This window comes from Nonomuraea sp. 10N515B, from assembly GCF_052245915.1.
Classification (GTDB): domain Bacteria; phylum Actinomycetota; class Actinomycetes; order Streptosporangiales; family Streptosporangiaceae; genus Nonomuraea.
This window is the reverse complement of record NZ_JBQQBQ010000017.1, coordinates 1-109,098: the sequence shown is the minus strand read 5'-3', so window position 1 is coordinate 109,098 and position 109,098 is coordinate 1. Positions and strand designations below refer to the sequence as shown.

At 69.0% G+C, this 109,098-nt stretch carries 112 protein-coding genes and 1 pseudogene (1 of these 113 only partly in view); 68 read left to right on the top strand and 45 right to left on the bottom strand.

Going from position 1 to position 109,098, the window contains the following annotated elements:
* Both ACTWQA_RS26005 and ACTWQA_RS26000 read left to right on the top strand, forming a co-directional pair.
* Positions 1-652 carry the 3' portion of a sigma factor gene (locus ACTWQA_RS26005; RefSeq protein WP_443161699.1) on the top strand. The gene continues 47 nt to the left of window position 1, outside the view, so 652 of the gene's 699 nt are visible here — the last part of the coding sequence; its start codon lies beyond the left edge, outside the window; its stop codon occupies positions 650-652.
* 275 nt (positions 653-927) lie between these two features.
* Positions 928-1,230, top strand: a complete 303-nt coding sequence (locus ACTWQA_RS26000) for a hypothetical protein (protein WP_443161698.1) — start codon at positions 928-930, stop codon at positions 1,228-1,230.
* A gap of 511 nt (positions 1,231-1,741) precedes the next feature.
* Here the strand turns inward: ACTWQA_RS26000 and ACTWQA_RS25995 are convergent.
* Together ACTWQA_RS25995 and ACTWQA_RS25990 are read right to left on the bottom strand one after the other, a co-directional pair.
* Complete coding sequence (locus ACTWQA_RS25995) at positions 1,742-2,230, bottom strand: Ohr family peroxiredoxin (RefSeq protein WP_443161697.1); 489 nt, start codon at positions 2,228-2,230, stop codon at positions 1,742-1,744.
* Positions 2,231-2,280: 50 nt separating this feature from the next.
* The gene (locus tag ACTWQA_RS25990) at positions 2,281-2,427 is read right to left on the bottom strand and encodes a hypothetical protein (RefSeq protein ID WP_443161696.1); all 147 of its coding nucleotides are present in this window, start codon (positions 2,425-2,427) and stop codon (positions 2,281-2,283) included.
* Between the two features lie 566 nt (positions 2,428-2,993).
* On the opposite strand from ACTWQA_RS25990, the gene ACTWQA_RS25985 reads away from it, so the two are divergent.
* On the top strand, positions 2,994-3,626 hold the full coding sequence (locus ACTWQA_RS25985) for a response regulator (RefSeq protein WP_443161695.1): 633 nt from the start codon (positions 2,994-2,996) through the stop codon (positions 3,624-3,626).
* Between the two features lie 845 nt (positions 3,627-4,471).
* Positions 4,472-5,122, top strand: a complete 651-nt coding sequence (locus ACTWQA_RS25980; RefSeq protein ID WP_443161694.1) for a hypothetical protein — start codon at positions 4,472-4,474, stop codon at positions 5,120-5,122.
* 154 nt (positions 5,123-5,276) lie between these two features.
* Here the strand turns inward: ACTWQA_RS25980 and ACTWQA_RS25975 are convergent, their stop codons facing one another.
* Complete coding sequence (locus ACTWQA_RS25975) at positions 5,277-6,266, bottom strand: ArsR/SmtB family transcription factor (RefSeq protein WP_443161693.1); 990 nt, start codon at positions 6,264-6,266, stop codon at positions 5,277-5,279.
* 859 nt (positions 6,267-7,125) lie between these two features.
* Positions 7,126-8,808: a TROVE domain-containing protein gene (locus ACTWQA_RS25970; protein ID WP_443161692.1), complete on the bottom strand. Its 1,683-nt coding sequence runs from the start codon at positions 8,806-8,808 to the stop codon at positions 7,126-7,128.
* A 1,055-nt stretch (positions 8,809-9,863) separates the two neighbouring features.
* Here ACTWQA_RS25970 and ACTWQA_RS25965 point away from each other — a divergent pair.
* Both ACTWQA_RS25965 and ACTWQA_RS25960 read left to right on the top strand, forming a co-directional pair.
* Positions 9,864-10,235, top strand: coding sequence for a YciI family protein (locus ACTWQA_RS25965; RefSeq protein WP_443161691.1), 372 nt, complete (start codon positions 9,864-9,866; stop codon positions 10,233-10,235).
* Positions 10,236-10,278: 43 nt separating this feature from the next.
* Positions 10,279-11,505 (top strand): RNA polymerase sigma factor, encoded by a 1,227-nt coding sequence (locus ACTWQA_RS25960; RefSeq protein WP_443161766.1) that lies wholly within the window; start codon positions 10,279-10,281, stop codon positions 11,503-11,505.
* A gap of 311 nt (positions 11,506-11,816) precedes the next feature.
* Here ACTWQA_RS25960 and ACTWQA_RS25955 read toward each other — a convergent pair whose 3' ends face one another.
* Together ACTWQA_RS25955 and ACTWQA_RS25950 are read right to left on the bottom strand one after the other, a co-directional pair.
* Entirely contained in the window at positions 11,817-12,530 is a 714-nt protein-coding gene (locus ACTWQA_RS25955) for an RloB family protein (RefSeq protein ID WP_443161690.1), read from the bottom strand.
* Positions 12,530-13,783, bottom strand: coding sequence for an AAA family ATPase (locus tag ACTWQA_RS25950; protein WP_443161689.1), 1,254 nt, complete (start codon positions 13,781-13,783; stop codon positions 12,530-12,532). The genes ACTWQA_RS25955 and ACTWQA_RS25950 overlap by 1 nt, the downstream gene beginning before the upstream one ends.
* 300 nt (positions 13,784-14,083) lie before the next feature.
* On the opposite strand from ACTWQA_RS25950, the gene ACTWQA_RS25945 reads away from it, so the two are divergent.
* On the top strand, positions 14,084-15,205 hold the full coding sequence (locus tag ACTWQA_RS25945; RefSeq protein ID WP_443161688.1) for a hypothetical protein: 1,122 nt from the start codon (positions 14,084-14,086) through the stop codon (positions 15,203-15,205).
* Between the two features lie 37 nt (positions 15,206-15,242).
* On the opposite strand, the gene ACTWQA_RS25940 is transcribed toward ACTWQA_RS25945, so the two are convergent.
* The gene (locus ACTWQA_RS25940; RefSeq protein WP_443161687.1) at positions 15,243-16,181 is read right to left on the bottom strand and encodes a helix-turn-helix domain-containing protein; all 939 of its coding nucleotides are present in this window, start codon (positions 16,179-16,181) and stop codon (positions 15,243-15,245) included.
* Between the two features lie 102 nt (positions 16,182-16,283).
* Here ACTWQA_RS25940 and ACTWQA_RS25935 point away from each other — a divergent pair, with 102 nt between their 5' ends.
* Positions 16,284-17,075 (top strand): phytanoyl-CoA dioxygenase family protein, encoded by a 792-nt coding sequence (locus tag ACTWQA_RS25935; RefSeq protein ID WP_443161686.1) that lies wholly within the window; start codon positions 16,284-16,286, stop codon positions 17,073-17,075.
* A gap of 385 nt (positions 17,076-17,460) precedes the next feature.
* Here the strand turns inward: ACTWQA_RS25935 and ACTWQA_RS25930 are convergent, their stop codons facing one another.
* Positions 17,461-20,304, bottom strand: coding sequence for an AfsR/SARP family transcriptional regulator (locus ACTWQA_RS25930; protein WP_443161685.1), 2,844 nt, complete (start codon positions 20,302-20,304; stop codon positions 17,461-17,463).
* Between the two features lie 403 nt (positions 20,305-20,707).
* Positions 20,708-21,517: an alpha/beta fold hydrolase gene (locus ACTWQA_RS25925; RefSeq protein ID WP_443161684.1), complete on the bottom strand. Its 810-nt coding sequence runs from the start codon at positions 21,515-21,517 to the stop codon at positions 20,708-20,710.
* A 116-nt stretch (positions 21,518-21,633) separates the two neighbouring features.
* Between ACTWQA_RS25925 and ACTWQA_RS25920 the strand changes: the two genes are divergently transcribed.
* The 3 genes from ACTWQA_RS25920 (at position 21,634) to ACTWQA_RS25910 (ending at position 23,477) form a co-directional block, all read left to right on the top strand.
* Positions 21,634-21,795, top strand: a complete 162-nt coding sequence (locus ACTWQA_RS25920; RefSeq protein WP_443161683.1) for a LuxR C-terminal-related transcriptional regulator — start codon at positions 21,634-21,636, stop codon at positions 21,793-21,795.
* A 374-nt stretch (positions 21,796-22,169) separates the two neighbouring features.
* On the top strand, positions 22,170-22,907 hold the full coding sequence (locus ACTWQA_RS25915) for a VOC family protein (RefSeq protein WP_443161682.1): 738 nt from the start codon (positions 22,170-22,172) through the stop codon (positions 22,905-22,907).
* 165 nt (positions 22,908-23,072) lie between these two features.
* Positions 23,073-23,477, top strand: coding sequence for a hypothetical protein (locus ACTWQA_RS25910; protein WP_443161681.1), 405 nt, complete (start codon positions 23,073-23,075; stop codon positions 23,475-23,477).
* Positions 23,478-23,632: 155 nt separating this feature from the next.
* Here the strand turns inward: ACTWQA_RS25910 and ACTWQA_RS25905 are convergent, their stop codons facing one another.
* Positions 23,633-24,040, bottom strand: a complete 408-nt coding sequence (locus ACTWQA_RS25905; protein WP_443161680.1) for a RidA family protein — start codon at positions 24,038-24,040, stop codon at positions 23,633-23,635.
* A gap of 72 nt (positions 24,041-24,112) precedes the next feature.
* Here ACTWQA_RS25905 and ACTWQA_RS25900 point away from each other — a divergent pair, with 72 nt between their 5' ends.
* Positions 24,113-24,778 (top strand): TetR/AcrR family transcriptional regulator, encoded by a 666-nt coding sequence (locus ACTWQA_RS25900; protein WP_443161679.1) that lies wholly within the window; start codon positions 24,113-24,115, stop codon positions 24,776-24,778.
* Between the two features lie 69 nt (positions 24,779-24,847).
* On the opposite strand, the gene ACTWQA_RS25895 is transcribed toward ACTWQA_RS25900, so the two are convergent.
* Positions 24,848-25,822: a helix-turn-helix transcriptional regulator gene (locus ACTWQA_RS25895; protein WP_443161678.1), complete on the bottom strand. Its 975-nt coding sequence runs from the start codon at positions 25,820-25,822 to the stop codon at positions 24,848-24,850.
* 110 nt (positions 25,823-25,932) lie between these two features.
* On the opposite strand from ACTWQA_RS25895, the gene ACTWQA_RS25890 reads away from it, so the two are divergent.
* Positions 25,933-26,328, top strand: a complete 396-nt coding sequence (locus tag ACTWQA_RS25890) for a RidA family protein (protein ID WP_305919710.1) — start codon at positions 25,933-25,935, stop codon at positions 26,326-26,328.
* A 77-nt stretch (positions 26,329-26,405) separates the two neighbouring features.
* The gene (locus ACTWQA_RS25885) at positions 26,406-26,882 is read left to right on the top strand and encodes a DUF488 family protein, N3 subclade (RefSeq protein WP_443161765.1); all 477 of its coding nucleotides are present in this window, start codon (positions 26,406-26,408) and stop codon (positions 26,880-26,882) included.
* Between the two features lie 74 nt (positions 26,883-26,956).
* Here the strand turns inward: ACTWQA_RS25885 and ACTWQA_RS25880 are convergent, their stop codons facing one another.
* Positions 26,957-27,466: a helix-turn-helix transcriptional regulator gene (locus ACTWQA_RS25880; protein WP_443161677.1), complete on the bottom strand. Its 510-nt coding sequence runs from the start codon at positions 27,464-27,466 to the stop codon at positions 26,957-26,959.
* A 168-nt stretch (positions 27,467-27,634) separates the two neighbouring features.
* Positions 27,635-28,045: a VOC family protein gene (locus ACTWQA_RS25875; RefSeq protein WP_305919394.1), complete on the bottom strand. Its 411-nt coding sequence runs from the start codon at positions 28,043-28,045 to the stop codon at positions 27,635-27,637.
* A 162-nt stretch (positions 28,046-28,207) separates the two neighbouring features.
* Between ACTWQA_RS25875 and ACTWQA_RS25870 the strand changes: the two genes are divergently transcribed.
* The 5 genes from ACTWQA_RS25870 to ACTWQA_RS25850 all read left to right on the top strand — a co-directional run bounded on the left by ACTWQA_RS25870 (position 28,208) and on the right by ACTWQA_RS25850 (position 31,983).
* The gene (locus ACTWQA_RS25870) at positions 28,208-28,642 is read left to right on the top strand and encodes a GNAT family N-acetyltransferase (RefSeq protein WP_443161676.1); all 435 of its coding nucleotides are present in this window, start codon (positions 28,208-28,210) and stop codon (positions 28,640-28,642) included.
* Between the two features lie 34 nt (positions 28,643-28,676).
* Positions 28,677-29,219, top strand: a complete 543-nt coding sequence (locus ACTWQA_RS25865; RefSeq protein ID WP_443161675.1) for a hypothetical protein — start codon at positions 28,677-28,679, stop codon at positions 29,217-29,219.
* Between the two features lie 30 nt (positions 29,220-29,249).
* Positions 29,250-29,714, top strand: a complete 465-nt coding sequence (locus ACTWQA_RS25860; RefSeq protein ID WP_443161674.1) for a MarR family winged helix-turn-helix transcriptional regulator — start codon at positions 29,250-29,252, stop codon at positions 29,712-29,714.
* A gap of 267 nt (positions 29,715-29,981) precedes the next feature.
* Positions 29,982-30,902, top strand: a complete 921-nt coding sequence (locus ACTWQA_RS25855; RefSeq protein ID WP_443161673.1) for an NAD(P)/FAD-dependent oxidoreductase — start codon at positions 29,982-29,984, stop codon at positions 30,900-30,902.
* Positions 30,903-31,077: 175 nt separating this feature from the next.
* Positions 31,078-31,983 carry an LLM class flavin-dependent oxidoreductase gene (locus tag ACTWQA_RS25850; RefSeq protein WP_443161672.1) on the top strand — a complete coding sequence of 302 codons (906 nt, stop codon included), beginning with the start codon at positions 31,078-31,080 and terminating at the stop codon, positions 31,981-31,983.
* Between the two features lie 55 nt (positions 31,984-32,038).
* Here ACTWQA_RS25850 and ACTWQA_RS25845 read toward each other — a convergent pair whose 3' ends face one another.
* The 3 genes from ACTWQA_RS25845 to ACTWQA_RS25835 form a co-directional block, all read right to left on the bottom strand.
* Positions 32,039-33,205: an erythromycin esterase family protein gene (locus tag ACTWQA_RS25845; RefSeq protein ID WP_443161671.1), complete on the bottom strand. Its 1,167-nt coding sequence runs from the start codon at positions 33,203-33,205 to the stop codon at positions 32,039-32,041.
* Between the two features lie 214 nt (positions 33,206-33,419).
* Positions 33,420-33,836 carry a hypothetical protein gene (locus ACTWQA_RS25840; RefSeq protein WP_443161670.1) on the bottom strand — a complete coding sequence of 139 codons (417 nt, stop codon included), beginning with the start codon at positions 33,834-33,836 and terminating at the stop codon, positions 33,420-33,422.
* Positions 33,837-33,887: 51 nt separating this feature from the next.
* A complete protein-coding gene (locus ACTWQA_RS25835) occupies positions 33,888-34,448 on the bottom strand; it encodes an HAD domain-containing protein (RefSeq protein ID WP_443161669.1) in 561 nt (186 codons plus the stop codon).
* A gap of 107 nt (positions 34,449-34,555) precedes the next feature.
* Here ACTWQA_RS25835 and ACTWQA_RS25830 point away from each other — a divergent pair, with 107 nt between their 5' ends.
* Positions 34,556-34,741: a hypothetical protein gene (locus tag ACTWQA_RS25830; protein WP_443161770.1), complete on the top strand. Its 186-nt coding sequence runs from the start codon at positions 34,556-34,558 to the stop codon at positions 34,739-34,741.
* Here ACTWQA_RS25830 and ACTWQA_RS25825 read toward each other — a convergent pair.
* On the bottom strand, positions 34,676-35,221 hold the full coding sequence (locus tag ACTWQA_RS25825; RefSeq protein ID WP_443161668.1) for an NUDIX hydrolase: 546 nt from the start codon (positions 35,219-35,221) through the stop codon (positions 34,676-34,678). The genes ACTWQA_RS25830 and ACTWQA_RS25825 overlap by 66 nt on opposite strands.
* Here ACTWQA_RS25825 and ACTWQA_RS25820 point away from each other — a divergent pair.
* Both ACTWQA_RS25820 and ACTWQA_RS25815 read left to right on the top strand, forming a co-directional pair.
* Entirely contained in the window at positions 35,220-35,378 is a 159-nt protein-coding gene (locus ACTWQA_RS25820; RefSeq protein WP_443161667.1) for a hypothetical protein, read from the top strand. The genes ACTWQA_RS25825 and ACTWQA_RS25820 overlap by 2 nt on opposite strands.
* Positions 35,359-36,090, top strand: coding sequence for an aminoglycoside phosphotransferase family protein (locus ACTWQA_RS25815; protein ID WP_443161666.1), 732 nt, complete (start codon positions 35,359-35,361; stop codon positions 36,088-36,090). The genes ACTWQA_RS25820 and ACTWQA_RS25815 overlap by 20 nt, the downstream gene beginning before the upstream one ends.
* A gap of 94 nt (positions 36,091-36,184) precedes the next feature.
* Here the strand turns inward: ACTWQA_RS25815 and ACTWQA_RS25810 are convergent, their stop codons facing one another.
* The 3 genes from ACTWQA_RS25810 to ACTWQA_RS25800 all read right to left on the bottom strand — a co-directional run bounded on the left by ACTWQA_RS25810 (position 36,185) and on the right by ACTWQA_RS25800 (position 39,022).
* Positions 36,185-37,141, bottom strand: coding sequence for a hypothetical protein (locus tag ACTWQA_RS25810; RefSeq protein WP_443161665.1), 957 nt, complete (start codon positions 37,139-37,141; stop codon positions 36,185-36,187).
* 169 nt (positions 37,142-37,310) lie between these two features.
* Entirely contained in the window at positions 37,311-37,982 is a 672-nt protein-coding gene (locus ACTWQA_RS25805) for a DNA alkylation repair protein (protein WP_443161764.1), read from the bottom strand.
* A gap of 425 nt (positions 37,983-38,407) precedes the next feature.
* Positions 38,408-39,022 carry a hypothetical protein gene (locus ACTWQA_RS25800; RefSeq protein ID WP_443161664.1) on the bottom strand — a complete coding sequence of 205 codons (615 nt, stop codon included), beginning with the start codon at positions 39,020-39,022 and terminating at the stop codon, positions 38,408-38,410.
* Positions 39,023-39,221: 199 nt separating this feature from the next.
* Here ACTWQA_RS25800 and ACTWQA_RS25795 point away from each other — a divergent pair, with 199 nt between their 5' ends.
* The 4 genes from ACTWQA_RS25795 to ACTWQA_RS25780 all read left to right on the top strand — a co-directional run bounded on the left by ACTWQA_RS25795 (position 39,222) and on the right by ACTWQA_RS25780 (position 42,780).
* The gene (locus ACTWQA_RS25795; RefSeq protein ID WP_443161663.1) at positions 39,222-40,355 is read left to right on the top strand and encodes a sensor histidine kinase; all 1,134 of its coding nucleotides are present in this window, start codon (positions 39,222-39,224) and stop codon (positions 40,353-40,355) included.
* Positions 40,352-41,044 carry a response regulator gene (locus ACTWQA_RS25790; RefSeq protein ID WP_443161662.1) on the top strand — a complete coding sequence of 231 codons (693 nt, stop codon included), beginning with the start codon at positions 40,352-40,354 and terminating at the stop codon, positions 41,042-41,044. The genes ACTWQA_RS25795 and ACTWQA_RS25790 overlap by 4 nt, the downstream gene beginning before the upstream one ends.
* 105 nt (positions 41,045-41,149) lie before the next feature.
* Positions 41,150-42,226: a scabin-related ADP-ribosyltransferase gene (locus ACTWQA_RS25785; protein ID WP_443161661.1), complete on the top strand. Its 1,077-nt coding sequence runs from the start codon at positions 41,150-41,152 to the stop codon at positions 42,224-42,226.
* Positions 42,223-42,780, top strand: a complete 558-nt coding sequence (locus ACTWQA_RS25780; protein WP_443161660.1) for a type VII secretion system-associated protein — start codon at positions 42,223-42,225, stop codon at positions 42,778-42,780. The genes ACTWQA_RS25785 and ACTWQA_RS25780 overlap by 4 nt, the downstream gene beginning before the upstream one ends.
* Before the next feature lie 89 nt (positions 42,781-42,869).
* Here ACTWQA_RS25780 and ACTWQA_RS25775 read toward each other — a convergent pair whose 3' ends face one another.
* Genes ACTWQA_RS25775 through ACTWQA_RS25765 form a run of 3 tightly spaced genes read right to left on the bottom strand, consistent with a single transcriptional unit; the run spans position 42,870 to position 44,270 of the window.
* The gene (locus ACTWQA_RS25775; protein WP_443161659.1) at positions 42,870-43,211 is read right to left on the bottom strand and encodes a hypothetical protein; all 342 of its coding nucleotides are present in this window, start codon (positions 43,209-43,211) and stop codon (positions 42,870-42,872) included.
* Positions 43,208-43,612 (bottom strand): YbaB/EbfC family nucleoid-associated protein, encoded by a 405-nt coding sequence (locus ACTWQA_RS25770; RefSeq protein ID WP_443161658.1) that lies wholly within the window; start codon positions 43,610-43,612, stop codon positions 43,208-43,210. Before ACTWQA_RS25770 ends, ACTWQA_RS25775 begins: the two co-directional genes overlap by 4 nt.
* 58 nt (positions 43,613-43,670) lie before the next feature.
* Complete coding sequence (locus ACTWQA_RS25765) at positions 43,671-44,270, bottom strand: TetR/AcrR family transcriptional regulator (RefSeq protein ID WP_443161657.1); 600 nt, start codon at positions 44,268-44,270, stop codon at positions 43,671-43,673.
* 71 nt (positions 44,271-44,341) lie between these two features.
* On the opposite strand from ACTWQA_RS25765, the gene ACTWQA_RS25760 reads away from it, so the two are divergent.
* The 4 genes from ACTWQA_RS25760 (at position 44,342) to ACTWQA_RS25745 (ending at position 48,310) form a co-directional block, all read left to right on the top strand.
* On the top strand, positions 44,342-45,592 hold the full coding sequence (locus ACTWQA_RS25760) for an FAD-dependent oxidoreductase (protein ID WP_443161656.1): 1,251 nt from the start codon (positions 44,342-44,344) through the stop codon (positions 45,590-45,592).
* Between the two features lie 218 nt (positions 45,593-45,810).
* Positions 45,811-46,662, top strand: coding sequence for a hypothetical protein (locus ACTWQA_RS25755; RefSeq protein WP_443161655.1), 852 nt, complete (start codon positions 45,811-45,813; stop codon positions 46,660-46,662).
* 175 nt (positions 46,663-46,837) lie between these two features.
* A complete protein-coding gene (locus ACTWQA_RS25750) occupies positions 46,838-47,671 on the top strand; it encodes a hypothetical protein (RefSeq protein WP_443161654.1) in 834 nt (277 codons plus the stop codon).
* A 441-nt stretch (positions 47,672-48,112) separates the two neighbouring features.
* Entirely contained in the window at positions 48,113-48,310 is a 198-nt protein-coding gene (locus ACTWQA_RS25745; protein ID WP_443161653.1) for a hypothetical protein, read from the top strand.
* Between the two features lie 71 nt (positions 48,311-48,381).
* Here ACTWQA_RS25745 and ACTWQA_RS25740 read toward each other — a convergent pair whose 3' ends face one another.
* Complete coding sequence (locus ACTWQA_RS25740; RefSeq protein ID WP_443161652.1) at positions 48,382-49,014, bottom strand: hypothetical protein; 633 nt, start codon at positions 49,012-49,014, stop codon at positions 48,382-48,384.
* 341 nt (positions 49,015-49,355) lie between these two features.
* Positions 49,356-49,793, bottom strand: coding sequence for a winged helix-turn-helix transcriptional regulator (locus ACTWQA_RS25735; RefSeq protein ID WP_443161651.1), 438 nt, complete (start codon positions 49,791-49,793; stop codon positions 49,356-49,358).
* Positions 49,794-49,906: 113 nt separating this feature from the next.
* Between ACTWQA_RS25735 and ACTWQA_RS25730 the strand changes: the two genes are divergently transcribed.
* Entirely contained in the window at positions 49,907-50,842 is a 936-nt protein-coding gene (locus ACTWQA_RS25730; RefSeq protein WP_443161650.1) for an NADP-dependent oxidoreductase, read from the top strand.
* A gap of 135 nt (positions 50,843-50,977) precedes the next feature.
* Here the strand turns inward: ACTWQA_RS25730 and ACTWQA_RS25725 are convergent, their stop codons facing one another.
* The gene (locus ACTWQA_RS25725) at positions 50,978-51,517 is read right to left on the bottom strand and encodes a 2'-5' RNA ligase family protein (protein ID WP_443161649.1); all 540 of its coding nucleotides are present in this window, start codon (positions 51,515-51,517) and stop codon (positions 50,978-50,980) included.
* A 145-nt stretch (positions 51,518-51,662) separates the two neighbouring features.
* Here ACTWQA_RS25725 and ACTWQA_RS25720 point away from each other — a divergent pair, with 145 nt between their 5' ends.
* The 3 genes from ACTWQA_RS25720 (at position 51,663) to ACTWQA_RS25710 (ending at position 53,695) form a co-directional block, all read left to right on the top strand.
* Positions 51,663-52,247 (top strand): mycothiol transferase, encoded by a 585-nt coding sequence (locus ACTWQA_RS25720; protein WP_443161648.1) that lies wholly within the window; start codon positions 51,663-51,665, stop codon positions 52,245-52,247.
* A gap of 75 nt (positions 52,248-52,322) precedes the next feature.
* On the top strand, positions 52,323-53,102 hold the full coding sequence (locus tag ACTWQA_RS25715; protein WP_443161647.1) for a DinB family protein: 780 nt from the start codon (positions 52,323-52,325) through the stop codon (positions 53,100-53,102).
* Between the two features lie 122 nt (positions 53,103-53,224).
* Positions 53,225-53,695, top strand: coding sequence for a hypothetical protein (locus ACTWQA_RS25710; protein WP_443161646.1), 471 nt, complete (start codon positions 53,225-53,227; stop codon positions 53,693-53,695).
* A 103-nt stretch (positions 53,696-53,798) separates the two neighbouring features.
* Here ACTWQA_RS25710 and ACTWQA_RS25705 read toward each other — a convergent pair whose 3' ends face one another.
* Entirely contained in the window at positions 53,799-54,716 is a 918-nt protein-coding gene (locus ACTWQA_RS25705) for a LysR family transcriptional regulator (RefSeq protein ID WP_443161645.1), read from the bottom strand.
* A gap of 72 nt (positions 54,717-54,788) precedes the next feature.
* Here ACTWQA_RS25705 and ACTWQA_RS25700 point away from each other — a divergent pair, with 72 nt between their 5' ends.
* Positions 54,789-55,193: a nuclear transport factor 2 family protein gene (locus tag ACTWQA_RS25700; protein ID WP_305919362.1), complete on the top strand. Its 405-nt coding sequence runs from the start codon at positions 54,789-54,791 to the stop codon at positions 55,191-55,193.
* A gap of 141 nt (positions 55,194-55,334) precedes the next feature.
* On the opposite strand, the gene ACTWQA_RS25695 is transcribed toward ACTWQA_RS25700, so the two are convergent.
* The gene (locus ACTWQA_RS25695; RefSeq protein WP_443161644.1) at positions 55,335-56,303 is read right to left on the bottom strand and encodes a polysaccharide lyase; all 969 of its coding nucleotides are present in this window, start codon (positions 56,301-56,303) and stop codon (positions 55,335-55,337) included.
* 191 nt (positions 56,304-56,494) lie between these two features.
* Here ACTWQA_RS25695 and ACTWQA_RS25690 point away from each other — a divergent pair, with 191 nt between their 5' ends.
* Positions 56,495-56,896 (top strand): RidA family protein, encoded by a 402-nt coding sequence (locus tag ACTWQA_RS25690; RefSeq protein ID WP_443161643.1) that lies wholly within the window; start codon positions 56,495-56,497, stop codon positions 56,894-56,896.
* A 56-nt stretch (positions 56,897-56,952) separates the two neighbouring features.
* On the opposite strand, the gene ACTWQA_RS25685 is transcribed toward ACTWQA_RS25690, so the two are convergent.
* From ACTWQA_RS25685 to ACTWQA_RS25675, 3 genes are all read right to left on the bottom strand, one after another.
* Entirely contained in the window at positions 56,953-58,056 is a 1,104-nt protein-coding gene (locus tag ACTWQA_RS25685) for a serine hydrolase domain-containing protein (protein WP_443161642.1), read from the bottom strand.
* 114 nt (positions 58,057-58,170) lie between these two features.
* Positions 58,171-59,664 carry an FAD-dependent monooxygenase gene (locus ACTWQA_RS25680; RefSeq protein ID WP_443161641.1) on the bottom strand — a complete coding sequence of 498 codons (1,494 nt, stop codon included), beginning with the start codon at positions 59,662-59,664 and terminating at the stop codon, positions 58,171-58,173.
* Positions 59,665-59,680: 16 nt separating this feature from the next.
* Positions 59,681-60,145 carry an SAM-dependent methyltransferase gene (locus ACTWQA_RS25675; protein ID WP_443161640.1) on the bottom strand — a complete coding sequence of 155 codons (465 nt, stop codon included), beginning with the start codon at positions 60,143-60,145 and terminating at the stop codon, positions 59,681-59,683.
* 98 nt (positions 60,146-60,243) lie between these two features.
* Here ACTWQA_RS25675 and ACTWQA_RS25670 point away from each other — a divergent pair, with 98 nt between their 5' ends.
* From ACTWQA_RS25670 to ACTWQA_RS25650, 5 genes are all read left to right on the top strand, one after another.
* Entirely contained in the window at positions 60,244-62,988 is a 2,745-nt protein-coding gene (locus ACTWQA_RS25670; protein WP_443161639.1) for a helix-turn-helix transcriptional regulator, read from the top strand.
* A gap of 111 nt (positions 62,989-63,099) precedes the next feature.
* Positions 63,100-63,939, top strand: coding sequence for an NmrA family NAD(P)-binding protein (locus tag ACTWQA_RS25665; protein ID WP_443161638.1), 840 nt, complete (start codon positions 63,100-63,102; stop codon positions 63,937-63,939).
* 33 nt (positions 63,940-63,972) lie between these two features.
* Positions 63,973-64,773, top strand: coding sequence for an aminotransferase class IV family protein (locus tag ACTWQA_RS25660; RefSeq protein ID WP_443161637.1), 801 nt, complete (start codon positions 63,973-63,975; stop codon positions 64,771-64,773).
* Positions 64,774-64,941: 168 nt separating this feature from the next.
* Positions 64,942-66,720, top strand: coding sequence for an ABC transporter ATP-binding protein (locus tag ACTWQA_RS25655; RefSeq protein WP_443161636.1), 1,779 nt, complete (start codon positions 64,942-64,944; stop codon positions 66,718-66,720).
* Entirely contained in the window at positions 66,720-68,543 is a 1,824-nt protein-coding gene (locus ACTWQA_RS25650; protein ID WP_443161635.1) for an ABC transporter ATP-binding protein, read from the top strand. The genes ACTWQA_RS25655 and ACTWQA_RS25650 overlap by 1 nt, the downstream gene beginning before the upstream one ends.
* A gap of 39 nt (positions 68,544-68,582) precedes the next feature.
* Here the strand turns inward: ACTWQA_RS25650 and ACTWQA_RS25645 are convergent, their stop codons facing one another.
* The 3 genes from ACTWQA_RS25645 to ACTWQA_RS25635 are packed head-to-tail and all read right to left on the bottom strand — an operon-like array spanning position 68,583 to position 72,441.
* Positions 68,583-69,137, bottom strand: a complete 555-nt coding sequence (locus ACTWQA_RS25645; RefSeq protein ID WP_443161634.1) for a GNAT family N-acetyltransferase — start codon at positions 69,135-69,137, stop codon at positions 68,583-68,585.
* 11 nt (positions 69,138-69,148) lie between these two features.
* A complete protein-coding gene (locus tag ACTWQA_RS25640) occupies positions 69,149-69,484 on the bottom strand; it encodes an ArsR/SmtB family transcription factor (protein ID WP_443161633.1) in 336 nt (111 codons plus the stop codon).
* Between the two features lie 44 nt (positions 69,485-69,528).
* Positions 69,529-72,441 carry a BTAD domain-containing putative transcriptional regulator gene (locus ACTWQA_RS25635; RefSeq protein ID WP_443161632.1) on the bottom strand — a complete coding sequence of 971 codons (2,913 nt, stop codon included), beginning with the start codon at positions 72,439-72,441 and terminating at the stop codon, positions 69,529-69,531.
* A gap of 271 nt (positions 72,442-72,712) precedes the next feature.
* Between ACTWQA_RS25635 and ACTWQA_RS25630 the strand changes: the two genes are divergently transcribed.
* Positions 72,713-72,889, top strand: coding sequence for a hypothetical protein (locus ACTWQA_RS25630; RefSeq protein WP_443161631.1), 177 nt, complete (start codon positions 72,713-72,715; stop codon positions 72,887-72,889).
* Between the two features lie 79 nt (positions 72,890-72,968).
* Entirely contained in the window at positions 72,969-73,364 is a 396-nt protein-coding gene (locus tag ACTWQA_RS25625; protein ID WP_443161630.1) for a YciI family protein, read from the top strand.
* A 46-nt stretch (positions 73,365-73,410) separates the two neighbouring features.
* Here the strand turns inward: ACTWQA_RS25625 and ACTWQA_RS25620 are convergent, their stop codons facing one another.
* The gene (locus tag ACTWQA_RS25620) at positions 73,411-74,838 is read right to left on the bottom strand and encodes a glycoside hydrolase family 6 protein (protein WP_443161629.1); all 1,428 of its coding nucleotides are present in this window, start codon (positions 74,836-74,838) and stop codon (positions 73,411-73,413) included.
* Positions 74,839-75,004: 166 nt separating this feature from the next.
* Here ACTWQA_RS25620 and ACTWQA_RS25615 point away from each other — a divergent pair, with 166 nt between their 5' ends.
* The gene (locus ACTWQA_RS25615) at positions 75,005-75,433 is read left to right on the top strand and encodes a DUF6082 family protein (protein ID WP_443161628.1); all 429 of its coding nucleotides are present in this window, start codon (positions 75,005-75,007) and stop codon (positions 75,431-75,433) included.
* A gap of 183 nt (positions 75,434-75,616) precedes the next feature.
* On the opposite strand, the gene ligA is transcribed toward ACTWQA_RS25615, so the two are convergent.
* The 3 genes from ligA to ACTWQA_RS25600 all read right to left on the bottom strand — a co-directional run bounded on the left by ligA (position 75,617) and on the right by ACTWQA_RS25600 (position 78,958).
* On the bottom strand, positions 75,617-77,680 hold the full coding sequence (ligA, locus tag ACTWQA_RS25610) for an NAD-dependent DNA ligase LigA (RefSeq protein ID WP_443161627.1): 2,064 nt from the start codon (positions 77,678-77,680) through the stop codon (positions 75,617-75,619).
* Between the two features lie 134 nt (positions 77,681-77,814).
* Complete coding sequence (locus tag ACTWQA_RS25605; RefSeq protein WP_443161626.1) at positions 77,815-78,246, bottom strand: hypothetical protein; 432 nt, start codon at positions 78,244-78,246, stop codon at positions 77,815-77,817.
* 28 nt (positions 78,247-78,274) lie between these two features.
* Entirely contained in the window at positions 78,275-78,958 is a 684-nt protein-coding gene (locus tag ACTWQA_RS25600; RefSeq protein WP_443161625.1) for a TetR/AcrR family transcriptional regulator, read from the bottom strand.
* A gap of 90 nt (positions 78,959-79,048) precedes the next feature.
* On the opposite strand from ACTWQA_RS25600, the gene ACTWQA_RS25595 reads away from it, so the two are divergent.
* Positions 79,049-79,462 (top strand): DUF4345 domain-containing protein, encoded by a 414-nt coding sequence (locus ACTWQA_RS25595; protein WP_327588076.1) that lies wholly within the window; start codon positions 79,049-79,051, stop codon positions 79,460-79,462.
* 220 nt (positions 79,463-79,682) lie between these two features.
* Here ACTWQA_RS25595 and ACTWQA_RS25590 read toward each other — a convergent pair whose 3' ends face one another.
* Positions 79,683-80,918: an epoxide hydrolase family protein gene (locus ACTWQA_RS25590; protein WP_443161624.1), complete on the bottom strand. Its 1,236-nt coding sequence runs from the start codon at positions 80,916-80,918 to the stop codon at positions 79,683-79,685.
* A gap of 436 nt (positions 80,919-81,354) precedes the next feature.
* Here ACTWQA_RS25590 and ACTWQA_RS25585 point away from each other — a divergent pair, with 436 nt between their 5' ends.
* Both ACTWQA_RS25585 and ACTWQA_RS25580 read left to right on the top strand, forming a co-directional pair.
* Positions 81,355-82,239 (top strand): DUF2268 domain-containing protein, encoded by an 885-nt coding sequence (locus ACTWQA_RS25585; RefSeq protein WP_443161623.1) that lies wholly within the window; start codon positions 81,355-81,357, stop codon positions 82,237-82,239.
* A 10-nt stretch (positions 82,240-82,249) separates the two neighbouring features.
* Positions 82,250-83,008, top strand: coding sequence for a MerR family transcriptional regulator (locus tag ACTWQA_RS25580; RefSeq protein WP_443161622.1), 759 nt, complete (start codon positions 82,250-82,252; stop codon positions 83,006-83,008).
* 24 nt (positions 83,009-83,032) lie between these two features.
* On the opposite strand, the gene ACTWQA_RS25575 is transcribed toward ACTWQA_RS25580, so the two are convergent.
* A complete protein-coding gene (locus ACTWQA_RS25575; RefSeq protein ID WP_443161621.1) occupies positions 83,033-83,167 on the bottom strand; it encodes a hypothetical protein in 135 nt (44 codons plus the stop codon).
* Between the two features lie 214 nt (positions 83,168-83,381).
* Positions 83,382-88,850, bottom strand: coding sequence for an ATP-binding protein (locus ACTWQA_RS25570; RefSeq protein ID WP_443161620.1), 5,469 nt, complete (start codon positions 88,848-88,850; stop codon positions 83,382-83,384).
* A gap of 296 nt (positions 88,851-89,146) precedes the next feature.
* On the opposite strand from ACTWQA_RS25570, the gene ACTWQA_RS25565 reads away from it, so the two are divergent.
* Both ACTWQA_RS25565 and ACTWQA_RS25560 read left to right on the top strand, forming a co-directional pair.
* On the top strand, positions 89,147-90,592 hold the full coding sequence (locus tag ACTWQA_RS25565; RefSeq protein WP_443161619.1) for an ankyrin repeat domain-containing protein: 1,446 nt from the start codon (positions 89,147-89,149) through the stop codon (positions 90,590-90,592).
* A 216-nt stretch (positions 90,593-90,808) separates the two neighbouring features.
* On the top strand, positions 90,809-91,288 hold the full coding sequence (locus ACTWQA_RS25560) for a hypothetical protein (RefSeq protein WP_443161618.1): 480 nt from the start codon (positions 90,809-90,811) through the stop codon (positions 91,286-91,288).
* 70 nt (positions 91,289-91,358) lie between these two features.
* Here ACTWQA_RS25560 and ACTWQA_RS25555 read toward each other — a convergent pair whose 3' ends face one another.
* Positions 91,359-92,087, bottom strand: coding sequence for a class I SAM-dependent methyltransferase (locus ACTWQA_RS25555; RefSeq protein ID WP_443161617.1), 729 nt, complete (start codon positions 92,085-92,087; stop codon positions 91,359-91,361).
* Positions 92,088-92,219: 132 nt separating this feature from the next.
* Between ACTWQA_RS25555 and ACTWQA_RS25550 the strand changes: the two genes are divergently transcribed.
* From ACTWQA_RS25550 to ACTWQA_RS25540, 3 genes are all read left to right on the top strand, one after another.
* The gene (locus ACTWQA_RS25550; protein WP_443161616.1) at positions 92,220-92,924 is read left to right on the top strand and encodes a ThuA domain-containing protein; all 705 of its coding nucleotides are present in this window, start codon (positions 92,220-92,222) and stop codon (positions 92,922-92,924) included.
* Positions 92,909-94,003 carry a Gfo/Idh/MocA family protein gene (locus ACTWQA_RS25545; RefSeq protein ID WP_443161615.1) on the top strand — a complete coding sequence of 365 codons (1,095 nt, stop codon included), beginning with the start codon at positions 92,909-92,911 and terminating at the stop codon, positions 94,001-94,003. The genes ACTWQA_RS25550 and ACTWQA_RS25545 overlap by 16 nt, the downstream gene beginning before the upstream one ends.
* Before the next feature lie 128 nt (positions 94,004-94,131).
* Complete coding sequence (locus ACTWQA_RS25540) at positions 94,132-95,382, top strand: serine hydrolase domain-containing protein (protein ID WP_443161763.1); 1,251 nt, start codon at positions 94,132-94,134, stop codon at positions 95,380-95,382.
* A gap of 67 nt (positions 95,383-95,449) precedes the next feature.
* Here the strand turns inward: ACTWQA_RS25540 and ACTWQA_RS25535 are convergent, their stop codons facing one another.
* Complete coding sequence (locus tag ACTWQA_RS25535) at positions 95,450-98,332, bottom strand: tetratricopeptide repeat protein (RefSeq protein WP_443161614.1); 2,883 nt, start codon at positions 98,330-98,332, stop codon at positions 95,450-95,452.
* Positions 98,333-98,469: 137 nt separating this feature from the next.
* Between ACTWQA_RS25535 and ACTWQA_RS25530 the strand changes: the two genes are divergently transcribed.
* From ACTWQA_RS25530 to ACTWQA_RS25505, 6 genes are all read left to right on the top strand, one after another.
* Complete coding sequence (locus ACTWQA_RS25530; protein WP_443161613.1) at positions 98,470-99,006, top strand: carboxymuconolactone decarboxylase family protein; 537 nt, start codon at positions 98,470-98,472, stop codon at positions 99,004-99,006.
* A gap of 41 nt (positions 99,007-99,047) precedes the next feature.
* The gene (locus ACTWQA_RS25525; protein WP_443161612.1) at positions 99,048-99,194 is read left to right on the top strand and encodes a hypothetical protein; all 147 of its coding nucleotides are present in this window, start codon (positions 99,048-99,050) and stop codon (positions 99,192-99,194) included.
* A gap of 205 nt (positions 99,195-99,399) precedes the next feature.
* On the top strand, positions 99,400-99,720 hold the full coding sequence (gene trxA / locus ACTWQA_RS25520) for a thioredoxin (RefSeq protein WP_443161611.1): 321 nt from the start codon (positions 99,400-99,402) through the stop codon (positions 99,718-99,720).
* Positions 99,721-99,739: 19 nt separating this feature from the next.
* Positions 99,740-100,276: a carboxymuconolactone decarboxylase family protein gene (locus ACTWQA_RS25515; RefSeq protein WP_443161610.1), complete on the top strand. Its 537-nt coding sequence runs from the start codon at positions 99,740-99,742 to the stop codon at positions 100,274-100,276.
* 129 nt (positions 100,277-100,405) lie between these two features.
* Positions 100,406-100,681 carry a hypothetical protein gene (locus ACTWQA_RS25510; protein WP_443161609.1) on the top strand — a complete coding sequence of 92 codons (276 nt, stop codon included), beginning with the start codon at positions 100,406-100,408 and terminating at the stop codon, positions 100,679-100,681.
* Positions 100,678-101,142 carry a DoxX family protein gene (locus tag ACTWQA_RS25505; RefSeq protein WP_443161608.1) on the top strand — a complete coding sequence of 155 codons (465 nt, stop codon included), beginning with the start codon at positions 100,678-100,680 and terminating at the stop codon, positions 101,140-101,142. The genes ACTWQA_RS25510 and ACTWQA_RS25505 overlap by 4 nt, the downstream gene beginning before the upstream one ends.
* A 138-nt stretch (positions 101,143-101,280) precedes the next feature.
* On the opposite strand, the gene ACTWQA_RS25500 is transcribed toward ACTWQA_RS25505, so the two are convergent.
* Positions 101,281-101,715 carry a PPOX class F420-dependent oxidoreductase gene (locus tag ACTWQA_RS25500; RefSeq protein ID WP_443161607.1) on the bottom strand — a complete coding sequence of 145 codons (435 nt, stop codon included), beginning with the start codon at positions 101,713-101,715 and terminating at the stop codon, positions 101,281-101,283.
* Between the two features lie 78 nt (positions 101,716-101,793).
* On the opposite strand from ACTWQA_RS25500, the gene ACTWQA_RS25495 reads away from it, so the two are divergent.
* The 4 genes from ACTWQA_RS25495 (at position 101,794) to cpt (ending at position 103,943) form a co-directional block, all read left to right on the top strand.
* Complete coding sequence (locus ACTWQA_RS25495) at positions 101,794-102,408, top strand: TetR/AcrR family transcriptional regulator (RefSeq protein WP_443161606.1); 615 nt, start codon at positions 101,794-101,796, stop codon at positions 102,406-102,408.
* A 157-nt stretch (positions 102,409-102,565) separates the two neighbouring features.
* Positions 102,566-102,784: a hypothetical protein gene (locus ACTWQA_RS25490; protein WP_443161605.1), complete on the top strand. Its 219-nt coding sequence runs from the start codon at positions 102,566-102,568 to the stop codon at positions 102,782-102,784.
* Positions 102,781-103,158, top strand: coding sequence for a hypothetical protein (locus ACTWQA_RS25485; RefSeq protein WP_443161604.1), 378 nt, complete (start codon positions 102,781-102,783; stop codon positions 103,156-103,158). The genes ACTWQA_RS25490 and ACTWQA_RS25485 overlap by 4 nt, the downstream gene beginning before the upstream one ends.
* Positions 103,159-103,412: 254 nt before the next feature.
* Complete coding sequence (gene cpt, locus ACTWQA_RS25480) at positions 103,413-103,943, top strand: chloramphenicol phosphotransferase CPT (protein ID WP_443161603.1); 531 nt, start codon at positions 103,413-103,415, stop codon at positions 103,941-103,943.
* A 92-nt stretch (positions 103,944-104,035) separates the two neighbouring features.
* Here the strand turns inward: cpt and ACTWQA_RS25475 are convergent, their stop codons facing one another.
* The gene (locus tag ACTWQA_RS25475; RefSeq protein WP_443161602.1) at positions 104,036-105,040 is read right to left on the bottom strand and encodes a DUF5937 family protein; all 1,005 of its coding nucleotides are present in this window, start codon (positions 105,038-105,040) and stop codon (positions 104,036-104,038) included.
* A gap of 48 nt (positions 105,041-105,088) precedes the next feature.
* Between ACTWQA_RS25475 and ACTWQA_RS25470 the strand changes: the two genes are divergently transcribed.
* From ACTWQA_RS25470 to ACTWQA_RS25445, 6 genes and pseudogenes are all read left to right on the top strand, one after another.
* Positions 105,089-106,348 carry an MDR family MFS transporter gene (locus ACTWQA_RS25470; RefSeq protein ID WP_443161601.1) on the top strand — a complete coding sequence of 420 codons (1,260 nt, stop codon included), beginning with the start codon at positions 105,089-105,091 and terminating at the stop codon, positions 106,346-106,348.
* Entirely contained in the window at positions 106,330-107,088 is a 759-nt protein-coding gene (locus ACTWQA_RS25465; protein ID WP_443161600.1) for an alpha/beta fold hydrolase, read from the top strand. Before ACTWQA_RS25470 ends, ACTWQA_RS25465 begins: the two co-directional genes overlap by 19 nt.
* A pseudogene (locus ACTWQA_RS25460) lies at positions 107,069-107,433 on the top strand (VOC family protein); the annotation flags it as partial. The gene ACTWQA_RS25465 and the pseudogene ACTWQA_RS25460, both read left to right, overlap by 20 nt.
* Positions 107,434-107,567: 134 nt before the next feature.
* Positions 107,568-107,978, top strand: coding sequence for a VOC family protein (locus ACTWQA_RS25455; protein ID WP_443161599.1), 411 nt, complete (start codon positions 107,568-107,570; stop codon positions 107,976-107,978).
* Between the two features lie 96 nt (positions 107,979-108,074).
* The gene (locus ACTWQA_RS25450) at positions 108,075-108,302 is read left to right on the top strand and encodes a hypothetical protein (protein WP_443161598.1); all 228 of its coding nucleotides are present in this window, start codon (positions 108,075-108,077) and stop codon (positions 108,300-108,302) included.
* A gap of 68 nt (positions 108,303-108,370) precedes the next feature.
* Entirely contained in the window at positions 108,371-108,889 is a 519-nt protein-coding gene (locus ACTWQA_RS25445) for a pyridoxamine 5'-phosphate oxidase family protein (protein ID WP_443161597.1), read from the top strand.
* Positions 108,890-109,098: the final 209 nt, after the last annotated feature.

The following is a 109,098-nucleotide window of genomic DNA, read 5'->3' as shown; positions in this document are numbered from 1 at the left end:
CGCGCTCCGCATCCTCGAAGACGTGGGCGAGGCCGAGGACGTGGTGCAGGAGGCGTGGCTCCGGTGGGAACGCGCCGACCGCTCGGTCGTCATCAGTCCGCCCGCGTTTCTTGCGCTGACCACCACCAGGCTCGCCATCAATGTCACCCAGTCCGCCCGGAGGCGTCGCGAGACGTCCGGGGGCCCATGGCTTCCCGAGACGGTGGATCACAGCGTCAGCCCTGAGACAGCCGCAGAACGACATGAGGCGGTCGATGCGGCGGTCCGGCTGCTGTTGGAGAAGCTGACGCCCACCGAATGGGCGGCATATCTCCTGCGCAAAGCCTTCGAGTACCCCTACCGGCGCATCTCCGAGGTTCTTCACCTGGGGGAAGACCAGACGCGGCAACTCGTGTGGCGCGCCCAAGAACGCATCGCCACCGGGCAACGCCAGCCGGTGAACGCCGCCGCGCATCGGCGCCTCCTGCGGACGTTCCTGGCTGCGGCGCAGGCCGGCGACGTCGCCGAATTGGAAGAGCTTCTCGCTGCTGACGTTGCCCGCTACAGGTCCGACGACTGCGACTCGAGGGTGAGATGTGCCGCGAGCTGCCAGCGTCGGACCGCTGACCGGTCACATCGTCGGCGGATTCCCCACGGAGCCCATGAGAGCTGAGCGAGCTGGGGCCCCGACGCCTCCCGTCAGTGCTGGGCTTCGGCTCGCTCTCGGATCCCCGTCCATTCACGGTGTGCATTCGAGTGATCAACCGGGTCTGCCCGCCGTTCAGCGGCATCAGGCGCCAGGCCCAGGTGCGGGTCGGTGAGCGCCACAGGAGCCAGGACGGCTGAGCGAAGCCGTCGACGACGAACGCTGTGCGCTCGGAGGAATTCGGGCCCCACGGCAGCCACTGACCGATTCGGAGATCCTGAAGCTCCGGGACGATCTCCCGGATGCTGGGGCGAGCGAAGTTGTCCAGAAGGTCGTCGGCGTACCAGCCGGCACGCCCGTACCCGACCTGGACCAGCCATGGCCACACCTGCTCCGGCGGCGCGTCGATGGTGATCGCGCGGGTGCAGCGGTACTGGGCTCGGGGCAGCAGGCCGTCGCCGGGCATCGGCGCGGTCACTTCCGCAGGGGTGGCCCCAGGTCAGGCGTCGACGTCGCAGGAACGGAGCAACGAGGAAGCGGGGCATGTCATCGAGGACATCCCGGACTTGACCGGCCAAATCGGCCAGGGTCGCGCGAGGGAGTGACCACCGGCTGCGAGCGTCGGGCGGGGAGGCCGGGCGAACAGTCACCTCGCCCGACCGGCGCTGATGCCCGCACAAAACGCAGAAGGACCAATTTTTGATGCCAGGCGATGTAGCCGTTGGGCCGATGGTCGGAACCTTCGGCCCCGGACTGGGGTCATCACCAGCGAAGATGAAAGGGCTGCATCAGAGCCGGCGGCAAGCGATGAGCGGGCCCGAGGTCCTGGCAAGCGACACGCCCCGGGCTATCGTCGGCGGAGGCCGCCGCGAAACGGCCCGAACCTGCTGCCGAGCAAGGCGCCCGTTCCGCTGTGGCGTCGTGTGGACTGACAGCCACGCGACACACTGATCAACGTCCTGTTGGTGGCGGGCCGCCCTGACCGCGGCCACCGACGACTGGACGGACGGCCGCGATTTCTGCTGGTGATCGTGGTCAACGCGGGAGCCCGCGACCCGCCTCGCAACCGGGCTCTCCCGGTCGCGTCATGACCGGGATTCCTCCTCACTGAGGCGGCTAGGAGCGGGCCAGGGTGATCCTGGCCGGGATGCCCTGGCGGGTCATCTTCGCGTACGGGCACAGCGCGGCGGCATGCGCGAGCAGCGGGGCGGCCGATGCGGGTTCGACTCCGGGCCAGGTGACGGCGAGGTCGGCGCGTAGCTCGTAGCCGCCGTCGGCGGGGTCGCGGCCGAAGGTCACGGTCGCCTCCACCGTGATCTGGCCAGGGTCGAGGAGGTGCCGCCTGGCCAGCAGGCTGAGGGCGCCGTGGAAGCAAGCGGCGTATCCGGCGGCGAAGAGTTGTTCGGGATTCGGGCCGGGGTTGTCACCGCCCAGTTCCTCAGGCATCCGCAGTTCCAGGGCGAGGGCGCCGTCGGCGGAGCGGGCCTGGCCGGTGGCCCGGCCGTGGGCGGAACTGCCGCCGCCCACGGCGACGCGTGTGACGTAGAGCGGTTTGAACACAGAGCCGTTGTAGTCGTGCTCGGTGGACAGGTTCGGGTCGTTCATCGGTACGCCTTTCAGCGGCGCACGAGGCGCCTGTGGTGAGGGCAGGCTGGTCATGGGCGGTGCCAGCGCTCCAGCGTGTCGGGGTTCAGCACGATCCACCTTGCGGTGACCTCCGCTCCGGCGACGCTCACGCCGCCGCGAACCCGATAGGCCTCCTGGACGATCAGGACGGCTGTTTCGGCGCCCGCCTCGGTCATGGCCTCCTCCGGAGCATGGAAGGGCCGACGTGGCCGCTGGCCAACGAAGTCGTCCGCACTAGGTCCTCTGTTCTCTGGGGGGCGTCGCCGGTTAAGACCAGACAGCCCGTCCTGTTGTGACGCCTTCAGGGCAACCGGCCGCTTACGACGCTTCCGGGCGGCTCACAAACGCCTCCAGGTTGCCGGGGTTGACGATCCGTGGCTCGTCCACGGGCTCTTGGCCATCTCCTGCGTCTACTTGGGCGGCTTGATGCCGGTGGGAAGTGACACTCCCCGACCAGGCGTAGGGCGGCGAGTTCCACCTCTCTCCCGTCGACCGGGAGCCGCGCACCGTCAGCTGCCAGGACGTTCTGCACCCGGTCCGAGCGCGATCCATACACCAGAACGAACAGGTAGCCACCGTCGACACGATGCGCATCGAGCGGCGTGCGGTACGTCGCGCCAGAAATGCGACCGGTGTGAATCAGCACCGGCCACCTCCCGCCCGCGCGCGAGGGTTGAACAGCCTCTTGTTCACGTGCCCCACCACCTCGGCATCGGCATCGGGATCTCCTTCTCCCGTCGTCGTGCTCGATGACGAGCCGATGGTGTGTGCACACTTGCGCACCATCCTCGGCTCGGCCGGTGACATCGAGGTGGTCGGCGAGGCGTACGACGGAGCGGCAGGGCTGGAAGAGGTCATCCGCCATCGGCCGGACCTCGTGTTGATGGATCTGCGGATGCCGGGAGCCGACGGGATCACCGCCATCGGCCGGATCGCCGAGCTGGCCAGGCCGCCGCACGTCGTCGTGCTGACCACGTTCGACGCTGACCACTACGTGCTGCGCACGCTCCACGCGGGCGCGTCGGGCTTCCTGCTTAAGTCCACCCCTCCGCAGGACCTGATCGGCCTGGTCCGTGTCGCCGCCGAGGGACGCGCCGTGATGTCGCGTACCGCCACCAAGAGCCTCCTCACCACCACCACCCGGCAACGTGCGGCCCGCGACCGCAGGCTGGCATGCCTGGACGAGCTGACCGAGCGGGAGAGGGAGGTGTTGATCTGCCTCTCCCGCGGGAACTCCAATGCGGAGATCGCCAGCGCGCTGTTCCTGAGCGAGACCACCGTCAAAGGCCACATCTCCCGCATTCTCGCCAAGACGCAGTGCACCAACCGCACACAGGCCGGTCTGCTCGCTTACGAGGCCGGCCTGGGCCGGTAGCGGGAGACCACCCACACGCCGAACCGGCCCGAAAGTTCGACGACGAGCTGCGCTTCATAATCTCATCCGCCACCGCACTGCAGGCCCGCAATGACCAGGGCATTCGGGATGAGAATGCCTCATCGATCAAGTACTTGAAAACGGCGCCTAACCCAAACCAACGAGAACTATCAATAGTCCTTGACCGGCTCGTGCCGTAAGCCTAGCGTCCTCGATAGTCGAACGGGGAGTAACTCGACCAGGGGAGGCCGCAGCATGTCCAGGCGGAAAAGATCCATAATGCTACGCACACTCACCATGCCCGGAGCATCGGCGGCCCTGGCTCTCGGAATGATCCTGGTTTCATCGTGTCCAGCCAATGCGATTGTGGTGCCGGCGACCGATCCCACTGCTCCTGAGCCCGGCTTACAGGAGTCACAGGCCAGCCGGAAGCGACTCACTCCTTCGCGCTCCCGGAATTCGGCCAGGCAGCCGGAGGGATGCTGGGTCAGATCGGAGGATCCCGAACGTGTCGCCGGCAGAACGCAGATCGCAGGAGAAGGATACAATCAATGTCTCTCGGCAGAACCGAAACAGTTCGTCAACGCGAGACTGATCCGCCATAGATTTTGGGGTTGGCAGCGCCTGAAAGATGACCCCACGGAGGTGAGAGGTCGGTCATCGGTCTTTTCCAGCGCCGTCTGGGGCTGCGCGAGCACAGGCACGTACAACTACCAGACCGAGACAGAGCACAAGATCTGGTGGAGGGACGGAACGACGGGAGGCGACAGGACGAGCAGCAATGTGATCAGGATAACGTGTTGAAAACTGATCCCGGCACCAGGAGCTCGCGGCCCTCATCGCGGATGGTGTTGGTCGCCGTATCGACTTTGGCCGTGATGTTGTGCAGCGGATCAGGAGCCCAGATCGACTTCGGACGAGATGTGAATAACCAAATTCGCACGACAAGCGTGAAGTTCCGCCTGGACGAGTTCAGCAGTGACCCAGACGGTGTAATTCGCCGGCAGCGGTCCAAGGTATTGATGGACATCGAGGCGAGAGGAGAGGAGGTCGTTGAATTAGTCGCCGCTCAGATCGACGAGAACGGCCGGCTCGCCAGCTGGACACGATGGCGATCCGGGCAGGAGCAGATGCTTCGCTGGGACGCGACATCGAGACGAATCAACAGATTGCCGCTTCCTGCCCCGCCGAATGTCACGGCCGTTTTAGCGGACACCTTCGGGCCGATGGGTGATCCGATAGAGCACGGCTATCGAAAGATCGGGGACCACTCATACGAAATCAAGGAAGGGCTCGGTGTCTTTCGTCTTAACTTTCCGGACGATCTCGACCGGCGCACTTTCGAGGCCATCGACTCCGTTGACGAGCAGGTAAAGAGCCGCATCAGCGCCATCCTCATCGGTGGCAGCCCGGTGATCACGCCGGACATCCTGGAAATGATGGCAGCGGTCCCCACCGATGCGCGTACCAAATTCCTCCGTCCTGGAGGCAGCTGAAGAACGCGGGCCCCAAATCAAAACAACGAGCTCATCGATGGAGGGAGCACCGGCACGTGTCTCTGCATCAGCTCGATTGGCAAGCGGGGCACCATCCTCCCGGCCTACGCCTGCCAGCACGTTCAGCCCTGTCGTCATGAGGAGCCCGTGATCACTAACCATTGGTGTCCAACAGCGCGCGACCGAGTTCGGTCAGGTGATGCAGTGTCCGGTTGTGGTCGCGATGGCTGGAGATCAAACCGGATTGCCGCAGGACGGTGGTGTGCTCGCTGGCCGTGGCCATGGAGATCCCCAGGTGGCGGGCCAGCGTAGTCGTGCTCGCCCCCTCGCGCGTGCCAATGACATCCAGCACCGCAGCCCGTGTCGATCCGATCAGCGCTCCGAGCGCGGCTGGCATCGTCGAGGCTCGCGACGGCAAGGCGTCCGGCCCGCGCACGACAGGGTAAATCAACACCGGCGGCAGGTCCGGATCGAACATCGTCAGTGGTCCGCTGACGCAGAAGTACGACGGGATGAGCAGTAATCCTCGGCCGTGAAGGTGAAGCTCCTGGTGACGGTGTCCGGGGATGCGAAGTTCGCCGGCTGACCAGGTCATCATCGGGCGCAGGCTGGCCAGCAGCCCTTCAACACCGCCATTGGCCAGGGCGAAGGTACGGATCCGGCGGTCTTTCCCCAGGGCGGCGTCGATGCTGCGTCGGTAGGGCATGACAGCCAGGTCGTAGCAGGTACGCATGGCCTCGGTCAGGTCGGTGAGTATGGCGGGTTCGCCGTCGGCCAGGCGCCGCGCGCTTTCGGGCAGCCGGTGCGTCGCAGCCAGGCGGCAGACGTCCCGCTTGAGCATCGGGATGGGGGTTGTGCGAAGCGCCTCAATACCGTGATCCAGACCATGTATTGCCTCGATGGGGTTGAGAAAGTCCGGGAAGTAGCCCACGTTCGGGGTCAAGGCCAGCAGCAGGCCCAGCACCTCTCCGAGCCTCGCGTGCCGTACCGCCTTGCATGACTCGTGGCGCCATGTGGTGAACAGCAGATCGCCTCGCTGTGGCCTGAGCATCTGCAGGCTCAGGACCAGCTCCCACAGCGGGTCCGGCCCGGGGGCGATCCTGGTGCGTGCGATGTCGTCGCTCGTGAAGTAGATCCTGAGCATGACCGGGCCCTCCGCAGTAGGGGGTGCCGAACTCTCTCACTATTTCGTGTGAAAGTTGCTGTTCATTAGCATTTCTTGATGAAGTTCGCCGTTCAGGCCGCCGGCATCTCTTTTGTGTCCCAGGCCAGCTTTGCAGCGCCGTCGCGCTGGAGCGTTCCCGGCCCTGACCCGCCCTGACCTGCCCTGAGCTGGGTGTTTCGGCCACAACCGAATGACATCGACAGGGGCGTGGCTCCCCGCGGACGATCCCAGAAAGCAACCGGGGGGTTCACGATCGATGAGGGGATGATAATGCGTTCGATCATTCGGCTCGTGTTAGCGGCGTGCGTCGCGTTTCCTGTCTTGGGAAGCAGCCCGGCCACCGCATCCAGCGCCGCCGACTCCTGGCACCGGGATCCAATCCCGTACACGCTTCACGCAGGCTACGTGAATGGCGTGTGGCGGAACGTCGCCCGCCTTGGCGAAGGCGAATTGTACTGGACCGACTACGGGGCGAGGGTCACGGTCTCGTTCTGGCTCAAGGACTTCGCCACAGACGGGTACTGCGCGGCAGGCTGGGTCGACGAGTTCAGCTACGAGCCTGTGCAGACGCACACGCGTTTGGAGTGCAACGGCGTGGACAAGTGGGTTTCGGTAAGCCTCCCGTCCACCGGGCAGCGCATATGTCAGATCACCGTTCGAGTGGGGCGTCAAAAGAGCAGTGGAGCTCTCCCACCCGGAAGCGCTGGACCCGGGTACACGGTAGTGGGTAGCTGGAGCAACCGCGACGGGTGCTGAACACAGATCGGGTGCGACACAATTAAAAGGCCCCGGTCATCTTCCACGCGAAGATGGCCGGGCCTTTTCGTCGTGCTCGGGGCTACGGCCGGATGAATCCGTTCACGATCAGCGGCAGCGACGCGTCCAGGCCCGCCACGTTCAGCACACCCGCGTCGGCAGCGTCGCCGATCGAGTAGCCCGCCGCCGTCATCGCCGCCACGACGACGCGGGCATCTGGGGCCACCGTGCGCCGGTAGGCGTCGAGCTCCTGCGACGGGTGAGACCGCCCGGCCCACGTCTCGTTGTCGGTCAACACCACGAAGCCGTCCACGGCCATCCGCTGGTCGCGCGCCCACCGGAACGGCAGCGACAGGTCGGTGCCGCCGCCGGACGGCCGCCAGCTCTTGATCTCCCGGAGGTTGGTCCGCGGCGTCACCTTCGAAGCGTGGACACTGGTGTCCACGTCGATGACATGCACGTTCCCCTTCTCGATGCGGGCGAGCATGACGGCCAGAGCGCAGCCGACCTCGTACGGCGAACCGATCGACGAACCGCCGACCACGACGCCGCGACTGCCGAGCCAGTTACCCGACATCGACCCGGACGAGTCCACCGCGACCAGCAGTCGCCGGCCCGAAGGCTCGACGCTGCCGAACGACAGCTCGTACGTCTCCTCCAACGCGTCGAGGATCGCCGGGACCGGCGTCCACGTCTGCACGTCGGCGCGCGGGTTCGGCTGGGACCGGCCCGAGCCGTAGACGCGCATCGCGAGGAAGGCGTCCATCGGGTGAATGCGCGCCCGAAGGAGCGCCCCCTGGTCGGTGAGCCGGGCGACCGTGCGCCGGGTCGCGTCGTTCATCGGACGCAGGGTGCCGATGCGGGTCATGCGGGAAAGGTTGCGGATGAGCGCGGTCAGGCCGACCGTGTCGATCAGCGCCTCCCACACGCTTGACTCGCGCAGCATGGCGTCGGGCAGGAACTCCCACGGCACCTTCCGCTCGGTCACGACGCGGATCGCGTCGTGCGGCGTGGTGACGGCCTTGGCGACCAGGAACCGGTCCACCGACTCCAGCACGTCACGCGCTTCGGCATCGGAGACGTTCCCGGCGATCCAGCCGAACAGCCGCGCCCGCTCCGGGCTGTCCGCCTTCGGGTGCGCGATGCGCAGCACGTCGCGCAGGTCGAAAGCCTCGCCCTGCGGGGTCTTCCGCTGGCGGGCCTTGCACACCTTGAACGCGACGGTGTCCGCGCGGTCCGACAGGAACCAGGAGGCGAGGGCGGTACGCAGCGACCGGCCGACGACCGGCGCGGTGCCGCGAGCGGTCGGCTTGCCGCCCAGGTTCTTGTAGTAGCCGAAGAACTGAGCGAGGTGGTCGGTGGTGCGCGCCACGTCCGGCAGCGCCGACTTGGCCGCCTGGCGGGTGGCCGCGTCGCCCTTGGCGTAAGCGGCGGCCAGCGCGAACAGCGCCGGGCGCTGCTTCGGGGCGCGCGGCGGGCGCGCGGTCGAGATCTCCGTCAGCAGTTCGACGACGCGCGGGCCGTCCTCGGCGATCGCCTCGAACAACACGCCGGCGTTCTCGGCCGTCAGCTGATCCTGCGACACGTAGTAGGTGCCGCCCGTGGTGCCGAGGATCAGGAAGTCCTCCAGCTTGCGCCACGGATCCTTGGCGAACACGTAGCCGCCCGCCGCGTTCTTCACCTGGTCGGTGCGTCCGGGCAGAGGCTGGGTCTGCGGGATGGTGAATGCGGAAACGCTTGCGAGAGGGTCACGGTTGCGGGCCATGAAGGATCTCCAAGGTGTTCGACCCGCCAGGCGGCGGATGTGGGGGAGGACTTCGACCCTCCTCCCATGATCGTCAGCCTTGCCGGTGGCGCGGATGTGGGGCTCCTGCCGAGTGCCCAGCCGACCTGGGCATGCTGGCCCATGAGTGGGCCAGAAAGGAGTCGAACCTTTACCCGTTGTGGTAACCGACAGAATTCGACCCGTGCTCTCGACAGGGCTGACGAGTGGATCGGTGTGGTTCGGAGAAGACACGGATGTGGGATGTTCACCGGCGTTTGGTGCTCTGGCCAGCTGAGCTACCGGAGCGTTAGCCCCGGGCAGGACTCGAACCTGCGACCGCCCCATTAGAAGTGGTAACCGACGAACTTCGACCCGTGCCCTCACCGAGCCGCACCGAAGACCGTCGAGCCGGGAGCGGATGCGGATATGAGAGGCGGCACCGGATGCGATCTTTTTTCGAGAAAGAGATAACCGATGCCATTCGACCCGTACCCGCTCCGAGCCCGACGGGATAGTGAATTTCGGAGGGGCTTAACTGATCGAAACCGTAGCATGGGAGGTCGATGGGAGCGCAAGTTCTTTTGCTTGCGTGGTCACGCGGTAAGGCGTAAATACGCAGGTCGCATCGTTGGTGATTAGTCTAGAGAAAGATATCGGCGGACGCGGTATCCGTAGATGAGGTGGCATGACGCTGGTGGCACGGCATCCTGATCATCGCGACGGGCACGCGGCCCAGACGGTGAGCGGGAACGCGTCGGGGCCGCCGAGATCGGTAGATACGCATTCAGGCTGTGTACTGAGCGCGTCCCGAATGCTTTTCCCCAGATCCGTGTGAGCGTCGCCGCCTTCCAAAGATGCGACGATAAGCTCTCTGATCAGCGGGGCGTCCGCGTCAGCCATCGCTCAGGGGCCGCTCTGACGGGCGAAACGCGGGTCGCAGGGATCGGCAGCGTTGCGGCGAGAGATTTCTCCGGGGTCGTGTCGATCCGCGGGCCGCTCGTTCGACCTGTGGGTACGAGGGCCGAGAGGCGGCCCCGCCGGACGAGGAGAACGCGATGTCGAAATACCTGCTGATCATGCGGGGCACCGACGAGTCGAACGCGGCCATGATGGCCAACATCGACGAGATGATGGCCACGACCCGCCAGTTCATCGAGGAGATGGTCAAGGCCGGCGTTCTCCTCGCGGCGGAAGGGCTGGACGATCCGCGCAAGGGCGTCGTGGTCGACTTCAGCGGCGAGGCCCCGGTGGTCACGGACGGGCCGTACGGCGAGACCAAGGAACTGTTCGGGGGCTTCTTCCTGCTCGACGTCGCCTCGAAGCAGGAGGCGGTCGAGTGGGCCAAGCGGGTCCCGGCGGCCCCCGGGTCCAAGATCGAGGTTCGGCGGGTGCCCGGGAGCGACGAGGTCCCGCAGGTCGACGCGTGATCACCAAGGACTGGGCCGGGTGCGAGAGCAACGGCCGGATCTGATGGGTACGGCCGATGTCGAGGCCGTCTGGCGGATCGAGTCGGCGCGGATCGTCGCCGCGCTGACCCGGTTCACCGGCGATTTCGGGCTGGCCGAGGACGCGGCCCAGGAGGCGGTGGCCGAGGCGCTGGTGTCGTGGCCGCTCGCCTCTCCGGCCAGTCCGGCCGGCTGGCTGATGGCCACGGCCCGGCGGCGGGCGATCGACGCGATCCGCCGCCGGGCCGCCCTCCAGGACCGATACGCCCTGCTGGCGGCCGACTTGGCGGTCGACCCGGCGGTTGACGAAGAAATCGATCCCGACAAGATCGATGACGACGTACTGGCGCTGATGTTCGTCAGCTGCCACCCGGTGCTCTCCCCCGAGGCCCGGGTGGCGCTGACCCTGCGCGTGGTCGGCGGCCTGTCCAGCGAGGAGATCGCCCGCGCGTTCCTCGTACCCGTGCCGACCGTGCAGGCCCGCATCACACGGGCCAAGAAGACGATCGCGGCGGCCCGGGTGCCGTTCGAGCTGCCGCCGGCCGCCGAGCGCCGGGAGCGGCTGGGCGGCGTGCTCAGCGTCCTCTACGTGATCTTCACCGAGGGGTCGACGGCCACGTCGGGCGACCGGCTGCTGCGCCCCGACGTCGCGTACGAGGCGATCCGGCTGGCCCGCACGCTGGCCGCGCTGCTGCCGGACGAGCCGGAGGTGCACGGTCTGCTGGCGTTGTGCGAGCTGACGGCCGCGCGTTTCCCTGCCCGGACCGGCCCCGACGGTTCGCCGGTCCTGCTCGACGAGCAGGACCGGCGGCTGTGGGACTTCTCGGCGATCCGCCGTGGGCTGGCCGCGCTGGCCAAGGCCTCGACTCGCGGCCTCGGCCCCTACGGCCTGCAGGCCGCGATCGCCGCCACCCACGCATCGGCACCCTCGGTCGAGGCGACCGACTGGGACCGGATCGTGGTGCTCTACGAGGCACTCGGCCGGGTCGCACCCTCGCCGGTGGTCGAGCTCAACCGGGCCGTCGCCGTTGCCATGGCCTCGGGCCCGGCGCAAGCCCTGGCCATCGTGGACGAGCTGATCGCCTTGGACCGGCTCCCCGGTTCGCATTTGGTTCCGACCGTACGCGGTGAGCTGCTGGCCCGGCTCGGCCGGCGACCGGAGGCGCGCGCCGAGCTGGAGCTGGCGGCCCGGCTGTGCGCCAACCAGCGCGAACGCTCAGTGCTGCTGCGCAAGGCGGCCGCGCTGGGCTGACTTCTCCAGCTCGGCCAGCCGGGACTCAAGCGCGGCCCGGATGCCGTCGATCGCATCGGCCCCGACGGCCGAATCCCCGAATGCGGACGGCGGGAGCGCGGCGAACCCGGGGAGAAACTTGCCCTCCGTCGGCGCGTAGACCTCGTCCGGGACCGTGGCCCAGGTGCTTTGTCAGGCCAGGGTGGCAGCAACGGTTCGATCAGATCCCATAGATCGTCGACGACCCACGCCTCACTCGTGCTCCATGCCGAGCGGCGGCTGACACCAAATCCGTTGGGGCCGAGATCGTATGTTCTCGATCTCCTGTTGTATCAGGAGACGATCCCGAGGACCTCGAGGATGCGGTAGACGTCGGTCGAGGGATCGCGTAGGAGGATGTCGCAGTTGGGAACGTGGCCAGAAGCACCGGGTTCTGGTGCGGGAGCGCAGCGTCCGCTTGGGCAGTCGGCCACGAGGTGCTGGGCCAGCTTGACGGCTGTCGCCTGCCGACCATCCTTGATCAGCTCCTCGAAATGATGGGGCTCGACGAGCTTGACGAAGTCCGAGAATTCCTTGATCCTTCGAAGCTTCGCCGGGATCACCGTACGGTCCCCGCCGAGTCGGCCAGGTGGGCCTGATGCGAGGTGGAGCCAGAGCCAGAGCTCGAAGTGCGGGTGGGAGAAGGCGACGTTGATCCCGTTCTGGCGGGCAAGGCGAAACGCCTCGTAGATGTCCTCGTTCTCGTCACGGTCGAAGACCGCCCAGAACACCGTGTTCTTGATCCCTTTCGTGGAATTCTTGAGCCGTATCGCCTCTCGTACCGCTGGGACGGGCTTGTAGCCGTTGAACTGCTGCCCCTCGGTGACCCTGCGTGGGGTGAGCTGGATCTGGAAGTTGTGCTCCGCTCCATAACGGTGGTTGAGATGGTGGAAGTAGCTCCGCTCGGTCTGACCTTCGCAGACTATGAACAGGACTTTGTTCTTTCTGCGGCTGCCCGCACCTGGACGCGGAGGCGTGGCTCCACCGGGTGCCCCGCGCTTGGCCATTAGGCGTGCACCTCCGTTGACGGCTCCGCGAGTGGGCCGGCGAGCGTCTCTGCGATCTCGCCGACGGTCAGCCTGGGCACGCCGCCGTACGCGCCGGCCAGGTAGTTGCGGTCGAGGGCCTCGGTCTTACGAGGACGGGCGTCGGTCAGCGGGTAGATCTCGGAGACGCCGTCCCGGTTCTTGACGGTGATGCGGACCTGGTCCCGTTCCAACGGCTGGAAGAGGTGCGTACGACCCAGCAGGGTCGCGTCGTGGACCGTGCACACCAGTTGCGCGTTGTTGGGGTTGGCCGCCGGGTCTTGGAAGAGCCGGAGGACTTCGGCGGCGAAGAGGGGGTGCAGGCTGGTGTCGAGTTCGTCGACGAGGAGAGCCGCCCCGTGGTCCAGGGTGGTGAGGAGGGGGCCGAGGAAGGCGAACCAGGATCGGGTGCCCATGGATTCCTGCCGGTCATAGCTCAGCGCGACAGGGCCGTGGGGCCCTTGGTGTACGAGCCGGAGCTCGCCGGTCAGGCTGTCGATCTCGGTCCCCACGACGCCGAGGTCGGCGACTTTGAGAAGCCCGATGATGCGATCCCGCTGCTGCGGGTCGTCGAGCATCTTGCGCGTGAAGCTTTGGCGGTCTTCGAAGTCGCGTCCTGGGCTGATCCACCAGAGGTTGTGCCGGAACCAGTCGTGGATCGGCTTGAGATGGGGCTGGTTGAAGGCTGCGGCGACGGTCAGGAACAGCGCGTTGGGACGGGTCTGGGAGACAAGGCTTTCCTTGGGTCCCTTGAGCCCTTCACCGGGAAAGGAGAAGGGCTCGGCGGTGTCGGCGTCGCGTTCGAACCAGACCTGCCGACGGGCCTGACCGCCTGGATATGCATGCAGCCATTCGGTCTCGACCTGCTCGTCGGAGACCTCGAAGCCATAGACGTACCGGTCCCCGCCGAGAACAATGTCGACCTCGAAAAGGGAAGTGTCCGTGCGGGCGGTCGGGTCCAGTTCGTACGGCTCGCGGGGGATGCCGTCAAGAGCGGACCACCCGTGGACGGAGTTGAGGACGGCCTGCCGCATCCAGCGGATGGCATGCAGGACGTTCGACTTGCCGGACGCGTTCGAGCCGTAGATCGCGGTCGCCGGCAGGTAGGTCAAGTCGGGATCTTCGGCGAGACCGGCGGGGCGCCTTGCCCCTTGGTTGAACTTGCTCGCCGCCAGCCAGACCTCGAACTCGTCGCGAAACGATCTATGGTTCGCCCCTCTGAATCTAAGCAGCATCACATGTCCTCTAATCCATATCTCACATCCATTCTAGATTGATGTGTGCAGATTATCTACGCAACACTTGTCGAGAAACGCTGAGGAGTCAGTTGAGCGGGAGGGATCGCGCGACGTACCGGCCGCCGAGTACCTTAAGAGGTGGCGACCGTCCGCGCCCAACCTCCGGCGACCCGCCCCAGCCGGGTCACCCGACGGAGGCAAAGGGAGACCCATCTCTCGGCCGGGGCGTCATTCGTCGATCGTGCGCCCGCCGCAGCGATCGCTGGGGGATCCGCGGACGGGACGCGGGAGACGATCATGACCAAGCAGGCCGGTTTCAAGCGGCGCGTGCGCGCCCGGATGGCCAAGACCGGCGAATCGTACGCGACCGCCCGCAGTAAGCTCCTCGCTGAGCACCCGGGCACGACGCCGGACGACTCCCCGCTCGACTGGATGCCCGACGCGCTCCACATCAGCAACGGCGACTGCACCGATGTGCCGGGCACCGGGCTCGCACGGCGCGTGGTCTACTGGCGCGACATCCTGCACGAGGGACCGGTGCCCGAGGTCGCGCCGGCCGAGTTGCGCCGGATCAGGGTCGACTACCTCACCGGCTACGAGAGCGCCGAACCCGCCGAGGCGACGCGCCAGTTCACTGAGCGGGACCAGGCACTGGAGGCCAACCGCGGCGGGGAATACGTGCTGTGGTTCGAGGCGGACCTGTACGACCAGCTGCAGATCGCTGAGATCCTCGCCCGCCTGGCCGATCTGGGCGTTGCCGCCGAGCGCATCACCTTGATCTGCATAGGCGAACACGCGGGCATCGCCCGCTTCGGCGGCCTCGGGGAGCTGACCGCCGAGCAGTTGCGGGAGCTGCCGCACACGAACGCGTGCGCGCGGCTGACCCCGGCGGCGCTCGAGCTGGCCACCCGCGCGTGGGCGGCCTTCCGCGCGCCCACCCCCGAGGGTCTGGGCGCCATCGCCGCCGCGCGGCTGGGCGAGCTGCGGTTCCTTGGCGAGGCGTTCGACCGGCTCAGCCGGGAGTATCCGGCGACGCGGGACGGCCTGTCGCTGACCGAGCGGCGGGTGCTGGCCGCCGTCGCCGATGGCGCACCCGACGCCGGGACGGCCTTCGTGCGGGCCGGGGCACGGGAGACGCGGCCGTACATGGGGGACAGCACGTGCTTCGGCCGAATGAAACGGATGGCGGAGGGGCCGCACCCGCTGCTCCGCCTCAACCCACCCGGCCGCCCCGTCGAGGGGACGACGGGCGTGCGCCTGACCGACACCGGGGCACGGGTGCTGGCCGGCGAGGCCGACCAGATCGCCCTCAACGGCATCGACCGATGGATCGGCGGCGTGCATCTGCAGGGCCACCACGTGCCGTGGCGCTGGGACGACGGCACCGAAACCATTGTCCACCTCGCCGTGAACAACTGATCGAAGAGTGCTGCCGTCGCCAGATCGTGGACGCCACCTACGTGGGCGACGGCGGCAAGTGGCGCGACCTGCGCCGCTCGTCCGTCGACTCGGCCGGGGTGCTGAGCTGCGTATGGGCGGCTGATCGGCTACGTCGCCGGTACTCGGTGGGTGTCAGTCCGACCAGTGTCCGGAAGCGGCGGGCGAAGTAGGTCGGGTCGTCCCAGCCGACGGCGGCGCCGACCCGGGCAGCCGGCAGGGTCGAGTGTGCCAGTAACGTGGCGGCGCGCTCGGCCCGCAGCCGGGCCAGGAAGCCCAGCGGCGTCAGCCCGACGTAGCGTCCGAACAGCCGTCCGAGGTAGGCGGGGTCGAGGTTGACCGCCCGGGCGAGATCATCCAGCCGCCACGGATCCGCAGGGGCTGCCTCGAGCCGAGCGATGGTGGCGGCGACAGCGGGGTGGATGGCGGACTCGGGCGTCTCCCGTTCGGGGTCACGGCCGTCAGCCAGGATGCCGAGCACGGTGATCAGCCGGCCCAGCACGCGGCCCGGCCGGCCCTGGTCGGCTCCGAGGTCCCGTTCGAGCAGGCTGATCTCCGTGATGGCCTCCTCTGCGGCGGCCGGATCGACGGTCGTGACCGCCACGCCGTGTGTGCCGGATGCCACCGGGTCGGTCCACAGCGTCCGGCGCAGCATCGGGATGTCGTACAGTGCCGCCAGTTCGGCTCGCAGGGCATGGGCGGACAGGCAGCAGTTGGCGACGGTCAGGTCAGTGCAGTCCAGGAATCCGTGCCAGGCGCCGGGGCGGAGCACGATGACCTGCCCGCGCCGCAGCGGGTGCTCGCCCTGGCTGGTCACGTGCCGGCCGTCACCGCTTCCGATCACGGCGATCTCGAGGAAGTCGTGCGCGTGCGGCTCGAGGTCGAGATCCACGTGGTGGACACCTGCCAAGACCGGGCTCCCGGCGAACAGCGCGTGTTCGTGCAGCGTGGCAGGCATGTCGGGATCGTACGACTGTTCGCCGGGATCGGCCTAGCCCTTGACGGTGCGTCTCGTCGACGCTGGTTGGTATCTCAGCCGCGAGAACCTTGGAGGTCAGCGATGACGATGACGACGGCCGGGCAGTCCGGCAGCGACGTGGGCGCCGACGGCCGGGTGCCGGAGGAGCTTGTGGCGGCGTACCGCGAATACGGTTTCGTCCGAGTGCGGGACGTTCTCCAGCCGGGTCAGGTCGAGCGCTTTCGGGCCGCCGCCGAGGCGTTCCTGGAGGCCCATCGCGCGGAGAGTCTGGAGAAGCACGGCGTCTTCAGCCAGCTGGTCAACGTCTGGCAACGCGACCGGACGCTGCGGGAGCTCACGTTCGACCCGCGGCTGGGGCGGATCGCCGAGCAGCTCGCCGGGTTCCCGCTGCGGCTCTGGCACGACCAGATGCTGGTCAAGGAGCCGCACAACAACGCCGCCACGGAGTTCCACCAGGATCGTCCGTACTGGCCGCATGCGGGCGACCGGCTGCCGCTGTCGGCGTGGATCGCGCTGGTCGACGTGCCGCCGGAGCGAGGCTGCATGACCTTCCTGCCCGGGACCCAGGATCGGACCGGCCTGCGTCCGCAGGACCTCCACCACGAGGAAGACCTGTTCGCGATGGACCCGTCCCTGCGCTGGATCCCTCGGGTCACCGTGCCGCTCCGGGCCGGCGACTGCACCTTCCACAGCGGCTACACCGGCCACATGGCGCTGCCCAACCGCACCGGCCAGGCCCGGTTCGCGCACGTCACCATCTACATGGACGAGGCGACCACCTACAGCGGGAGCGAACACATCGTGACCGACCCTCTCGGACTCGCCGTGGGCGACCGGTTGGACGGCGACACCTTCCCCCGCCCCTGGGCATAGCGGTGTTTTCGAGGGCTTCGGGATCGATTCGCAGGTGACCTGAACAACATACCGCGGACATACCGGGCATCACTAAAGTCCACTTCATCCCTAAGTCCTTGATCCAGGAACTTATCGAATTTCTCGTAACGAAAGAGTGGTTCTGTGGTCCGGAGCGTCCCTGCGCGTCTGCCCAGGTCGGAACCGTCAGTGCGGCGAAGCGCATACTGTTCCCCGGCAAGGCGAAGAAGGACGGCTACCGGGATGTCGTCGGCGCGGGCTCTGTGTCGAGCGACTGTAAGGGACGAGTCGAGCTGCGCCTTCAGCGCCAGCGGTGGTACGGCTGGGAGACCATGGCCCGCGACACCAAATGGGGCACCAGGAGAACTGATTCGCCGCCCGAGGGTCAGAGCATGTTCTTGATCGGCCGGGGGGTTTCCGGCACCGCCTGGGCGAGGATCTCGGTCGCCTCCCCGGGCGTGAGCAGGCGGGCGTCGCGTAGGAGGCGGACGGACTCCTCCCACTGTTTCCGTGCTTCGCCGTGCCGTCCCAGGTCGTGCAGGGTGGTGCCGAGCCACCAGCGTGACATGACTTCCCCGAGGCGGTATCCCGACTCGCGGAGTAGCCGCACGGCCGTCGTGTAGCTCTCCACCGCCTCGGTCAGCCGGCCGGCGTGGCGGTAGACGTCGCCCAGCGAATCGTGTGCCGTGCCCGCACCGGCGAGCGGGTCCGTCTTCGGCCAGACCTCTACCAACTGGCGTGCTTCCGCGAGCGCCTCATCGAAGCGCCCCTGGCGGAAGTAGACGTGCACCCGGTTGTTGCGGATCGCGGCCGCTGCCCCTGGGCGTTCGGTGTCGTCGTTGAGCGTTTGAGCGGACTCCAGGTAGCCGAGCGCGTCATCGAGACGGCCCATGATCGTGTTGATGACACCGAGGTGGTTGAGCGCTCCCACCTTCCTTCGGGGCAGTCCCGCGCGGTCCCAGTCGGTGAGAGCTGTCTTCAGTTCCGCGATCGCGGCGTCGTAGCGGCCCTGGTCTCGGTAAACCCAGCCGAGGAAGTTGCGGAGCTGGGCCTTGTCCTCCCACGCCGCGATGCGATCGGCCACGTCGATGGCCTTCGCGTAGACGTCGGCCAGTTCGGTGTGCCAGGCCTGGTAACAGAAGGGCCAGTGGAGCCCGATGACCAGGCCGATGGCGGTCGCCGGGTCGGGGCCGTCCAACGCCTGCTGCGCGGTGGCGAGCAGGTTGTCCCGCTCGTCCTGGACCCATCGTCCCGCCTCCGCCAGATCCTTGAAGGCGATGTCGGGCAACTCGACGGGGCATCGCAGTACGGGATCGCTGTTGACCACGGAGCCCGCCATCCAGAGGGTGGTCAGGTAATGGTGGAGGGCGCGTCGTACGGCGGTGGTGCGTTCCTCCTCGGACAGGGCCTGGTGCGCCTGTTCGCGGGCATAAAGGCCGACCAGGTCGTGGAACTGGTAGCGGTCGGCTCCGGCGGGTTCGAGGAGGCGGGCGTCCTGTAGGCGTTCCAGGGCGGCTTCGGCGCGGTGGAGGGGCCAGCCGGCCAGGGCGGCGGTGGCCGCGGGCGTGTGGGTGGGCAGGTCGAGCAGGCCGAGCAGGGGCAGCAGGTGGGCGGCGTCGCGACCGGTGGGTTCTTCGTTGAGGTGGTGGTGGCTCACCGCGATGCTGGCGCGGATGGCCAGGTCGGCATACTCCAGCACGTCAAGGCGGCGGGTGGCGTCGGCCAGCCGTGTTTCCAGGTCGGACAGGGTCCAGTCGGGGCGGGCGGCCAGTCGGGCGCCGACGATCCGCAGAGCGAGGGGGAAGCCACCGCACAGGTGGACGATCCGCTGGGCCGCCTGCGGCTCGGCGCGTACCCGGTCGGGTCCGGCCAGGCGGGACAGGAGCGCGGCGGCGTCGGCGGCATCCAGGGTGCCCAGGTGAAGGTGGCGGGCGTTGTCCAGGGTGGCCAGCGGGTCCCGGCTGGTGATCAGCACTCGGCAGCCTGGGCCGGCGGGGATGAGCGGGCGGATCTGGCGGACGTCGCGGGCGTTGTCCAGGATGACCAACAGGTTGCCGGTCGCGGTCAGGGAGCGGTAGCGCGCGGCGGCCTCGCCCGGGTCGGCGGGGACGGCGGCGCCGTCCAGACCGAGGGAGCGCAGCAGGTAGCGCAGAGCCTGGGCCGGGGTCAGCGGGTCGAGGCCGGGGGTGGATCCGTGAAGGTTGAGGTAGATGACGCCGTCGGTGTACCGGGCGGCCACGGCGTGGGCGACGTGGACGGTCAGGGCGGATTTGCCGATGCCGCCGGGTCCGTCGATCACGGTGATGGCAGGCCCGTGGGCGGGTCCGTCGCCGAGCGCGGTGCGCAGGTCCTGGATCTCGGTGGCGCGGGCGGTGAAGGCGCGGGTGTCGGCGGGCAGTTCGGCCGGGATGTACGGCTCGCTGAGCGTGATCTGTTGGGCCGGGGCGGTCAGGTCAAGGACGGGGTCCTTGAGCAGGACGGCCTGGTGCAGGCGGCGTAGCTGGGCGCCGGGTTCGATGCCGAGTTCGGAGACCATGATCCGGCGGGTGTCCCGGTAGACGGCGAGCGCCTCGGATGGGCGGCCGGCGCGGTGCAGGGCGAGCATGAGCTGGGCGGCGGGGCGTTCGCGCAGAGGGTGCGCCCGCACGTGTGCGGCCAGGCCGGCGGCTACCGCGTGGTGGTCGCCGGCGGCGAGGCGGAGATCGGCGTGGTCTTCCAGGACGGTGAGGTGTTCTTCTCCCAGGCGGGTGGCTTCGATTCGTGCCCAGGGGGCGGTCAGTTCGGCCAGCGGTTCGCCTCGCCACAGCTGCAGGGCCGTGCGGAACAGGGCGTCCGCGGTGTCCCTGGCTCCCTGCGCTTGGGCGGTGCGGGCGCGTTTGGCCAGGCGGGTGAACCGGTGGGCGTCGATGTGCTCGGGTTCGAGCGCGAGCAGGTAGCCGCCGGGCATGGTCTGGATGATCTCTTCGGTGGTGTGGGGTCCCAGGGTTTCGCGGAGTTTGGAGATCACGATGTGGAGTTGTTTAGCCATGGTCGCCGTGGAGCTTTCTCCCCATATGTCGGTGAGGATCCGCTCGGTGTGTACGCCCTGCCCGGCGTCCAGGGCAAGTCTGGCGAGCACGCCGATTCGGCGCTGCCCGGCGAGCCGGACCGGTTCGTCACCGGCCAGGACCTGCCACGGGCCGAGGTACCTGATCTCCAGTGCCATAGGGAGCGTGTTTCCCTCCTTCAACGGGGTCCGCATTGTAACGAGATGGCCGGGCTCATTCGCGGCGATGACGGCTGGAACGCCGTCTTCGTGCGGATTTCCGGCGTCTTGGTTCACATGTGCATGTCTAGACGTGCGGGCTTACATGTGACTTGCAGGCTACCGATCAGTCAGGAGAGACCAACGGCAGGACTGCCCCACGGCGTCCGTACCGGCTGGCCAGGAGAATCGACATATGCCCATGCCTGCGTGAGCAGGAAGAGTGCCTACTTCGACGCAGGAGGCGCGGCCCACGAGCTGCGCCATCGAAGGCAGGCGAAGGGATGGAGGATCTCGGCTGTATCGTCGAGGTCCCCAGCAGAAGGGGCCCGGCTCGGCATAGGAACACCGAGACGCGAGCCCTTGATCATCCACGTGTGCGACCAGGTCAGCGCCCAGCCACGAACTCGCGCAGCACCGGCACCACCGCGTCGGCCGTGAGGGTGTGGTCGGCGGTGGGAATCTGTCGCAGCTCACCCTTGGGCAGCACGTCGGCGATCGCGGCGGCAGCCGGTGGCAGGGACGGGAAGGTCTGCTCGCCGACAAGCACGAGCACCGGCGTCGTGACGTCGGCGTAGCGCTGGAGGGCGGCCGGGTCGCCGGCCATCAGCCCTTCCATGATCCGCCCGTCGTAGCGCAGAGTAGGCGCGACCTGGATCGCGGGCTCCCAGGTCGGCATGGCGGTCATGCCACCGAGCCACTCTTCGGGGATGCCGACGGCCTCGACGGTGAACAGCTTCAGCGCCTCTTCTCGGCGGCCCTCGGCGATGAGCGCGTCCAGTCGCGGCAGGTAGTCGGCCGGCACCGGTGGCCGCTGGTCGTCGACGACGAACGGCGGCTCGAACATCACCACGCCGTCGACCGGCAGCCCGGCGCGGGCGGCCTCGAGGGCCAGCACGGCACCCGAAGACTCCCCGAGCAAGGTGGCGCGGCCGCCGGCGTGGGCGATGAGCGCCGCGATGTCCTCGATCTCACGCTGCACGGCGTACGGTTCGGTGTCGCCGCTCTCGCCGCGTCCCCGCCGGTCGAAGACGATCACTCGGAGGTCACCGCCGGCGACGTCGGCGATCGCGGCCGGAGAGGCCTGCACTGCGCGGTGCGCGGTGGCGCCGTAAACGTGGACGATCGCCGGCGCGTCGGCCGGGCCGTACTCGTCGAATGCAATCATGGTGCCGTCCTGCGAGCGGACTGTTCCCATCGTGGTTCTCCTCTTCAGCTCACGTCCTGGTGGAACCAGGTCGTGTTCGTTTCGATGGCTCTACTGTGGCGGAGCGCGCTTATGGTTTCCTTCCGCCGACCTTTACACGGGGGTGAATGAGGTCGACGGCGATCCAACTAGCGCAGGTAAGGCGGTTGCTCTTCCTCTCCCCGGGCACAGCGAAGAACCACATCGCGGCCATCCAGCGCAAGACCGGCGCCAGAAACCGCGTCGCCATCGCGGCCTGGGCATGGGCGACCGGCAGAGCCGAACCCTGATCGACGCGCGAAAGGCACTCTGGAGGAGCTGCTCATCCAGATCGCGGTTCGACGTGCCCGCCACCACGGTGGCCCAGTGGCGCGGGACCGCTGGCGCAGGTGTGTGCGGGTCACACAGCCGCGCTACGTGTGGTCGTCAACGGCTGGCCCGAGGGCAGCCATCTCAACGAGGTGATGGCCACACGTGGGGGCGTATGCGTCGGTCACTTCTACACGTGAGGGGGACGATTCCGTGTCCGGAATGAACCATGCGGGCGGCATTCCGTGTTCGCACGTTCTATTTGTCACCTGTCGCCTCCCGCCGTGCCGTCCCTCCACCAGATCTTGTGCTCTGTCTCGGTCTGGTGGTTGTACGGAGGCATAAGGTTGGCGGCATGGCGACGCGGCTCGTTCAGATTGCGATGGATGCCCGGGATGACTCCGCAGTGGGCCGGTTCTGGGCGGAGGCGCTCGGCTGGAGTGTTTCCAGCGAGGGGCCCGGCGTGACCAACGTCGAGCCGGTGGGCCTCGTCTATCCGGACCCCGTCGCCGTCTACATCGACGTCGTTGCCGTTCCGGAACCTAAAACGGTGAAGAACCGCGTGCACCTCGATTTCGCGACCACGTCTGCGGCCCATCAGGCGGACCTGGTCAGCCGCCTGCGGGATCTCGGCGCGACGCCCGCCGACGTGGGCCAGGGCGACGTCCCGTGGACGGTCCTCGCCGACCCGGAGGGCAATGAGTTCTGTGTGCTGGAGCCTCGATCGAACTACCAGGACACCGGGCCGATCGCCGCGGTGGTGGTCGACTGCGTGGATCCGCGGGCCATGGCCGCGTTCTGGGGCGAGGCGATGGACTGGACTCTGCACGAGGTGACCGACGATCATGCGGTGCTGCGCTCCGCCAAGGGGGTAGGGCCGTATCTGGAGTTCCTCCGCACCCCCGGCGTGAAGACCGTGAAGAACCGTATCCATCTCGACCTCCGGCCGTACCTCGGTGACGATCAAGCGGCGGAGGTGGCCCGGCTGCGGGCTCTCGGCGCCACCGATGTCGACCTCGGCCAGGGCGACGTGCCGTGGACGGTCCTCGCCGACCCGGAGGGCAACGAGTTCTGCGTCCTCACCCCGCGCTGATACGGGACCTCTTCTCCGTGCGCGGCACCACGATTCCCGGGCAAACCACTTCTCGCCCGTGAAATCGCCCGGTCGCCCACATGTTTCATGTGACTCTCATCCCATCACCATGTGGCTCAAAGGATGCTCCACGACTCTGGTCCCATAGGGAGAGAGGGGGGTGTCATGACCGCGGTGTCGGAATTGGCCAGGAAGCCGTCGCACGTCACGGGCCGTACGTTGCGGGAGTCGGTGGAGGCGTTCGTGGCCGGCTGGAGCAAGCACACGGCGATCCCGGTCGAGGTGTGGGCGCTGCCCAAGCGCGTCGTGCCCGACGAGGTGGCCGGCCTCGCGTTCTCGGTGCTCGTCGACGCGCTCTCCGCTGTGGAGCGGGCCACGTACGTGTCGATGGCGCTGACCGCCGGGGACACGTTGAGGCTGACCGTGTGCGACGACGGGTTGGGGCTCGGCTCGCGGGAGGTTCTCGACCGCGGCGAGCTGCGCGCCCGCGCGGCAGCGTTGGGAGGGCGGTACGACCTCGCCTCATCAAACGGCGACGGAACGACCATCACGCTGGAGCTGCCGCTGTGAGCCCAGGCCGCATCCTGGCAGCCGGTGCACGAGCTTCGGGCCCTTGAGGCACGCCTTGAGGAACGCGGTGTACTCGGCGAGCACACCGCAGGCTGGGAGGCGGACACCGCCCGCCGACACGGGAGATCGGCGGAGGTGTCCCAAGGGTGCCCGATTCAGTCGATGACGGCGGTGGCTTCGACCTCGACCAGCAGATCGGGTTCGCCCAGCGCCGCGACTCCCAGGAGCGTGATCGGCTTGACCGGATCGACCCCCAGCTTCGCGGCTGCCCGCGCGACACCCTCTCCCAGCAGCGGCATCTTGTCGGGTGCCCAGTTGACGACGTAGATGGTCAGCTTGGCCACGTCGTCGAAGGATCCGCCGACCGCGGCCAGTGCGGTGCCGATATTGAGGTAGGCCTGCTCGACCTGAGCGGCCAGATCTCCTTCGCCGACTCGCCGGCCCTCGGCATCGCGGGCCACCTGGCCCGCCAGGAACACCATTTTGGACCCGGTGGCGATCGACAGTTGGCGATAGACGTCGGGTTTCGGCAGTCCGTCGGGGTTGACCAGTGTCACGGCCATGTCCGCTCCTTGAATCAGCACAGAAGGTTGGGCGTTCCCCGAAAACATAGCAATGCTATGTATTGTGGTGCCATGGTGAGGGTGAAGGACCCGGCGGTACGCTCCCTGCTGATCGACCGGGCCGCGCAGATGCTGGCCGTCCGGCAGCCGGTCACGCTCCGCTCGCTGGTGGCCGGAACCGGCGTCTCGTCCATGGCCGTCTACACCTACTTCGGCGGCATGGACGGCCTGTGGAAAGCCGTGCGGCAGGAGGGATTCACTCGCCTGGCGGCCCGGCTCGCCGCAGTCTCGCCGTCGGAGGATCCCGTGCGGGATCTGGCCGCCCTCGGCGCCGCGTACCTGTCCAACGCCCTGACCAGTCCCGATCTTTACAGGGTCATGTTCGACGCCGGATTCGAGCTCCAGGACGCCGTGGCCGCAGATGACACGCTGCACTGTCTGGTTCGCGGCGTCGAAAGGGCGACGGCCGCCGGTCGCTTTCGTGACGACATCGACCCGCTGGAGCTGGCTACGCAGAGCTGGACCATCGGTCATGGACTGGCATCGCTGGTCGCGACCGGCCCATTGCCGGGTCAAGCGCTCGCCCACGGAGTGCCGCTGCTGACGGCCCTGTTCACCAGCGCAGGCGACAATCCCGAGCAATGCCGCCGGTCAGTCGAACGTGGTTGGCGCCCTGTGACAACCGATCACTGCGCCGAGTTGTCCGACACGATGCCGGCAGAGATCCCGTCCCAATGACGACAACTCAGCCTTGTAGCCGGCCCGTCACCGAACTCGTCCCCTTCGGCCCGCATAAGGCGACAACTCTCAGGATGACACTCCGTAGCGGGTGGCGATCGCGGTGGCGCGGTTGCGCAGGGAGTTGCGCAGCCACTGCGGGGCCAGGGCTTCCGCGTTCGTGCTGAGCTGCCACAGCGCCCATTCGGCGTGACGCGGATCTTGGAAGGTCACCTCCAGCCGCAGCCAGCCGTCTGGGTCGGCTTCTTCGGCGAGGACGGCCAGCGCGGTGCCCACCAGGTCCTCCCGCCGCGCCGGGTTCACCCGTACCAGCACGGCGACCTGGTCGCCGCCGGTCCGGAACCGCGTGCTGCGTTCCTGCCAGGCCCGGTCCAGATCGACCCGGTCAGGTCGCTGTGCGGGTTCGGCGAGTTCCTCGGCGGCCAAGACCCGGGACAGCCGGTAGGTACGGTCCGCGCCGGACCTCGTGGCCAGTAAGTAGCCCCGGTCGCGTACGGTGACCAGGCCGATCGGGTCCACCGTGCGCCACTCCGGAGTCTTGTCCACAGCCGCGTAGTGGATGCGCAGCTTGTGCCCGGCGAACACCGCGCGCAGGACCTCGGCCGCTATGGCATCAGGCACCTCCTCATCGACCAGCCGACGCGAGAGGAGGTCGGTCTCCGGGTCGATGAGCAATCGCTCGGCCGCGCCGGCCGCGGTATCCCGATAGCTTTCGGGCAGCGCGTCAACCACCTTGAGCATCGCCGAAGCGAGCGCCGAGCCGAGGCCGAATGCCTGCGCGCCGCGCCGCGATCCGGCGACCAGCAGGGCAAGGGCCTCGTCGTGGTTCAGTCCGGTGAGCTCGGTCCGGAAACCGGGCAACAACGCGAAACCGCCGTGCCGGCCGCGTTCGGCGTAGACCGGGACGCCCGCTGCGGACAGCGCCTCGATGTCGCGCAGCACGGTGCGGGTGGACACCTCCAGCTCGCGGGCCAGCGCGGCCGCCGACAGCCGGCCGTGCCGGCGCAACAGCAGCACCAGCGAGACCAACCGGTCGGCGCGCATACGGAGAACTTTATCGAAATACACGACACAGGATGTCGTGATTTGTTGGGAGGCTCATCAACCGACGGACCTGCGTAAATGTCGACAAATCGAATGGAGCTGATGCGGCAATGGAGCGTACGGCGGTCAACCCGTGGGCGTGGTCGGTGGAGCTGGGGTACAACCAGGGTGAGATCGTCTCCGGGCACACCCGGACCCTGTACTGCGCCGGGCAGACCGCGATGAGCGGCGACGGCAAGCCCCAGCATGCCGATGACATGGCGGCGCAGTTGGCGCTGAGCCTCGACAACCTGGAGGCCGTGCTCGGCGAGGCCGGCATGTCCCTGGCGAACCTCGTCCGGCTCAACGTCTACACCACCGATGTCGATCGGCTCTTCGAGCACTACGGCGTGCTGGCGTCGCGGTTGGGCGCCGCCGGGGTGGCACCGTCCACCACGATGCTCGGGGTGACACGGCTGGCGATCCCCGACCTGATGGTCGAGCTTGAGGGGACCGCTGTCGCGTGATGCGACCTCGCCGCCTCCGGCAGGGCTGCCGGAGGCGGCACGAGCAGGAGGCAGGTGGGTGATTTCCGGTGCTCAGAATGGTGACCATCGGCGTCTATGGCTTCGGCGGCGAGTCCTTCCTGCAACGACTGCGGCACGCGGACGTTCGTCTGCTGCTCGACGTACGCCAGCGCCGCGGTGTCCGCGGCCCCGAGTACGCCTGGGCGAACTCACGCCGGCTGCAGGCGGCCCTCGCCGATGCTCGGATCGCCTACGAGCACCACCTCGAGCTCGCGCCAACCACCGAGTTACGCCGGCTCCAGTACGCCGAGGATGACCGCCAAGGGGTCGGCAAGCGATCGCGCCGCGAGCTCGCTGCCGAGTACGCCCGCCGCTACACCACCGAGATCCTCGACCACGCCGACCTCACGCCGATCGTGTCGGCGCTGTCGAGCAGCCGGACCGCAGCGCTGCTCTGTGTCGAGCGCGACCCCGAGGCCTGCCACCGCTCGCTGATCGCCCAGCGGCTGACCGAGCAGCACCGCGTCACGATCGAGCACCTGCGCCCGTTGTGACGCGTGAATTCCTATGATTTCGGCTGATTTCGGCGCCCTGCTCGGCGGTCTGGATGCCGGTGTTCCCGTTCAGGTCAGGCCATCTCGAGGGTGAGGGATTCGATGGAAGTCATAGCCGGCACGCTAGGTGCGGCTCGATGACCGGCGCTTCTTCGATTCCTGACCGGTCGGGTCACCTGTTTCGCCACGCATGACGGCATCCCCGACGCAGCGCCCGCCGCGCGGTGCCGGTAGGCGCTGGGCGGCATGCCGACCAGCTCGGTGAAGCGCGTGCTGAAGGTGCCCAGCGAGGAGCAGCCGACTGCGAAACAGACGTCGGTGACGCTGAGGTCGCCACGCCGAAGCAGCGCCATCGCGCGTTCGATGCGCCGCGTCATCAGATAGGAGTACGGCGACTCGCCGTAGGCGAGCCGGAACTGGCGGCTGAGGTGCCCGGCCGACATGTTCACGCCCCGGGCGAGCGCCTCCACGTCCAGCGGCTGCGCGTACTCCCGGTCGATCCGATCGCGGACGCGACGCAGTCGCGCAAGGTCGCTCAGGCGATGTGCCGCGGTAAGTGCGGGTCCCCATGAGGGATGACACATGAGAGAACACCTTTCATCGATGTCCGCGAGCACCTGGGCTGCAGGGCGAGGTGCTCGACGACGATGACCGGCCTGCCGGGCGTCGACGAGCCGGTCGAGCTGGGAAACTGCTCGATGTCGGCGAAGCGAGCCCAGTGGTCTGGCTCGCTGCCGCCCCCAGTGAACGGCTCAGCGAACCTCCTGGATGCGGACCAGGTTGCCCGCGGGATCGCGGAAGGCGCAGTCGCGAACCCCGTACGGCTGCTCCGTCGGCTCCTGGACGACCTCGGCGTCGCGGGCCTGCAGCTTCTCGAAGGTGTCGTCGAGGTCTCGGGTGGCCAGCAGGATCCAGCCGTAGGTGCCCTTGGCCATCATCTCGGTGATGGTGCGGCGCTCGTCGTCGGTGATGCCGGGGTCGGCGGCGGGCGGCGCCAGGAGGATGGACGTGCCGGGCTGGCCGACAGGGCCGACGGTGATCCAGCGCATCTTGCCGTGTCCGACATCGGTGCGAACTTCGAAGCCGAGGGTGTCGCGGTAGAAGGCCAGGGAAGCGTCCGGGTCGTCGTGCGGGAGGACGGTCGTGTGAATGGTGATGTCCATGCCGTCACGTTAGCTGCGGCTCGGTGACCGGTGCTTCTCGAAACCTGATCGGTCCGGCCACCAGTTCACCCAGGATCTTCCACCCTGCGGATCAGTGCCGGGCGGCGAACCATATCTCTCTCGACATCTCTCGACACGGAGCAGGGCTCTACGCTTGCCTGCATGAAGATCCGCCTCAGAAACCCCGAGGACAGGAAAGCATGCGTTGAAGCACTCGCCCAGGTCCAGGCCGCTGACCGCTATCCCGTGGACTGGCCGGACGATCCTTGGGGTTGGCTGACGCCGGCCGACCTGGCATCGGCCTGGATAGCGGTCGAGCGAGGCACCGTACTTGGCCACGTGGGTCTTACCCGAGACGCCGAGATCGTCCGCCTGTTCGTGACCCCGGCAGCACGTGGGCGTGGTCTGGCCGCTCAACTGCTCGACTCCGTCCGCGCCGCTGTGCGGGGGCCGCTGAAGCTGGAGGTTTCCTCTGAGGGCACTGCGGCCATCGCCTTCTACGAACGGTCCGGCTGGCGCAGGGTTGGCAGCAGCCGCGCTGACTGGGTCAACGCAGCCGGTGAGCCCGCCCTGCTCCACCACTACGTGACTCCGTAGCGCCATCGATCCTCTGACCACATGGAGACCGTCTTTGCATGACGTCGCCCTGTTCGAAGCGCTGCTCATCGGAGGTCGTGCCGGGGTCGGCAAGAGCACGGTCGGATGGGAGATCTCCGCGCAACTGCAGGCTGCTCACGTCGCCCACTGCCTCATCGAGGGCGACAACCTGGACCAGGCGTTCCCTGCCCCACCCGGCGACCCGCACCGCACCCACATGACCGAGGCCAACCTCGCCGCCCTCTGGCACAACTACGCCGCGCTGGGATACCGCAGACTGATCTACACCAACACCGTTTCCGTTCTGGAGTCCGACCTCATCGCCCGTGCCATGGGTGGCACGCCCCGCATCACCTCAATACTCCTGACCGCTGACGACGCAACCGCCCGACACCGCCTCGGTGCCCGCGAGATCGGCAGCCAGCTGGACGCGCACCTGACCCGCAGCGCCCGCATGGCCCGGCACCTGGAGAGCAACGCGCCCTCGTGGGTAGTGCGGATCCCCACCGACGGCCGCTCCGTTGCCGACATCGCACGCGACGTCATCGCTGCCACCAACTGGTCAACCGAGCAGTAGTTCGTTCCACGAATTTGTTACCCTGGGGCAGTGAGCAAGCATGTTGACGGCCAGATGGGGACGGTGGCCGCGCTGGTACGGTCAACGTTCCTGGTGAATGCCGTGTACGCAGATTCCGCCCGCGAGTACGGCCTCACCCAGCAGCAGGGCCAGTTGTTGTGCGTCTTGATGGCCCAGCCGTACGGGATGAGCGAGCTGGGTGCGATGCTCGGCCTGGCCAAATCGAGCCTGACCGGCATGGTGGACCGCAGCGAGCGCAACGGCCTGGTCCAACGCCAACCCGACCCGCAAGACTCCCGCGCGGTGAGGGTGGCGCTCACCAAGCAGGGCGCCAAGCTCGCCGACGCGTTCTACACCGAGACCTGCCGCCGCATCGATGAACTGACCTCAGGGTTCGCGCCGGCGGAGCGCGACACGCTCGCCGCCCTGCTCAGCCGCGTCGTGACGGACAACAAGGTTCCTTCCGTCTTCATGGAGCCGGATTCCATACGCTGAACCCAAGAAGGAGTTGCGGTTCGTACTACGAACTAATATGGTTCGTGACACGAACTGCAGCCCTTTTTGTGTTGGAGCGTAAATCATGAGTCGTACAGTCGTGGTCATCGGCGGAGGTTACGGTGGTTCTGCGGTCGCCCAGGCGCTGGACGCCGAGGCCGACGTCGTCCTCATCGACCCCCGTGACGCGTTCATCAACTCGGCCGGCTCCCTGCGGGCGCTGACCCAGCCCGACTGGGCGCACAACATGTTCTTCCCCTACGACCAGTGGCTCAGGCGTGGCACGGTGGTCCGCGACCGCGCGGTCTCGGTGGACCCCGGCGGCGTCACCTGGCCTCGGGCCGGCGGGTGGAGGCCGACTACCTGGTCCTGGCCACCGGCTCCAGCTACGCCTACCCCGCCAAGCCGGCCGCCGACTCCGCAGACGAGGTCCTGGACGACCTGCTCCGTACCCACAAGGAGCTGGCCGGCGCCGAGCGGGTGCTGATCCTCGGCGCCGGGCCGGTCGGCCTGGAACTGGCCGGCGAGATCAAGGAAGTCTGGCCGCACAAGCACGTGACCGTCATCGACCCCGCCGAGCAACTGCTGGCCGCCTTCCCCGCGGAGATGCGCGAGGAGCTGCGCCGCCAGCTCGACGAGCAGGACATCCACCTGCGGCTGGGCACCGGCCTGACCGCGCCTCCGGCGACCGGGCCCGGCCAGGCGGCGACCTTCACCGTCACCACGACCGGCGGGGAGGAGATCACCGCCGACATCTGGTTCCGCGCGCACGGCGTGCACGTCAACAGCGACTACCTCGCCGACGGCCGGCTGACGACTCGGACGCCGCAGGGACAGGTTCCCGTCACCGAAACCCTCAACGTCCACGGGCACGACGCCGTTCACGAGCACGTCTACGCCATCGGCGACATCACCGACGTCGCCGAGGCCAAGATGGCCGGGTACGCGATGCAGCACGCCGAGGTCGTGGCCCAGAACATCATCGCCCAGCTGCGCGGGGAGCAGCCGGGGGCCACCTACCAGCCGCTGCCCCACCCGATGATCCTGCTGCCCCTCGGCCCGCGTGGGGGTGTCGGCCAGTTGCCGACCCCCGACGGCCCCGCCGTCGTCCCGGCCGAGACCGTCTCGGCGTACAAGGGGGCGGACCTGTTCACCGGCCGCTTCACCGAGCAGTTCGGCGCCGCCTGACAGGGGCTACACGCGGCTGGGCCGCAGCGGCCCAGCCGCGTGCCGGCTCGTCCTGGGCACGATGAACGTCGGGACGGCAACCCCGAACAGGACGGCCACGCAATCATGGACCGTGTGCACGAGCACGGAAGCGTACGCCTGGTGAACATCTCCATTTGCACGGAAAGGCAGAACATTGTCCGCACATAACGTCGTCTTCGGTTTTGGCGCGCATTCCGGCATTGACGACATACCCGAGCTGTTGCGCATGACCCAGCAGGCTGACCGGGACGGGCTGGACATCTTCACCTTGTCAGACCATCCCTACATCGGTGAGCGCCTGGACGCCTACGCCGCACTCGGCTTCATCCTGGGGCGTACGCAACACATCGCCGGGTTCGCCAACGTCACCAACCTGCCGACCCGGCCCGCGCCCATGCTGGCACGAACGGTGACGTCGCTGTCGGCGCTGTCGGACGGCCGGATCGTGCTCGGCATGGGTGCGGGCGGGTTGTGGGATCGCATCGCCGACATGGGAGTGCCCCGGCTGACGCCCGGCGACGCCGTGGACGCCTTCGAGGAGGCGATCGTCCTGGTCAAGCTGCTGTCGGGCGGCGGCCCTCCGGTCACCTACCAGGGCAACCACTACCAGGTCCACCAGATCGAGCCCGCTCCCGTCGCCGCGCCTCCCGTGTGGACCGGATCGGTCGGCCCGAAATCCCTTGCCGCCACCGGCCGGGTGGCCGACGGCTGGATCCCCGGCCACGCGGCCGACTGGCTCAGCGAGCGCTACCGTACCTCGCGGCCGATCATCGACGAGGCGGCGGCGTCGGTCGGCCGCGACCCGGGCGAGATCCGTACGATCTTCAACTTCCCAGGACGCATCACCGACCGGCCCCTGCCCGCCACCCGCGACCATGACGGCCGCTGGCTCGGCGGCTCCGTCGACCAGTGGGTCGAGGAGCTGACCGGCGCCGTGCTGGAGCATGGCGCCTCGGGCTTCACCCTCTTCTCCGCCGGCCACGGCGCCCCTGACCTCACCCTCCTGGCCCGCTGGGCCCAGGAGGTCGTCCCGTCCGTCCGCGAGGCGATCGCGAAGTAGTGCGACGGCACCACCGCCGCCCCGATGGTCAGGCCAGACCGACAGCCATGTGCTGTCAACCCAGCTTTTTCAGCTCGACAGCCTGCTTGAGGAAGACGATGCCGTCGATCATGTCGAGCTGGGCCGGGTCCAGCGGGAAATAGGCGAAATCGGGGGAGATGCGCGGGGCGGGCTTCGTGATGGCCCCGGCCAGGCGGCGGGCGTCGATGAGAGAGCGGTCCCACGGGAGCGTGGACAGGATGCCCTCGACGGTGTCCGGGGGCGGGGCGTTGTCGCCGACCGTGCCGAGGGCTGAGGCCAGGAAGGCGTACCGGTCGCCCAGGTGCGTCGCGGTGATCGCTCCCGCGCTCCACCACTCCAGCAGCTGGTCGCCGAACGGCATCAAGCTCTTGTTCCGCTGCAGGTGGAGGTTGCTGGAGAAGACCAGGGCCGGGCCGTGCTCGGCGACGGCACACAGGTTGGCGGCCATCATCGCGTCCCGCAGGGCCGACAGCCGCGTCCACCGTCCCGGGGACGCGTCGGCCATCCAGTAGTGGTAGCGGAGCAGGCCGGTGGCGGCGCGCCCGTACAGTGCCGCCCGTTCCCTGTCCCCCGCGCTCAGCCGCGGCGCCTGCGTGTCGAGCAGCGCCACCAGGTCATCGGCGATCAGTCGCAGCCGCTGGGCCTCGGCCGACTGGCCGATCGACTGGGACGGATCCATGGCCGTGGCCTCGTTCGACCACCGGTCGTCCGGGCCCATCAGCGTGTCGAGGGTTTCCCTGGTCCAGGGGAGCGGGCCGTCGAGGAGGTCGTAGAGGGCGGTGAGCGCCTGGCGCGGGCTCGCCGCCCAATACTCCAGAGGGCCGTCGAACCCGAAGAACCGGAGCTTTTCGTCATGCTCCTCGTTGTACGCCCGCATCCAGCGTACGAGCTCGCGGTTGGCCGGCGATGTGCCGAAGCCGTGGCTGAAGCCGCGTTCCATGACGTCATCGAGCGTGCCCGCGCCCGTCGTGACGTAGTCGTTCACCACGAGGCCCATGAGACAGTCGCTCTCGATGGCGAACGACCGGTAGCCCTCGTGCTCGACCAGATGCCGGAAGATCTCGTTGCGCAACTCACCCAGTTCCCCCACGAAGTGCCTGGCCTCGCCCAGGCCGAGCAGCAGGGGCTGGGCGGGCAGTGACCGGAGGAACGCTGAGACGCCCGCGCCGTCGAGCGGACGGGCTGTGTCCTTGATGTCCATAGCCTTAACGGTATCGTTGAACTTTCGGTGTAAACTTTGCCGTACGTATACCTGCTTTCACCACGATGGACCTTCAATCGGGATACATCCATGAGGCCGGTGGGCCGTGATCCGAAAGTAAAGGCGAAGCCGCGTGGGCTGGTAGCGGCAGTCTTGAGGAAGGCGGGCGGCAGGTTCTCTGAACCTGCACTTGAGTGGTGATCGAGTCGGTGCGTCAGTGCTCGCGGTGGAGTTCGTGGTAGGTGTGAAAGTCGAAGAAACGCAGACCGTCGATCACGACCCCGGACTCGATTTTCCTGCAGAGTCCAAGGGTGGGCGGAGTAGTCGTCAGTGGCCACGCCTCCGTGCTCAAGCAGCATCGCGACCACTTGGTGGACCTCCGCCGTGCCGTCGATCCGCCCGGAGATGTCGATCTGCACTGCCCAGGTGGGGTGGTGTCCATGGTCGCCTCGAGGACTGTCACGGCGTCGGGATCCCAGTCGGAGAAGAGGCAGCCGGTCTGCTCGTCGTCGATGTTGATGTAGAGGTTGCCGGCCAGCGTCCACGGATCGCGCTGCTGGGGCAGGTGCCGATCGAGTGAGGTGACGGTCTCAGCTCGCTCACCTGCGGGGAACACGAACACGCTACGCATGGGCGGAGCGTAGGTGGTGCGGAGTGCAAGGCGCCTTGCCGCTTGGGAAGTTCAGGCTGCATCATGCGACGACGGGGTTCCGCGCATCGTGTGCAACCACTCATTCAGGGCGGCGTAGTCGGCGTCGCCGAGGCCCCGACTGGGATCGACACGATGGAGCAGGGCATGTCCTCGGTGGTGCGCGGATATCCAGGCTCGATCGATGTCAGTGATCTCATCGTCGACCCAGGCGAACGAGCGTCCTGATGCCCAGTCGACGAGAGGGCGGGTCTTCCAGTGGATCCCGTCTCGCTCGTCCTGTTCGTCGACGTCGGATGGCTGCGGCCAGATGACCACAGGCAACCGCGGCAGGCCGAGCCGCGGTGCGATGCACTCGTTCGCATCGTCCATCCATGTCGTTGCCCAGACCAGATCGCACGGTAGTGCCGTTAGACGGGGTCCGTGCGCGGGATTGATCCTGGCCAGAAGTGGATTCGAGCCTGCCCCTCGCGGGTCCCGAGGCGTTTGATAGGTCGGGTGCCCGTTCGGATACTGCTCCGGTGCCGCGCCGAAGGGAATGAGCGGTCCGTCGACATCGAGGAAGAGCAAGGGGCGCTGGGTAGGGCCGGTCACGGCTGCACGATAGCGGCCTACCCTGACAGGCCCGACATGATGAGAAGGCCCGTCAAACAGCGGGAGCGGCTTCATACCTGGCGAAAGCTCCCAGCCAGGCGCCGAACATGAAAGCCGTCCGCATCGACGCCTACGGAGCCCTCACCGAGGAGGACCTGCCTATGGGCGAAGGAGCCGGGCTCAACCGGGCCGTCGGTGAACTCGTACAGCTCGTGGCTGACGCGGTCCTACGCGCCACCGGCCCCAGCGCCGCCGACTGCTGTCACACAGCCCGGATCGGAGTGGGGGAGTAGGGCCGCGAGTCTGCTGGACAGCCGTACCCCAGCCGTCGTCGCATGCCCAGGCGTCCACCGGATGTCATGGATCTCGCTGGTGTCCGGCCGCAGCATCGGGGCAGCGTCGACGTGGACGGCGAAGGCGAAGTCCAGGTGCCAGTGTGCAGGCTCGCCTCGGCTGGGCCGAGCGGGGACGTCCCCCAGCACCACCTCGACCGGGCCGGCCGAGGCCGGAGAGGTATCGGTGCGGCGAATACCAGTCTCCTCGTACAGTTCCCTCAGGCCAGCGTCAAGCAACGAATCGTCGCGAGGGTCCAGATGACCTCCAGGTGGCAACCACAGCCCGAGGAACCGGTGATGGACCTCCAGCATCAGCCCGCTGGGGTTGATGGCCGCCACACTGCACGTGACATGACCTTGCAGGTGGAAACGGGGGGTGAGTTCCTTCTTTAGAGCCAGCGGATGGACCACGCGTCGATCCAACCAGGTACGTGCCATGGCCGTCCGTGGAACACGCCTCTGCGCCGGCCGCCAGCGGGCGGCGGCCCAGCGGGCACGGCTGATCGAGATCCCCATGATCATCGACATCAACACCGTCCCCCACAGCCCAGGCGCCGAAGAGGAGGACTCTCGCCATGCGACAGGTCCCGGCTGAAGTTCCCCTGACCGGAGGGCGCATCACCTCGGGTGTCGTCCGCGTCGCTGATACCGTTCGACGCCCCGCCACCGACTCCTCCGCCTTCGTCGCTCAACTGCTGACGCACCTTCAGCAATGCCGGTTCCCGGGAGCACCGCGCTATCTCGGACGGGACGCAGCCAACCGTGACATTCTCAGCTATCTGCCCGGTTGGGTACCAGCCAAGTTCCGGCGCTGGAGCGACACCCAGGTCGCTTCAGCCGGCGTGCTTCTTCGCTCGTTGCACGACGCCACTCGCAGTAGTGGCCTCAACGGAATGCACCCGGTCGTCTGCCATCACGACCCCGGACCGAACAACACGGTGTTCCGCGCCGGGTTACCGGTCGCCTTCATCGACTTCGACACCGCCGCCCCTGGTGATCCGCTCGAGGACATCGGATACATGGCCTGGACGTGGTGCATCTCCTCCAAGAGCACCGCGCCGCCGGCTGCTGCGCAAGCCGCCCAGGTGCGGGTCCTTGTCGATGCTTACGGACTCACTGGCGCGCGCCGCGCTGCCGTTGTTGACGCGATCCTCGACCGCCAGTCCTGCAACATCCGGTGGTGGGCAGAGCGCCTAACCGACTCCGGCCATGGTCCGGCCAGCCCCGAAGAGATCATCGCATGGTCCAAACGCGAACACGCCTACACCAACGCCAACCGCCCTGACTTCGCAGCGGCACTGCGATGACGCCAAGTGCGAGGCTACTCATTGGGAGCCCTGGCCGACATCGTGCCGAGTCGGAATAGCGGATTGTGGTCGATGGCGGGTGACGTCGAGACCATCACGTGCTCTTCGACGTTCGTGCCAGCCCTGTGGCCTGCGCGGCGATCGCGATGACCAAGAGGACGACGAGGGCGATCGGGTGCCATGCGGGGCTCTGGTCGATGTAGCCGGTCTGGTCGTCGTAGTTCATCTCGTTCGACAGCGGCTGGAGCCAGGTGAACAATCCCAGGAACGCCAGATACGGCACGCTGAGCATGCACGTGGGCACCATCATCGCCGACGTGACCCCCCGTCGCAGCATGCGCCAGCCCAGCCATGAGAGGGGCAGCGCGATCAACGTCAGAGGGAGCAGCCATCGTCCCAAGAGGACCGTAGTCTCCTCGGCCCGGCGAATCAGCGAGTCGCGCGAGCTTTCGGTCCACGGCAAGCCGAAGATGTCCGTCGGAGTCCTCGGCTCAGTCGCCAGTTGGATCGCCACCAGATTGAGCACCGCATAGGCGGTGACGGCCAGGAGCGGGCCGAGCAGCAGGAGGGAGCCCCGGCCGACGAGCCGCCAGTCGCTGGAACGTATAGCCAGGACCAGCGCGACCAACTGGGTGACCGCGGCAGCCAACAGGACGAGGCTCAGCGCGGGGTAATACCAGGGCGGATCGAGCCCCACGAACGGCGGGCTGGCGAATCCCTGGATCGGGAAAGCGGCGATCGGGTTGAACCAGTGAAGGCACAGCAGGCCGATCTCGTATAACCCCGTCACCAGGCCGGTGAGCGCCATGACCCCCGGCGAACGTCGGCGTGCGGCCCATAAGAGGTAGATCGCGAAAGCCAGCTGGATCGCGGCGATGGTCAAGGAGCGCTGCAGGCCGAACTCCTCGAGCGCCACAATCGGACCGGCGGGATGGTCGACCTGGACGCCGTCGAGGTTGTCGCGGGACTGGGCGACGGCGGCGAGGTTGAGCGCGAGCACGATGATCGCGTACGGGCCCGCCGCACGCATGAGAGTCGGCGAGAGGTCCATATGCCCTTGGACCTCGCCAGATCGGAAAAGGTTGCCATCGGCGCGAGACCACTGAGCTCGCGTAGTCCGGCGCGTGCCCGAGCTTCGACGACTGGGGGGCACGCCGCCCTACGGCTGGCCGTTCCTCATCTGTGGACTGATCATGATCATCGGGTTGATCGCGTCGTTGTTACCGCCGACTCCCCGAAGGAGTCGCCGTCTCATCGTGCTGCCGGCGCACCATTTCGTTGATCCAGATGGGCGCGAACGGAGACGTGCAGCCCGGGGAAGTCGGATAGTCCTTGAGCACCTCCAGCCGCTCACCGATGTCGATGGCACGGGCCCGGTGCTCGGCGTGGTCGATCCCGATCTGAGCCAGGCAATTGTTCATCGCCCACTGCAGGCGATCCGGGGCGTCTTTCATCTGCGCCTCGATGACGTCGAGTAGTCCTGCGAGGTCGAGGCCCTCGGGCTTCTTCGTCACGCGTTCGGTGGTCAGTGCCCAGCCGGCGCTCGCGACCACTGGATCCGGATCGGCGGACCAGGCCAGGCGCAGCTCTTCGGAGTGCGGGCTCTTCTTCACCACGTAGTTCACGAGCCAGTCGTGCACCTTGGGCGTGCGCGCCTCGCGCACCATGACGTCCAACTCGTCACGCTTGAACGCCTTCGGGCGGCAGATCAGCATCGCGAGCAGTCTCGCCGCGGTGTCCTTCGTTGCCCAGAGCCGGGACGCGAGCTCCTGCTGCGTCTTCAGGCGCTTCGCGAGCGCGCGCAGCTTGCTGAGGTTCACGCCGTGATCGTCACCGTGTCTCTCGTTCACCTCGCGGATCTTCGGGTCATCGAGCTCGGCCAGCTCGGCCATCACCTCGGCCACCGTCGTCTCGGTCGGCGTTGTCTCGGCCACCTCAGCCTCCTGTCCATCACGTGCGAGATGCACCCTACGACGGAAGTCGGCCTCCTGTCGTACACGCCGGTTAGGCGGCGCCGCCGACACGAGGCACGATCACGTCCACTGTGGTGCCTCTCCCGGCACGCCGTTGACGGTGAGACGGCCGCCCAGCCGGGCGACGTCGGCCCGCCGATCGCGCAACCGCTGCTCGAATGCCTCGCTCGACAACCCGCCGTCGTGCTGACCGTCAGGCGCAGGCCGTGGGCCGCCATGGTGAGGGCGAGGGAGACCGCGATCCCGGTCCGTAACGACCATTCCGCCAGCTCTTCCTCCAGAGCGCGAGCGAACGTGGTCGGTGCGTCCAGCCGGAGTTTCTCCCGTGACGTGCCTGGTCGGGATCACGCGTGATGGCCGGGTTCGGTCCCTCGGGGCAGGGCGAGACGGACGCCCAGATGGGCATGCATGCCGAGCAGCCACGCCGCGCTGACGTACACCGAGACGGTCGGGCCACCGAAGATCTGGGCGACCACGGTCACCGGGAACCACATGCCCGCCAGCAGCGGCAGCCACCTCAGAGCGTCCTGGTAGTGACCCCTGACCGCGATGGCAATGCCCAGGACCAGCATGCCGAGCTGGCTGAGCGGCCAGCAGGCGTCCAGGATCATCAGCGGCAGCGGGAGGTCGTCGTAGGTGGCGTAGCCGAACGACAGCGCGTTGACCAGGAAGGCGCCGGGGAGCAGCACCAGCAGCCCGACCGGGATGATCCGGGCCCATCCGTCGCCGACGCCTCGGGTGGCGAGCACCGTCCAGACGAAGGCGAACAGGCCCACGACGAACAGCATCCCGGTAATGGTGTCCAGGGTCTGGATACCTTCCTGGATCTTGTCCCCGACGATGACGGTGCCGGCCGCCCAAGAGGCGGCCCCTGCGGCCAGCAGCAGTCCGGCCATTCGAGTCCGCGATGGGTTCGCGGTGTGCCGGACCGCGACGGGCTCGTGGGGGTTGACGTTCACTGGTGTTCCTCCGTTGCGTGTCGGTCACGCGTCCCGGGTGCCGAGGGAGCGGGGCGAGGCCTGTTCGTGGGGGTCATCACGCCCGACCGTAGGGATTGATTCGCCGTCCTGTCGTCAAAGCGCCCTTTGACCCGCCATCCCCCTCCAGGCGGATTTCGCCATGGAACGATGCATTCGAGGCGGCCGTTACGCTCCCCTCATGCGTCACCGCCGTCCCCCCACCCTGATCGACTGGCTCCTCGCGGTGGTCGTGGCCCTTTTCGCGGTCACGGAGGAGGTCAGCCAGCGGCTGGGGCCCTCGCCTGAATCCGTTCTCCTGTGGGTGGCGGCCGGGGTCGTCGGGGCGCTCGGCGTACTGTTCCGGCGGCGCGCCCCGCTCGCGATCCTGATCGTCTACTCGGCCGTCAACGGCGTGCTGGTCACGCTGGTGCGCGATGCCATCACCGCCTGGCAGTTGTACACGCAGCTCGTGCTGCTGTTCACGCTTCTGTCGGAGGTGCCCCATCGCAGTGTGAAGACCGCCGTCGGTCTGGTCGTGACCGGGGCGTACATGTTCGTCTTGGTCGCTCTCACCAATCCTCCGATCGTGTGGAGCGACCTCGCCGTGCTCTCCGTGATGACCTTGATGGCGGCCGGATCGGGCATCGCCGTACGCCGGCACCGGGTGCTCGCCGTGCTGGCCGCCGAGCGTGGGGAGCTCCTGGCCCGCGAGGCGGTGTCGGAGGAGCGTGCCCGGATCGCCCGCGAGCTGCATGACATCGTCGCGCACAGCGTCAGCGTGATGACCATGCAGAGCGGTGGCGTACGGCTGCGACTGGGCGAAGACCAGGAATCCGAGCGGCAGCTGCTCACCTCGGTCGAGGAGACGGGCCGGGAGGCCCTGACCGAGCTGCGGCGCGCTGTCGGCCTGTTGCGCGGACCCGAGGGCGGCGGCCCGGCACCGCGGGCCGGTCTCGACCGGCTGCCCGACCTGCTGGAGCAGGTCCGTGCGGCGGGGCTGGAGGTGACGCTCGACGTGCGGGGGGAGCCGGTGCCGCTGCCGGCGGGGCTCGACCTGTCGGCGTACCGGATCGTCCAGGAGGCGCTGACCAACGCGCTCAAGCACGCCGGCCCCACACGGGCGACGGTCACCATCGTTTATCACCCCGGAGAGCTGCGGCTGGAGATCGTCGATCAAGGGCCGCGGAATAGGTCGTCGCAACAGGGGCCCGCGGGGGAGAGCGGGCACGGGCTGATCGGCATGCGGGAGCGGGCCGCACTCTTCCACGGCACGCTCACCGCCGGGCCGCTCCCCTCAGGGGGCTTCGCCGTACGGGTGGTGCTGCCGCTGTGAACAGCTCTGATCCTTCAGACCGGCCAGAGGCGCATCGGATAAGCATCCTGATCGCCGACGACCAGGCGATGATCAGAGCCGGGCTGCGGCTGATGATCGAGACCCAGCCGGACCTGTCCGTGCTCGGCGAGGCGTCCGACGGGGAGCGGGCGGTGGAGCTGGCGCGGAGCCGCCGCCCCGACGTCGTGCTGCTCGATATCGCGATGCCCCGGCTGGACGGCCTGGAGGCGGCCCGCCGCATCCTGGCCGAACCGGGCCCGCCACGGGTGATCATGCTGACGATGTACGACACGGACGAGAACCTCGACCTCTCCCTGCACGCGGGAGTGAGTGGCTTCCTGCTCAAGGGGTCGCCGCCGGAGCACCTGTTCGCCGCCATCCGCAGTGCCGCCCGCGGGGACATCCTGCTCGACCCCGCCGTGACCGGACGCGTCGTCGACGCCTACCGCCGTGTGACGCCGCCGTCGCCGCCGCTGTCGGGGCTGACGGCGCGGGAGGAGCAGGTGCTGCGCCTGGTGGCCGGCGGACTGTCCAACTCCGAGGTCGCCGATGCCCTGTCCATCACCGAGGCGACCGTGAGCACCCACCTCAACCGCCTGCTGGCCAAGCTCTCCCTGCGCGATCGGGCCCAGGTCGTGCGGTACGCGTACGAGTCAGGAATCGTCCGCCCCGGCGACCCGGCAGGCTGACACGGGCCGCGCCCTGCCGTGGCCCGGCGTGAATCTCCCCGCCTCGGCCCGCAGCTCAGTACAGTGACGTGATCAAGCGTAGGGGCCGTGGCGAGGAGGGGCACCATGGGACTGCAGCCGCCGCCCGAGCTCGCCACGCTGCTCAACATCGTCGTCTCGTGGCCGCTGATCGACGAGGTCGTGCTGTACGAGGCCGGGACCCGGTGGATCTCCTTCGCGGTGACGGTGGTGCGCGTCTCCTCGACCGCTGCCACGCACGCCGCCCGGACCGTCGAGCGCAACGACGGCGAGGGGGTCCGGTCGTTCGGCGGCGACTGGAGCGACACTGCGGAGCGCTCCGGCGACGCGATCGCCGCCTCGCTGCTCATCGGCGCAGCGCTGCAACTCTCGGCCATGATCGTGCTCGCCATGAAGGTGGCGCTGATCGTCATCCTCGTCCGGCTCGCCATGAACCTGTCGCGGCTGGCCACGGCCTCGGGGCCGACGGCCGGCGCCTCGCTGGCGGCCGTTCCCGCCGTCGTGGCCGGCGCGATGACGGCCGCGCGGGAGATCATCCGCAAGATGGTCGACCTGCTGGAACGCGGCGCGCTGCGCCTGTTCGAGCGCGCCTCGGCGCTGCTGCGCAAGCCCCGCGCCAAGGTGGGGGCCGGGGCGATCCCGCCCGGCAAGCGCCCGCCGACCCCCGTGCGTGACCCGGACAACTACCTCGAGGCGGCGGCCGACAAGAGCGTCGACGTCAGGTCGATCACGCCGTACCCCATCTGGCGCCGCGATCGGGAGCCGGTCTATCGCGCCTCGGACAGGTCTCCGGACGAGATCTTCGAGCAGGGCCTGCATCCGCGCGACCCGTCGATGACCAACCTGTCCGACTACGTCCTCAAGAGCAGGCCGTCCGCCTTCGTCGGGACCAGCACCCGCATAGACATCGAGGCCGCGTTCCCGCGTCGCCACGTCTACGAGGTGGACGCCCCCGGCGGGATCGACGTCCAGGAGACCGTACGGGCCGCGACCCATCTGTCCCATGAGCGCGAGATCGCCTTCCCCGGTGGCGTACACCGAAGGTACATCTCCGGCGCCTGGCCGCAGGGGTTACCCAGGACACCGCAGAACTTCATCCCCAACCCGCACTACGACCCTTACCCCGGCCATCCAGGGGTGGTGCCGTCAGGAGGATCGCCGTGAACGACACCCCGCCGCCCCCGATCACCGACGAGCTGCGGCGGCAGGCGCGGCTGCGCCCGGGCTCCTGGATGTACGCGGTCGACCCGTTCTTCGACCCGGACGGGGAGGTCCCGCCGTACGGGATCGTCGGCGCCTGGCGCGTCGACGATCGTGGCGAGATCACCGGCGAGTTCCGCCATAACACCGGATATCGGCCCTCGCCGGTGGCGCTGGGCTACCCCGAGCCCAGCGACCCGCTCGACCGTGCCGTGCAGCTCGCCTCGACCGGCTACGCCTCCGGCGACGACCTCGTTCCGCTGCTGCTTGAGGCGGACGTGATCGTGGCCGCCGGCCCCGGTGGCGGCGTGCCGGTGTTCGACACGGGCGAGGGCCGGGCTGCGTTCGCCTATACGGCCCAGGCCCGCCTGCCGGACGCCCTGCCGGACGGCGCCACGGGCTGGCAGCGCCTGCGCGGCCGCGACCTGGTCGCGCTCCTGCCGGCGGACGTCGGCGTCGCCGTCAATCCCGAAGGGCCCGCGGGCGTGCTCCTCGCCTCCGGCGAGCTTCACCCCTGACCCGGACCTGTCCCGCACCTGTCCCGCATCCGGCCCGCACCGCACTGGCCCGCACCTGGGCGGACCTGCCGACTCCCGCGGACCGGCCATCACAGCCGTTCGATGGCCCGCCCGATCCGCGTGGCCTCTTCCTCGCCGCGCTGCTGCGCGGCCCTGTAGTTCGCCTCCATGACATGCACCTGGTCTCCCGAGGTCACCTGCCGCTCTCCCAGCGCCTCGCACACCTCCAACGCCTTCTGGGTGACCGCAAGGTAGGCGGCCTTGACCATGTTCCCGGCCTCCTCGCCCCAAGGGTCGCCGTCTCCCTCGAGATGGGCGCGTAACGCCCCCACCGCCTCCAACCAGGTCGTACCGGTCTCACCCAGGCCCGTGCCGGTGCCGCGCAGGTCGGCGTGGGAGACGTCCATCCCCTGGCCGGAGGGCTCGCTCACCGCTCCTCCAGCCGCTGCACGACCAGCTCGACCCCGTCGGCGAACTCGTCCAGCTGCCGCATCACGTCGGCGTGCGCCCCGCCCAGCGTCTCGGCGAGCCCCCGCGGATCCGTCAGCTCGGCCGCCTCCAGCCCCGGTACGCCTGCCCGCAGGTCGTCCAGCGCGGCGTTGACCGCCGCGAGGATCTCCCGTGCGAGGTCCTCCGACGCCATCCGCATGACCCGCGGGTTGAGGTGCAGCTCGTGCAGGCGCCCGTCCGGACCGGCTACGGCCCGCACCTGCCCGTCCGCCGCCGCACCGTCGCCGCGCAGGGCGGCGTCCGCACGCGGCTCCGCCGTCCGCGCGAGCTCCTGGATGGCCTCTGCCAGCATCTCGCCGATGCGCTGCCCGTTCTCGTGCACAGTTACCTTTATCGCACCACTTCGGCCGCGCACCACCCCACCGAGTCGTACGCCACGATCACTGAGGCGGCTGGCGGTAGCCGGTGACGATGGCGAGGACCGCGTCGCGCCAGCGGGCCTCCGCCTGGTCGGAGGGGCCGAGGTGGCCTTGGAGTTCGAGGGTCGCCAGCCCGTGCACCAGGCCCCACAGTTGCTGGCCGACCAGCAGCGGGTCGCGACCGGGCAGCTCCCCCGCGTCGGCGAAGCGCTGGAGTGCCTGCACGACGCGAGCGAGGCTGCGACGGGCCAGCCGCGCGTCGTCCCCGACGGGACGGAAGCCGGGCACGCTGCCGCTCATGAACAGGCCGTAGAGGTTGGGCTCTTCCCGGGCGGCGGCCCGGTAAGCGAGCGCCAGTGCCGTGATCTCCACGAGCGGGTCCTCGTGCTGGGGGACGGCCTCGTGGTGGCGGCGCATGGTTTCGGCGGCCTGCTGGTAGAGCGCGCGGAGCAGGCCCTCCTTGTCGCCGAACAGGCTGTAGACAGCCCGCGTGGTGGTCTGGGCCTCCTGTGACACCCGCCGGACGCTCACCCCGGCCGATCCCTCGCTCGCCAGCAGGTCGCCGGCCACCGCCAGCAGTGTGCGGCGGGTCTGCTCGTCGTGCTCGCGTGGGCGTCCCATGCTGGACAGCCTATCGCAACGCTGTTACGTTACGCCGTAACGGAACAGTGTGACGAAATGAGGAGAGCGCCATGGACTACGACGTCGTCATCGTGGGAGCCAGCGTCAGCGGCTGCGCCGCCGCGATCCTGTACGGCCGGGCCGGCTTACGCGTCGCGCTGCTGGAAAAGCACCGCAGCATCGACACCCCCAAGCGGCTGTGCGGCCACTTCCTGCTCGGCCGCGCCCAGACCCCGTTACGGCGGCTCGGCCTGTGGGACGACCTGCTGGCCACCGGCGCGGGCACCGGCGACGTCTCGATCCGGACCGCGTACGGCTGGACCGATCGCTCCCGCGGCGGCGTCCCGCCGTTCCTCAGCGTCAGGCGTACCACCCTCGACCCGATCCTGCGCGGCAGCGCCGCCGCCACCGGTGGGGTGGACCTGCTCCTCGGCCGTACGGTCACGGGCCTGCTCACCGAAGGACACCGCGTGACCGGCGTCCGCGCCCGACTGCTCGACGGCACCGAGGAAACCCACGCCGGCCCCCTGATCGTGGGTGCCGACGGCTACCGGTCCAAGGTCGCCTCGCTGGCCGGCGTCCCCGAGCGGTTCACGCCCAACGGCCGCGCGTTCTTCTACACCTATTACCGGAACTTACGGCACACGCTGCCCACCCCCGCCGCCCTGTGGTGGCACGAGCGGGACTGGGTGGTGCTCGCCCCCACCGACGGTGGGCTGACCCAGGTGGCGGTCATGCCCGCCAAGGACACCCTGCCCCCAGACCTGACCGACCACGCCGGCTACATCGAGCGCTACGTCGCCTCGCTGCCCGACGCCCCCGACCTGACCCGCGCCGAACGGGCTGCCAAGGTCGTCATCGCCCCCGACTACCCGCTCATCCGCCGCCACCCCACCCCCGTGCCAGGCCTGGCCCTGATCGGTGACGCGGCCCTGACCGCCGACCCGACACCGGCCCCCGGCTGCACCTGGGCGCTGCTGTCGGGTCAGTGGCTCGCCGACGCCACGGCGCCGGCCCTGCTCGCCGGCGACGACCCGGCGTCCGCGCTGCGCCGCTACCGGCGGGCCCACCGCGCCCTCGAGCGCGAACACGCCTTCATGCGGGGCGGCGCCGAAGTCGCCCCGCCCAACCCGGTGGAACGCCTGCTCCACGAGGCCGCGGTGCACGACCCGGAGGTGGCCCGCCGCCTGGCGCTGGTCGGGATGCAGGTCGCCCCCACCACGTCCCTGCTCAATCCGGCCCTGGCCGCCCGTGCCCTGCTCGTACGCCACCGCGGCAGACGACGCTCCGCCGGACGGGCAGGCCAGGCGCAAGCCGTATGACCCCTTGGCCTGAGCGGACGCGGAGGCTGACGGCGCCCGGTGGACCTGGCTGGTCAATGTCCGCGGTCAAGTAGTCAACGTCGCCACCTGGATGGTCATCGACAGGCCCCGTACGCAGGAGTCGCTGGAAACGTCCGGATGTGGTTCGGCGCTCCCGCGGCTCTCGCCCACGGGTGCCGCTCTCGCCGGAGCACATCCACGCGAGAGGAGAGTCAAAGGTGAGATCACCTTCCAAGCTGCGTCGTACGGTGGCCGGGCTGGCAGTGGGCAGCGCCGTCGCCACTGGCGTGTTCGCCATCGATACGACCAGCGCCAGCGCCAGCGCCCCTGACCCGTTCGACGGGTTCGGCTCCAGCGGGTTCTTCGGGTCCGGGGGTTCGGGTGACCCGGGCGGGTTCAACCTGCCCGACTCATTCGGGGGTGGCGGTAACCCCCTCGACGACACCTTCAACGGTCTCGTCGACGACTTCTTCGGCAGCTCCGGGCTGACTGCCCCGCGCACCGGCAGCACGTCGCCGAGCACGTCCGGTGGCGGCTTCGACTTCCCCACCTTCGCCAAGAACACGCTGCAGAAGCTCGGCAGCGAGGCGCTGAAGCGGCTGTACGAGAAGAGCACCAAGTCGAAGACCACGTCCCGCAACGGCGGTTCGTTCGGAACGAACGACTGGTACGGCCGGATCCGGCCGGGCCTGCAGGGGCAGAGGTGCCGCCCGCCCGCCTACGTCCGCCTGTTCGGGACCACGGTCCGCAGCGGCAGGTTCGCCTCCCAGGCCTTCATCGGCGGCAGGAACCTCGGCAAGACGCTGATCGTCGGCCGCAACGCCTTCCTGGCCCCCTTCGGCGACAAGCTCAAGCCGCGGAGCACCGCCAGCTACTTCTTCCTGTCCCGGCGGAACGCCGAGTCCTTCAGCCCGCAGCCCAGGGTCGCCAAGAACACCGTTCTGGAAGACCGCACCCGTTACTCGGCGAACTTCCTGGACCGGGGCGTCACCTACACCGTGCTCGTCAAGTACGTCAACACCTGCAACGAGCAGGTCGTCGACGTGCTGGGCCGCGTCCGGCGCCGCTGAGCCGCCGCGAAGACGTGCCCCGCAGCAGTCGCCCGGCGGGAGCCGACACGCTCCCGCCCGGCGCAGCCCCCAAGCCAAGACAGAGCCGAGCCGAGCGGACGCCCGGCCTGTCACCCGACCCATCTGACGAGGTAAACCCATGAATCTGAAGTCCCGATCAACTCGTATACGCCTCGTGGCCGTGGCCGGCGCGCTCGCCGTCCTGGCCGGCGGAGGGCAGCTGGCGATGAGCCACGCCACCGCGGATCCTGACCCGTGCAGCGCGGACGCGAGCTTGGAGTGCACCGACGCGTCCCTGGCCGCGGCGGCCATGTCCGACGACCCGACCGACGCGACCGACCCGGCCGACGCGACCGACGTGACCGACGTGACCGACGTGACCGACCCGGCCGACGTGACCGACCCGGCCGACGGCACGACCGAGGAGTCGGCCGGCACCGCCGACGCGCCCATCACCGACGAGACCGAGGACCCCGTCTCCGAGGAGATCACCGTCAAGACGGAGAACTGGGATGCCGTGTCCGAGGCGACTCTGGAGGACGAGACGTCCGCAACGGACGAGGCCACTGACAGCACGCCTACGGAAGAGGAGGAGAGCGGGACCACCGACTCCGACTCCATCGAGGCCGTCCCCGGCTCTCCGCACGAAGGGACGTTCCCCACGGTGGGACCTGGCGGCGCGGCATGCAGCCAGACCCTGGGTATCAGGACACCCGACCTGGAGCGCAAGAGCTATGTGGTGACCTGGAAGGGCAACTCCTCGGGCGGAGTCCCCGCCTGGCGCCTGGAGTTCTACCACGGGTCGTATCCCATCAACACCAAGATCAACACCGAGAATTGGACGCGGGTGGACGGCAGCGGCGACAGGAACCCCGTCGAGAAATATGCCATCCGTTCCGCCGACCTGGGGCGCGAAGGCCGGCTCAACTGGCGCATGTGCGTCCGTAACCTGGGCGCGAACGATCTGACCGGTGGCTGGCAACTGGACACGACGATCACCGACAAGTAGTGAGACCACCGCCCGCTTGCCCCTGGACTCGCCTCCGGGGCAAGCGGGCCTCATCGGCTTGTCCCGCCCAGCCCCGGCAAATTTCCCGGGGCCGTGTCGATTCCGGCAGCACGCGATCGACGCGTTGGCAAAAGGACAGGCGAGGCAAAGCCCTCCAACGGCGACGTCACGCTCGACGAAGCGGGCAAGGCGAAGGTCTCGCGGGTCTCGGCCGAGTACATCAAGCCGATGTGGGCGGGCATCGGGTCGATGGTGATCGGGCGGCACCTGTTCGACATGACCAACGGCTGGGAAGCCGCCGGCGGGGGAGCACGTGGTCGTGGTGTCACACCGGCCCAAGCCCGACGGGTGGCACCCGGAGGCGTCGTACCACTTCGTGGACGATGTGGCAGAGGCGATCGCGAAGGCCAAGGAGCTCGCCGGCGAGCGCGCACCGTCGCCGTGGGGGCCGGTGACGCCGGGGGCCAGGCCTTCGCTCTCGGTCTGGTGGACGAGGTGGCGATGGACGTCGTTCCGGTGGTCCTCGGCTCGGGCAAGCGGTTCTTCGGGTCGGTGGATGCCCAGCATCTGCTCGAGGACCCGCACGTGGTGATCCAGGGCGACCGGGTGCTGCACCTGCTCTATCGAGTCCGTCGCTAGGGGGTGCCCGTGCGCTCGATCGGGGCAGTCCTGAAGGGGGTACGGCCGGCCGTACCCCCTTCAAGCACGCGTCAGCCCACGATCACCTTCTCGCAGCGGTACATGGTGTCCCCCGCGTCGGCCCTGATCTCGTCGGGCCTTTCGAAGACGCCGCGCGCGCCGCAGTCGACGGAGTCGGACTGGCCGTCGCGCACGTCGGCGGTGTCGGCATTGAGTCCCAGGTGGATCGTGTCGCGCCCGCCGTTGGGCACGACGGAGTCGTTGCCGGAGCCGCTGTCGATCGTGTCGTTGCCGCGGCCCGTGGAGATGGTGTCGTCGCCGATGCCGCCATCGACGACCATCGGGATGGACAGCGTGACGCTGCCCACCATCCGGTCGGCGCCACCGCCCAGCGTGACCTTCAGGCGACTCACCAGGGCCAGATCGCAGTGGACCAGGTGGCCGTTGTTGGTCGTGACGCAGTGCGCGAGGCTTTCGGTGAGCAGCGCGGCCTGGTCGGAGAAGGCGATCCTCTCCCGGCCGTTGACGAGCGTCGTCCCGATGGACAGGTTGTTGTCCACGCCGCTGCCGGCGGTGAAGACCAGTGTGGTGTTGTCGGCGGTGATGACGCCGGGGTTGGGAGTGGCTGCGGAAGCGGGGGTGGCCATCGCGAGTGCGGCAAGTGCCGCGGTCGCGAGGGCCACGAACGGTGAGCGGAACTTCATGGTCTAACCCCTCCTGGGTGCTGACCCGGGCCCCCTAGACGCATAAGGATGGGTACGTTCCGCCGCCTCGACTGCGGACAACGCCATAGTCAGGGTGTGTCGCCGCATATAGACAGAGGCCCCGTCGCGTGCCAGGCGACTGGCCCAGTGCTCAGCACGTGTGGTCATCCGGCGTCGCGTGTCGGGGTGGTGGCTGACCGCAGGAGGTACGGAGGCAGGCGTCTGCGCTGGTGGGTTCGCCGGGCTCGACGTGCACCTGACCGCCTGCGGTGTGGACGGTCCACGCGCGGGTCGTCGAGTTCGATGCGAGAGCGCCGCCGCCGTTGTCTGCAGGCGACGTCTTAGCCGATCTTAGGCCCTCTCAGCAAGGGCGTCTGGGCAGGTGAGCGATTGTCGTAGGTGTCGCGGGCGGCGGCGACTTGTTCGATATGTGTCTCGGCCCAGTCCTTGATGGCCTGCATCACGGGCAGCAGGCTGATGCCTAGAGGGGTGACAGCGTAATCGACCCGTACCGGGACGGAGGGCGTGACGGAGCGAGAGATCAGGCCGTCGCGTTCTAGGGTGCGCAGGGTCTGGGTGAGCATCTTCTGACTGACGCCGGCGATGGTTCGCGACAGACTGCTATAGCGCTGAGGGCCGTCGGTGAGCGCGGTGAGCAGGAGACTCACCCATTTGTCGCTGATCCGGTCGAGAAGTTGACGCGCTGGGCAGGTCGCGAGGTAGGCGTCGTAGGCGATGCGCGCCTGCTCGCGCTGCTGAGCGGTGGTGCGGGTGGCCATCGCGCTCCTGTCCGTACGATACGCACTCTGAGGTGCGTACTTCCCGTCGGAGAGTAGCTCTCCGTACGGTTGTTCTCAAGTCCTGAAACCTTGTGAAACGACGAGGAGACCTCATGCGTGCAGTTGTTGTCCGTTCTTTCGGTGGGCCCGAGGTTCTGCAGATCGCGGACGTGCCGATGCCGGTTGCGGCAGAAGGGCAAGTCCGCATTCGGGTCGAGGCGGCATCGGTCAACCCGGTCGATCTGGCCACTCGGTCCGGTGCGCTCACCGAAGCGGGCCTACTGCCGGCGCGGGACGTGATCGGCCTTGGGTGGGATGTCGCGGGAACCGTCGAACAAGCGGGCCCAGGGGTCACCGGTATCGTGCCCGGGGACCGGGTGATCGGCCTGTCCGACCGGCTGGACGTGCCGCTCGGCACTCAGGCCGAACACGTCGTACTCGACGCGGATGCGGTCACAGCCGCGCCTGCGGGCATCTCGCCTGCCCAAGCCGCCACGCTGCCCCTCAACGGTCTCACCGCCACGCAAGCGCTCGACAGCCTCGACCTGAACCACGGGCAGACGCTGCTGGTGACCGGGGCGGCCGGTGCCGTCGGCGGCTTCGCGATCCAACTGGCCGTCGCGCGCGGCCTCCGGGTGGTCGCGGTCGCCGGAGCCGACGATGAACCCCTCGTCCGCGGGCTCGGAGCCGAACTATTCGTACCACGCACGGCACGGCTGGGCGAGGCGGTCCGTTCCCTCGTTCCTGGCGGTGTGCACGCAGCACTGGACACCGCCGTGACCGGAGCGGCCGCCCTCGACGCGGTCCGGTCGAAGGGAGCCTTCGCCGCGCTGGTGGCGGGAGGAGCACCGGTTCCGCTGCGCGGCATCCGGGTCTTCAACCACTGGATCCGCGCTGACGGCGCCCTCCTCTCCAAGCTTGCCGCCCTGGTCGAAACAGGCTTCCTCACCCTGCGCGTAGCCGAGACCATGCCCCTCGACCACGTCGCCGCCGCCCACCGGCGCCTCGCCAAAGGCGGTCTCCGCGGTCGTCTCGTCCTCACTCCTTAAAGATCATTCTGTCGGCCCTCCGTCTGAGCTGCCCTGTTGGCGGTCGTGCGCGCACGCGCGGCCGGAGTGGCGTAGCCGAGGGCTGCGCTGGATGCCACCAGGCGCAGGTATGCCGTTTGGCGAGTTATGCGGGGATCATCCGAGCAGAGGGAACTCGGCCCATCGACGCCAGCGGTCGCCATCGCTGACGAAAAGGCCGACCGACGCGACGTTCGCAGTCACCGGCAGCTGCGCGGTCAGCTCTTCTTCTACCTCGTCGAACACGTGGGTCTGCTGGCCATGGGCGACGGTCAGGTGCGGGATGACCTCGGCGTACTGGCCGCCGTAGGGAGGCGTCTGCGGCCATCGCGTCGCCACGGCCTCGGTCAGCGCGCGAAACGGCTGGTCGGGTGCCGGCGCGAGATAGAGCACGCCAGGGAAGCGCCGGCACCTGTCAAACCGGATGGTGAAAGGGCTGTGCTCGCCGACCAGCACTTCGAGATCGTCCATCACTGCATGGTCCAGGTGATCGATATCCAGGAAGGGAAAAAGCACCGTCACATGCGCGGGAACGCCGGCCGACGCAGAGGCATCGAAACGCCGCCGCCACTGCCCGACCAGCGGCTCAACCTCTTCCACTGCGGCCAGCAAAGCTGTCTGGCCTGCTCGATAGCGGCCTGAAGCACCGTTCGACATGGTTGGACGATCTCGAAGGTCCGAGCCGGTTCGCCACCTGTTTTTGCGTCGCCGGGCTGCGACCCTTCGACGAACGGTTCGCCGGCGCACAAGCTCCGACGGCGTCCGGACGCAGAACGTCCGGAATGGGGTTTACGGTCGCGGCATGACCAACAGCGACTACTGGTGGGAGCCGCCCCTCGCCGGCACCGAGGCCGAGCACCTCGTCGGTGCGCTCGACCGCCTGCGCGCAACCTTCCGCTGGAAGGCCGACGACCTGGACGCGGCCGGGCTGCAGACCCGCATCGGCGCCTCCTCGCTGACGCTGGGCGGCCTGCTCAAGCACCTCGCGCACGTCGAGGAGCAGATCTTCAGCAGCAGACTCAGCGGCGCGCCGCTCGGCGCTCCGTGGAACGCCGGAGACTGGGACAACGACCCCGACTGGGACTTCAACTCGGCCGCCAAAGACACCCCCGACGACCTCTACGCGCTCTGGGACGCCACCGTCGAACGTTCCCGGGCCAGGCTCGACGCGGCCATGGCCGCCGGCGGACTCGACCAGCTCGTCCACCTCGCCTTCTCTGACGGGCGCCATGTCAGCCTGCGCCGGCTGCTCTGCGACCTGATCGAGGAGTACGGGCGGCACACCGGGCAAGCCGACCTGCTCCGCGAGGCCGTGGACGGGCGGGTCGGCGAGGACCCTCCGGCCGGCTGGCAGGCGAAGTCCAACCGGCCACGCGTGGGCAGCTGACCATGTACGGGGAACCACCGCCCGGACCACACGCTGAGTGGTGGAACTGTCGGTCCGTCGCGTTACGGTCGCGCCATGGCTGACTTCATCGGTGATGAGCTCAGGGGGTCGCGCTTCGAGCGCGTTGATCTCAGCGGCGCGGAGTTTCGCGCCAGCGATCTGTCCGGCGCCAGTTTCCGCGGCGTGGGGATGAGCGGTGTCGTGATGCGCGAAGTCGAGCTGGTCAACGTCGACATCCACGGCGAGATCACGAATGTGACGATCAACGGTGTGGACATCGGACCGCTGATCGACGCCGAGCTCGACCGGCGGCACCCCGACCGGGTCAAGATGCGCCCGACCACGCCGGCCGGCTTCCGTGACGCATGGGACATCGTTGAGCGGCTCTGGGAGGGCACCGTCCAACGGGCCTGCCGCCTGGATCCCGTGCTGCTGCACGAGTCCGTCGACGGCGAGTGGTCTTTCGTCGAAACCTTGCGTCACCTCGTGTTCGCCACTGACGCATGGGTCAGAAGGGCCGTTCTCGGCGATCCGGCTCCGTGGGATCCGCTGGATCTGCCATGGGACGAGATGCCGGACACACCGGGGATACCCCGCGACCGCAAGGTCCGACCGTCGCTGGACACGGTCCTCGAGCTCCGCCGTGACCGGATGTCCACCGTGCGCGAGGTCCTCGACGGCCTCACCGACGAGTCACTGGACGGCCATACCCAACCGATCGAGGTGCCGGGATCCGCCACCACCATGCGGAGCTACCCGGTTCGTGAATGCCTGCTGTGCATTCTCAACGAGGAATGGGAGCATCGGCTCTACGCCGAACGGGATCTTGCCGCTTTGGAGGCGCGCAGCCCATAGTGCTTGCTGCGCCAGGTGTGCGGGTCTCAATGCGCTCGGCTCGAAAGCGGCGAAGTGGTCTCCCGTTAATGATCGGAAGTGGCTATCGAAACCGGGCCCCGCTGCGCACCTAATGTCAAGCCATGACGAGTGTTTCCTCGGACTACACGCATGTGCGCAAGCGGCTCTCGGCGGGCGAAGGCATCGAGCTGCCCGGCGTTCACTTCAAGTGGTACGACCTGCACCGGGAGGACCGCGAGATCGGCGACGACGTACGGAAGGAGGCACGCGAGTTCGTCCGGGCAGAGATCGGCGGGATCAATCCCAAGGGCGATCTCGGCTTCGTCATCCTGCACCGCGTCGGGGACGCTTATCTTCTGCTCGTCTGCACGTGGCTGAACGACAACGAACTGTGGGAGACGGCCTACCTCAAGGATGCGGCGGGGTTCGAGCTCATCCCGTTCGGGGAGACGGCCAAGGGGACCTACTGTGTGTGGGAGATGGGCGCCATCCTGCATGAGCAGCAGGCCTGGATCCGCTACCTGTTCTCCCCTCGCGACGCCGAGGCCGGCCACGCCTACCTCGCCGACCGGCACCCCGGCGGCCTGATCTGACGCTCGTCGTTGATTCTCAGCGGCGATGAGGAGTTGCCCCACCTTCGGATGAGTTTTGGCACCATTAGCGATGTTGGGGCCTTGATCACCAGGTGGGTAGACGCTATCGCAGTCTGTGTCGGAGCTGGGCGGACAGTCCGGCCGAGGCGTCGCGGAGTGCTTCAGTGAAGGTCCGCCGGAGGTGTTCGTCGGGGGCGTCGGAGCGTTGTGCGATCGCTGTGGGTCGCACTGCGGCGGGGTGATCGATGCGTACGAGGGCGATGTTCGGGGGAAGCGTCGGTACGGCGAGTCCCGGTACCACGGTGACGCCCAGACCGGCGGCCACGAGGCCGAGCTTGGCGACCCAGTCGCGCGCGACGAAGGCGATGTCGGGCTGCCAGGAGGCGTCGCTCCACGTACCCAAAAGCGTTGTGCCGGGCTCGGTGCTTGCGGTGATCCACCGTTCGTCGCGGAGCATCGGGGTTGTGACGCTTGCCCGGCCGGCGAGGGCATGGTCGGGCGGGACCGCGAGGAGTAGGGGGTCGTCCATGAGGGGGATCACCTCGACGCCCTCCGGTGCGTCCTGGGGCCGGGTCACCACCGCCAGGTCCAGGCGTCCGCGCGCGACAGCGGTCAGCAGGCGAGGACTCAGCCCCTCACGCAACGGGAGCTGTGCGTGGGGTTCCTGCACGGCGAGAGCAGCGATCGCTCTGGGGACCAATGCCGCCATGGCGGTGGAGAAGGCTCCGACGCGCAATCGGCCGGGCGGCCGCGCGTCGAGGTCGTGGAGCTCCTGGCGGGCGGCGTCGAGTTCGCCGAGGACCGTTTCGGCATGTCGGAGGACGACTCGGCCGGCTGCCGTCGGTTGCACGCCGCGCGCATGGCGTTCGAACAGGGCCCGGCCGGCTGCCTGTTCCATGAGCGCGATCTGGCGGGAGATGGCGGACTGCGTGTAGCCCAGACGCTCGGCCGCCGTCGAGAACGAGCCGTGGCGGACCGCCTCGCGGACCACGCGCAGGCCGACGATCGTGAACTCACTCATGCGGAATATTCATAGCAGACATGCGAGACTCTCGTTTGTCGCATGACTGGTGTCCTGGTTAGCCTCATTCGCATGGGTGCCGCAGAGAACAAGAGGCTTCTTCAGGACGTCTTCGACCAGATGGCTCAGGGAAACACGCGTGCGATGAGCGAGGTGATGGCCGATGATTTTCGGTGGGTGTTTCCGGGGCGCTGGTCATGGTCGGGAAGCTGGGGACCGAGGCAGGTGGCACTGAACGGGTTGCTGCGACCGCTCATGGCGCAGCTCACCGATTATCGCAGCGAGGCGGACCTCATTCTCGCCGAAGGCGACCGCGTCGTGGTCCAAGCCCGCGGATATGCCACCACCAAGCGCGGGGAGCCGTACCACCAGACTTACTGCTATATCTTTCGGGTCGTCGACGGGCAAATCACCGAAGTGGTCGAGCACTGCGACACGGCACTGGTCGAACGGGTCCTCGACCGGCCAAACCGATAAGTGACTCAATCCATGTCCAGATAAGGTCATGCACGGTGAACATGAGTGATCTGTCGTGGGTGCGTTGCCGCGGAATCGCCGGTGGAGCGGGCGTCGAACGCAACCGGGGCGACGGGGAGATCCAGACGGCCTGGCCGCAGGCTAGTTGACCGCCGGGTTGACCTCGTTGAAGGATTTGCCCACGGCGATGTTGTCGTGGAAGATCGTACGGCTGTCGACGTCGGTCGGTCCGTTGTTCCACGCAGGCTTGTAGAGGCCCCATTTCAGGTAGCCGCTGGTGGACTCGTCGTCGTTGAACGTGTTGGGGCCGGTGGTGCTCAAGACCTTGTGCCACCCAGGATTCTTGTGGGTCTGATACCAGGCGTCGATTCGGCCTTGGCTGCCGTAGCTCCATTCGTACCTGAAGACGAAGTCGTGCCACTGGCCCGGTTTCACATCGGCGAGGTCGAAGCTGGTCTTGCGGACGGAATCCGGCGTGGAGCAGGCCGTGCTGTCGGAGTTGACGCGCAACCGCCACTTTCCTGTGGGCTGCACGCTGAGGAACGCGCTGGGAAACTTGTCGGATTCGCACTTGTCGCGCCAGGGTTTCCACTGGAACACGATGTCTTCTCTTGAATCGCGCTGCCAGGTGCTCGCCAGATAGATGCTGAACCCATAGTAGACGGTGTCGCCAGATCTGAAATGGCTGGCATCAATGTCCATCGTGTGGCTTTCCGCCCTGGTGCCGCCGGCAACCATATGATCGCCGTACTTCAGATATGAGCGGACCGCGTACTTCCCGGTCCTCGGCAGATCATCGACCTGGATCGAGGGACGGCTGCAACATTCATTGAATCCCAGTTCCGCGTTGCCGGAGGACCTCGACCCGTCCTCATAGCCGAACCGAAGAATGGCGGCGAATTTACCCCCCGCGGCTGCCGAGACATCCGCGGGGGCCGACGCTGAGGCATCCGCGGTCGCGAGGCTGGTGACGGGGAGGGCAAGCAATGCCGCAGCGAGGACCTTGCGGAAGTCCGGGAAGGTCGAGTTCACGGCGACGGAAGTCATCACCGCAGAGATCTTTCCATCAACGGGCGAGGACCAACTGATTGCCGCGGTGAGGAGCGTCAAACATACCCGCGCTATACCGCCGCTCCCTGGAGTCATGCTCTGGGCCGCTCCGCGCCTTCGACGGCGCGCCGGTTGATTCGGCAACCAGCACGTCGGGCCGGCCCAGCAACCGTGAGGTCGGTTTCGGATAAGGACCAATCGGGCTGGATTGGCTCTTGGAGGGCTCCACCCGCCGGGGGAGTATGAGCTCCATGATCCGCAGCCCCGTGGAAACGGTCACTCACAGTCCGAAAGACGGTATCTACGCCGCCACCGATGACTACGTGCACGCGCTCGAGGTCCGTGGCGCCGGACGGTTGCTGTTCGTCGCTGGGACGATGGGCCTGGACCCCGAGGGGAATCCCGCGGCAACCCTTGATGAGCAGCTCGAACTCATCTGGGCGAACCTCCGTACGATTCTTGCCTCCGCGGGTATGACGGTCGACAACATTGTGAGGCTCACGAGTTACCTGCGAGATGCCGCCTACGCCGAGGCGAACGCGAAGGCTCGCGTAGCGGCCTTGGGAGGCAGGCCTGTCCCGACCACGGCGATCGTGGCCGAGACTCTCGTCAGCGACTGGATGGTCGAAATCGAAGTGATAGCCGCAGGCTAGAGATCCTCCTCCCCGGCGCCTGATGCCGATCTCACGCGTGCACGCCGGCGTCGCACTCAGCAGAATGCCGTCGTCGCTATCGCGACTATCTCGCTCGTGGTGACAGGCTTCCTGGACGGGTTCACGGACAACGTCATCCTCGTGCCGTCGTCGGAGGTGAAGGCGAACGTCAGGTAGCCGATCAGCTCGCCACTGTGCCCCCATGCCTTCGCGCCGCAGGGCAGCGGGTATTCCTGAAGGCCGAGCCCGTAGCCGAAGCCCGCATCGGTCGCCTGGACCGTGCGCATGGCGGCAAGCGAGGATCTGCTCAGGATTCGCCCGCCGGCCAGCGCGGCCAGGAAACGGTTGAGGTCGCGGCCGGTCGAGATCATCTCACCCGCCGCCCAGTCGAGCGAGGGGTTCATACGGGTGGCGTCCACCAGGTCGCCGTCGGGGAAGGCCTCGTAGCCGCGCGCGTGCGGGGTAGGAAGGCCGGGCTTGTCGCCGGGGATCATCGTCTGCGTCAGGCCGTACGGGCGCAGGATCCGGCGCTTGATCTCCTGTCCGTAGGGGCGCCCGGTCAGCTTTTCGACCAGAAGACCGGCGACGACGTAGTTGGTGTTGGAGTACGACCACGCGGCGCCGGGAGTGGTGGACTTGGCGGGGTCGGCGAACGCCACCTTGAGCAGGTCGTGGGGGTCGTAGTGGCGGAAGCGGGCCGTTCCCCGCCAGCGGTTGGTGGAGTATCCGGGCTCGTGCATGTAGTCGTACAGGCCACTGGTGTGGTTGAGGATCTGCCGCACGGAGATTTTCGCGCCCTGTGGAACGACGCCGGGGAGGTGACGCTCGATCGGGTCGGTGAGGGCGAGCCGCTTTTCGTCCACGAGCTGCAGCAGCACCGTGGCCACCAGCAGCTTGGTGACGCTGCCGATGCGGAAATGGCCGTTCGGCGAGGCGGGGGCGCCGGAGGCGAAGTCGCGGACGCCGGCGCTGTGCGCCCAGTCGCCGGCGACCCCGTCCACCCGAATGATGGCGGCTGTCGCCTTGTCCTCCTTGACCAGCTTGGCGATCAGGGCCTTGGCCGTCTCCTCCCGTTTGTCCGGGGTCGTCGCCGACGCGGGCGGAGGGGTATGGGCCAGCATCGCCGCGAGGAGACCGGCGATCAGGATTTTGCTTCTCATGCCGGGTAACGCTACGAATCCACGCCTGACCGGCCCATGAGGTACGCCGCCGATCTTGCTGGCGCTTTCCTGAGCAAGCGGGCTGTGGTCAACCACAGGGTCGGCAGGTCGCCGCTACCGCCGGCGGGATTCACGCAGGCTGGGGGGAGGGCCCGCCCAGGTGGTCAGTGCGGCTTGGAGCGCGGCCTCGGCGTTCGGCTTGTCTGTTGCCCAGCAGAAGTAGCCGTCGGGGCGGACGAGGGCTGTGGTACGGCGGTCGCCGGTCCAGTGGGCGCGTACGACCTGGTCGGGAACGGGCGCGTCCGCGTGCTGCCCGGCGGGAGTGATCAGCACGAACCTGCCGCCGCGCTGCAGCTCGTTCAGCCGTCCTTCCGCCAGCCGCAGGTCGGCGGCGCGTCGTCCGGTGAGCTTGTGCGCGCCGCGCGGGGCTTTGTAGCCGATGCCGATGCCGGAGATCATGGAGGCTGCTTTGTCGGCGAGCGGGCGGACGTTGCTGAGGATGGTTCCGGCGGTGGCGCGGAGCAGCCGGGCGGCATACCCGTGCAGCAGTGCTGCGCGTACCAGCATTCCGCTCATCCGTAGCACGATCTTGCCGACGGCGTGCCGTTCGGTTTGGTAGGTGTCCAGGAGGTGGTCGTCTGCTCCGTCGCGGAGCACGCCCACGAGTTTCCAGCTGAGGTTGGCGGCGTCTTGCAGACCGGTGTTCATACCCATGGCGCCTGCCGGGGAATGCACGTGCGCGGCGTCGCCGGCCAGGAAGACCCGGCCGACGCGGTAGGCGGGCGCCTGCCGTTCGTCGCTGTGGAAGCGAGACTTCCAGGGGACTTCGGTGATGCCGTAGTCGGTGCCGAAGTTGAGCCTCAGCAGTTCCTTGATCTCTTCGACGTCCAGTGGCGCGTCGTCGGGCAGCTGGTGGTGCCGGTTCCATCCGGTGAGCCGGTGGAAGCCGTCGCCCATTTCGGTGAGCAACGCGAACCCGTCGGGGACGGCGTTCACCGTGAACGGCCGATCCGGCGCCTGCGCGAGCTTGAGGTCGGCCAGGATCAGCGAGCTCAGAATGGACTTGCCGGGGAAGGGCAGGCCGATCGCCTGCCGGATGGAGCTGTGCACGCCGTCTGCCCCGACCAGGTAGGGGGCGTGGTAGGTGGTGGACGGGCCGTTCGGATCCGCGTCCTTGCCGGGGACCGCGCGGGCCGTGACCCCGTTCGGGTCCTGCTCCAAGCCGACGACCTTGGTGTCGTAGGCGAAGGTGACGCCGGCCGCGCGAGCTCGCCGTTCCAGCACGCGCTCGACCTCGTACTGCGGGATGAACAGGACGAAGGGGAAGCGGCTGGGGAGGCGGGAGGGGTCGAGCTGACCCCGCTCGAACAGCTGCAGCCGGTTGATGGGGTGCCCGAGCTTGACGACCTCGTCCGCGATCCCGCGGGCGTCGAACTGCTCCAGCACGCGGGCGTGGACGACCAAGGCCCGGGACAGGTTGCTGATCTTGTGGGGGCGGGCCTCCAGGAGGGTGACGGACAGGCCGGCCTCGGCGAGGTCGCCGGCGAGCAGCAGCCCGGTCGGGCCTGCGCCCACGACCAGCACATCGGTGGTGTGTTCGGCGATCATATGGGGCCCCTTTGTCTCAGTAGTAGTCGCGCATCAACTCGGTCGCCCAATCCGGCTGCACGACCTCGCCCTGCGGACCGAACTCGGCCATGTACGGCTTGAGGTCGAGGACCGGGCTGCCGTCGATGGCGTCCAGGCCGCGTACGCGCACGTCGAGGCCGTCGACGGCGAGCAACTGGCAGCGGGAGACGCCCAGCCTGTTCGGGCGGTTCTTGGCTCGCTGCGCGAAAATGCCCACCCGCGGCCACTCCGGATTGCCCCTGGGGCGCCGGGCCGAGGTGTGCACCGAAGCCGGCTCCACGAGGTGAAAGAGGAACACCACCTCCAGGTGCGAGAACGCGTCCAGCCCGGCGAGGGCGTCAGGCTTGAAGCGGGTCTCGTCGAGCCGGATCAACGCCTCGACGGTATTCCAGTCGTCGTCGAACGCCTCACTCCGCCCGCCGACGACGGTTCCCACCACCTGTGTCTCCACGATCTCCATACGACCGACCGTACGAGAGGGCAGCCGCTGCCGAATAGGTCACGATGACTGAAGTCGCACGCAGACCTGGGGAGCCGGTTAGGTAAGGTCGGGGCATCATGATCGGCCGGAATGCGGAGATCGCCTTTCTGCAGAGGATGATCGCTGAGGCCGGCAGCGGCCGGGGCGGCGCCGTTGTCGTGCGGGGAGAGGCGGGCATCGGCAAATCGGCCCTGCTGGAGGAGGCCGCGCGGACGGCCGGAGATGATCTGCTGGTGCTGCGGATCACCGGCGTCGAGTCCGAGGCGGAGCTGCCCTTCGCAGCCCTGCATCTGCTCCTGAGACCGGTGCGGCACCTCGTCCCGGCACTTCCCGCGGCGCAAAGGGAAGCGCTGCGCGGTGCGTTCGGCGAAGGTGAGGGTGAAGGCGAGGGCGGGGGTGGCGGGCCGGATCGTTTCCTGGTCGGTCTCGCCGTCCTGACCCTGCTCGCCGACCTCGCCGCCGACCGTCCGCTGCTGTGTCTCGTCGACGACGCGCAGTGGGTGGACCGTGCGTCGGTGGACGCGCTGGCGTTCGCGGCGCGCAGGCTGGGGGCCGAGCGGATTGCCATGATCTTGGCCGCTCGGGAGTCCTCCGTTCCCGGCATCCCCGAGCTGGAGCTCACCGGGCTGGATCGGGAGGACTGCGAGACGCTGCTCGCCGACGCGGCGGCCGATCTGGTGCCGGAGGTCCGGGACCGCCTGATCGAGGAGGCCGAGGGGAATCCCCTGGCACTCCTGGAGTTCGCCGGGTCGCTCACACCTGCGCAGCGCGCGGGGCAGCTCAGCCCGCTGCCTCTGGAACCGCCGCGGCTTCCCCTGGCTGGGCGGCTCGAGCAGTCCTTTCGCGCCGCGATCCGCCGGTTGCCCGAGCCCGCCCAGCTCCTGCTCCTGATCGCCGCAGCCGAGGACTCCGGCAGCCTGGAGCTCGTCTTGAAGGCGGCGGAGGGCTTCGGCGTCGGGCTGCCTGACCTGGAGCCGGGCGAACGCGCTCAGCTGGTGCAGGTCTCCGAGGGCCGGCTGCGGTTCCGCCACCCCCTGGTCAAGGCGGCCGCGTACCACGAGGCGCCCGTCGCTCGGCGGGTGGCCACGCATCGTGCGCTGGCCGGCGCGCTCGACGGTGACGAGCACGCCGACCGCCGGGCCTGGCATCTGTCCGCGGCCGCGGCCGGACCCGATGAGGAGATCTCAGCCGTGCTGGCGGCCGCCGGGGAGCGCGCCAGGCGGCGCGGCAGCCATGCCTCGGCCGCCACCGCGTACGAGCGCGCGGCGCAGCTCACCGTCGATCCGCGGCAACGGGCTCGCCGGCTGATGGCGGCCGCCGAGGCGGCCCTCGGGGTCGGCCAGCTCGCCCGGGCGGGCGCCGCGGCCGATCGCGGGCGGCGGCTGACCGGCGATCCCGCGGTGCTGGCGCGGCTGGCCGCCGTACGGGCCGCGGTCGACGCCGAACATGGCGCTCCGGCCGCGTCCACGCTGATCGAGGCCGCCTCCGGCATCGCCCGTACTGCGCCGGACGAGGCGGCGTCCCTGCTCGCGACCGCCGCGGGCGACGCCTGGTTCGCCGGCGACCACGACGCCCTCCGGCAGACCGCAGAGCTGCTGGAATCCCTCCGGCCGGGCATCGACCCCCGCCTCGCGCCCGTGGCCGCGGCAGTGCGTGGCATAGAACGGGTGGCCGCCGGAGATCCGGCCGCGGGACTACCGCTCCTGCGCGCCGCCATTCCACCGGGCCGCGTCACCGACCAGGTCGTCGGTACGTACGCGGTGTTCAGCGCGCTGATGACCGGCGACGACGACGCGGCCTGTGAGCTGGCCGCCGCGCGCGTCGGCACCTGCCGGGAACAGGGCCTGATCGGTGCACTGCCGCACGCTCTGCAGCTCCTCACGCAGGCGCGGATCCTACGCGGACGGCATGCCGAGGCGGCCGAATCAGGCGCCGAGGCGTGGCAGATCGCGCACGACACCGGGCAGGCGGGACGGCTACGGCACCTGCATGGCATCCTCGCGCGGCTCGCCGCTATCCAAGGCGAGGACGACCGGTGCCTGCGGCTCGCCCAGCAGGCCGAAGGCGCCGCCCAGGAACGCTACGGATCGGGCTGGGGTGGCTGCGCGCTGACCCTGCTCGACCTCGTACGAGCCCGATACGAGGCGGTGGCCGAGCGGATGGCGCGGGTGCTGGCAGGCCCGCTGGGCCACACCGTGATCGTCACCTTCGCCCTACCGGACCATGTCGAGGCCTGCGCCCGCCTGGGCGTCGCGGAGCGGGCGGCCCAGGCGTTCAACCGGTTCGACGCCTGGGCGGCGGCCAGCGGCCGGCCGTGGGCGACCGCGGTCGCGTACCGGTGCCGCGCGCTGCTCGCCCCTCGCGAGGAGGCCGAGGCGCAGTACATGGCGGCGCTCGATTGGCACGCCCGCGGTGGGCGGGTGTTCGAGCAGGCCAGGACGGAGTTGTTGTACGGCGAATGGCTGCGCCGGGCGCGGCGGCGCTCCGACGCCGGGGTGCAGTTGCGTTCCGCGATGAGCCGGTTCGCGGCGATGAGCGCCGTGCCCTGGGCCGAGCGGGCCCGTGCGGAGCTGGCCGCGGCAGGAGCCCGCGCCGGCCTGCCGGAGCTCGGCGTCGCGCCGAACCCGCTCGACGCACTCACTCCTCAGGAACTGCAGGTCGTACGGCTTGCCGCGACCGGCGCCACGAACCGGCAGATCGGCGCCCAACTGTTCCTGAGTCCGCGGACGGTCGGATTCCACCTCTACAAGGCGTTCCCGAAGCTGGGCGTCTCCTCGCGCGCCGACCTGTCGGGCATCGATTTCGGCAGTGCCCAACCTTAGGAGCGCTGTGGGCCGTGCGCCATGCGCCATGCGCCGTGGACCGGGGCATCGCGCATCGCGGCCGCGCTGATCTACCCTTGCGGTCGGGTTCGTTGCGGCACGGAGGTACATATGATCTTGGTGGCAGGTGCGACAGGGAACGTGGGTTCCGAGCTGGTCGGCGTGCTGACCGCGGCCGGCCGGCAGGTCCGGGCGCTCGTCCGCAACCCGCACGGCCACGCGCTGCCACCCGGCGCCGAGCCCGTGACCGGCGACTTGAACCAGCCCGAAAGCCTGGTCGAAGCGCTCGACGGCGTCGACGGGCTGTTCCTCCTGTCGGGCTACGCGGACATGCCTGGCCTGCTCGCCCGAGCACGCGAGGCCGGGGTGCGCCACGTCGTCCTCCTGAGCGGCGGCTCGGCCGCGCTGGAGGACCTCGGCAACGCCGTCTCCCGTTACATGACGCTCTCGGAGCGGGCCGTGCGGGAGTCGGGTCTGTCCTGGAGCATCTTGCGGCCCAGGTCGTTCATGTCGAACGCGCTGCGCTGGCTGCCGCAGCTCGCGGCCGGCGACGTGGTGCGGGTGCCGTTCGCCGAGGTGCCGGTCGCGGCCGTCGACCCGTACGACATCGCGGCCGTCGCGGCCCATGCGCTGATGAGTGACGGCGAGGAGGACCGGATCTACGAGCTGACCGGCCCGCGCGCGTTGCTGCCCGCCGACCAGGTCGCGGTCCTCGGCCGGGTGCTCGGCCGGGACCTGCGGTGCGAAGGGCTGACGAACAGCGAGGCGCGGGCGGAGATGGAGGCGGGCATGCCGGTCGAGTACGTCGACGCGTTCTTCGAGTTCTTCGTGGACGGCACGCTCGACGAGTCCGAGGTACACCCGACGGTGCAGGACGTGCTCGGACGGCCGCCGCGGACGTTCGAGGAATGGGCGCACGCACACGCCGACGCCTTCCGCACGGCAGGTTGACCTTCACATCGTGTGAAGCTTTAGCGTCGTCCCATGACATATGTGGTGCACCGCAACGGCCGCGCGGCGACGGCCGAGGAGTTGGGGCCGCTCGCCTTCGCGGGCTACGCGCATTTCACCGCCATGCAGGTGCGTGGAGGCCAGGTGCGGGGCCTGGACCTCCACCTGGAACGGTTGCGGTCCGCTTCCGTCGAGTTGTTCGGCCGGGCGTTGCCCGATGAGCGGGTGCGGGCCTGTCTCCGGGCGGCACTGCAGGCCGGACCGGCCGACGTGTCGCTGACGGCCACCGCGTACTCCCCGGCCGGCGAGTTCACCTCGGCAGGGGCTGAGGTGGAGCCCGAGCTGCTGATTCGTACGGGGCCGGCCGCGTCAGGCCCGCGAGGGCCGCTCGCGCTGGCGGCGGTCGAGCACGAACGGTTCCTCCCGGCGGTGAAGCAGGTCGGCGAGGGCGCCAAGACGTACTTTCTCCGGCAGGCCGTCCGCCAGGGGTTCGACGACGCCGCCTTCGTCGACCGCCGGGGCCGGCTCAGCGAGGGCTCGATTTGGAACCTGGCCTTCTGGGACGGCGCCGCGGTCGTCTGGCCGGAGGCCGAGATGCTGGGCGGCACCACGATGGCCATCGTGCGCCGGCAGCTCGATCGCCTCGGTGTTCCCCAGCGCGCCCAGCAGGTCACGGTGGCCGACCTGCCGGCGCTGGCCGGGGCTGTGGTCATGAACTCATGGACACCGGGAGTGGCGGTCCATCGGATCGACTCCGTGTCCTTGCCTGAAGCGCCGGCGTTCGTGCAGCTGCTGCACCGGGCCTATCAGGCCGAACCGCTCACCGCGCCGTAACGGCGCTGGTCACCCTGCGGCCCGGGGGAAAACCGTTGGGAAACTGTCGGTGGGCGGTGATAGAAATCGGGGTCGAAGTTTCGCCTAACCGCATCGGGGGCGGTGTCCGTGACTACCAGCACGTCAGAGTTCTCCGTTTCCGGGCCACGATATAGCCGGCGTGGTCCGGTGCGCTGGCTCTGGTCCCATCTGCGGCGTCATCCGCTCTACCTCGTCGGGTTCCTCGGCGGGTCGGTGGTCATGACGGTGCTCAACGCCATGGTGCCGCAGCTCACCGGCGACGCCTTCGACGCCGTGCTGGGGGAGCGGGGCCGGCCGATGGACGCGCTCGGGCTCATCGCGCTGGCGTTGCTGGCGATCGTGATCGCCCGAGGGGTGTTCGACCTCGTCGCGCGGATGTCCAGCGAGGTCCTGGCCAAGCGGCTGGAGCGGGACGCGCGCGACGAGCTCTACGTGAGCCTGCTGGGCAAGAGCCAGACCTTCCACAACCGGCAGCGGGTCGGGGACCTGATGGCCCGGGCCGCCAACGACATCCGGCAACTGTCTATCATGATCACGCCGGGCGTCGATCTGATCGTGGACTCGGGTCTCACCGGGATCGTGCCGCTGTTCTTCATCGCCGCCATCGACCCGCGGCTGCTGCTGGCGCCGGGCGTCTTCGCGGTCGTCTTCGTGGCCGCGCTCTGGCACTACATGAGGCAGCTCAACCCCGTGGCGACCCGGATGCGGGAGGAGTTCGGGGATCTCAACGCCGGGCTCAACCAGGCGGTGCGGGGCATCGAGGTGATCAAGGTGACCGCGCAGGAAGGGCAGGAGCGGCGGCGCTTCCGTGCCAACGCGCGGCGCTATCGGGACTCGTTCGTACGAAACGGGCTCGTGCAGGCCCGCTACCTGCCCACCTTGCTGTTCTCCTTCGCGATGGCCGGGGCGTTGTGGCACGGGCTCTACCTCCAGGGCATCGGGGCGATCACCCTCGGGGAGCTCGTCGCGTTCATGGGGCTCATGGGGATGCTCGGGTTCCCCACGCAGATGTCGCTCTTCACGTTCTCGTTGATCCAGATCGGGATCGTGTCCTCGCGCAGGATCCTCAGCATCGTCACCGGGGAGAGCGAGATCGAGCAGCGGGTGGACGGGCATGCCGCGCCGATCACCGGGGAGATCGTCTTCGAGGACGTCACCTTCGGCTACCAGGAGGATGGCGAGCCCGTGCTGCGTGGGCTCACCTTCACCGTGCGGCCGGGGGAGACGGTGGCGATCGTCGGGGAGACCGGGTCGGGGAAGAGCACGCTGACGAAGCTGGTTCCGCGGATCTACGACGTCACGGGCGGCCGGATTCTGGTCGACGGTGTCGACGTGCGGGACTGGGATCTGGATTCGCTGCGGTCGCAGATCTCCACGATCGAGCAGGACATCGTGCTGTTCTCGCGGTCCGTGTCCGAGAACATCGCCTTCAGCCTGGGACAGCGAGCCGATCATGACGCGGTGGTCAGGGCGGCGGAGGACGCCCAGGCGGCCGAGTTCATCGGCGAGCTCGACGAGGGATACGACACCGTGATCGGGGAGCGGGGGGTCACCCTGTCCGGTGGGCAGCGGCAGCGGCTGGCCATCGCGCGGGCCCTGCTGACCGATCCGGCGATTCTGGTGCTGGACGACTCCACCAGCGCCATCGACTCGGCGACGGAAGACAAGATTCAGCAGGCCATCGGCCGCATCCTCGAAGGCCGGACGACGCTGCTGATCACTCATCGGCTCTCGCAGATTCGGTGGGCGGACAAGGTGTTGTTGCTCAGGCGGGGCCAGGTCGTCGACTTCGGCACGCATGACGAGCTGATCGCGCGAAGCCGCCTCTACCGGCGGGTCTTCGCCCATTACGACGAGGTCGAGATGGGTGATGAGGTTGCGGAGGCCGAGCCGTCCATGGCCGGCGAGCAGGGAGGGGTGCGCTGATGGGCTTCCTCATGGACGGCCTGGACGCCGAGGACTACGACCGGACATACAACGACCGTGATCTGCTGCGGCGCATCTTGTCCTACTTCCGGCCGAAGCTGGGGGCGATGGTCCTCGTCGCCACGATGATCGTGCTGATGTCGGCCAGTCAGGCGGCCATACCGGCGTTGGGCAGCCTGGCAGTCGACGCGATCGCGAATGGCACGATCGGCCAGGTGGGATGGATGCTCACGGCGGGGATCCTCGCCACCGGCGCGCTCTCCTGGGTGGTCAACTTCGTGCGGCAGAAATACAGCGCGCAGGTCACCGGGGATGTCGTGCTGCGCCTGCGGGAGGACGCGTTCGACGCGGTGCTGGAGCGGGACCTGTCGTTCTACGACGAGACACCGTCCGGGAAGATCGTCAGCCGGGTGACGTCCGACACCGACGACTTCGCCGCCGTGTCCACGCTGACGATGGACCTGATCAGCCAGGTGCTGATGGTGGGGTTCGTCACGGTGCTGCTGTTCGTGCGGAGCGTGGAGCTGGCTCTGCTGACGTTGCTGGTGGTGCCGATCGTGGTGGCACTGGCGCTGGTGTTCCGGCGGATGGCCAGGGCCAGCACCCGCAGGGCGCAGCGGTCCCTGAGCCGGGTCAATGCGAACCTCCAGGAGACCATGGGCGGGATCGCGGTGGCCAAGAACTTCCGGCAGGAGCGGCAGGTCTACGAGGAGTTCCGGCCCATCAACCGGCAGAGCTATCAGGTGACGCTCCGGCAGGGGTTCGTCTTCTCCACCATCTTCCCCGTGCTGTTCACAGTGGCTGGGCTCGCGACGGTCGTCCTCGTTCAGGTGGGCGGGGAAAGGGCGCTGGCGGGTGGGTTGTCCGCCGGTGATTGGTACCTGTTCCTGCAGGGGGTCGCGCTCTTCTGGTTCCCGTTGACGTCCATTGCCGCGTTCTGGTCGCAGTTCCAGCAGGGGTTGTCGGCGTCCGAGCGGGTCTTCGCGCTGATCGACGCGCCGCCCCGGGTGGTGCAGAACGATCCGCGGCCGGCCGAGAAGCTGGCGGGGCGCATCGAGTTCAAGGGCGTCACGTTCGGCTACGATCCCGGCAATCCCGTGCTGCGTGACTTCGACCTGGTCATCGAGGCCGGGGAGACGGTGGCGCTCGTGGGGCACACCGGAGCGGGCAAGTCGACGCTCAGCAAGCTGATCACCCGCTTCTACGAGTTCCAGGAAGGGCGGCTGCTGCTCGACGAGCAGGACATCCGCGGCCTGGAGCTGGGGAGCTATCGCCGGCAGATCGGCGCGGTGCCGCAGGCTCCGTTCCTGTTCAGCGGCACCGTGGCCGACAACATCCGCTATCCGCGGCCGGAGGCCTCCGATGAGGAGGTGCGTGTGGCGGCGGCCGCCGTGGGCGGTGGCGACTGGATCGACGCCCTGCCCCATGGGCTCGAGACCGATGTGGGGGAGCACGGACGGGCTCTGTCCATGGGGCAGCGGCAGCTCGTCGCGCTGGCACGGCTGCTCATCCAGGACCCGGCGATCGTGGTGCTGGACGAGGCCACCGCCAGCGTGGACCCGCTGACCGAGGCGCAGATCCAGGAAGGGCTGGATCTGGTGCTGGCCGGGCGCACCTCGATCGTCATCGCGCATCGGCTGTCCACGATCGAGCACGTCGACCGGATCATCGTGCTCGATCACGGGCGGATCGTGGAGGAAGGCGATCACGGGACGTTGCTGGCGCGTGGAGGGCGCTACTGCGAGGTCTACAACACCTACTTCCGGCATCAGTCGCCGAACTACCGGGCCGGGACGGGGTTCGTGTCGGTCGGCGGCGACTGAGACGGCGCTGGCCCTGCCGCTCGCCCGCGGGGCTGCGCCTCAGCAGGCGGGGCTGCGCCGTTCCACGAGGACGACGTCGCGCCAGCGGCCGTGGTGGCGGCCGATGCGCTCGCGGGTGCCCACGACGCGGAAGCCGAGCGCCCGGTGCAGCGCGAGGCTGGCCGCGTTCTCCGGGAAGATGCCCGACTGGACGGTCCACACGCCGGCGTCCTCGCAGGCCGCGATGAACGTCGTCAGCAACGCTGTGCCGATGCCGTGCGCCTGGCAGCCGGGATGCACGTAGACGCTGTGCTCGACCACGCCCGCGTACACCGGCCGCGCCGACACCGCCGAGCCGGCCACCCACCCCACGACCTGGCCGGTTCCGGTGTCGGCCGCCACATACCGCAGGTGCGGCAGCCGCGCCGCGGTGAACCCTTCCCAGCTCGGCGCCGTCGTCTCGAAACTGGCCTGCCCCGTGTCCAGCCCGGCCTGATAGATGGCCAGCACCTGGGCGGCGTCCGCATCGCGCATGGGCCGGATCTCCAGCCCGGGACCGGCGACGACCCGTCCGGCCAGGCTCGCGTAGCGATCGGTGATTTCGTCGTGCGCCATCACGGTCCCCTTCACTCGCAGGTGGGCGCGACCGGCACCGGGTGGCCCATGACCACGTCGGCGGCGGTCGGGAAGCAGCTCACGCAGGCCTCGTTGATCCGGTACAGGCTGGAGGTGCCCTGTCGTTCGACCAGCACGAATCGCACCTCGGCCAGGATCTTCAGGTGATGCGACACCGTGGACTGCCCCACCCCGGAGGCGGCCACGATCTCACCCACGCTCATCGGCGTCCGCCGCCGCGCCAGCAGCGACACGATCTGGATCCGCGTCGCATCCGCCAGCGCTTTGAACCAGCCGGCGTACTCCTCGGCCGCGGCCCGCGCCAAGGGCCCCTCTTCGATATCCATCGATAATCGACGATAGACGATTAAGTTTCGATCCGGAAGGCCAGTCAGAAAATCCGCAAGGACGGGACTCCCGCGTCGACGTCGGCGTCGACGGCGCCGATGGAGGCGAGGAGCTCGCCCAGCCGGGCACGCGCCGCGGCGGCCGCCGTCTCGCAGCCGCGTTCGCTGTGCGCCACGGCCGCCTGGCGTAGGGCGCGGGCCTGCCACAGGGGCGAGTCGATGGACTGCGCCAGCCGCTCGGCCCGCTCGAACCCGTGCAGCGCCGCCTCGTAGTCGCCGCGCGACCTGCTGGCCGCGCCGAGCGCCAGCCACGCCTTGGCCTCGATCAGCGGCGCGTCCACCGCACTCGCCAGCTCGATGGCCTGATGGAGGTACTCCTCGCCCGCGGCGAACCGGCGCCGTTCGAGATGCACATAGCCGAGGCCGTAGCGGGCGAAAGCCTCGCACCGCAGATCCTCGAGCTCGGTGACGGTGGACAGCAGGTCGGTGAACGCCTGCTCCGCCTCGTGCAGCCGCCCCGAGGTGAGGAGCAGCTCGCCGATCCGGTAGCCGACCTCCGGATGGGCGAGCTGGTCGGCGGCGACGGTCTCGTCCTGGAACGGCCGGGCGTGGCCGACGTCCAGCAGGAGCTGGCCGAGCAGGCGCAGCACGAGGACCTCCGCGCCCGTGTCACCGGCCTGGCGGACCGCGTCGAGCGCCTGACCGCACCGTTCGACCGCCTCGGCGTACCGGCCGCGCATGCCTGCCATGAACCCGGCCACCGTGCTCGCCAACCCCCAGCCGTGCCGGTCGCCGGAGCGTTCGAAGAGCTCCAGGGCCTCCTCGATGGCCGTGGCGGCCGGCCGGTAGCGATGCCGGTACGCCTCCCGCAGGGCGGTCCCGGTGAGCAGGGCCGCTGAGCCGCGGGTGTTGTCCGCCGCGCGGGTGGCGCTGAGCGCGACCTGGTGCGTCTCCTGCCAGTCGTCGTAGTGCCCTCGGGTCTGGAACAACGACACCGCGCTCACGGCCAGGTCCCAGCACAGCTCGTCGAGGCCGAGCGCGGCGGCCTGGCGGACGGCGGCGACGATGTTCGGGCGCTCGGTGTCGTACCAGGTCAGGGGATCGCTTTCGACGATGTCCACGCCCGGGGGCTGCCAGCGGGCGGCCGTGCCGTGCAGGGCCGCGTGGTCGCCGTACGCCGCCCCGTGCGCCCGCTCGACCAACGCCAGCCAGCCGCCGAGCACGCGGGGGACGGACTCGGCCCCGCCGAGCTCGCGGGCGTGAGCCCGGACCAGGTCGTGCAAGCGGTAACGCTGGGGCCCGGCCACGTGCAGGAGCTGTGCGTCGACCAGGCTGTCCACCAGGTCCGGTGTACCGTCCGCGGCCAGGGCGGTCCAGGCGGGGATCTCCGGGGTGTCGGTGTGGGCCAGCGCGGACAGCAGCCGGAGCGCGGCCGGGTCGAGCCCATCGGCGGCCAGCGCGATGACGCCGCGCACCGCCAGGTCGCCGAGTTCCTCGAGCCGCTGCCGTTCGTCCCTGAGCCGCTTCACCAGGTGGGCGACCTGCCAGTGGGGGTGGCCGGCCAGCATGGCGCCGGTGATCCTGAGCGCCAGCGGGAGGTTCCCGCACAGCCCGACGAGCTCGTGCGCGGCCTGCGGCTCGGCCGACAGCCGCTGCGCGCCGGCGAGCTTGGCGAGGAAGCGCATGGCCTGGATCGGCTCCAGCTCCTCCAGTTCCAGGCGGCCGGTGCTGGGCAGGATGGCCAGCTTGGATCTGCTGGTGACCAGTACGGCGCACTCCGCGCCGCCCGGGAGAAGGGGACGCACCTGCGCCTCGTTGACCGCGTCGTCCAGCACGATGAGGACCCGCCGGCTCGCCAGGCACTCCCTGAATCTGGCCGCGCGTTCGTTCACGCCGTCGGGGAGGTCGTGGGACGGCTCGCCGAGCGCCCGCAGGAAATGAGCGAGCACCTCGCTGGCCGGCACGGGGCGATCGTGAATGGTACGCAGCCGGGCGAACAGCCGACCGTCGGGGAAACGTTCTCGCAGGCGGTGGGCGACGTGGACGGCAAGGGTGGTCTTGCCCACCCCGGCCCTGCCCGCCACGACGATGACGGGCGCCGCGTGCCCGGGGTCGGGCCGCAGGACCGCTTCCAGCGCGGACCGGGCCTCTTCGCGCCCGGCGAAGTCGGGCACGTCCGCGGGCAGCTGGTCCGGGCGCATGTCGAGGTCGAGTGTCGGGTCGTCGGCGAGTATGGCCTGCTCCAGCCGCTGCAGCCGGCGCCCTGGCTCGAGGCCGAGGTCTTCCATGAAGATCGCCCTGGCGTTCTGGTAGAGCTCCAGCGCCTCCGACTTGGCGCCGCACCGATAGAGGGCGAGCATCCGTAGCTCCCAGAACCGCTCGAGCAGCGGATGCTCCTCGGTCAGCTCGGCCAGCTCGGGAAGCAGCTCACGGTGCCGGCCGAGCCGCAACTCCAGCTCCAGGCATTCCTCGTGGACGGCCGTCCGAGCCTCGCGCATGCGGGCCTTCTCCGGTGCCAGCCCCACGGCGTTGACGTCGGCCAGGAAGGGGCCCCGCCACAGCTCCAGCCCGCGGCGCAGCGACATGACGGCCCGCCGATCCATGCCGTAGGCGGCCGCGTGGCGGCCATCCTTGACGTGCTCGACATACTCCAGCAGGTCGAGCGTGTCCGGTCCGGCTTCGAGGAGATAGCCGCCCGGCCTGGTCCTGATCACGTCGGGGCAGCCGGCCGCGGTCAGCGTTCGGCGCAGCCGCCCCACGGTGTTCTGGACCAGCCGACGTGCCGACTCGGGCGCCGGATCCGGGAAGACGGCCTCGACCAGTTGCCCCACGGTGACCGTGTCGTTGGCGCGGAGCAGCATGAGCGCGAGCACCTCCCGCTGCCGGCTCCCCAGGCCGACCACGTGCCCGTCCGCGGTGATCTCCACGACGCCGAGCACCCGGAACTGTGCGGCCATCTGGTCGCCCCTCACGCCTTCTCAACACTTTGCTGATAATCGTGTCGAGTCCGTGACGGCGCGTCTACTCTCTGAGACCACAACTTAAAAGCCCAGCATGAGGCGACAGAGATGTTGCGGATTCACTTCACGAGCGATGATCTCGTTCGGACTCGAATCGTCCCGGCGGCCGACCCGCTGGGGGAGGTCGCGTTGAGCATACGCCGGTTGGCGGGGCGTAAGGGCCCGACTTCCTCACCCCGCTGACGCCGCGCTCGGACTGGACGCCGGAGTGGACGCCGGAGTGGACGCCGGAGTGGACGCCGTGCTGAGCACGCCGCGGCCGTTCCTCCGGCAGGAACTCGACAAGCTGGCGGGCCTGGCGAGGACGAGGACGCCGTCATGGGCCTGGGGGCTGGGCGGCTCCCAGGTTCACCAGCGTTTCGGAGGGCGGCGCCCGCGTTCGTGATTTCCGGCGGGACGATGTCGACTCCCGGCCCCGGGCTCCGACCACTGGTCAAAGGCACTACGAACGTGAAGGAACCCACGTGCGTTACCTGCTGATGATCTACACCGCCGCCCAGACCTGGGGCCGCCCCGCCTTCCTGCGTACCCCTGAGGCGCTCGCCCTGCGGGAGGAAGGGCGAGCCGAACTGGCCGCGCAGGTCGAGGCCCTGATCCAGGAGATCGTCGAGTCCGGCGAGCTGATCGGCGGCGAAGCCCTGGCCGACCCAGTGACCAGCAAGACCATCCGGGTACGCGGCGGCGCGCCCGTGACCACGGACGGCCCGTTCGTCGCGGCCGGAGAGCACCTGGCCGGCTACGCCGTCGTCGACTGCGAGAGCACCGAACGGGCGATGGAGATCGCGGCGCGCTTCCCCGACGCCCGTTTCGCGGCCGTGGAAGTCCGGCCCGTCATGAGCTCCTCCGGGGAGGAAATGTGACACGTTCCGCCGGGGACGGTACGGCGGAACGTGCAGTCGGGTGTCCTCAGGTGCCGTCGATCAGGCGGATGGCGATGGCCGGGCTGAACTGGCCGGCGGGCGTGTTCGGGGCGATGCCGCAGTTGCCGTCGGAGTCCCCGGGCACCTTCACCCACAACAGCATCTCAGTGCCGCCGCCGCCACCCTGCTGCGTGGGGACGCCGAGCTTGCGTCCGGCCGGGTTGCACCACTCGCCGTTGGAGCCGTTGCCGTTGCGGCTCGTGTCGATCACCCACTTCGCGCCGCCACCGAGCGAGGAATTGACCGAGGAGGCGTAGGTGGCCGACTGGGCGGTCGGATAGTAGTTGGAGACGTTCACCGCGAAGCCGCGGATGTTGCCGACGCCGGCGTTCTTCAGCCTCGCGGCCATCGTCCCGGCCGCGACCCAGCCGGCGTTGCCGGCGTCGAGGTAGGCCCAGGTGTTGGGAGCTTTGTCGCGGAACTGCTGGGTGGCGTACGTCAGCATGCGGTTGCGCTCTTGGATGGCGGTGTCGTTCATGCACCCGAAGTCGCCGAGCGAGTCGGGCTCGATGATGACGACCGCCGGACGGTTGCCGATGCCGGCCGCGAACGCGGAGATCCACGTCTTGTACGCAGATTCGCTGCCCGCCCCGCCGCCGGAGTGCCCGCCGCAGGCGTCGCGGCCCGGGATGTTGTACGCCACCAGGACCGGGAGCTTGTCGGCGGAGTTCGCCGCGGCTACGTACGTGGACACAGCGGCGCGCACGTCCCCGCTCCAGCCGCCGAACCAGCGGGCCATCGGCTTGGCCGAGATGGACGACTTGATGCGTGCCGCCCTTGCGTCACCGCTGTTGTTCCGTACCCAGATCGCCGGGTTGGAGTCGGGGTCGACGTAGAAGCCGCTGGTCATGGCGAGGGGCCCGGATCCCGGCTTCGGGGAGGTGGTGACTGTCGGCGTGGGCGACGGCGTGGTCTCGGTCAAGGAGACGTTGTCCACGTGGAAGGTGAAGCCGGCGTTCTTGCCGAGCTGGAACGACACCTGCCCGGCGGACGTGCCCAGGCCGGCGGTGAAAGGAAAGCTGAAGCGCTTACTCGTCGTGCCGAGCGAGATCGTCTTGGTGAGGGTCCGGGTGTACGGGGAGTCCGCGAGCTGCACGGTGGTGACCGCACTGACCTGGGCGGAGGCCGAGGCGTCGAACGACAGCGTGTACGCCGTGCCCTTGGCCAGGGCGATGCCGTTCTGGCCGATCACGGCGTCCCACGGGTTGGCGGTGCCGCCCGTCACGTTGACGCGCAGCCGCCCGGCGTCCACGGCCATCGACGTGTTCGCCGACTTCCACCAGGGTGCGGTGCCGCCCGTGAACGTGCCGTTGACCACCAGCTGGGGAGCCGCGTGGGCAGGCGCCACACCGACCGCCGACAACGTCGTCACCGCACAGGCCGTGACCGCCAGCACACGGTTTAACGATCGCACGTAAATGCGTCCCTTCTGGGCTTCCGAAACCATGCGGGTGATCCAATATCACAGACATTCACAGCTTTCGTGACCGTTTACGGAAACCGGGTCGCTGCCATGCGATCATGAATGCGGCAGACCCAAGGGCGTGTTCGGCGTCTCTTCGCTTCTGTGAGGTCCCGGCATGAACAAGTGGCAGAAGGTCCCTATCGGGTTGGCCGCCACCGCAGTTCTGTGTGTGGGCGTGGGCCTGCTCCTCCTGACCCCGGGGCTTCTCGGCCGTTTCGCGAAGGCGGTTCCAGGGTGGGACTGGGCGTTCCTGAGCGACGTCGGCGAGGCGTTCGCCCCCGTGGGTTCTCTGCTCACGGCCCTATCGTTGTTCGGCGTCGCCTTCTCGCTGTTCATGCAGGGCCGGGCGGTACGGATCGCGAACGAGCAGGTCGCGAAGGCGTTGCACTACGAGATCATGCGGAAGACCATGGACGAGCCGCGGCTCATACGGGCCGTGGGAGATGATTGGCGTGGCCCGCGTGACGATCTGTACATCCGGCAGGCCATTTGGTCAACATGCACTTCGCGAACTGGCGTTCGATGTTCGAGTTGGGTCAGCTGAGAGAGGCGGAACTGTCTGTCCAGCGGGTGCTGTCGGTGTCGGCGTTGGTATCCTCCTGGGCCGCTGGACAAACGGCCGGCCGCGCGCCGCGCAATGGAGGTCCGCTGTCAGCTCGCGGACGCCTGGATCATGTGGCGGCCCACGTGGCGGAAGAACTCGCTGACCCCCTTCAGCCCGGCGCGATCAGAGGAACGCGCTGACCTCGGCGGCGAACTCGTCCGGGCTCACGATCCGCACCCCCAGCGTCTCCGCCTTGGCTCGCTTCGAGCCGGCCTTTTCCCCGGCCACCAGCATTGACGTCTTGGCCGACACGCTGGAGGACGCCTTGCCACCCGCTCGTTCGATCAGCTCGTTGACCTCGTTGCGGGACAGCGACGCCAGCGGTCCGGTCATCGCGCCGGTGACCACCACCGACATCGAGGCCAGCGGCAGCCCGCTCGGCGCCGGGTCGCCTTCGGCGGGCGGCGTGGCGCCTGGTTCGGTCATGTTGACCCTTGCCTTGGCGAGCTTGTCGATGAGGGGGACGAGCTCGATCAGCTCGGCCACCACCACCGGCGCCTTCTCCGGGCCGATGCCTTCCACCTGCTGGATCGCCTCCGCGTCGGCCGCGCGGATGGCGTCCATGGTGGCGAAGTGGCGGGCGATGCGCCGGCTCATGGACCTGCCGGTGCCGCGCACGCCCAGTGCCGCGAACACCCTGCTGAGCGGCCGGGTCTTGGCCTGCTCGATGGCCGCCAGCAGGTTGTCCGTGCTGGTCTCGCCCATGCGCTCCAGATCGAGCAGTTGCTCGCGGGTCAGGAAGAACAAGTCTGCGAAGTCGGCGATCAGCCCAGCGTCGAGGAACTGCTGGATGCGGTTGTCCGCCAGCCCTTCGATGTCGAGCTGGTCGCGGCCGACCGCGTAGATGATGGACGCGATCGCGCGGCAGGCGCGGCCGCGCACGCACCGCCAGCGCTCCTGGGAGCTGTCGATCGCGTCCCCGCAGGACGGGCAGGCCTGAGGGATCGGGATCGGCTGCTCGTCACCGGTGCGCAGGTGCACGACCGGCGCCTCGACGCGGGGGATCACGTCGCCCGCCTTGTAGACGGTCACGCTGTCGCCGAGCATCAGACCGCGGCGGGTGATGTCGGCGACGTTGTGCAAGGTGGCGTAGGTGACGATGCTGCCGTCCAGCTCGACCGGCTTCAGCACGGCGCGCGGGGCGATGACGCCGGTGCGGCCGGTGTTCCACTCCACGCCGAGCAGCTTGGTGATCTTTTCGGTGGCGGGCAGCTTGTAGGCGATCGCCCAGCGCGGCGCCCGCGAGCTGAACCCGGCCTCCGCCTGGTCGCCCGCCAGATCGCACTTGATCACGATGCCGTCGATGCCGAACGGCAGCTCGGGGCGGGCGGCGGCGATCTCCCCGATGCGCTCCTGCACCCGCTCCAGCGTCTCGGCCACGATCCCCGCCACGGGCGTGGCGGCCGTGGTCTGCACCCCCTGACCGGCGACCCAGTCCATGATCTGGCTGTGCGGCCACTCGCGCAGGCCCACGGCCAGGTCGGAGTGGTCGTCCGGCGGCGGCACGACGCCGTAGCCGAAGAACGTCAGCTCGCACACGTAGGGCCGCTCCCGCGTGCGCAGCGTGCCCGCGGCCGCGCTGCGCGGGTTGGCGAACGTGGTGCCGTCGTGCGCCTGCCGCTTGGCGCAGGCGTCCTCGAACTGCGAGGCGGTCATCATGACCTCGCCGCGCAGCTCCACCGTGACCGCGTCGGCCAGCCGGTCCGGCAGGCCGACGATGGTGCCGATGGCGTGCGAGACGTCCTCGCCCGCGCTGCCGTCGCCACGCGTGACCAGCTGGGCCAGCCGGCCGTTGCGGTAGCGGGCCGAGATCGCCAGCCCGTCCAGCTTGGGCTCCACACTCCACACCGTGACCGCCCGGCCGAGCCTGCGCTCGAGCGCGGCCGCCCAGTCCGCCAGCTTCTCGGCGCTGAACACGTTGTCCAGGCTGAGCATCGGCACCGTGTGCGGCACGTCGCCCACGACGGCTCCGCCGGCCACCTTGCCCGTGGGCGAGGACGGCAGCACCGACTCGGGGTGCTCCTCCTCGTAGGCCTGGATGCCGCGGACCAGCCGGTCGTAGGCGTCGTCGTCGAGCGTGGAGGTGCCATCGCCGTAGTAGGCCGCGGCCGAGTCCACGGCCAGCTGCACGGCCTCGGCGTAGGCCGTGTCGTCGGCCAGGACGGTGATGGGGGGCGTCTCGGTCATGACCCCATCATGCCGGGAGCCACCGACATTTCCAGGTCCGGCAAACCGTCCCCTGAACTGCGGCTGGCACCGATTTTTCCGCCCCGCAATCCGTCCCTGAACTGCGGCCGGCACCGACATTTCCGCCCCGCATGTCAGCGTGCGGAGTCCTCTGCGCGGGTATTCGAAGTCGTCTGCACGGGGGTGGCAGTCACCAGCAGCGCTGCGAGCACAATGGGAGCTGCTGTCTGGTATCCGATCCACACCTCACCCCCGGCGCTGCTGCCCCGCCATGCCGTCAGCAGGCCGGCAAGCGCCGCCAACACCCATCCACCGTCGTAGGCAACCATGAGCCGCGTGTAGGTGGGCAGCGGGCGGCTGCGCACATATCTGATCTCGATCCCACCACCGATCAGCAGGGCCACGCCTGAGATGACCATCAGCCAGGCGGACACGCCGAGCAGATGACCGAGCCGGGCAGCGCCGATGATGAAGGCGGCAGCAAGCAACATCTTGACGACGCCGTCGGCGATGATCCCCGCCACTCGGACTGTCTCTGTCGATGTCACGGCCTGGGTCAGCGTCACTAGGGCACCATCTTTCTCGCAGGCACCATTACGGTGCTTGGTGAAGGGACTCGGCGGGGGCCGGGTGACGGTCTGTGTGGGTCGCCGCAACTGCGCCGCACTCTTGTGGCGGCCAGTCGGGGGCGGGGTCCTCGGCGAGCAGCGGCCGGAGGGCGCCGAGAACCGCACCGATGCAGACGTCGCGCAGCTGGGTGCGGGTACAGGTCTCGTGGGTGAGCCAGTCGACGCAGAGGACCTGGACGAAGACCAGCCAGCTCTTCAGGACGCCAGACACGGCCTCGCGGGCGCTCTCGTCCGCGAGTGGGAGGATGGCCAGCAGTCGCGCACGGAGCGCGTCCAGCTCGTTCGTCATGATCGTCTGGATCACCGGGTCGCCCGCGAGGTCCCGGTTCGCGGCGAGGACGGCGTTGCGGTTCGCCACGAAGTAGTCGAGATGGACGTCCATGCCCTGGATGAGCTGCTTCACCAGGGTGTCGGCGGGGTCGAGCCGCGTCTCGGTGAGCAGTTGGTCCGCCGCCTGCTGGTAGACGGCTGCGAAGAGGGCGTGCTTGCTGGGGAAGTGACGGTAGAGCAGGGCCCGGGAGACACCGGCCTGTTCGGCGACCTCCTCCATCAATACATCGGCGTAGGGGTGTGCGGCGAAGAGCCGTGCGCCGACGGCGAGGAGTTGGGCGCGGCGGTCGGCGGGGGTGAGTCGCCGGCGGGGAGGCATAAATGAAGTTTAGTTGACATGCGTCTACTAGTGCGTCCAATGTAGTAGACGCATGTTAACTAAGCTCCGTCAAGACGGCTTGGAGGGACTATGGCCAGGGTTCTGCGCATCCTCACACAACTGATGGGCTGGGCCTGCGTGACGATCGGCCTGTTCCACGTGGCACTCGGCAACGATGCGATCCCCGGCGCCGGTTCCGCCGGCGCGACGGTCGACAGCTGGGGCCGGTTCATGGGGGCCAGCTTCGTCGGCTACGGGCTGGCCTGGCTCTGGGCCGCGCGGCAGCGTCCGATCCCGGCTCGGGCGGTGCGGTGGCTGGCTGGTGTTTTCCTGCTGGGCGGCGTGGGGCGGCTGCTCTCGCTCGCCGTGCACGGCTGGCCGCAGTGGTTCCAGATCGCACTGGCGGTGATCGAGCTCAGTCTGCCGCCGGTCTTGTTCTGGCTGGCCGACGCAGAGGAGCGGGCCCTGCGCAGCGATGTGGGGGCCGTGCCCGCCGGGCGATGAAATCGCCAGAGCTCACGGCGCTGATGGTGAGGCCCACTGACGGAACGGGCGTGACGGTGGGTATGACAGGGCTTCCGGGAGAGGTGGCGGCGAGCGGGATCCCGCAGGGAGGCCGACTCAGGCAGACGGCGTGGCGGGCGGTGCGGGCCAGTCGGCCGACGCGCACACCCCTGCCAGGCAATGTTCGCCTGGCCCGTCACCAGACAGCCCGCAGGGTCGTTCAGGGCCTGCGGCCGTGAAAGGTGCGACGCAGGTCGCTCACCCAGGCGTCGGGGTTCTCCCAGGGGATGAAGTGGCCGCCATGGTCGTGGGCGTTGACGTTGACGTGGTTGAACCAATCGGCTTGCGAGCCGGTCTTGAATGCCCGGACGCGCTCGTTGGCGGTGTGGATGCCGGGCGGGTTCTCGTACGTGACTAAGGTGAGGCCGACCGGGGCCTGCACGACCGGGGTGCGGTCGTGGGCGGGGGTCCAGGGGTAGCGGTTGGCATTAGCGTAGTAACGCATCGACGTGGCGATGGAGTTGTTCACCCAGTAGATCGTGGCGTGGGTGAGCAAGTCGTCCTTGGTGAAGACGGATTCGACATCGCCGCCGTTGTCGCTCCAGGCGTTCCAGCGCTCCAGCAGCCAGGCGAGCAGTCCAGCGGGTGAGTCGCTCAGCCCGTGGGCCAGGGTGGCGCCGTCGAGCATGTGCACGGCGAGGTGGCACGCCCAGCGGTGGTCCAGCTCGATGATCCGGGCGCGGATATCGGCGGGCTGGTCGTCGGTGAGGGGCCGATTCCGGGCGAAGTCCCAAGCCCGGGGGCCGGTGAAGAAGTCGAGCGGCAGCCCGGAGCCGATGTGGATGCCGTACAGCTCGTCGGCGTACTTGTGGCCGAGTTGGCTGGAGACGATCCCGCCGATGTCGCAACCCCCGGCGGCGTACTTCTCGTATCCCAGGGTCTCGGTCATCAGGGTGTGCCAGAGGTCGGAGACCTTCCAGAAGTTGACGTCCGGAAAGCCGGTGAGCGGGCCGGGGAAACCGAAGCCGGGCAGAGACGGCACGATGACGTCGAAGGCGTCGGCGGGGTCACCGCCGAACGCGGCCGGGTCGGCGAGCGGGTCGATCACCTTCGACCAGTGCCAGAACGTCCACGGCCAGCCATGGGTGAGGATCAACGGGATCGGGCGAGGGCCACGGCCGGGCTTGCGCATGAAGTGCACTGGGACACCGGTGACGCTCACCTGGTAGTGCTCGTAGGCGTTGATGGCGGCCTCGGCCTTGCGCCAGTCGTAGGCGTCCCGCCAGTAGGCGACCAGCTCACGGAGATAGCTGTCCGGGATGCCATAGGACCAGTCCCCGTTCCCCTCGTCAAGCGGCGGACGGGTCAGTGTGAGACGGGCGCGCAGGTCATCGAGGACCTTGTCGGGCACATGGATCGGGGTGGGCTCCAGGGGGAAGGCGTGCGGGGTGGTCATGGCGTGGTTCCTTACTGGGTCGGGGAAGCGGTGTCGTCGGCCTGTTGGGTGGTTGGCGCCGACACCGCGCCATTTCAAGACGTGCGGGCGGCGACGCGGCGAGTGCCTGCCGGCGGTGCGGGTCGAGCTGGCCGACCAGGCGGCCGGGCGACCGATGCGCTCCTTTCGCCGCGACTCGACCACCTTGGCACCGGCGCGGACACTCAACGGCTCTAACGATAGGACGTTTCCACATCCGCCCCGGGGCGGCGTTGCATAGGTGATCATTATCTTGAGCCGTTGATCTTTGCGGGGCCTCTGACCTGGACGGCCTCCGGCTCGCGCAGCGGCGAACCACCGGTCGTGACGGGACCGGGTGACGGCATGCCGGCCGTATCCCGGTGAAGAGCGCCACTGGTTTGACCTTGACGCTGCGTCAACTTCTAGCATCGGGGCCATGTCGATCACTGTTCTTGACACCTACTCCGCCATGAGGCGGATACTGCTGGCCCCGGTCGCGGACCGCGTTGACCTGCTGCGTTCGATGCTGGAGCCCACCAGGGGCATGTACCGCTACTACCCCGGCGAGGTCGACCTGGTGGCCATACACCTCCAAACGTCCGGGTTTCCCCTCGACCGCGACGAGGAGCGCTGCCTCGACGCGCTCGAAACCCTGGCGGCGGCCGGAGCCTGGGAGCGGATGCAACGCGCCCTCGACAACGCTCTCACCGTACTGCTGGAGGCGACGCCGGGGCTGGAGGTCCCGGACATCACCGTGCTGTTCGTCCTCGGCGATCCGGCTGACAAGCACTTCATGGGTCCCTGCCTAGGAGTGACCGGGTTCGGCGGCATCTCGGGCAACATCGCCATCACGTTCTGGCCCTTCCCCGAGAACGTGGAGCGGCTGGAGGCCACCGCCGTGCACGAACTGCACCACAACCTGCGGTGGGGCCCGGGCGGGATCGTGTGGGACCCGATGACCGTCACGGTCGGCGAGCACGTCGTCGGCGAGGGCCTGGCTGACGCCTTCGCCCGCCAGCTCTACGGTGACGAGCTCGGCCCCGCCCGCATCGGCGTGCCGCACCTGCACGACGACGAGGTCTTCAGCAAGGTGCTCACCGGGCTCGACCTGACAGGCATGCAGAACTTCACTGCCTGGGTGCACGGTGACCCCGGCGCCGAGCACCTCGGTATCACCCCGGTGGGGCTGCCGATGGGCGCCGGGTACGCCGTGGGCAACCGGCTGGTCGACGCCTACCTGGCGGCGACCGGGCAGGCGGCGGCGCAGGCCCTGCACGCCGACAGCTCGGAGATCATCGCGACCACGCTCCGCCGGGCGTAACACTGGAAGGATGGAGTGGACGATCCAGGAGCTCGCGGCGAGGGCCGGCATCACCAGCCGCACCCTGCGTCACTACGACCGCGTCGGGCTCTTGGCCCCGTCCCGGGTCGGCGCGAACGGGTACCGCTACTACGACCCGGGCGCGGTCGCCCGGCTCCAGCGGATCCTGCTCATGCGCCGGCTCGGCATGGGCTTGCCGGCCATCGCCGAGGTCCTGGCGAACGAGGTGGACACGTGCGACGGGCTCCGCGCCCACATCGCCGCACTGGCGGAGGAACGGGACCGCATCGAACGGCAGATCCGGTCTGTGCGTCACACGCTCGAGGCGCTCCAGGCGGGGGCGGAACCGCGGATGGACGTCATGTTGGCGGGGTTCAACGACCGCTACAAGGACGAGGTGATCTCACGCTGGGGCGAGCGCGCGTTCCAGGTGAGCAATGACTGGTGGCACGGCAAGACCCTTGACCAGCAGCTGGCCTGGAAGCAGGACGTGGAGGACCTCGTCGCCGCATGGGTCGCCGCGGCGAAGGCCGGGGTTTCTCCGACGTCGGAACACGCTCAGTCACTGGCTGCCCGGCACGTCCAGTGGCTGAGCCAAATCCCGGGCACCCCCACGGCCGAGGGCGACCGGGAGTGCTCGATCGAGATGGTGAAAGGCCTGGGGGACATGTACGTCGACGACCCCCGCTTCGCGGGCATGTACGACGACGCCGCGGGGGCGACGTTCGTCCGCGACGCACTGCAAGCGTACGCGCGGACCCGCATGTAGCTCGTGCGGTTCGCAGAAAGGTCATTATCTTGAGCTGCTGATCATGCCCAGCGCCTCGCCGATCCGGATCCCGCTGTCGTAGAGAATGGCGAACAGGAAGCGGTCTCGCAGCCGGTCGCACGCGTCCAGGATCGTCTGCACTTCGACGACTGTGAGCACCCGCGGGAGCTTGCGCGGTGCCTTGAGGCTGATCGTTCTGCGCGGCTGGACAAGCCGGTGCTTCACAGTCCTCTGCACAGAGCCCCGAAAGCCCAGGACATCCGTGCAGACGACTTCGGAAAGTGACATCCGGCAATCCGTCCCTGAACTGCGGCTGGCACCGACATTTCCGCTCCCGCAATCCGGGGACCTGAGCTGCGTCCCGTCCGGCGCGTCACGGTCGGCGCAGGCGGCCCTCGATGGCCTCGATGATGCGTGGGCGCAGTTCGGCGGCCCGGATGACGGCGTCCACGGACCCGACCTCGACCGCGCGCTGGATGTTGTGCACGCGATCGAACTCCATCGCCACCTCACCGAGCTTCTCCGCGCGAACCGACGAGCGAAGCTCGTCGAGCTCAGCGGTCAACGCGGCGCGGTCGGCACCGGAGGCGGCCGCGACGCGGGCCTCCATGTCCACCACCCGCGAGTCGGCCGCGGTGCGGGCGTTGACGTCGCCCGCGAACACCACCGCGGCGGCGGGGGCGCCGCCGAGCACCGAGGCGAACGAGCCTTCCAGCGCGAGCACGGTCATGTTCGGGTTCAGCGCCTTCGAGAACACCACGAACGCTCCGCCGTGGTAGCGCGAGATGACGCAGAACACGATGGGCCCGCGGAAGTTCACGATCGCGCGGCCGATCTCGGCGCCGTACTCCAGCTGCAGCTTCCGCATCGACTCCGGCGAGCCGTCGAAGCCCGACAGGTTGGCCAGCACCACCAGCGGCCGGTTGCCGCTGGCCGCGTTGATCGCCCGCGCGGCCTTCTTCGACGAGCGCGGGAAGAACGTGCCCGCGGTGTAGGTGTCCGGGCCGTCGGTGGGCGGGAAGCCGCGCCGCGGCACCGCCCGTGACTCGATGCCGAGCAGGCACACCGGCATGCCGCCGAGATGCACGTCCTGCACCACTGCGGTCTCCGCGTCGGCCATGCCCCTCCAGCGTTCCAGCACCGGGTGGTCCTGGTCGGACAGCGCCCGCATCACGGTCCGGATGTCGAACGGCTTCTTGCGGTCCGGGTTGGCCGTCGCGGAGAAGATCTCGCCGACGGTGGTGAAGTCGCTGTCCGCCAACGCATGCGGGAAGTCGGAGACGTCGCGGTCGACCGGGTCGCTCGTCGTCGCCCGCCGCGGCCCTTCCTCGCCCGGTGCGACGTACGTGTGGTCGTAGTACGACATCAGCAGGTCGCGCGCGGCGGTCAGGTTCGGCGCCCAGTATTGTGCCTGCCCGTTCGGGCCCATCACCCGGTCGTAGCCGCCGATGCCGAAGTTGTCCTCGGCCGACACGCCGCCGGAGAAGTCGAGCGACTGCTTGCCGGTGAGCACCATCGCCGAGTCCGGCGTCATCACCAGGATGCCCTTGGTGTGCATGAGCATCGTGGCCTCGGCGTTCCAGTAAGGCTGCGCGCCGACGTTGATGCCCGCGACCACGATGTTGATCTCGCCGCCGTCCTGGGTGAACTCGACGATCCGCTTGAGCGCCGCGGCCACCCAGTCCATGTTCTCGGTGCCCGACGTCATGGAGATCCGGGCGCCGGCGGACAGCGCGTACCACTCCAGCGGCACTTGCATCCGCTCGGCCAGGTCCAGCGCGGCGATCACGCGACGGCATTCGGGCTCCGACAGCGCGCCGAGCGACTTCGTCGGGTCGCCGAGCAGCACGACCCTGGTGAGGCCCTGCGGGTGCCGCCGGGTCCGCGTGGTGACCACGCCCGCGACGAGCGCCGCGGTGTTGTGCCCCTTCGGCCGGTCGACCGGCACCAGCGCGTGGTCGTCGTCGAGGTCGTGCTCGACGAAGTAGCCGAGCAGGCTGGTCAGCTCGTAGGGGTAGACCGTGTTGCGGCTGCTCGCGCGCAGCACCTTCTGCCGGTAGTCGTCGAGCGGCTCGACCGGCTCGTCCGACGGCTCGCCGATGGTCAGCTCCGCTCCGCCGGTGGCGTCGAAGGCGATCCGCACCGCGATCTTGGTGAGCTCGCCGGTCGTCCTGTCGCGCTGCCGTGCGATGAACAGGATCTCCTCCAGCCCGGCGCCCGCGGTCGTCGGCCGCACGCGCCTGGCGATCATCTCCATCTCCGCGCGGGTGAGGTCGCTCGGCGGCCAGACGTAGACCACGATCCGGTTGGTGTTGAAGCGTTTGTTCGTCGGCCGCCGCGACTGCGCGCGGCGGATCGAGTCGAGGCAGGTGGCGATGGTGTCCTCGGCCGCCGGCAGGGCGACCAGTCTGCCGTCGTGCTCGCGCAGCTCGGTCAGGTCGCGCAACTGCGCGAACGCGACGAGGCGGTCGTCCGACGGGTTGTCCCGCGCCACGCACTGGAAGAGGTAGACCTCCTCGTCCGACGACGGCAGCCGGGTGAGGTCGAACTTGTTGAGCCGCTCCAGCTGCATCCGCTGCGCGATGTACGGGTGCAGGCCGCGGATCAGCCGCTCCTCGGTCATCCCGGTGGCCGACGGGCGGAAGGTGAAGTGGTGGTGCATCACGGCGCCGCCGCTGCCCGCGATGGTGGCGGTGAGCCTGCGGATCTGGGGCGGCAGCGGGTGCGCGCTGATGACCTCGTGCAGCGCGGCCGCCATCGCGTCGGAGTCCTCCGGCTGGTGCTCCCAGGCGAGATAGATGTCGGCGTCGATGGCGTCCTCGCCGTCGGCCAGGCCCGCGAGCCCGCGCAGCGCGCCGCCGAGCGCTTCGAAGCTCACCGCGGAGGAGACCACGCAGGAGCCCGCGCGCTCGGCGATCACGAACCTGCAGCCCGCGACCTCGCTGGTGCGGACGGCAGTGAGACCCTTGTTGCCGTAGTAGCGCCGGGTCAGCACCTCCAGCATGACCGCGTTGTCCAGGTCGTCGCGGGTGAGCCGCTGGCCGAGCAGCCGCACCAGCGGCTCGGTGGTGCGTACCATCTCGGCGATGCGCTCGGCGCGGTCCGGCGCGTCCGGGTGCGCGTCCAGGTGGCGCAGGTGCTTGCGGACGCGGGCGTAGACGCGGGCGCGGTTGCGGCGCAGCAGCGGCTGCGCGAACCAGGCGTACACCACGCCGCGCGCGAGGTCGGAGACCACGGGGAAACGGACCTGCGTCGCGGACAGCAGCCGCTCCAGCGCCAGGCCGGCGGGCTCGCGCAGCGTCTCGTCCGGCGGCGACTCGCGCAGCCATGCGCGCAGCAACGTCGCGACGACCGCGGCGTCGGCGGAGGCGCGTTGCTGGGCGAGGAAGATCCGGAACACCGCGGCCTCGAGCTCGGGAGAGCGCTCCAGCTCGGTGACGCCGTAGTGGCCGAGCGCCTTGGCGAGCTTGGCCTGGAACGACTCCGGCAGCCCGGCCCGCTCGACGTCGAGGCTCTGCAGGTAGGTGTGGAAGTATTCGCGGGCGCTGTGGACGTGCTCGTCGCCGCCGCCTTCCTCACCCGCCGGCCGGTTGCGGCTCAGCTCGGCCAGGTCGGCGAAGGCGTCGATGAGTGCGAGCTCCTCGGCCAGCGGCCGGTGACCGTCCTTGCCGGCCTCCTTGCGCGCGGCGAGGTAGTCGTCGAGCACCCGGCGGTCGTCGTGCGGGTCGACGTCGAAGCCCAGCAGCAGGCTGCGCAGGTCCTCGTGGCCGCGCGTGGTGCGCTCGCGCGCCGAGATCCTTCCGGGCGCGGCGGGCAGGTCGAGCTCGACGGACCCGGCGGCCGTGGTGTCCTCGGCTTCGGCGTCGTCGGCGAGCGGCTCCAGCCGCAGCAGCGGTGCGCCGGTCTCCACCTGGGTGCCCACGGACACGGCACATTCCTTCAGCCGTGCCCTGAACGGCGCCCGCAGCACCGTCTCCATCTTCATGCTCTCCAGCACCAGCACCGGCGCGCCCGCTTCGACTTCGGCGCCCACCGCCAGCGGCATGGCGACGACCAGCGCGGGCGCGGGCGAGCGGACGACGCCGCCCTCGTCGCGGCTGACCCGGTGCGTCACGCCGTCCACCTCGACCAGGTGGATCGGCCCGTGCGTGCCGGTGAGCAGGCGGTAGCGGGTGCCGTTGACGCTGATCTGCCCGGTGTGCCGGTCGAAGCGGTCGAGCTCGACGTCGGCGGTGCGGACGTCGCCGCCGGCTTCGATGCCGACGCGGAAGCGATGCGCGCCGACCCGGGCGACGCGCACGCGGTAGCCGATGCCCCGCAGCTTCAGCTCCAGCGGCCGGCCGCTCTTGTGCTGCACCTGCGGGCGTCCGCCGAACGCCGTGGACAGCAGCCGCTGCCGCTCGACGCGTTCTTCCTCCTCGTACGCCTCGATGGCGGCGGCCGCCAGCGCGACGGCGGAGTGCCGGTGCGAGACGAGCCTGCCCTGGCCGCGGACGCGGTCGATCCAGCCGGTGTCCGCGCTGGCGTCGATCACCTCGGGCTGGTCGAGCAGGTCGAGCACGAAGCTCTTGTTCGTCGCGCCACCCTCGATGATCACCGTGGTCTGCGCCATCGCCCGGCGCAGCCGGCCGAGAGCCTCGTCGCGATCGCGGCCGTAGGCGATGATCTTCGCGATCATCGAATCGAAGTCGGCGGGGATGGTGTCGCCCTCGCTGACGCCGGTGTCCACGCGGATGCCCGGCCCGGCGGGCAGGTCCAGCCGTGCGATGCGGCCCGGGGAGGGCGCGAAGTCGCGGTCGGGGTCTTCGGCGTTGAGCCGGGCCTCGATGGCGTGCCCGCGCTCCACCGGCGGCTCCCCTTCGAGCCTGCTGCCGGAGGCCACCCGCAGTTGCGCCTTGACCAGGTCGAACCCGGTGGTGATCTCGGTGATCGGATGCTCGACCTGCAGGCGGGTGTTGACCTCGAGGAACGCGAACAGCTTGTCGTCGGGGTGGTAGAGGAACTCGACGGTCGCCGCGCCGCGGTAACCGACGGCGACGGCCAGTCGTTCGGCCGACGCCTTGAGCTCGGCCGTCTGCACGGGGCTGAGCACCGGCGACGCCGACTCCTCGATGACCTTCTGGTTGCGCCGCTGCACCGAGCAGTCGCGGACGCCGAGTGCCCACGCGGTGCCCTCGCCGTCGGCGATCACCTGGACCTCGACGTGCCGGGCGCCGGTGACCAGGCGCTCCAGGAACACGATGCCGCTGCCGAACGCCCGTGCGGCCTCCTGGCTGGTGCGCTCGTAGGCGTCGGCGAGCTCGTTGTCGTTCGTGATCACGCGGATGCCGCGCCCGCCACCGCCCGCGGTCGCCTTCAGCATCAGCGGGTAGCCGATCTCGGCCGCCGCCGCCAGGGCGGCGTCCAGGGTCTCGACCGCGCCGCGGCTCCACGGCGCGACCGGCACGCCGACTTCCTCGGCGATCAGCTTCGCGCCGATCTTGTCGCCGAGCTTGCGCATGGCCTCCGGGCTCGGTCCGACGAAGGTGACTCCGATCTTCTCGCACAGCTCCGCGAACGCCGGGTCCTCCGCGACGAAGCCCCAGCCGACCCACGCGGCGTCGGCCCCGGTCTCCACCAGGGCGCGCTCCAGCACCTTCAGGTCGAGGTAGGGGCGCGCGGAGGCGGGACCGAGATCGTAGGACAGGTCCGCTTCCCGGACGAAGGTCGCCGCGCGGTCGACGTCGGTGTGCAGGGCGACGGTCTCGATTCGTGTCCCGGTCTCCGCGGCGAGGTCCCGTACGGCATGGATGAGCCGCATGGCGGCCTCACCACGGTTGACGATGGCGACACGACTGAACACTCGACCGAGCCCTCCTGTAGACAACATCTGCACGCCGCGAGACGGCGGTCCCCCCAGTAGTCTCCACCTTTCCCTCTGCAAGGCCGGCGGCGCCATGTCGCAACCGTGAACGCTACGCGGCTCCAATTGTGGGAATACCACCAAAACCGGTTGGCGTATCCTGGGTAACGCGCGCCCAGGGCGCCACCGGTCCGCGGGAAGGGCGAAGCCCACCTGATGCTCGTCGCACTACCTCGGCCCGACCTCTTTTCCGGCCTGATCATGCGGACGCCAGGCCAGACGGAAAGGAGGCCATCGTGCCTATCCATCGCCTGCCCGACAACCCCAGTATCGAACGGCTCCGCAAGCAGGCCAAAACACTCCTCCAGTACGTGAAGGCGGGAGTTCCCGAGGCGCTCGGGCTCGTCACCGAGTTCCACCCCCGGCCGCCGGAGACGCCCAAGTTGTCCGACGCGCAGCTCGTCACCGCCCGTATGTACGGCTTCACGAGCTGGCCCAGGCTGAAGGAGCACGTCGGCACCGTCGACCGGTACTCCCGATCGCCGCACCGGGTTCCGCCGAGCGAGGAACTGCCGGAGGAGTTCCTGCGGCTCGCCTGCCTCACCTACGGCTCGGACTACCCGGGCCGGACCGGGGAGGCCGACCACCTGCTGACCGGGCACCCGGGGCTGGCCACCGCGAACGTCTTCACGATGGCGGCCACCGGCTCGGCCGACGCACTGGCAGATGTGCTGGCCGGCGATCCCGGGCTCGCCCGGGCGCAGGGCGGCCCCTTCGGGTGGGAGCCGCTGCTGTACCTGACCTACGCGCGCCTCCAAACCCCAGGCCGGTCCGTGGCGGCGGCCCGGCTCCTCCTCGAGAGCGGCGCCGATCCGAACGCCGGATTCCTGTGGGACGGGCTGACCTCGCCGTTCACCGCGCTCACCGGCGCGTTCGGCGGGGGAGAGGGCGACCAGCCGCCGCATCCGCAGGGACTGGCGCTGGCCAGACTGCTGCTGGAGGCAGGCGCGGACCCCAACGATGCCCAGACCCTGTACAACCGCGGACTCGGCGGCTCGTTCTCCGACGACACCTCGCACCTTGAGCTGCTGCTGGAGTTCGGCCTGGGCCGCGGCGAAGGCGGGCCGTGGCACGCCCGGCTGGGCCCGACCCTGCACTCCCCGCAGCAGATGATGCGGGACGAACTCGCCACCGCCGCCCTGCGGGGCGGCCCGCGACGGACCCGGCTGCTCCTCGCGCACGGCGCGCAGGTGGACGGCCTCGGCGGGCATCCGGCGTACGGCGGACGCACCCCGTACGAGCTTGCCCTGCTGAACGGGCACACCGAGGTCGCGGAGCTCCTCGCCGCGGCAGGCGCCTCGACGGTACTGGATGAGAGGGACGCGTTCACCGCCGCCTGCATGGGCGCCGACGCGGACGCGGTGGCCGCCCTCGGCCCGGAACCGGCGGCGCGAGCGCTTGCCCGGTCCCCGGGGCTGATCAACACCGCGGCCGGGCAGCGCAAGCCCGCGGCGGTGCGGCTGCTCGCCGGTCTCGGATTCGACGTGAACCACCGGCACCGCAGCACTCCGCTGCACGAGGCGGCCTGGAACGACGACGTGGAGACGGCCAGGACGCTGATCGAGCTCGGCGCCGACCCGACAATCAAGGACGCCGAGCACGACGCCACCCCGCTCGGCTGGGCCGAGTACGGCGGTAAGCACCGCGTGGCGGCCTACCTGCGAAGCCTGCGACGCGAGTGATGACCGTCGTCGACGGTGGTTCCGCACCGGCGGTGATGGTCGGGCAGCGTTGCCTCTCGGCTGTGCGGGAGGACCGAAATATAGGTCGTTGTCGGCCGAAACCAGTCACATCTGGTTCTTGTCCGTGAGAGCATGACCACAATTGGCGATCATGCCAACCTGCTGTCATGACCGCGGTCAGGCTCCCCGGCCGGCCGCCTTGAGAAGGATGAACGCATGCGCAAGTCAGCGAAGGTCCTTGCCGCGGCCACCCTGTTCGCCGCCGGCACGGTCCTCGCCCACCCCGCCCCCGCCATGGCCGCCGCTCCCTACACCCCCGAACGCGCGTGCGCCAAGGAATCCGGGCGTGGTGGATGGACGCACGTGAAGGACAACAAGAGGGCGCTGAAGAACGGGCGATCCACCTGGGGGTACGTCTACCTGATGTGGAACCGCGGCCTGCAGAAGAACTGCGTCACGGTGATCAAGACCGCCTACGCCGGGACGCCGACGTACACGCAGGCGATTCTCCACGTGGAGGGCGGCGGCGCCTATCGGGACCCGGGCACTCTCACCAAGAGGAAGTACGGCCACTACGCCGCCGCCATTGGTTACGGCAAGGGTCAGTGCGTGGACTTCGAGGGCCACACCACCGACACCCGCAGGGACTTCGGGATCGCCTCGGCCAGGCGGGGCAAGTTCACGAACTGCGGCTGACCCGACGATCGTGCAGCCCGGATCGAGCCGCCCGGCGGGTGGCTCGATCCGGGCGGCCCGCTGATTCGGCTCAGGTCGTGCGCTCGGCTATGAACACGAACTCGCGACCCGGGCGATCAGGGGCTTCGCGCACGTCGAGCGTTCGGTAGCCGTGGTCGCCCAGGCTGGATTCCACCTCGTCGCGGCTCCGGAACCGGAGGGTCGAGTCGGAGGTCACCACCGCGCCGTCCGCCACGAACCTGTAGGTGGAGCGGAAGTAGACCAGCGGAAGACGCACCTCGACGACCTCAAGACGCCGCTCCACCGGCCCGATCCCAGGGACATCAAGGACGAAGGGAGCGGTGTCGGCAGCCCATTCCTCCCAGGCCCGGTACTCCGGGCGCCTGGTTTCGAACACCAGATGCCCCCGGGGGCGAAGAGCGGCGTGGATGCCCCGGAGGGTCGCCGACCACTCGTCGTCGGTGAGGAACACCTGCGCCACATTTCCGGTCATCACCGCCAGATCGGCATGGAGCGTCGGGACTGTCGTGGCGTCGCCATGGACCCAGGTGACCGCCGCGGCCCCGTCCTTCGACCTCGCGACCTGCAGCGAGGCCTCCGCCGGGTCGACACCCACGACGGTGCGGCCGGTCCCGGCGAGCAGGACCGCCAGGGATCCGGTGCCGCAGCCGACATCCAGCACCCGATCCGCGCCCAACTCATCGGCGATGGCGAGATAGGCCGGCAGGTCGTCGCGCTCTCCGTCGAAGGCGTCGTAGACGGGTGCGAGGCGGGGGTGCGCAAAGATCGCATCGGGCACTCGAGTGACCGTATCCCTGTTCCAACGCTCCGGCGACCGGTTTTCCGGGGGAGTATGCCCCGCTTTGGATAGCCTCGGCCGAAGATGCGACGATCGGACCCGATGACTCATGAGCGATCGATGGGCGACAGCATGACAGACGACAGGGGCCGCAAGGCTCTCGTGGTGCGGGGCGGCTGGGAAGGGCACGCCCCTGTGGAGGCCACCGACCTCTTCGTCCCCTTCCTCGAAAAGCACGGGTACGACGTGCATCGGGCCGACTCGCCGGCACCGTACGCGGACTCCGCGTTCATGTCCGGCATCGACCTCATCGTGCAGTGCTACACCATGGGCACGATCGAGCGGGAGGAACTGCACGGGCTGGAGGCCGCGATCCGGGCCGGCACCGGGATGGCGGGCTGGCACGGCGGCATCGCCGACTCCTACCGCAACTCTTCGGATTATCTGCACCTCATCGGCGGCCAGTTCGCCTGCCATCCGGGCAAGGACCCGGCCGAGCGGGACGGCTCGCAGGCCGACAACTTCGTGCCGTACACCGTGAACATGCTCCCCGAGGCGAGCGAGCATCCCATCACCGCGGGCATCGAGGACTTCGACCTGGTCACCGAGCAATACTGGGTGCTGACGGACGACTACATCGACGTGCTGGCGACGACGACGCAGAAGACCCGCCCCTGGGACCCCTGGCACCGGGAGGTCACCTCGCCGGCGATCTGGACCCGGCGCTGGGGCAGCGGGCGGATCTTCGTCACCACTCCGGGGCACAGCCTCGACGTCCTGCGGAACGACAGCGTACGCACGATCATCGAGAGGGGAATGTTGTGGGCCAGCCGATGAACGTGGGCGTCGTCGGATGCGGGGCCATCTCGGCCCAATACTTTCCGACCATCGACCGGTTGCCGCAGCTGCGGCTGGTGGCCGTGGCCGATCTGGACCCCGACCGGGCGCGGGAGGCGGTGCAGCCCTACGCGGGCGTCGACGTGCTGAGCGTGGCGGAGCTGATGGCGGATCCGCGGGTGGACGTCGTACTGAACCTCACCGTTCCCGCCGCCCATGCCGAGATCGCGCTGGCCGCCATCGCCGCGGGCAAGCACGTCTACTGCGAGAAGCCCCTCGCCGCGACGGCCGCGGAGGCCGGGCGGATCCTGCAGGCGGCCGACGCCGCCCAAGTACGGGTCGGCTGCGCCCCGGACACGGTGTTAGGGACGGGCACGCAGACGGCGCGCAAGGCCATCGACGACGGCCTGATCGGCAGACCGGTCGCGGCGACCGCGATGATGGTGACGCCCGGACACGAGCGCTGGCACCCGAACCCCGACTTCTACTACGTCCCCGGCGGCGGCCCCCTCCTCGACATGGGCCCCTACTACATCACGAGCCTGGTGACCATGCTCGGACCCGTGACGACGGTCATCGGCGCCGCAAGCCGCACCCGCGCCAAGCGCACGATCGGCTCGGGCCCCCGTCGCGGCGAGGAGATCCCGGTCACCGTCGACACCCACGTCACCGGAGTGCTCGTCCACGCCTCTGGAGCGCTGTCCACCCTGGTGATGAGCTTCGACGCGGCGACGACCAAGGCGCCCCACATCGAAGTGCACGGCGAGAAGGGCTCGCTCGTCGTCCCCAACCCCAACCACTTCGACGGCCTCGTCCAGGTGTTGAGCATCGGCGATGACGGCTGGCGCGACCTGCCGGTGGCGGCCGGCTACCTCGAGGCCGGGCGCGGCGTGGGCCTGGCCGACTTCGCCGCGACCCCGGTGGGCGAGGAGCCCCGCGCGGGCGGGACGCTGGCCTTCCACGTGCTCGACGTCATGGAGTCGCTGCTGGCCTCGGCGCACTCCGGGGCGGCGGTGACCATCACGAGCACGTGTGCGCGGCCCCGGCCGGTGGCCTCGCCAGGAGTCACCCTTTGGTGAGGCACGCCTGGAGGCGTTCGGTGACCAGCTGATCGACGTGCGCGAGCCGGTTGAGATCACCTGTTGTCCTGACTGTGGTAGTAAAGATGCCTGTTGAGGTTTTTGTGACCATAGGGGGCAAAGTGGCGATGCTCAGCCGGCGACGGCTTCTCCAGGTAAGCGCGGGCGCCGTGCCGGCGATCGCGCTCGGAGCGGGCCCCGTACAGGCCGACTCTGGCGAGCCGCTGACCACGGGCGTTGTGCCGAGCGCGCTGGCCGGTTTCGACAAGGCGATGAAGACGTTCATCACGGAGCGGGACATCTCCTGCGCCCAGCTCGCGGTCGCCAAGAACGGCAAGATCCTGCTCGCGCGCGGCTACGGGCACTACTCCAAGCCCGGCGCCCCCATCGTGCGGGTGCAGCCCACGTCCCTGTTCCGGGTCGCGAGCCTGAGCAAGAGCCTCACCGCGGCCGCGATCGTCCGGCTGGTCCAGGACGGCAAGGTGACTCTGGGGACGAAGGTCGCCTCCCTGCTGGGACTGTCGACCGCGGCCGACCCACGGCTGGCGAACGTCACCCTGCGGCGACTGCTCCAGCACACCGCCGGCTGGGACAGGAGCGTGTCGAAGGACCCGCTGTGGATCGACCACACGATCTCCGCGTCGCTGGACGTGCCCCTGCCGATCGACCACGCCGACATCATGAAGTACGTCACCGCGCGCAAGCTCGACTTCGACCCCGGCACGAAGTACGTCTACAGCAACTACGGCTACATGCTGGCCGGCCGGGTCATCGAGAAGGTCTCGGGCATGAGCTACGAGTCGTACGTGCGGCAGAGGCTGCTCGCCCCCGTCGGGATCACCCGGCCGCGGCTCGGCCGCAGCCTGCGCTCCGGGGCCTTCTCCACCGAGGTCGCCTACGAGTCGCAGTACACCAACAAGAGCGTCGTGGACCAGTCGGGCACCGTCGTGCCGTTCCCGTACGGCGGTTTCAACATGCCCAACCAGGACGCCAACGGCGGCTGGCTCGCCTCGGCCGTCGACATGGTCAAGTGGGGTTTCGTCTTCAACGGCGCCGGTCCCGTGCTCAACGCCACGTCGATCTCCCGGACCTTCGCCAAGCCCGAGACCGGCGTGACCGCCGGCGGCTCGTGGTACGGCCTCGGCTGGAACGTGCGCAACAACAACGCCGGAGGGCTGAACACCTGGCACAACGGCAGCATGCCCGGCACCTTCAGCTTCCTCGCCCGGGTGCAGAACGGCGTCAGCTACTGCGCGATCTTCAACCGCAGAGAGGAGGAAGGGGCGCCCGACTTCGACGCGATCGACCCCATCCTCGGCCAGGCGATCGGCACCGTGAGGACCTGGCCCACCACGGACCTCACCCCGAGGTACTTCTGACGGGGAACGGGTTCGAGCCGCCGGTCATCTCGATCTCGGGCCCTCCGTTGATCTCCCGGCGACGGGGCTACGGCCGCTGACCGAGGGTGTCCAGGAAGGCGTGGATTTCATCGGCTTCGGGGACGCCGAGGTCGGTGTACAGGTCCAGGGCCTGCTGGGCGTGTGCGCGGGACTCGCCGTGCTCTCCCAGATCGTGGTGGGCGCGGGCGAGACCAGCGTGGGCGCGGGCCTGCTCGTGGTGAACTCCCACCTCCAGGGCGACGGCGAGAGCGGCATCGTGGTCGTCCACGGCCTGGACGAGATCGCCCATGGACCGCGCCGTCTCACCCAGACTGTTGAGCGATTCGGCTTCATTGGTCCGATAGCCGAGCTCCCGGCACAGGTCCAGGGCACGTAGAAGCTGCTCGCGGGACTGCTCGTAGCGGCCCAGCCGCTCGTGGACGCTGCCGAGGTTGCCCAGCGCGACGGCTTCGCCGCCCCGGTCACCGAGTTCGCGATGCAGGTCCAGGGCCTGTTGGTAGTGGTCGCGGGCCTGCTCGTAGCGGTGCAGTCCCTCGTAGGCGAGCCCCAGATTGGACAGCGCGACGGCTTCGTTGGCCCGCTCGCCGAGGTCGCGGCACAGCTCCAGGGCTTGCCGGTAGCGGTCGAGCGCCTGGTCATGGGATCCCTGCCGCCAGCACACGTTGCCGAGGTTGTTCAGCGCCCGTCCTTCGCCAAGCCGGTCGCCGAGCTCAAGGTAGAGGTCCAGGGCCTGCCGGGAATGCTCGTGCGCCTGCTCGTAGCGGCCTCGCCGGAAATATACGATGCCCAGGTCGATGAGCGCCCGGGCCTGGCAGGCCTTGTCGCCGCCGCGCCGGCCGGCGTCCAGCGCCTTGCCGTGCAGGAGAAGGGCGTCGTCGTAATGGGCGTGGTCGTAGAGGTACTGGTAGAGGGTCACCGCGAGTCGACTGACGTAGCCGGGCTGGTCGTCGTCGGCGGTGCAGGCGCCGATGTCGATGAGGTTGGCACGTTCCGTGTCCAGCCACTCGGTCGCCTGCGTCGTGCCGCCAAACCGCACGACCGGCGTGCCCGGCTGGGGAATCCGCGGCCTGTGGTGTTTCCTGTTGGGGAAGACGAGATCGATCGCCTTACTGGCGGTGTACAGGTAGTGGTCGAACAGCCGGGTCAGCGCCTCGCGCCGCGACTCAGCGGGTTCGTCGGCTTCCGCGGCGGCGTGGGCATATTGGCGCAGCAGGTCGTGGAGGGTGTAGCGGCCGGGTTGGTGCTGGAGGAGCATGTGGGCGTCGAGGAGGTCTTCTAGGATGGCCTCGGCTTCGTCCAAGGGCAGGTCGGCCAGCGCGGCGGCGGAGTGGGCGTCGAGATCGGCACCCGGGTGCAGGCCCAGAAGGCGGAACAGGCGCTGTTGGCCGAGGTCGAGCTGTTGGTAGGACAGGGCGAAGGCGGCGGCCACTCCGCGTTCGGGGGTGGCAAGTTCGGTCAGGCGGCGGCGCTCGTCGCGCAGGCGGTCGGCCAGGTAGCGGACGGTCCAGCGGGGGCGGTGGCGCAGCCGCGCGGCCGCGATGCGGAAGGCCAGCGGTAGGAAGCCGCACAGCTGAAGCACGTCCAGGACGGCGACCGGTTCAGCCAGGGCGCGGTCGCCGACAATGGTGGTGAACAGCTCGGTGGCCTCCTGGGCGGCGGGCAGGTCCATGGACAGGGCCTGGGCGCCGTCAAGGTCGGTGAGCCGGCGGCGGCTCGTGATCAGCATGAGGCTGGCGGTGGCGCCGGGAAGCAACGGGCGCACCTGGTCGGTACCGGCGACGTTGTCCAGGACGATGAGCGCTTGGCGGCCGGTCAGCTCGGTCCGCCACAGCGCGGCCCGGTCGGTGACCTCGGCGGGGATCTGTTCGGCCGGAAGGCCGAGCTGGCGCAGCAGGGTCTCCAGGGCGGCGGCGGGTTCGACGGGGCTCTGGCCGGGGGTGTGGGCGTGCAGGTCGACGAAGAGTCGCCCGTCGGGGAAGCGGTCGGCCAGTAGGTGAGCGGCGTGAATGGCCAGGGTGGTCTTGCCGATGCCGGCCATGCCGTCGATGGCGGAGATCCCCACGACGCCGCTGTCGGCCGACCATGACCGGATGAGCGTGTCCACTTCGTCCGCGCGTCCGGTGAAGTCGGCGATGTCGTAGGGCAGATGGGAGACGCGCTGCGGCTGGTGTGGCTCGGCGGCCTGCTTCGGCTGCTGCTGGGCTGGTTGAGTCAGGTGCGGGTCATCGCGCAAGATGGACTGTTCCAGGGCGGCGAAGGTGCGGCTGGGATCCAGTCCCTGCTGCTCGACCAGGGCGGTGCGGAAGGTCCTGGCGGTCGTCAGCGCTTCGGCCTGGCGCCCGGCCCGGTGCAGGGCGAGCATGAGCTGGCCGACCAGCCGCTCGCGCAGCGGATGCGCCGCGACCTGTGTGGCGAGTTCGTCGACGATCTCGGTGTGGCGTCCCAGGTCCAGCTCCAAGTCCGCCAGGCGTTCCACCGCGCGCATCCGCCGCTCCTCCAGGCGCTGGCGGGCCTCTGGCACGTAGTCGGCTCGGATGCCCGCCAGCGGCTCCCCGGCCCACAGCGCCAGCGCCCCGCGGACTTGCTCGGCTTCGTCGGAGGCGGCCCGCTCGGTGAACTCCTCCAGGTCCAGCTGCCCGGCCTGGACGTAGATCACATAACCGGCGGTGCGGGATTGGAGCGCCTGCTCGGCTCCGGCCTGGCGAAGCGCCCGCCGCACCGTCGCGACCAACGTGTGGATCTGTGATCTGGCCGTGTCCGGCGGGGTCACTCCCCAGATGGCACCGATCAACCGGTCAGTGCTGACCACGGTCCCGGCATGCAGCAGCAAGTACGCCAGAAGGGCGCGGTGCCGTGGCTCCCAGCGGGGCACGTACCCGTCCTGGCCGCGTACCTCTACCGGTCCGAGCAGCGTGAACCGTACGCCCATCCGCGTGTCCCCCCGAGCTCTATCGAGCCTGGTGGGCCCGATGGAAAAAGCATGGGGAATCTATCAACACGGCCTCGCATGATGACCTCAGCCCCGAAACAACAGGGCAACCGCCCCAAGAAATCCGAGGTCACACCATGTCCAGACTTCCATTGATCCAGCCGGAGTCGGCCACCGGAGCCGCGGCCGAACTGCTGGCCGCCGTGCAGAAGGCGCTGGGTGTCACCCCGAACATGACCAAGGCGATGGCCAACAGCCCGGCCGTGCTCAGTGCCTACCTGGAGTTCTCCGGCGCGCTGGCCGGCGGCAGCCTGCCCGCCGCGGTCCGCGAGCAGATCGCCATCCTGGTCGCCCAGGAGAACGAGTGCGACTACTGCCTCTCGGCCCACTCCTACATCGCCACCAACCTGGCGGGACTGGACGCCGCCGAGGCCGACCATGCCCGGCACGCGCGGGCCACCGACCCCAAGAGCCAGGCGACCCTGGCCTTCGCCGCCACCGTGGTGCGCACCCGGGGCGACATCGCCGACGCCGACCTGAAGTCCGCCCGTGAGGCGGGTCTGTCCGACGGCGAGATCGCCGAGGTCGTCGGCCACGTCGCGCTCAACGTCTTCACCAACTACTTCAACAAGACCGCCGAGACCGACATCGACTGGCCCATCGTCCGTCACTGACGCACGGCTCGCCCACGAAACCTCGAATGGAGTGCGAAGTAATGATCACCGAAGTGCTGCCCGCGGTCCTGTCGTTCCGCTACCAGGGCCGTCACCGCCGCCAAGAAGTAAGGACCGTCCTGCGCTCGGACAGCGGAGACAACCGTCCGAGCGGCCCGCTGCGACCCCTCACCGCCGCTCAAAAGTGAGGTGGTGGTGCGGGAGGTCGCCCGCCCCACCCAGGAGGTCAACGCCGGGCGGCACAGCTTCACGGTGGACGAGCCAGCCCGGTGCACCGCACCCTCCGCTCCGAAGTAGCCATCAAAAGATCTCGAACTTCCCGGGGCAAGCTGGGAATCGCGATCATCTTCTAACGGTTAGATGGCGATATATCCGTTAGAACGGGAGTGTGAGATGGCAACGAGGACCGTCACCACCGACACCTTCGCCGAAACCGTCCTAGGCAGCGGCAAGCCCGTGCTCGTCGACTTCTGGGCCGACTGGTGCCACCCCTGCCACCTGCTCGCCCCAGTCCTGGAGCAGCTCGCCGACGAAAAGGCCGACCAGCTCGTCGTCGCCAAGGTCGACGTCGAGGCCTACCCCGAGCTGGCCGAGCAGTACGACGTGCACGCCTTCCCCACCCTCAAGCTCTTCCGCGACGGTCGCGTCGTCCACGAAGTCGTCGGCGCCGCACCCAAGCGGGTCCTCCTGGCCGAACTGGCCGACCACCTCTAATTGAAAGGTTTGATCCCCCATGTCCCGACTTCCCCTCATCCAGCCCGACCAGGCCACCGGCAAGGCCGCAGACCTGCTCGCCGGCGTGCAGAAGGCCCTGGGCGTCACCCCGAACATGACCAAGGCGATGGCCAACAGCCCCGCCGTGCTCAAGGCCTACCTGGACTTCTCCGGCGCCCTGGCCGGCGGCGCGCTGCCCGCCGCCGTCCGCGAGCGGCTCGCGCTCGTGGTCGCGCAGGAGAACGCGTGCGACTACTGCCTGTCGGCCCACACCTACATCGGCACCAACCTGGCCGGGCTGTCGGCCGAGGAAGCCGACGCCGCCCGGTACGGCAGGGCCTCCGACGCCAAGGCGCAGGCCGCTCTGACCTTGGCCGTCGCCTTGGTCCGCGGCCGCGGCGACGTCGAGGACGCCGATCTGAAGGCCGCTCGCGAGGACGGGTTGAGCGACGGTGAGATCGCCGAGGTCGTCGGCCACGTCGCGCTCAACGTCTTCACCAACTACCTCAACAAGACCGCCCAGACCGAGATCGACTGGCCGGTCGTCCAGCACTGAAAGCTCCGGTACGGCTCGCGCCCACAGCCGCGGCGCGAGCCGTACCGGCCATCGACGAGGACCGCCTCACCCCGGCCAACCTGGCCGACGCGGCACCCGAGCCAGGCCTGACCACTTCCGAAAGATCTCATGCGCATCGACGTACACGCCCACCTGCGGACCGACGATTACCTCGACCTGCTCGACTCCTACGGCCGCACCGACACCGCCACCCAGCGCGGGACCGCCCGGGGCGCCACCGAGCGTTACGGCCTGTCCGACTGGGTCTCCGCGGTCATCGTCGAGTACGGCAGGGCCTACGCCTCCGGCTGGGGCGACTACACCACCCCCGACTTCGCCCAGGTCGTCGGCCGCCCAGCCCGGTCCTTCGCCGACTTCGCCCGCGACCATGGTCTCGGCTCATGACGGCTTTCGCCGTCCTGAGCGGCGCTCTGCTGGTCTTCAGGGCGCTCGGGATGCTCGGCGTCGCTCGCTTGGCCTCCTGGCGGAGTGCCGCCGCCCACGCCATGGCGATCATGCTGGTGGTCACCGCCAGCGCTCACTTCGTCCCCGAAACCGTGACAGTCATGCCCAACCACGCCGACCTGGTGCGGATCGTCCCACCGTTCGTGCCCGTGCCCGACGCCATGGTCTACCTCACCGGCGTGCTGGAACTGCTCGGCGCGGCGGGCCTGGTCCTGACCGCCACGCGGCGCGCCGCCGGGCTCTGTCTGGCCGCGCTCTACGTGGCGCTGCTTCCCGCAAACGTCTACGCCGTCCTGGCCGACGTGCCCTACAACGGCGGCGAGGCGAGCCCGCTGTGGTTGCGCATCCCACTGCAGGCGATCTACATCACCGTCGCCCTGTGGAGCTCGAAGACCCGGTGAAAGAACGGCACATTCGGGCCCGAGCTGCGCTGGTGGCGGCTTCAGCGGGGCCTCAGCCAGATGGAACCGGCCGATCGGGCCGGCTCCCCATTCTTGGCCAGGCGATCGGCACCGTGAAGACCTGGCCCGCCACGGACCTCACCCCGAGGTACTTCTGACGTGGAACGGATCCGAGCCGCCATCGGCCGAAGTGACTTTCAGGAACGTCGGGGTGATGCGCCGGCGTCCGACCAGGAAGTCGCGGAGGCGCTGCAGGATGCCGTAACGGCGGAGGAATGCCGAATGCACCGCGGCGGGGACCTTTTGGCCGACGTCCTCGGCCAGCGCCGGGAGACCGGCCCCCCGGGGAGTGCCGCGCGAGGTGGAGGGGGCGACGGTGACCCGGGGGTTGCGCTGGACGCGTCTGACCTTGCCGGTATGGGCGCCGGTCTTGATGTAGAGGGCGCCGTCGTGGCAGACGAACCAGACGGGGGTCGGCACCGCCTCGCCTGAGGCGCGGTATGTGGTCAGGCGGAGGTGGCGGTGGGGGCGTAGGTCGTCGAAGGGGTGTGACATGTGGGTCCGCCTCGCCATGAGCTGAGCTTGACAGTGACAAGCTCAGCATAGGCACACCAGATTGACAGTGACAAGCTCGCGCGTCATGCTGCGGAAATGCGTAACCCGACCTACTTCGAGGGCGATCTGAGGGCCACCTTGCTGGAGGTGGCCGAAGAGGAGGTGGCCAGTCAGGGGTTCGCGCAGGTGAGCCTGCGGTCGATCGCCAAGCGGGCCGGGGTGAGTCATGCGGCCCCGGCCTACCACTTCCAGGACAAGCGGGGGCTGTTCACCGCCTTGGCGGTGGAGGGGTTCGCGGAGCTGGGGACGCGGATGCGGGGCGCGCTGTCGCGCCTGGGCGCGGCGCCTGCCGCCGAGCGGATTCAGGAGCTGGGGATGGTGTACATCGGGTTCGCGCGGGAGCGGGCGGGCCTGTTCGAGGTGATGTGGCGGCCCGAGCTACACCACCGCGACGACCCGGCGCTGAAGGCCGGAGCCCAGGCCACCAAGGACACGATGACCGAGCTGATCGTCCAAGCTCAGCAGGAAGGGTGGAGCACCCGGCCGGACACGCTGCACCTGGTCGTGCTGGGCTGGGCGGCAGTGCACGGGCTCGCGGTGCTCTGGCGTGACGGCCCGCTGGCCGATCAGAACGAGGGCGCGGACCCGTACGAGCTGAGCCGGGCGGTGCTGGGCACACTCGCCGCAGCGCTGCAGGCCCTACCCTCGTGAAGGCGTGTGCGCGAGCGACTGCCTCATGTGCTGACGCCAGAGGCTCCACACGGAGGCTCAGCCGGACCGGAACTCCTGTAGAGGTGCTTCCTAGTTGACTAGGAAGACCCTTTCTAATCCGGTATCCTCGCGTCGTGACCGAGGACCTCCCCCACACATGCGCCAGCTCGTCGAGGTCGCAGCGATAGTGGCAGCTGTAGGTGCGACTGCTGACTGGCTGTACCACCTCAAGGGCGACATGTGTGCGGTGCGCGTGATCAAAGATGGCATCATCTCGGTTCCCGTCATGATCCCTGCCAACCCGGACCGCGACCCCGAACTATTTCGTGAAGCACTCAAACGCCTCGAGGCGGTCACCGAAAGGATGGGCCGATGAGCAAGACGATCACCTATGTCATCACCTACGAGAACGGGCGCTGGGTGTCTCGTTGCCCGACCGGAGAGACCGAGGGCGTCGGCGTGGCGAGCTCCTTGTCGCAGATGGAGCGTGATCTGGCGGAGATCCACGCCTGGGCTTGGCCTGAAGCCCCTCCCGGCGTGGACTTTGTGTTCGACCTACCCGAGGACGTGGCCGGTTTGGTAGCCGAATACCACCATGAGAAGGAGCTGGCCGAGGCTCACGCCAGGCGTGCCGCGGAGCTGGCCGTCACGGCCGCAAAGGCACTCACGAGCCACTGGTCGGAGCCCGACACCGCACGTGTCATGGGGCTGTCCAAGCAGCGCGTCCATCAGTTGAAGGTCAGCGCCTGATGAATGTCCCGCAGCGGGGGCGTTGTACATGATCTGATCCGCCGCGCATCTTCTACTGCCGGACGCCCGGTATTCACGGGCCCCCGCGATCACGCTCGCCGGTGTATGCCCTTCCAGCACGACGGTCCGCCTTCTATGCGCAAAAGGAGCTTCGCGCACTGATTTCTCAGGAGCGTGACTGATCCGCTCGACGCCCGCTGGAAAAGCATTTTCGGATCCTGGGCCCGGGCTTCTAGTGTGGGCCGGTGACTCACGTGATCGTTCTGAATGGTGGCTCCAGCTCGGGAAAGTCGGGAATCGCCCGCTGTCTCCAGGCCGTTCTGCCGGATCCATGGCTTGCCTTCGGCGTCGACTCGCTGATCGAGGCGATGCCCGCGTCCATGCAGGGATCGGATGGGGGGATCGAGTTCGCGCCGGACGGCGGGGTGAGTGTCGGTCCGATGTTCCGGAAGCTGGACGCGGCGTGGATGGAGGGTGTCGCCGCAACGGCCCGGGCGGGCGCTGGAGTGATCGTGGATGACGTCTTCCTCGGTGGAGCCGCGTCCCAGCAGCGGTGGCAGAAGGTTCTCGCCGGACTGGACGTGCTGTGGGTCGGCGTCCGGTGCGAGCGTGCGGTCGCAGCGGGCCGCGAGGTCGCCCGCGGGGACCGGGTCCAGGGCATGGCCGCGTTGCAAGCAGAGGTGGTTCACCAGGGCGTGGTCTACGACCTGGAGGTGGACACCACACATACCGAGGCCTTGGATTGCGCGCAGAGGATCGCCACCCACATCCGGTCCCAGGCATAATCCGCTCGGTGCCGCTGGCCGGCCTTTCATTCGCGCTCGCTGGAGCAGCTACCACGCCTGTGCCCAGGAAGGGGACGGCGTCGGGTCAGGGGTCAGGTCACGCAGGTCGCGGGACCAGCGGCGCAGAGCGTGTCGCCCAGCTGGGATCGTTCATAGAAGACCTCGCGACCGCTGCGGCGTCGCGTGATCAGGCCGCTCCGTCGCAGCACCGCCAGGTGCTGGCTGACCGCGCCGGGCGCCATCGCCAGCCGCCGCGCCAGGATGGTCGTCGTGGCCGCGTCGCTGAGAGTGACGAGGATCCGGGCGCGGGTCCTTCCGATGAGGGCGTCCAGCGCATCGGGGGTGGGCACGGCCCCCTGCGACCAGATCGTGCCGACGCCGGGCACGGGATAGACCAGGTTCGGCTGGTACGGCTCGGCCATCACGGTCGTGTCCGGCCAGTGGAAGACGCTCGGGATCAGGATCATGCCGTCGCCGCTGATCGGCCCGCTGCGCCGCCAAGCACGGGTCCGCACGCGAAGGCGGCCCTCGCTCCAGGTGATGTTCTCGTGTAGGTCGTTGAACATCGAACCGGCGCCGTCACGTGCCAGCTGCCGGGAACGGCGCAGCACCTCCGACTCGAACAGCCCGCGGATCTGCGGCCAGAATCTGTCCATCGCCGCGTCCCAGTACAGGCGCAGCTCGGCGACCGCCCGCGCGACACCGGACGCCGGGTCATCGAGGAACTCCCGCACGACCGGGCTGTCGGCGCCGGGAAGCCGCCGGGCCTCGGAGACGGCCTCGTCCAGGTCGGCCGCGCCGACCAGCTCCAGTTCGGCGGCGATGTCCGGCAACGGGGTGGCGGGCGGGGGCGTCAGGAAGTCGGCGAAGTACGGGCCGAGCGGGACCAGCGCGAACAGCAGCCGCAGATCCAGCCCGGCGAGCCGGGGACGGACCGCCCGGATCCACGGCAGGTGCATCGCCTGCCGGCCGGGGTCCTGCAACACGCGCAGGCTCGCGACCGCCTCCGACACCGGCGAGAAGGCGAACCTCACCCTGGCCAGGTCGACAGAGGTGAAGTCGAACTCGGCGAACGAGGATGACGAGGATTCAGCCACGGATTAAACATTTAGGGGTTCCAGGTCCCCGGGTCAACCATGAACGCCATGGCAGTCCTCACCTCGCGGACGTCCCCGGCACCCCCGGGCCCGCTGTCGTTGCCGCGCCCGTTCTGGATGCTCTGGCTCGGCACCGTCATCAACCGCACCGGCGCGATCGTGCAGCCGTTCCTGTCGGTGTACCTGGTCCAGGTCCAGGGCTGCACGCTCACGCAGGCCGGGGCCGTCATGACGGTCTTCGGCGCCGGCTCGCTGCTGTCCCATGTGCTCGCCGGCTGGCTGGCCGACCGGTTCGGCCGCCGGATCACGCTCACCGGCGGCATGCTCGCCGCCTCCGCCGCGATGGTCGGCCTCGGCGCCGCGAGCGGGTTCCCCATCGTGGCGGCGACCGCGTTCCTGCTCGGGCTGACCATCGAGTCGTACCGTCCGGCCTCGCAGGCGATGGTGGCCGACCTCGTCCCGTACGCGCTGCGCCCGAGGGCGTACGGGCTGCTCTTCTGGGCGGTGAACCTCGGCTATTCCGTCGCGATGGTCGTGGGCGGCCGACTCGCCGATCAGGGCACGCACGCGATCTTCGGCGTGAACGCGGCCGTCGCGGTGGCCTTCGCCGCCGTGGTGTGGCGTACCGTGCCGGAATCCCGCCCCAGCGCGGGACCCGCGCCGGTCGGGGGCCTGCGAGCGGTACGGCGGGACCGGCTGATGCTCGCCGTCTGCGCCGTCACCACGGCCTACGGCGTGCTGTACGCCCAGGCGTTCACCACCCTTCCGCTGGCCATGGCCGGGCAGGGCGTCAGCCGTACGCACTTCGGCCTGGCCATGGCGCTCAACGGCATCCTGATCATCGCCGTTCAGCCGCTGACCGGAGCGTGGCTGGCGCGGCGGGATCCCTGCCGCGTCCTGGCCACCGGCACCGCACTCGTGGCGGCGGGTTTCGCACTCACCGCGCTCGTGCACGACGTGCGCGGGCTCGCGCTCACGGTGGCGGTCTGGACCGCCGGGGAGATCGTCATCGCAGGCACCCTGCCCACGATCGTGGCGGCACTCGCACCTCCGGAACAGCAGGGCACCTACGCCGGCGTCTCCGGCATGAGCTGGGCGGCGGGCGCGGTCGTCGCGCCGATGCTCGGCACCGCGCTGCTCCCGCTGGGGCCGCAGATGTTGTGGAACGTCATCGGCCTCGTCGGCGCGCTCTCGGCCTTGGGCGCGCTCCTCATCGCGGGCCCGATCCGCAGGCGCACCATGTCCGGCACCGGTCAGCTTATTTCCGCACCTCAAGACTTGGAGAAGCCATGTCAGCCTTCGTACTGATCCATGCTTTCGGATCGGGGCCCCGCGCCTGGCAACCCCAGATCGACGCCCTCGGCGCCGAACACCGGATCATCGCCCCCGAACTGCCCGGCCACGGCGACACTCCCGGCCCGCTGACCCTTGACCGCGCCACCGCCGCCATCAGTGAGGTGATCATCGCGCAGCCCGAGCCCGTGCACCTGGTCGGCATCTCCGGCGGCGGCACCGTCGCCCTGCTGACGGCACTGGCCGTCCAGGAACGGCTGGCCGGGCTGGTCGTCTCAGGAGCCTCCGCCAAGCCGGCCAGGACGGACGCGGTGCAGCGGGCCATCATGGGTCTGCTGCCCGCCGACGTGCTGGCCGGGATGTTCAAGGGCATGTATTCGGGAGGCCGCCCTGAGTACGTGGCCGCCGCCATGGACGACCTGCGCCGGGCCGGCAAACGGACCCTGCTGGCCGGGCTGCGCGAGCTGGGCCACCTCGACCTGCTGCCCCGGCTGGGCGAGATCGGCGTGCCGACCCTGGTGCTGAGCGGCGAGAAGGACAGGCCCAACATCGCCCACGCCAGGCGAATCGCCGCCGCCGTCCCCGGCGCGGAGCTGCGCCTGGTGCCCGATGCCGGCCACCTGTGGAACCTCGAGCACCCGGGGCTGTTCTCCCGCACTCTCACGGACTTCGCGGCCGGTTGCCATCGGCTCGGCGCGCGCATGGGCGAGCTCCGAGGCGGGGACCAGCAACCGCGTGGCATGCCGTATCAGTGAACTGGTGATCGACAGTCGAGACCCCGAACTCCTTGCCGCGTTCTGGTGTGACGTGCTTGGCTACGTCGTCCTCGATCGGGTCGAGAACAGCGTCGAGATCGGTCCTGAGGACGAAGGCTTCGGCGGACTCCAGCCGACGATCGTCTTCAGTCCGACCGACCAGCCGAAGGCCGGCAAGCTGCCGCTGCATATCGACGTGAACCCCACCGATCGTGACCAGGATGAAGAGCTCGAGCTCCTGTCGGCGCCAAGCCCGCCGACGTGGGTCAGACGGGCGAGGAATCCTGGTACGTCCTGGCCGACCCGGAGGGCAACGAGTTCTGCCTGCTGCGCCGGCGCTTGAGCGGCGTTCATGCGCATGGGCGACGCGGCGCCGCGCGCGGCGCCGCGCGCGGCGCTGCCTTGCGTGGCGAGCCAGGTGACCAGACCGATCAGGAATCGAGAAGCGCTGGTCAGCGGGCCGTAGTTAACGTGACGGCATGGACATCACCATTCACACGACCGTCCTCCCGCACGACGACCCGGACGCCTCCCTGGCCTTCTACCGCGACACCCTCGGCTTCGAAGTTCGCACCGATGTCGGACACGGCAAGATGCGCTGGATCACCGTCGGCCCTGTCGGCCAGCCCGGCACGTCCATCCTCCTGGCACCCCCGGCCGCCGACCCCGGCATCACCGACGACGAGCGCCGCACCATCGCCGAGATGATGGCCAAGGGCACCTACGGCTGGATCCTGCTGGCCACCCGAGACCTCGACGACACCTTCGAGAAGCTGCAGGCCACTGACGCCGACGTCATCCAGGAGCCGACCGAGCAGCCGTGGGGCGTTCGCGACTGCGCCTTCCGCGATCCCGCGGGCAACCAGGTACGCATCCAGGAGCTGCGCTGACCCGCCCGACCATCACCAACGTCTACAACCGGCTGAACGTCCCCACCCGGTAGGTCACTGGGGCCTGGGGTCGCGCGCCTTCAAAGGAGGTCCTCAATGAAGGGGAACAAGTGGGTTCGGCAGATACACCGCTGGCTGGCCATGGCCTTTACGGTGACCGTCATCGTCACCACCATCGCCTTGGTACAGGAGGAGCCTGTCGTCTGGGTGTCCTACGTGCCGCTGCTCCCGCTCGCCCTGCTCCTGTTCACCGGTCTGTACTTGTTCGTGCTGCCGTATGCCGCCAAGTGGCGCAGCGGGCGCGACACCGCTCGCGGGAAATGATCCGGGCGCGCTCGCCAGAAGGCCGCTGCTGATTCCGACGCCGAGGATGGCGTGGCTAAAGTGGCCCGATGCGTGAAACGCCAGAAGAACTCAACGAGCTCCAGGCCCTGCTCGACGCATCCCTGTCCCGCTCCACCACCCACCTCCGCTCGATCATCACCGAGCGCACCCTGAGCGCGGATCAGCTCACCCAGATCCTGACCGGCATGTGCACCCTCGCCCTGTCCACCGTGACAGCGAAGGGCGAGCCGCGGATCAGCGGCGTGGACGGGCACTTCCTGCACGGCAAGTGGTACTTCGGCACGGCGCGCAGCGCGGCCAAGGCCCGCCACCTCGCCGCCCGCCCCGCCGCCAGCGTCGCGCACATGCGCGGTGAGGACCTGGGCGTGTTCACGCATGGAACGGTGGAGATCCTCAATCCCGAGGATGGCGAGCCGGCTGAGGACTGGCCGGACCTGCTCGCGTACTTCAAGGACTTCTACGGCGAGGATGCCTTCGACTGGGACAACGACGTGGTCTACTACCGGCTGCACCCGCACTGGACGACCGTCTACGCCTCCGACGTCGCGAAGCTCGCCGGCAAGTGACCGCGGCCTCATGAAACAGGCCTGAATCCCAGCCGTCCCGGCCGGTCGGGTACCGGCCGGGACGGCCTGAAGCTCTAACGCGCTCAGACTTCTTCCACGCTGCTCGGCTCACGCCGGGACAGATCGATGCCGAGCTCCTCCGCGGCGCGGAAGACGTCCTCGTCGGTGTCGCGCATCTCGATGGACATGCCGTCGCTGGAGAGCACCTC

What these genes read in the sequence shown, in the direction of transcription:
- ACTWQA_RS26000 (WP_443161698.1), top strand. Translation starts at nt 928, where the DNA reads ATGCTGGGGCGAGCGAAGTTGTCCAGAAGGTCGTCGGCGTACCAGCCG.
- ACTWQA_RS25995 (WP_443161697.1), bottom strand. Translation starts at nt 2,230, where the DNA reads ATGAACGACCCGAACCTGTCCACCGAGCACGACTACAACGGCTCTGTG.
- ACTWQA_RS25990 (WP_443161696.1), bottom strand. Translation starts at nt 2,427, where the DNA reads ATGACCGAGGCGGGCGCCGAAACAGCCGTCCTGATCGTCCAGGAGGCC.
- ACTWQA_RS25980 (WP_443161694.1), top strand. Translation starts at nt 4,472, where the DNA reads ATGGTGTTGGTCGCCGTATCGACTTTGGCCGTGATGTTGTGCAGCGGA.
- ACTWQA_RS25975 (WP_443161693.1), bottom strand. Translation starts at nt 6,266, where the DNA reads ATGCTCAGGATCTACTTCACGAGCGACGACATCGCACGCACCAGGATC.
- ACTWQA_RS25970 (WP_443161692.1), bottom strand. Translation starts at nt 8,808, where the DNA reads ATGGCCCGCAACCGTGACCCTCTCGCAAGCGTTTCCGCATTCACCATC.
- ACTWQA_RS25965 (WP_443161691.1), top strand. Translation starts at nt 9,864, where the DNA reads ATGTCGAAATACCTGCTGATCATGCGGGGCACCGACGAGTCGAACGCG.
- ACTWQA_RS25960 (WP_443161766.1), top strand. Translation starts at nt 10,279, where the DNA reads ATGGGTACGGCCGATGTCGAGGCCGTCTGGCGGATCGAGTCGGCGCGG.
- ACTWQA_RS25955 (WP_443161690.1), bottom strand. Translation starts at nt 12,530, where the DNA reads ATGGCCAAGCGCGGGGCACCCGGTGGAGCCACGCCTCCGCGTCCAGGT.
- ACTWQA_RS25950 (WP_443161689.1), bottom strand. Translation starts at nt 13,783, where the DNA reads ATGCTGCTTAGATTCAGAGGGGCGAACCATAGATCGTTTCGCGACGAG.
- ACTWQA_RS25945 (WP_443161688.1), top strand. Translation starts at nt 14,084, where the DNA reads ATGACCAAGCAGGCCGGTTTCAAGCGGCGCGTGCGCGCCCGGATGGCC.
- ACTWQA_RS25940 (WP_443161687.1), bottom strand. Translation starts at nt 16,181, where the DNA reads ATGCCTGCCACGCTGCACGAACACGCGCTGTTCGCCGGGAGCCCGGTC.
- ACTWQA_RS25935 (WP_443161686.1), top strand. Translation starts at nt 16,284, where the DNA reads ATGACGATGACGACGGCCGGGCAGTCCGGCAGCGACGTGGGCGCCGAC.
- ACTWQA_RS25925 (WP_443161684.1), bottom strand. Translation starts at nt 21,517, where the DNA reads ATGGGAACAGTCCGCTCGCAGGACGGCACCATGATTGCATTCGACGAG.
- ACTWQA_RS25920 (WP_443161683.1), top strand. Translation starts at nt 21,634, where the DNA reads ATGAGGTCGACGGCGATCCAACTAGCGCAGGTAAGGCGGTTGCTCTTC.
- ACTWQA_RS25915 (WP_443161682.1), top strand. Translation starts at nt 22,170, where the DNA reads ATGGCGACGCGGCTCGTTCAGATTGCGATGGATGCCCGGGATGACTCC.
- ACTWQA_RS25910 (WP_443161681.1), top strand. Translation starts at nt 23,073, where the DNA reads ATGACCGCGGTGTCGGAATTGGCCAGGAAGCCGTCGCACGTCACGGGC.
- ACTWQA_RS25905 (WP_443161680.1), bottom strand. Translation starts at nt 24,040, where the DNA reads ATGGCCGTGACACTGGTCAACCCCGACGGACTGCCGAAACCCGACGTC.
- ACTWQA_RS25900 (WP_443161679.1), top strand. Translation starts at nt 24,113, where the DNA reads ATGGTGAGGGTGAAGGACCCGGCGGTACGCTCCCTGCTGATCGACCGG.
- ACTWQA_RS25895 (WP_443161678.1), bottom strand. Translation starts at nt 25,822, where the DNA reads ATGCGCGCCGACCGGTTGGTCTCGCTGGTGCTGCTGTTGCGCCGGCAC.
- ACTWQA_RS25890 (WP_305919710.1), top strand. Translation starts at nt 25,933, where the DNA reads ATGGAGCGTACGGCGGTCAACCCGTGGGCGTGGTCGGTGGAGCTGGGG.
- ACTWQA_RS25885 (WP_443161765.1), top strand. Translation starts at nt 26,406, where the DNA reads ATGGTGACCATCGGCGTCTATGGCTTCGGCGGCGAGTCCTTCCTGCAA.
- ACTWQA_RS25880 (WP_443161677.1), bottom strand. Translation starts at nt 27,466, where the DNA reads ATGTGTCATCCCTCATGGGGACCCGCACTTACCGCGGCACATCGCCTG.
- ACTWQA_RS25875 (WP_305919394.1), bottom strand. Translation starts at nt 28,045, where the DNA reads ATGGACATCACCATTCACACGACCGTCCTCCCGCACGACGACCCGGAC.
- ACTWQA_RS25870 (WP_443161676.1), top strand. Translation starts at nt 28,208, where the DNA reads ATGAAGATCCGCCTCAGAAACCCCGAGGACAGGAAAGCATGCGTTGAA.
- ACTWQA_RS25845 (WP_443161671.1), bottom strand. Translation starts at nt 33,205, where the DNA reads ATGGACATCAAGGACACAGCCCGTCCGCTCGACGGCGCGGGCGTCTCA.
- ACTWQA_RS25840 (WP_443161670.1), bottom strand. Translation starts at nt 33,836, where the DNA reads ATGCGTAGCGTGTTCGTGTTCCCCGCAGGTGAGCGAGCTGAGACCGTC.
- ACTWQA_RS25830 (WP_443161770.1), top strand. Translation starts at nt 34,556, where the DNA reads ATGAAAGCCGTCCGCATCGACGCCTACGGAGCCCTCACCGAGGAGGAC.
- ACTWQA_RS25820 (WP_443161667.1), top strand. Translation starts at nt 35,220, where the DNA reads ATGGCCGTCCGTGGAACACGCCTCTGCGCCGGCCGCCAGCGGGCGGCG.
- ACTWQA_RS25825 (WP_443161668.1), bottom strand. Translation starts at nt 35,221, where the DNA reads ATGGCACGTACCTGGTTGGATCGACGCGTGGTCCATCCGCTGGCTCTA.
- ACTWQA_RS25815 (WP_443161666.1), top strand. Translation starts at nt 35,359, where the DNA reads ATGCGACAGGTCCCGGCTGAAGTTCCCCTGACCGGAGGGCGCATCACC.
- ACTWQA_RS25810 (WP_443161665.1), bottom strand. Translation starts at nt 37,141, where the DNA reads ATGGACCTCTCGCCGACTCTCATGCGTGCGGCGGGCCCGTACGCGATC.
- ACTWQA_RS25805 (WP_443161764.1), bottom strand. Translation starts at nt 37,982, where the DNA reads ATGGCCGAGCTGGCCGAGCTCGATGACCCGAAGATCCGCGAGGTGAAC.
- ACTWQA_RS25795 (WP_443161663.1), top strand. Translation starts at nt 39,222, where the DNA reads ATGCGTCACCGCCGTCCCCCCACCCTGATCGACTGGCTCCTCGCGGTG.
- ACTWQA_RS25785 (WP_443161661.1), top strand. Translation starts at nt 41,150, where the DNA reads ATGGGACTGCAGCCGCCGCCCGAGCTCGCCACGCTGCTCAACATCGTC.
- ACTWQA_RS25765 (WP_443161657.1), bottom strand. Translation starts at nt 44,270, where the DNA reads ATGGGACGCCCACGCGAGCACGACGAGCAGACCCGCCGCACACTGCTG.
- ACTWQA_RS25760 (WP_443161656.1), top strand. Translation starts at nt 44,342, where the DNA reads ATGGACTACGACGTCGTCATCGTGGGAGCCAGCGTCAGCGGCTGCGCC.
- ACTWQA_RS25740 (WP_443161652.1), bottom strand. Translation starts at nt 49,014, where the DNA reads ATGAAGTTCCGCTCACCGTTCGTGGCCCTCGCGACCGCGGCACTTGCC.
- ACTWQA_RS25735 (WP_443161651.1), bottom strand. Translation starts at nt 49,793, where the DNA reads ATGGCCACCCGCACCACCGCTCAGCAGCGCGAGCAGGCGCGCATCGCC.
- ACTWQA_RS25730 (WP_443161650.1), top strand. Translation starts at nt 49,907, where the DNA reads ATGCGTGCAGTTGTTGTCCGTTCTTTCGGTGGGCCCGAGGTTCTGCAG.
- ACTWQA_RS25725 (WP_443161649.1), bottom strand. Translation starts at nt 51,517, where the DNA reads ATGTCGAACGGTGCTTCAGGCCGCTATCGAGCAGGCCAGACAGCTTTG.
- ACTWQA_RS25720 (WP_443161648.1), top strand. Translation starts at nt 51,663, where the DNA reads ATGACCAACAGCGACTACTGGTGGGAGCCGCCCCTCGCCGGCACCGAG.
- ACTWQA_RS25715 (WP_443161647.1), top strand. Translation starts at nt 52,323, where the DNA reads ATGGCTGACTTCATCGGTGATGAGCTCAGGGGGTCGCGCTTCGAGCGC.
- ACTWQA_RS25710 (WP_443161646.1), top strand. Translation starts at nt 53,225, where the DNA reads ATGACGAGTGTTTCCTCGGACTACACGCATGTGCGCAAGCGGCTCTCG.
- ACTWQA_RS25705 (WP_443161645.1), bottom strand. Translation starts at nt 54,716, where the DNA reads ATGAGTGAGTTCACGATCGTCGGCCTGCGCGTGGTCCGCGAGGCGGTC.
- ACTWQA_RS25700 (WP_305919362.1), top strand. Translation starts at nt 54,789, where the DNA reads ATGGGTGCCGCAGAGAACAAGAGGCTTCTTCAGGACGTCTTCGACCAG.
- ACTWQA_RS25690 (WP_443161643.1), top strand. Translation starts at nt 56,495, where the DNA reads ATGATCCGCAGCCCCGTGGAAACGGTCACTCACAGTCCGAAAGACGGT.
- ACTWQA_RS25685 (WP_443161642.1), bottom strand. Translation starts at nt 58,056, where the DNA reads ATGAGAAGCAAAATCCTGATCGCCGGTCTCCTCGCGGCGATGCTGGCC.
- ACTWQA_RS25680 (WP_443161641.1), bottom strand. Translation starts at nt 59,664, where the DNA reads ATGATCGCCGAACACACCACCGATGTGCTGGTCGTGGGCGCAGGCCCG.
- ACTWQA_RS25675 (WP_443161640.1), bottom strand. Translation starts at nt 60,145, where the DNA reads ATGGAGATCGTGGAGACACAGGTGGTGGGAACCGTCGTCGGCGGGCGG.
- ACTWQA_RS25670 (WP_443161639.1), top strand. Translation starts at nt 60,244, where the DNA reads ATGATCGGCCGGAATGCGGAGATCGCCTTTCTGCAGAGGATGATCGCT.
- ACTWQA_RS25665 (WP_443161638.1), top strand. Translation starts at nt 63,100, where the DNA reads ATGATCTTGGTGGCAGGTGCGACAGGGAACGTGGGTTCCGAGCTGGTC.
- ACTWQA_RS25660 (WP_443161637.1), top strand. Translation starts at nt 63,973, where the DNA reads ATGACATATGTGGTGCACCGCAACGGCCGCGCGGCGACGGCCGAGGAG.
- ACTWQA_RS25650 (WP_443161635.1), top strand. Translation starts at nt 66,720, where the DNA reads ATGGGCTTCCTCATGGACGGCCTGGACGCCGAGGACTACGACCGGACA.
- ACTWQA_RS25645 (WP_443161634.1), bottom strand. Translation starts at nt 69,137, where the DNA reads ATGGCGCACGACGAAATCACCGATCGCTACGCGAGCCTGGCCGGACGG.
- ACTWQA_RS25640 (WP_443161633.1), bottom strand. Translation starts at nt 69,484, where the DNA reads ATGGATATCGAAGAGGGGCCCTTGGCGCGGGCCGCGGCCGAGGAGTAC.
- ACTWQA_RS25635 (WP_443161632.1), bottom strand. Translation starts at nt 72,441, where the DNA reads ATGGCCGCACAGTTCCGGGTGCTCGGCGTCGTGGAGATCACCGCGGAC.
- ACTWQA_RS25615 (WP_443161628.1), top strand. Translation starts at nt 75,005, where the DNA reads ATGAACAAGTGGCAGAAGGTCCCTATCGGGTTGGCCGCCACCGCAGTT.
- ligA (WP_443161627.1), bottom strand. Translation starts at nt 77,680, where the DNA reads ATGACCGAGACGCCCCCCATCACCGTCCTGGCCGACGACACGGCCTAC.
- ACTWQA_RS25600 (WP_443161625.1), bottom strand. Translation starts at nt 78,958, where the DNA reads ATGCCTCCCCGCCGGCGACTCACCCCCGCCGACCGCCGCGCCCAACTC.
- ACTWQA_RS25595 (WP_327588076.1), top strand. Translation starts at nt 79,049, where the DNA reads ATGGCCAGGGTTCTGCGCATCCTCACACAACTGATGGGCTGGGCCTGC.
- ACTWQA_RS25590 (WP_443161624.1), bottom strand. Translation starts at nt 80,918, where the DNA reads ATGACCACCCCGCACGCCTTCCCCCTGGAGCCCACCCCGATCCATGTG.
- ACTWQA_RS25585 (WP_443161623.1), top strand. Translation starts at nt 81,355, where the DNA reads ATGTCGATCACTGTTCTTGACACCTACTCCGCCATGAGGCGGATACTG.
- ACTWQA_RS25580 (WP_443161622.1), top strand. Translation starts at nt 82,250, where the DNA reads ATGGAGTGGACGATCCAGGAGCTCGCGGCGAGGGCCGGCATCACCAGC.
- ACTWQA_RS25560 (WP_443161618.1), top strand. Translation starts at nt 90,809, where the DNA reads ATGCGCAAGTCAGCGAAGGTCCTTGCCGCGGCCACCCTGTTCGCCGCC.
- ACTWQA_RS25550 (WP_443161616.1), top strand. Translation starts at nt 92,220, where the DNA reads ATGACAGACGACAGGGGCCGCAAGGCTCTCGTGGTGCGGGGCGGCTGG.
- ACTWQA_RS25540 (WP_443161763.1), top strand. Translation starts at nt 94,132, where the DNA reads ATGCTCAGCCGGCGACGGCTTCTCCAGGTAAGCGCGGGCGCCGTGCCG.
- ACTWQA_RS25535 (WP_443161614.1), bottom strand. Translation starts at nt 98,332, where the DNA reads ATGGGCGTACGGTTCACGCTGCTCGGACCGGTAGAGGTACGCGGCCAG.
- ACTWQA_RS25530 (WP_443161613.1), top strand. Translation starts at nt 98,470, where the DNA reads ATGTCCAGACTTCCATTGATCCAGCCGGAGTCGGCCACCGGAGCCGCG.
- ACTWQA_RS25525 (WP_443161612.1), top strand. Translation starts at nt 99,048, where the DNA reads ATGATCACCGAAGTGCTGCCCGCGGTCCTGTCGTTCCGCTACCAGGGC.
- trxA (WP_443161611.1), top strand. Translation starts at nt 99,400, where the DNA reads ATGGCAACGAGGACCGTCACCACCGACACCTTCGCCGAAACCGTCCTA.
- ACTWQA_RS25515 (WP_443161610.1), top strand. Translation starts at nt 99,740, where the DNA reads ATGTCCCGACTTCCCCTCATCCAGCCCGACCAGGCCACCGGCAAGGCC.
- ACTWQA_RS25510 (WP_443161609.1), top strand. Translation starts at nt 100,406, where the DNA reads ATGCGCATCGACGTACACGCCCACCTGCGGACCGACGATTACCTCGAC.
- ACTWQA_RS25505 (WP_443161608.1), top strand. Translation starts at nt 100,678, where the DNA reads ATGACGGCTTTCGCCGTCCTGAGCGGCGCTCTGCTGGTCTTCAGGGCG.
- ACTWQA_RS25500 (WP_443161607.1), bottom strand. Translation starts at nt 101,715, where the DNA reads ATGGCGAGGCGGACCCACATGTCACACCCCTTCGACGACCTACGCCCC.
- ACTWQA_RS25495 (WP_443161606.1), top strand. Translation starts at nt 101,794, where the DNA reads ATGCGTAACCCGACCTACTTCGAGGGCGATCTGAGGGCCACCTTGCTG.
- ACTWQA_RS25490 (WP_443161605.1), top strand. Translation starts at nt 102,566, where the DNA reads ATGCGCCAGCTCGTCGAGGTCGCAGCGATAGTGGCAGCTGTAGGTGCG.
- ACTWQA_RS25485 (WP_443161604.1), top strand. Translation starts at nt 102,781, where the DNA reads ATGAGCAAGACGATCACCTATGTCATCACCTACGAGAACGGGCGCTGG.
- ACTWQA_RS25470 (WP_443161601.1), top strand. Translation starts at nt 105,089, where the DNA reads ATGGCAGTCCTCACCTCGCGGACGTCCCCGGCACCCCCGGGCCCGCTG.
- ACTWQA_RS25465 (WP_443161600.1), top strand. Translation starts at nt 106,330, where the DNA reads ATGTCAGCCTTCGTACTGATCCATGCTTTCGGATCGGGGCCCCGCGCC.
- ACTWQA_RS25455 (WP_443161599.1), top strand. Translation starts at nt 107,568, where the DNA reads ATGGACATCACCATTCACACGACCGTCCTCCCGCACGACGACCCGGAC.
- ACTWQA_RS25450 (WP_443161598.1), top strand. Translation starts at nt 108,075, where the DNA reads ATGAAGGGGAACAAGTGGGTTCGGCAGATACACCGCTGGCTGGCCATG.
- ACTWQA_RS25445 (WP_443161597.1), top strand. Translation starts at nt 108,371, where the DNA reads ATGCGTGAAACGCCAGAAGAACTCAACGAGCTCCAGGCCCTGCTCGAC.